This window comes from Stutzerimonas stutzeri (assembly GCF_013522825.1).
In the GTDB taxonomy this organism is placed as follows: domain Bacteria; phylum Pseudomonadota; class Gammaproteobacteria; order Pseudomonadales; family Pseudomonadaceae; genus Stutzerimonas; species Stutzerimonas stutzeri_AK.
In genome coordinates, this window is sequence record NZ_JAAMQZ010000015.1 from 1 (window position 1) to 113267 (window position 113267).

At 62.0% G+C, this 113267-nt stretch carries 110 protein-coding genes and 1 pseudogene (1 of these 111 running past the window's edge); 52 read left to right on the forward strand and 59 right to left on the reverse strand.

Annotated elements, in window-relative coordinates:
- The first annotated feature begins 431 nt into the window (after nt 1-431).
- The 5 genes from G7020_RS11110 to G7020_RS11130 all read left to right on the forward strand — a co-directional run bounded on the left by G7020_RS11110 (nt 432) and on the right by G7020_RS11130 (nt 5222).
- On the forward strand, nt 432-1763 hold the full coding sequence (locus tag G7020_RS11110; protein WP_181084572.1) for a TRZ/ATZ family hydrolase: 1332 nt from the start codon (nt 432-434) through the stop codon (nt 1761-1763).
- Between the two features lie 142 nt (nt 1764-1905).
- Complete coding sequence (ubiG, locus tag G7020_RS11115; RefSeq protein ID WP_181084362.1) at nt 1906-2604, forward strand: bifunctional 2-polyprenyl-6-hydroxyphenol methylase/3-demethylubiquinol 3-O-methyltransferase UbiG; 699 nt, start codon at nt 1906-1908, stop codon at nt 2602-2604.
- The gene (gene mupP / locus G7020_RS11120; protein WP_181084365.1) at nt 2604-3275 is read left to right on the forward strand and encodes an N-acetylmuramic acid 6-phosphate phosphatase MupP; all 672 of its coding nucleotides are present in this window, start codon (nt 2604-2606) and stop codon (nt 3273-3275) included. Before ubiG ends, mupP begins: the two co-directional genes overlap by 1 nt.
- Before the next feature lie 68 nt (nt 3276-3343).
- Entirely contained in the window at nt 3344-4084 is a 741-nt protein-coding gene (locus G7020_RS11125; protein WP_181084367.1) for a YciK family oxidoreductase, read from the forward strand.
- 208 nt (nt 4085-4292) lie between these two features.
- Nucleotides 4293-5222 (forward strand): GGDEF domain-containing protein, encoded by a 930-nt coding sequence (locus G7020_RS11130; RefSeq protein WP_181084369.1) that lies wholly within the window; start codon nt 4293-4295, stop codon nt 5220-5222.
- A 69-nt stretch (nt 5223-5291) separates the two neighbouring features.
- Here the strand turns inward: G7020_RS11130 and rluB are convergent, their stop codons facing one another.
- From rluB to G7020_RS11185, 11 genes are all read right to left on the reverse strand, one after another.
- Complete coding sequence (gene rluB, locus G7020_RS11135) at nt 5292-6359, reverse strand: 23S rRNA pseudouridine(2605) synthase RluB (RefSeq protein WP_181084371.1); 1068 nt, start codon at nt 6357-6359, stop codon at nt 5292-5294.
- A gap of 99 nt (nt 6360-6458) precedes the next feature.
- Nucleotides 6459-7103: a bifunctional 4-hydroxy-2-oxoglutarate aldolase/2-dehydro-3-deoxy-phosphogluconate aldolase gene (locus G7020_RS11140; RefSeq protein ID WP_181084373.1), complete on the reverse strand. Its 645-nt coding sequence runs from the start codon at nt 7101-7103 to the stop codon at nt 6459-6461.
- A 19-nt stretch (nt 7104-7122) separates the two neighbouring features.
- A complete protein-coding gene (pgl, locus tag G7020_RS11145) occupies nt 7123-7836 on the reverse strand; it encodes a 6-phosphogluconolactonase (protein ID WP_181084376.1) in 714 nt (237 codons plus the stop codon).
- The gene (gene zwf / locus G7020_RS11150; RefSeq protein ID WP_181084378.1) at nt 7823-9292 is read right to left on the reverse strand and encodes a glucose-6-phosphate dehydrogenase; all 1470 of its coding nucleotides are present in this window, start codon (nt 9290-9292) and stop codon (nt 7823-7825) included. The genes pgl and zwf overlap by 14 nt, the downstream gene beginning before the upstream one ends.
- Nucleotides 9293-9343: 51 nt before the next feature.
- Nucleotides 9344-10315, reverse strand: coding sequence for a glucokinase (locus G7020_RS11155; RefSeq protein ID WP_181084380.1), 972 nt, complete (start codon nt 10313-10315; stop codon nt 9344-9346).
- Nucleotides 10312-12141, reverse strand: a complete 1830-nt coding sequence (gene edd / locus G7020_RS11160; RefSeq protein WP_181084382.1) for a phosphogluconate dehydratase — start codon at nt 12139-12141, stop codon at nt 10312-10314. Before edd ends, G7020_RS11155 begins: the two co-directional genes overlap by 4 nt.
- 4 nt (nt 12142-12145) lie before the next feature.
- Nucleotides 12146-12886, reverse strand: coding sequence for an SMC-Scp complex subunit ScpB (gene scpB, locus G7020_RS11165; protein ID WP_181084384.1), 741 nt, complete (start codon nt 12884-12886; stop codon nt 12146-12148).
- A 25-nt stretch (nt 12887-12911) separates the two neighbouring features.
- Nucleotides 12912-13730, reverse strand: coding sequence for a segregation and condensation protein A (locus G7020_RS11170; RefSeq protein WP_258189309.1), 819 nt, complete (start codon nt 13728-13730; stop codon nt 12912-12914).
- Nucleotides 13731-13776: 46 nt separating this feature from the next.
- Nucleotides 13777-14982: a tryptophan--tRNA ligase gene (locus G7020_RS11175; RefSeq protein ID WP_181084576.1), complete on the reverse strand. Its 1206-nt coding sequence runs from the start codon at nt 14980-14982 to the stop codon at nt 13777-13779.
- A gap of 56 nt (nt 14983-15038) precedes the next feature.
- On the reverse strand, nt 15039-15662 hold the full coding sequence (locus G7020_RS11180) for an L-threonylcarbamoyladenylate synthase (protein ID WP_181084386.1): 624 nt from the start codon (nt 15660-15662) through the stop codon (nt 15039-15041).
- A 13-nt stretch (nt 15663-15675) separates the two neighbouring features.
- Entirely contained in the window at nt 15676-16542 is an 867-nt protein-coding gene (locus tag G7020_RS11185) for a PHP domain-containing protein (RefSeq protein ID WP_181084388.1), read from the reverse strand.
- Nucleotides 16543-16946: 404 nt separating this feature from the next.
- Between G7020_RS11185 and G7020_RS11190 the strand changes: the two genes are divergently transcribed.
- From G7020_RS11190 to G7020_RS11210, 5 genes are all read left to right on the forward strand, one after another.
- Nucleotides 16947-17246 (forward strand): YciI family protein, encoded by a 300-nt coding sequence (locus tag G7020_RS11190; RefSeq protein WP_181084390.1) that lies wholly within the window; start codon nt 16947-16949, stop codon nt 17244-17246.
- A gap of 79 nt (nt 17247-17325) precedes the next feature.
- Nucleotides 17326-17712 carry a hypothetical protein gene (locus tag G7020_RS11195; RefSeq protein ID WP_181084392.1) on the forward strand — a complete coding sequence of 129 codons (387 nt, stop codon included), beginning with the start codon at nt 17326-17328 and terminating at the stop codon, nt 17710-17712.
- Between the two features lie 20 nt (nt 17713-17732).
- Nucleotides 17733-18410, forward strand: coding sequence for a response regulator transcription factor (locus G7020_RS11200; protein ID WP_181084394.1), 678 nt, complete (start codon nt 17733-17735; stop codon nt 18408-18410).
- 131 nt (nt 18411-18541) lie between these two features.
- Entirely contained in the window at nt 18542-18952 is a 411-nt protein-coding gene (locus G7020_RS11205; protein WP_181084578.1) for a Spy/CpxP family protein refolding chaperone, read from the forward strand.
- Between the two features lie 279 nt (nt 18953-19231).
- The gene (locus G7020_RS11210; protein ID WP_181084395.1) at nt 19232-20587 is read left to right on the forward strand and encodes an ATP-binding protein; all 1356 of its coding nucleotides are present in this window, start codon (nt 19232-19234) and stop codon (nt 20585-20587) included.
- Between the two features lie 54 nt (nt 20588-20641).
- On the opposite strand, the gene G7020_RS11215 is transcribed toward G7020_RS11210, so the two are convergent.
- Entirely contained in the window at nt 20642-21214 is a 573-nt protein-coding gene (locus G7020_RS11215; protein ID WP_181084397.1) for a nitroreductase family protein, read from the reverse strand.
- A 151-nt stretch (nt 21215-21365) separates the two neighbouring features.
- Nucleotides 21366-21737, reverse strand: coding sequence for a YkgJ family cysteine cluster protein (locus tag G7020_RS11220; protein WP_181084398.1), 372 nt, complete (start codon nt 21735-21737; stop codon nt 21366-21368).
- A gap of 191 nt (nt 21738-21928) precedes the next feature.
- Between G7020_RS11220 and G7020_RS11225 the strand changes: the two genes are divergently transcribed.
- Nucleotides 21929-23380 carry a TrkH family potassium uptake protein gene (locus tag G7020_RS11225; protein WP_181084399.1) on the forward strand — a complete coding sequence of 484 codons (1452 nt, stop codon included), beginning with the start codon at nt 21929-21931 and terminating at the stop codon, nt 23378-23380.
- Nucleotides 23381-23387: 7 nt separating this feature from the next.
- On the opposite strand, the gene G7020_RS11230 is transcribed toward G7020_RS11225, so the two are convergent.
- Nucleotides 23388-23828, reverse strand: coding sequence for a nucleoside deaminase (locus tag G7020_RS11230; protein ID WP_181084401.1), 441 nt, complete (start codon nt 23826-23828; stop codon nt 23388-23390).
- 169 nt (nt 23829-23997) lie between these two features.
- On the opposite strand from G7020_RS11230, the gene G7020_RS11235 reads away from it, so the two are divergent.
- From G7020_RS11235 to G7020_RS11255, 5 genes are all read left to right on the forward strand, one after another.
- Nucleotides 23998-25386, forward strand: coding sequence for an adenylate/guanylate cyclase domain-containing protein (locus tag G7020_RS11235; protein ID WP_181084403.1), 1389 nt, complete (start codon nt 23998-24000; stop codon nt 25384-25386).
- 73 nt (nt 25387-25459) lie between these two features.
- Nucleotides 25460-26224, forward strand: coding sequence for a helix-turn-helix domain-containing protein (locus tag G7020_RS11240; protein WP_181084405.1), 765 nt, complete (start codon nt 25460-25462; stop codon nt 26222-26224).
- A gap of 127 nt (nt 26225-26351) precedes the next feature.
- Nucleotides 26352-27230, forward strand: coding sequence for a DMT family transporter (locus G7020_RS11245; protein ID WP_181084407.1), 879 nt, complete (start codon nt 26352-26354; stop codon nt 27228-27230).
- Nucleotides 27231-27352: 122 nt separating this feature from the next.
- A complete protein-coding gene (locus G7020_RS11250) occupies nt 27353-27574 on the forward strand; it encodes an AbrB/MazE/SpoVT family DNA-binding domain-containing protein (RefSeq protein WP_181084408.1) in 222 nt (73 codons plus the stop codon).
- A gap of 10 nt (nt 27575-27584) precedes the next feature.
- Complete coding sequence (locus G7020_RS11255) at nt 27585-28010, forward strand: type II toxin-antitoxin system death-on-curing family toxin (protein WP_181084410.1); 426 nt, start codon at nt 27585-27587, stop codon at nt 28008-28010.
- A 76-nt stretch (nt 28011-28086) separates the two neighbouring features.
- On the opposite strand, the gene G7020_RS11260 is transcribed toward G7020_RS11255, so the two are convergent.
- On the reverse strand, nt 28087-28368 hold the full coding sequence (locus G7020_RS11260) for a SelT/SelW/SelH family protein (protein ID WP_181084412.1): 282 nt from the start codon (nt 28366-28368) through the stop codon (nt 28087-28089).
- A 71-nt stretch (nt 28369-28439) separates the two neighbouring features.
- Here G7020_RS11260 and G7020_RS11265 point away from each other — a divergent pair, with 71 nt between their 5' ends.
- Entirely contained in the window at nt 28440-30620 is a 2181-nt protein-coding gene (locus G7020_RS11265) for a patatin-like phospholipase family protein (protein WP_181084414.1), read from the forward strand.
- Nucleotide 30621: 1 nt separating this feature from the next.
- Here the strand turns inward: G7020_RS11265 and G7020_RS11270 are convergent, their stop codons facing one another.
- Both G7020_RS11270 and recQ read right to left on the reverse strand, forming a co-directional pair.
- The gene (locus G7020_RS11270) at nt 30622-31053 is read right to left on the reverse strand and encodes a MarR family transcriptional regulator (RefSeq protein ID WP_181084416.1); all 432 of its coding nucleotides are present in this window, start codon (nt 31051-31053) and stop codon (nt 30622-30624) included.
- 136 nt (nt 31054-31189) lie between these two features.
- On the reverse strand, nt 31190-33313 hold the full coding sequence (gene recQ / locus G7020_RS11275; RefSeq protein ID WP_181084418.1) for a DNA helicase RecQ: 2124 nt from the start codon (nt 33311-33313) through the stop codon (nt 31190-31192).
- Nucleotides 33314-33484: 171 nt separating this feature from the next.
- On the opposite strand from recQ, the gene G7020_RS11280 reads away from it, so the two are divergent.
- Both G7020_RS11280 and G7020_RS11285 read left to right on the forward strand, forming a co-directional pair.
- The gene (locus G7020_RS11280) at nt 33485-34072 is read left to right on the forward strand and encodes a YecA family protein (RefSeq protein WP_181084420.1); all 588 of its coding nucleotides are present in this window, start codon (nt 33485-33487) and stop codon (nt 34070-34072) included.
- A 15-nt stretch (nt 34073-34087) separates the two neighbouring features.
- Complete coding sequence (locus tag G7020_RS11285) at nt 34088-34489, forward strand: YbaN family protein (protein WP_181084422.1); 402 nt, start codon at nt 34088-34090, stop codon at nt 34487-34489.
- Here G7020_RS11285 and G7020_RS11290 read toward each other — a convergent pair.
- The 4 genes from G7020_RS11290 to cysK all read right to left on the reverse strand — a co-directional run bounded on the left by G7020_RS11290 (nt 34486) and on the right by cysK (nt 38287).
- Nucleotides 34486-35082 (reverse strand): tRNA-uridine aminocarboxypropyltransferase, encoded by a 597-nt coding sequence (locus tag G7020_RS11290; protein WP_181084424.1) that lies wholly within the window; start codon nt 35080-35082, stop codon nt 34486-34488. The genes G7020_RS11285 and G7020_RS11290 overlap by 4 nt on opposite strands.
- 183 nt (nt 35083-35265) lie before the next feature.
- Nucleotides 35266-35388, reverse strand: a complete 123-nt coding sequence (locus tag G7020_RS24045) for a PA1414 family protein (protein WP_258189310.1) — start codon at nt 35386-35388, stop codon at nt 35266-35268.
- Between the two features lie 175 nt (nt 35389-35563).
- Nucleotides 35564-37288, reverse strand: coding sequence for a bifunctional isocitrate dehydrogenase kinase/phosphatase (gene aceK, locus G7020_RS11295; RefSeq protein WP_181084425.1), 1725 nt, complete (start codon nt 37286-37288; stop codon nt 35564-35566).
- A 24-nt stretch (nt 37289-37312) separates the two neighbouring features.
- Nucleotides 37313-38287, reverse strand: a complete 975-nt coding sequence (gene cysK, locus G7020_RS11300; RefSeq protein ID WP_181084427.1) for a cysteine synthase A — start codon at nt 38285-38287, stop codon at nt 37313-37315.
- 123 nt (nt 38288-38410) lie between these two features.
- Here cysK and G7020_RS11305 point away from each other — a divergent pair, with 123 nt between their 5' ends.
- The 8 genes from G7020_RS11305 (at nt 38411) to G7020_RS11340 (ending at nt 45149) form a co-directional block, all read left to right on the forward strand.
- Complete coding sequence (locus G7020_RS11305; RefSeq protein ID WP_181084429.1) at nt 38411-39487, forward strand: DUF748 domain-containing protein; 1077 nt, start codon at nt 38411-38413, stop codon at nt 39485-39487.
- A 139-nt stretch (nt 39488-39626) separates the two neighbouring features.
- Entirely contained in the window at nt 39627-40472 is an 846-nt protein-coding gene (locus tag G7020_RS11310) for an AAA family ATPase (RefSeq protein ID WP_014852556.1), read from the forward strand.
- 55 nt (nt 40473-40527) lie between these two features.
- Nucleotides 40528-40932 carry a GFA family protein gene (locus tag G7020_RS11315; protein ID WP_014852555.1) on the forward strand — a complete coding sequence of 135 codons (405 nt, stop codon included), beginning with the start codon at nt 40528-40530 and terminating at the stop codon, nt 40930-40932.
- 23 nt (nt 40933-40955) lie between these two features.
- Nucleotides 40956-42134, forward strand: a complete 1179-nt coding sequence (locus tag G7020_RS11320) for a vWA domain-containing protein (RefSeq protein WP_122077738.1) — start codon at nt 40956-40958, stop codon at nt 42132-42134.
- Nucleotides 42135-42223: 89 nt separating this feature from the next.
- A complete protein-coding gene (locus tag G7020_RS11325; protein WP_181084431.1) occupies nt 42224-42769 on the forward strand; it encodes a hypothetical protein in 546 nt (181 codons plus the stop codon).
- 345 nt (nt 42770-43114) lie between these two features.
- Nucleotides 43115-44299 (forward strand): PepSY-associated TM helix domain-containing protein, encoded by a 1185-nt coding sequence (locus tag G7020_RS11330; RefSeq protein ID WP_181084433.1) that lies wholly within the window; start codon nt 43115-43117, stop codon nt 44297-44299.
- A complete protein-coding gene (locus G7020_RS11335; protein WP_181084435.1) occupies nt 44296-44829 on the forward strand; it encodes a thiamine pyrophosphate-binding protein in 534 nt (177 codons plus the stop codon). The genes G7020_RS11330 and G7020_RS11335 overlap by 4 nt, the downstream gene beginning before the upstream one ends.
- A complete protein-coding gene (locus tag G7020_RS11340) occupies nt 44829-45149 on the forward strand; it encodes a hypothetical protein (protein ID WP_181084580.1) in 321 nt (106 codons plus the stop codon). The genes G7020_RS11335 and G7020_RS11340 overlap by 1 nt, the downstream gene beginning before the upstream one ends.
- Before the next feature lie 16 nt (nt 45150-45165).
- Here G7020_RS11340 and G7020_RS11345 read toward each other — a convergent pair whose 3' ends face one another.
- From G7020_RS11345 to G7020_RS11385, 9 genes are all read right to left on the reverse strand, one after another.
- A complete protein-coding gene (locus G7020_RS11345) occupies nt 45166-46539 on the reverse strand; it encodes an efflux transporter outer membrane subunit (protein ID WP_181084437.1) in 1374 nt (457 codons plus the stop codon).
- 11 nt (nt 46540-46550) lie between these two features.
- A complete protein-coding gene (locus G7020_RS11350) occupies nt 46551-48497 on the reverse strand; it encodes a MacB family efflux pump subunit (RefSeq protein ID WP_181084439.1) in 1947 nt (648 codons plus the stop codon).
- Nucleotides 48491-49657, reverse strand: coding sequence for an efflux RND transporter periplasmic adaptor subunit (locus tag G7020_RS11355; protein ID WP_181084441.1), 1167 nt, complete (start codon nt 49655-49657; stop codon nt 48491-48493). Before G7020_RS11355 ends, G7020_RS11350 begins: the two co-directional genes overlap by 7 nt.
- A 148-nt stretch (nt 49658-49805) precedes the next feature.
- Nucleotides 49806-52202 (reverse strand): TonB-dependent siderophore receptor, encoded by a 2397-nt coding sequence (locus G7020_RS11360; RefSeq protein WP_181084443.1) that lies wholly within the window; start codon nt 52200-52202, stop codon nt 49806-49808.
- 262 nt (nt 52203-52464) lie between these two features.
- Nucleotides 52465-53391, reverse strand: coding sequence for a FecR domain-containing protein (locus G7020_RS11365; protein ID WP_181084445.1), 927 nt, complete (start codon nt 53389-53391; stop codon nt 52465-52467).
- Nucleotides 53388-53891, reverse strand: coding sequence for a sigma-70 family RNA polymerase sigma factor (locus G7020_RS11370; RefSeq protein ID WP_181084447.1), 504 nt, complete (start codon nt 53889-53891; stop codon nt 53388-53390). The genes G7020_RS11365 and G7020_RS11370 overlap by 4 nt, the downstream gene beginning before the upstream one ends.
- Nucleotides 53892-54079: 188 nt before the next feature.
- Complete coding sequence (locus G7020_RS11375) at nt 54080-56548, reverse strand: TonB-dependent siderophore receptor (RefSeq protein ID WP_181084448.1); 2469 nt, start codon at nt 56546-56548, stop codon at nt 54080-54082.
- A gap of 148 nt (nt 56549-56696) precedes the next feature.
- Complete coding sequence (locus tag G7020_RS11380; protein ID WP_181084450.1) at nt 56697-57653, reverse strand: FecR domain-containing protein; 957 nt, start codon at nt 57651-57653, stop codon at nt 56697-56699.
- On the reverse strand, nt 57650-58141 hold the full coding sequence (locus G7020_RS11385; RefSeq protein ID WP_181084582.1) for a sigma-70 family RNA polymerase sigma factor: 492 nt from the start codon (nt 58139-58141) through the stop codon (nt 57650-57652). The genes G7020_RS11380 and G7020_RS11385 overlap by 4 nt, the downstream gene beginning before the upstream one ends.
- Before the next feature lie 355 nt (nt 58142-58496).
- Here G7020_RS11385 and G7020_RS11390 point away from each other — a divergent pair, with 355 nt between their 5' ends.
- Entirely contained in the window at nt 58497-59312 is an 816-nt protein-coding gene (locus G7020_RS11390; RefSeq protein WP_181084452.1) for a hypothetical protein, read from the forward strand.
- A gap of 24 nt (nt 59313-59336) precedes the next feature.
- On the opposite strand, the gene G7020_RS11395 is transcribed toward G7020_RS11390, so the two are convergent.
- The 3 genes from G7020_RS11395 to G7020_RS11405 all read right to left on the reverse strand — a co-directional run bounded on the left by G7020_RS11395 (nt 59337) and on the right by G7020_RS11405 (nt 61388).
- Entirely contained in the window at nt 59337-59849 is a 513-nt protein-coding gene (locus G7020_RS11395) for a DUF2937 family protein (protein WP_181084454.1), read from the reverse strand.
- Nucleotides 59843-60625, reverse strand: a complete 783-nt coding sequence (locus G7020_RS11400) for a class II glutamine amidotransferase (RefSeq protein WP_181084456.1) — start codon at nt 60623-60625, stop codon at nt 59843-59845. Before G7020_RS11400 ends, G7020_RS11395 begins: the two co-directional genes overlap by 7 nt.
- A 289-nt stretch (nt 60626-60914) precedes the next feature.
- On the reverse strand, nt 60915-61388 hold the full coding sequence (locus G7020_RS11405; protein WP_181084458.1) for an MFS transporter: 474 nt from the start codon (nt 61386-61388) through the stop codon (nt 60915-60917).
- A 207-nt stretch (nt 61389-61595) separates the two neighbouring features.
- Here G7020_RS11405 and G7020_RS11410 point away from each other — a divergent pair, with 207 nt between their 5' ends.
- A complete protein-coding gene (locus G7020_RS11410; protein ID WP_181084460.1) occupies nt 61596-62036 on the forward strand; it encodes a universal stress protein in 441 nt (146 codons plus the stop codon).
- A 137-nt stretch (nt 62037-62173) separates the two neighbouring features.
- On the opposite strand, the gene G7020_RS11415 is transcribed toward G7020_RS11410, so the two are convergent.
- Both G7020_RS11415 and G7020_RS11420 read right to left on the reverse strand, forming a co-directional pair.
- Nucleotides 62174-62866: a DUF6901 family protein gene (locus G7020_RS11415; RefSeq protein ID WP_181084462.1), complete on the reverse strand. Its 693-nt coding sequence runs from the start codon at nt 62864-62866 to the stop codon at nt 62174-62176.
- Nucleotides 62867-62993: 127 nt separating this feature from the next.
- The gene (locus tag G7020_RS11420) at nt 62994-64907 is read right to left on the reverse strand and encodes an ATP-binding cassette domain-containing protein (protein ID WP_181084464.1); all 1914 of its coding nucleotides are present in this window, start codon (nt 64905-64907) and stop codon (nt 62994-62996) included.
- 243 nt (nt 64908-65150) lie between these two features.
- On the opposite strand from G7020_RS11420, the gene G7020_RS11425 reads away from it, so the two are divergent.
- On the forward strand, nt 65151-67079 hold the full coding sequence (locus G7020_RS11425; protein WP_181084466.1) for a transglycosylase SLT domain-containing protein: 1929 nt from the start codon (nt 65151-65153) through the stop codon (nt 67077-67079).
- 210 nt (nt 67080-67289) lie between these two features.
- Here G7020_RS11425 and G7020_RS11430 read toward each other — a convergent pair whose 3' ends face one another.
- From G7020_RS11430 to yegS, 3 genes are all read right to left on the reverse strand, one after another.
- Nucleotides 67290-68093 carry an MOSC domain-containing protein gene (locus G7020_RS11430; protein ID WP_181084468.1) on the reverse strand — a complete coding sequence of 268 codons (804 nt, stop codon included), beginning with the start codon at nt 68091-68093 and terminating at the stop codon, nt 67290-67292.
- A 22-nt stretch (nt 68094-68115) separates the two neighbouring features.
- Complete coding sequence (locus G7020_RS11435; RefSeq protein WP_181084470.1) at nt 68116-69048, reverse strand: chemotaxis protein CheV; 933 nt, start codon at nt 69046-69048, stop codon at nt 68116-68118.
- Nucleotides 69049-69192: 144 nt separating this feature from the next.
- Nucleotides 69193-70122, reverse strand: a complete 930-nt coding sequence (yegS, locus tag G7020_RS11440; RefSeq protein WP_181084472.1) for a lipid kinase YegS — start codon at nt 70120-70122, stop codon at nt 69193-69195.
- Between the two features lie 366 nt (nt 70123-70488).
- Between yegS and G7020_RS11445 the strand changes: the two genes are divergently transcribed.
- The 9 genes from G7020_RS11445 to G7020_RS11485 all read left to right on the forward strand — a co-directional run bounded on the left by G7020_RS11445 (nt 70489) and on the right by G7020_RS11485 (nt 81365).
- Nucleotides 70489-71913 (forward strand): undecaprenyl-phosphate glucose phosphotransferase, encoded by a 1425-nt coding sequence (locus tag G7020_RS11445; protein WP_181084474.1) that lies wholly within the window; start codon nt 70489-70491, stop codon nt 71911-71913.
- A gap of 96 nt (nt 71914-72009) precedes the next feature.
- On the forward strand, nt 72010-72447 hold the full coding sequence (locus G7020_RS11450; RefSeq protein ID WP_181084476.1) for a low molecular weight protein-tyrosine-phosphatase: 438 nt from the start codon (nt 72010-72012) through the stop codon (nt 72445-72447).
- Nucleotides 72448-72462: 15 nt separating this feature from the next.
- Nucleotides 72463-74673 (forward strand): polysaccharide biosynthesis tyrosine autokinase, encoded by a 2211-nt coding sequence (locus G7020_RS11455; protein ID WP_181084478.1) that lies wholly within the window; start codon nt 72463-72465, stop codon nt 74671-74673.
- A 102-nt stretch (nt 74674-74775) separates the two neighbouring features.
- The gene (locus G7020_RS11460) at nt 74776-75813 is read left to right on the forward strand and encodes a glycoside hydrolase family 5 protein (RefSeq protein WP_181084480.1); all 1038 of its coding nucleotides are present in this window, start codon (nt 74776-74778) and stop codon (nt 75811-75813) included.
- Nucleotides 75814-76113: 300 nt separating this feature from the next.
- Nucleotides 76114-77370: a hypothetical protein gene (locus G7020_RS11465; RefSeq protein WP_181084482.1), complete on the forward strand. Its 1257-nt coding sequence runs from the start codon at nt 76114-76116 to the stop codon at nt 77368-77370.
- On the forward strand, nt 77330-78214 hold the full coding sequence (locus tag G7020_RS11470) for a glycosyltransferase family 2 protein (RefSeq protein WP_181084484.1): 885 nt from the start codon (nt 77330-77332) through the stop codon (nt 78212-78214). Before G7020_RS11465 ends, G7020_RS11470 begins: the two co-directional genes overlap by 41 nt.
- Nucleotides 78204-78965, forward strand: coding sequence for a WecB/TagA/CpsF family glycosyltransferase (locus G7020_RS11475; RefSeq protein ID WP_181084486.1), 762 nt, complete (start codon nt 78204-78206; stop codon nt 78963-78965). The genes G7020_RS11470 and G7020_RS11475 overlap by 11 nt, the downstream gene beginning before the upstream one ends.
- A 59-nt stretch (nt 78966-79024) precedes the next feature.
- Nucleotides 79025-79936, forward strand: coding sequence for a GDP-mannose 4,6-dehydratase (locus tag G7020_RS11480; protein WP_181084488.1), 912 nt, complete (start codon nt 79025-79027; stop codon nt 79934-79936).
- A 340-nt stretch (nt 79937-80276) separates the two neighbouring features.
- Nucleotides 80277-81365, forward strand: coding sequence for a polysaccharide biosynthesis/export family protein (locus tag G7020_RS11485; RefSeq protein ID WP_181084490.1), 1089 nt, complete (start codon nt 80277-80279; stop codon nt 81363-81365).
- Between the two features lie 72 nt (nt 81366-81437).
- On the opposite strand, the gene G7020_RS11490 is transcribed toward G7020_RS11485, so the two are convergent.
- Nucleotides 81438-81689, reverse strand: a complete 252-nt coding sequence (locus G7020_RS11490) for a YkgJ family cysteine cluster protein (protein WP_181084584.1) — start codon at nt 81687-81689, stop codon at nt 81438-81440.
- A 254-nt stretch (nt 81690-81943) separates the two neighbouring features.
- Between G7020_RS11490 and G7020_RS11495 the strand changes: the two genes are divergently transcribed.
- Nucleotides 81944-82225: a pyrimidine/purine nucleoside phosphorylase gene (locus G7020_RS11495; protein WP_181084492.1), complete on the forward strand. Its 282-nt coding sequence runs from the start codon at nt 81944-81946 to the stop codon at nt 82223-82225.
- Nucleotides 82226-82251: 26 nt separating this feature from the next.
- On the opposite strand, the gene G7020_RS11500 is transcribed toward G7020_RS11495, so the two are convergent.
- The 6 genes from G7020_RS11500 to G7020_RS11525 are packed head-to-tail and all read right to left on the reverse strand — an operon-like array spanning nt 82252 to nt 87663.
- On the reverse strand, nt 82252-84189 hold the full coding sequence (locus G7020_RS11500; RefSeq protein WP_181084494.1) for a response regulator: 1938 nt from the start codon (nt 84187-84189) through the stop codon (nt 82252-82254).
- Complete coding sequence (locus G7020_RS11505) at nt 84179-85048, reverse strand: ATP-binding protein (protein WP_181084496.1); 870 nt, start codon at nt 85046-85048, stop codon at nt 84179-84181. Before G7020_RS11505 ends, G7020_RS11500 begins: the two co-directional genes overlap by 11 nt.
- Nucleotides 85045-86052, reverse strand: a complete 1008-nt coding sequence (locus tag G7020_RS11510; RefSeq protein ID WP_181084498.1) for an ATP-binding protein — start codon at nt 86050-86052, stop codon at nt 85045-85047. The genes G7020_RS11505 and G7020_RS11510 overlap by 4 nt, the downstream gene beginning before the upstream one ends.
- Complete coding sequence (locus G7020_RS11515) at nt 86049-86453, reverse strand: anti-sigma regulatory factor (RefSeq protein ID WP_181084500.1); 405 nt, start codon at nt 86451-86453, stop codon at nt 86049-86051. Before G7020_RS11515 ends, G7020_RS11510 begins: the two co-directional genes overlap by 4 nt.
- Complete coding sequence (locus G7020_RS11520) at nt 86450-86812, reverse strand: STAS domain-containing protein (protein ID WP_181084502.1); 363 nt, start codon at nt 86810-86812, stop codon at nt 86450-86452. The genes G7020_RS11515 and G7020_RS11520 overlap by 4 nt, the downstream gene beginning before the upstream one ends.
- The gene (locus G7020_RS11525; RefSeq protein WP_181084504.1) at nt 86812-87663 is read right to left on the reverse strand and encodes an STAS domain-containing protein; all 852 of its coding nucleotides are present in this window, start codon (nt 87661-87663) and stop codon (nt 86812-86814) included. Before G7020_RS11525 ends, G7020_RS11520 begins: the two co-directional genes overlap by 1 nt.
- Before the next feature lie 538 nt (nt 87664-88201).
- Here G7020_RS11525 and rimO point away from each other — a divergent pair.
- The 8 genes and pseudogenes from rimO (at nt 88202) to tsaA (ending at nt 94409) form a co-directional block, all read left to right on the forward strand.
- Complete coding sequence (gene rimO, locus G7020_RS11530; protein ID WP_181084506.1) at nt 88202-89527, forward strand: 30S ribosomal protein S12 methylthiotransferase RimO; 1326 nt, start codon at nt 88202-88204, stop codon at nt 89525-89527.
- A 127-nt stretch (nt 89528-89654) separates the two neighbouring features.
- Nucleotides 89655-90056: a GFA family protein gene (locus G7020_RS11535; RefSeq protein WP_181084508.1), complete on the forward strand. Its 402-nt coding sequence runs from the start codon at nt 89655-89657 to the stop codon at nt 90054-90056.
- Between the two features lie 30 nt (nt 90057-90086).
- Nucleotides 90087-90326 (forward strand): helix-hairpin-helix domain-containing protein, encoded by a 240-nt coding sequence (locus tag G7020_RS11540; RefSeq protein ID WP_181084510.1) that lies wholly within the window; start codon nt 90087-90089, stop codon nt 90324-90326.
- A 69-nt stretch (nt 90327-90395) separates the two neighbouring features.
- Nucleotides 90396-91249 (forward strand): annotated as a pseudogene (locus G7020_RS11545) (AadA family aminoglycoside 3''-O-nucleotidyltransferase).
- A gap of 260 nt (nt 91250-91509) precedes the next feature.
- Complete coding sequence (locus tag G7020_RS11550) at nt 91510-91917, forward strand: GNAT family N-acetyltransferase (RefSeq protein WP_181084513.1); 408 nt, start codon at nt 91510-91512, stop codon at nt 91915-91917.
- Nucleotides 91918-91980: 63 nt separating this feature from the next.
- Entirely contained in the window at nt 91981-92313 is a 333-nt protein-coding gene (locus G7020_RS11555) for a hypothetical protein (protein ID WP_181084515.1), read from the forward strand.
- 195 nt (nt 92314-92508) lie between these two features.
- Complete coding sequence (gene trpB, locus G7020_RS11560; RefSeq protein ID WP_181084517.1) at nt 92509-93717, forward strand: tryptophan synthase subunit beta; 1209 nt, start codon at nt 92509-92511, stop codon at nt 93715-93717.
- Complete coding sequence (tsaA, locus tag G7020_RS11565; RefSeq protein ID WP_181084519.1) at nt 93717-94409, forward strand: tRNA (N6-threonylcarbamoyladenosine(37)-N6)-methyltransferase TrmO; 693 nt, start codon at nt 93717-93719, stop codon at nt 94407-94409. Before trpB ends, tsaA begins: the two co-directional genes overlap by 1 nt.
- A 97-nt stretch (nt 94410-94506) precedes the next feature.
- On the opposite strand, the gene G7020_RS11570 is transcribed toward tsaA, so the two are convergent.
- From G7020_RS11570 to G7020_RS11605, 8 genes are all read right to left on the reverse strand, one after another.
- The gene (locus G7020_RS11570) at nt 94507-97044 is read right to left on the reverse strand and encodes a penicillin acylase family protein (protein WP_181084521.1); all 2538 of its coding nucleotides are present in this window, start codon (nt 97042-97044) and stop codon (nt 94507-94509) included.
- Nucleotides 97045-97115: 71 nt separating this feature from the next.
- Entirely contained in the window at nt 97116-97571 is a 456-nt protein-coding gene (locus G7020_RS11575; protein WP_181084523.1) for a DUF2489 domain-containing protein, read from the reverse strand.
- A 7-nt stretch (nt 97572-97578) separates the two neighbouring features.
- Nucleotides 97579-97767 carry an SEC-C metal-binding domain-containing protein gene (locus G7020_RS11580; protein ID WP_181084525.1) on the reverse strand — a complete coding sequence of 63 codons (189 nt, stop codon included), beginning with the start codon at nt 97765-97767 and terminating at the stop codon, nt 97579-97581.
- A gap of 7 nt (nt 97768-97774) precedes the next feature.
- Nucleotides 97775-98272 (reverse strand): LEA type 2 family protein, encoded by a 498-nt coding sequence (locus tag G7020_RS11585; protein ID WP_181084527.1) that lies wholly within the window; start codon nt 98270-98272, stop codon nt 97775-97777.
- Between the two features lie 103 nt (nt 98273-98375).
- Nucleotides 98376-99113 carry an S-methyl-5'-thioinosine phosphorylase gene (locus G7020_RS11590; protein WP_181084529.1) on the reverse strand — a complete coding sequence of 246 codons (738 nt, stop codon included), beginning with the start codon at nt 99111-99113 and terminating at the stop codon, nt 98376-98378.
- Nucleotides 99114-99126: 13 nt separating this feature from the next.
- Nucleotides 99127-100125: a beta-N-acetylhexosaminidase gene (gene nagZ / locus G7020_RS11595; protein ID WP_181084531.1), complete on the reverse strand. Its 999-nt coding sequence runs from the start codon at nt 100123-100125 to the stop codon at nt 99127-99129.
- Between the two features lie 16 nt (nt 100126-100141).
- Nucleotides 100142-100666, reverse strand: a complete 525-nt coding sequence (locus G7020_RS11600) for a L,D-transpeptidase (protein WP_181084533.1) — start codon at nt 100664-100666, stop codon at nt 100142-100144.
- 67 nt (nt 100667-100733) lie between these two features.
- Complete coding sequence (locus tag G7020_RS11605) at nt 100734-101441, reverse strand: TetR/AcrR family transcriptional regulator (RefSeq protein WP_181084534.1); 708 nt, start codon at nt 101439-101441, stop codon at nt 100734-100736.
- 190 nt (nt 101442-101631) lie between these two features.
- Here G7020_RS11605 and lexA point away from each other — a divergent pair, with 190 nt between their 5' ends.
- Both lexA and sulA read left to right on the forward strand, forming a co-directional pair.
- Nucleotides 101632-102240: a transcriptional repressor LexA gene (gene lexA, locus G7020_RS11610; protein ID WP_181084537.1), complete on the forward strand. Its 609-nt coding sequence runs from the start codon at nt 101632-101634 to the stop codon at nt 102238-102240.
- Nucleotides 102241-102250: 10 nt separating this feature from the next.
- Nucleotides 102251-102727, forward strand: a complete 477-nt coding sequence (gene sulA / locus G7020_RS11615; RefSeq protein ID WP_181084539.1) for an SOS-induced cell division inhibitor SulA — start codon at nt 102251-102253, stop codon at nt 102725-102727.
- 73 nt (nt 102728-102800) lie between these two features.
- Here sulA and G7020_RS11620 read toward each other — a convergent pair whose 3' ends face one another.
- On the reverse strand, nt 102801-103034 hold the full coding sequence (locus tag G7020_RS11620; RefSeq protein ID WP_181084540.1) for a hypothetical protein: 234 nt from the start codon (nt 103032-103034) through the stop codon (nt 102801-102803).
- A 365-nt stretch (nt 103035-103399) separates the two neighbouring features.
- Between G7020_RS11620 and G7020_RS11625 the strand changes: the two genes are divergently transcribed.
- Nucleotides 103400-104239, forward strand: coding sequence for an EamA family transporter (locus G7020_RS11625; RefSeq protein ID WP_181084542.1), 840 nt, complete (start codon nt 103400-103402; stop codon nt 104237-104239).
- Nucleotides 104240-104247: 8 nt separating this feature from the next.
- Here the strand turns inward: G7020_RS11625 and G7020_RS11630 are convergent, their stop codons facing one another.
- The 5 genes from G7020_RS11630 to fadB all read right to left on the reverse strand — a co-directional run bounded on the left by G7020_RS11630 (nt 104248) and on the right by fadB (nt 111542).
- Nucleotides 104248-104766 carry a DUF6586 family protein gene (locus tag G7020_RS11630; RefSeq protein WP_181084544.1) on the reverse strand — a complete coding sequence of 173 codons (519 nt, stop codon included), beginning with the start codon at nt 104764-104766 and terminating at the stop codon, nt 104248-104250.
- An 88-nt stretch (nt 104767-104854) separates the two neighbouring features.
- Nucleotides 104855-107464 (reverse strand): type I DNA topoisomerase, encoded by a 2610-nt coding sequence (gene topA / locus G7020_RS11635; protein ID WP_181084546.1) that lies wholly within the window; start codon nt 107462-107464, stop codon nt 104855-104857.
- A 278-nt stretch (nt 107465-107742) separates the two neighbouring features.
- Nucleotides 107743-107976, reverse strand: a complete 234-nt coding sequence (locus G7020_RS11640) for a DUF1653 domain-containing protein (protein WP_181084548.1) — start codon at nt 107974-107976, stop codon at nt 107743-107745.
- A 224-nt stretch (nt 107977-108200) separates the two neighbouring features.
- The gene (fadA, locus tag G7020_RS11645; protein WP_181084550.1) at nt 108201-109376 is read right to left on the reverse strand and encodes an acetyl-CoA C-acyltransferase FadA; all 1176 of its coding nucleotides are present in this window, start codon (nt 109374-109376) and stop codon (nt 108201-108203) included.
- A gap of 18 nt (nt 109377-109394) precedes the next feature.
- Nucleotides 109395-111542, reverse strand: coding sequence for a fatty acid oxidation complex subunit alpha FadB (fadB, locus tag G7020_RS11650; RefSeq protein ID WP_181084552.1), 2148 nt, complete (start codon nt 111540-111542; stop codon nt 109395-109397).
- Nucleotides 111543-111947: 405 nt separating this feature from the next.
- Here fadB and G7020_RS11655 point away from each other — a divergent pair, with 405 nt between their 5' ends.
- Nucleotides 111948-113267 carry the 5' portion of a S9 family peptidase gene (locus G7020_RS11655; protein WP_181084554.1) on the forward strand. The gene runs 714 nt beyond the window's last position, so only the first 1320 of its 2034 coding nucleotides appear in the window; its start codon is at nt 111948-111950; its stop codon lies beyond the right edge, outside the window.

The following is a 113267-nucleotide window of genomic DNA, read 5'->3' on the forward strand; positions in this document are numbered from 1 at the left end:
GCTGTCGATCGACTCAGCGTCTCTCGTCAGCGGGAGGCGAATTCTACAGCGTTCAAAACCGCTGTCAACCACCTCTTTCAACCGCTTGCGATCGAACCGACCGAAGCACCAACAGGACTCAACCACCGCCCTGTCAGCCCGGCGCATTCTACTTGAATTTGCCGTCCGTGCAAGCCCTTATTTTTAGCTAACTTCTTGATTTACAAGAGATTTCGCCAAGGGCCTGCGCCGGAGAAGGTGCGCATTATAGGCCCACAGAACGAGCCGTCAACGAGTTTTTGAAGATTTATTCCGCCAGCAGCGAAATGCAGCTGAAGCCTTCGCTTCTTGATATAGCACAACGCTTATTCGTTACCGCTTTTCCTGCTTTCTTCAAACTGCCTTGCGCAGGCTTTACACTGGCGGCCATACCGATCAGTCCGATGACCTCTATGTCGCATACCCCCTCAGAACCTCTCGACCTGCTTCTATTACCTACCTGGCTGGTACCGGTAGAGCCAGCCGGTGTTGTGTTGAAGAATCATGCACTTGGCATCCGCGATGGACGAATCGCCCTGATTGCTCCTCGCGAGGAAATCGGCAAGTACGTTGCCAGGGAAACCCTCGATCTCAGCGGGATGCTGCTCACGCCCGGCCTTGTGAATGCGCACGGGCATGCGGCGATGACCTTGTTCCGGGGTCTTGCCGATGATCTGCCATTGATGACCTGGCTACGCGAGCACATCTGGCCGGCAGAAAACACATGGGTCGATGAGCACTTCGTTCGCGCAGGCAGCGAACTCGCCATCGCCGAACAGCTACAAAGTGGCGTCACCTGTTTTTCCGACATGTATTTCTTCCCTGAAATCGTCAGCGAGCTCGTTCACAAGCACGGTGTCAGGGCACAGATAGCCGTCACGATTTTTGACGGCGCAACGCCCGACTCACGGGATGCCGGCGAAGCGCTGCGCAAGGCCGTAGCAATGTTCGACGATCTCAAGCATCACCCCAGGCTGAGCATAGCCTTTGGTCCGCACGCGCCTTATTCCCTCTCGGACGGAAAACTCGAAAGCATCCGCACACTCGCAGCAGAGATGGATGCCGGCATTCAGATGCACGTTCACGAAACGGCCCATGAGGTGCAGGAAGCCATTCGTACACAAAGGGAACGCCCGCTGGCCCGCCTCGCTCGCCTGCAACTTCTGGGGCCTCGCTTTCAGGCAGTGCACATGACCCAGGTAAATGATGAAGACATGGCCCTGCTGGTCGAGCACAACTGCAGTGTCATCCACTGCCCCGAATCGAACCTGAAACTGGCCAGCGGCTTCTGCCCGGTCGAGCGGTTATGGGAGGCCGGCGTCAACGTCGCCATCGGTACGGACGGCGCCGCCAGCAACAACGATCTTGACCTGCTGGGCGAAACGCGCACGGCAGCGCTGCTGGCAAAGGCCGTTGCGGGATCGGCCACGGCACTGGATGCACACCGTGCATTGCGCATGGCCACACTCAATGGAGCAAGGGCGCTCGGCCTCGACGATCACACCGGCTCGCTGGAAATCGGCAAATTCGCCGACATGGTGGCATTCGACCTGTCCCGCCTCGCCCAGCAGCCCGTTTATGATCCCGTATCGCAGCTGATCTACTCAGGCGGGCGGGATTGCGTGCGGCACCTATGGGTGGGTGGCAAACAGCTGCTCAGGGATCGCCAATTGTTGCGCATGGACGAACAACGCATCATCGCAACCGCCCAGGAATGGGGACGCAGGATAGGCGCCAAACACTGAGCGACACCCATAACGCCATGCAATACCGCGACAAACTGACATGCAGAAGACGCTTCGCCGAAGCCCCTTCGTCTGATGGAAGCTGGCAACATGAGCGTTTGCAGCTCAAGCTTCCCCTTCACGCTTTCATACGGAACAGATTATGAGCAACGTCGATCACGCCGAAATCGCCAAATTCGAAGCGCTCGCACACCGTTGGTGGGACCGCGAAAGCGAGTTCAAGCCCCTGCACGAAATCAATCCGCTACGCGTGAACTGGATTGACGAGCACATTTCGCTGGCCGGCAAAAAGGTGCTGGATGTTGGCTGTGGCGGTGGCATCCTCAGTGAAGCCATGGCCCAGCGCGGCGCGACGGTTACCGGCATAGACATGGGCGAGGCGCCTCTCTCGGTCGCACGCCTGCACCTGCTGGAGTCGGGCCTGGAAGTCGATTATCGACAGATCACCGCTGAGGCCCTTGCCCAGGAGTGCCCCGGGCAGTTCGATGTGGTGACCTGCCTGGAGATGCTTGAGCATGTCCCAGACCCGGCGTCGATCATCCGCGCCTGCTACAAGATGGTGAAACCGGGTGGCCAGGTATTCTTCTCGACGATCAACCGCAATCCCAAAGCCTATGCCCTGGCCATCATCGGCGCGGAATATGTGCTGAAGATGCTGCCACGCGGCACACACGACTACCGCAAGTTCATCCGCCCTTCCGAACTCGGCGCTTGGAGCCGCGAAGCGGGCCTGGCCGTCAAGGACATCATCGGCCTGACCTACAACCCGCTGACCAAGGACTACAAACTGTCACCGGACGTCGATGTGAACTACATGGTTCAGACACTGCGGGAGGCCTGATGCACCTTCGTGCCGTTTTATTCGACATGGACGGAACCCTGCTCGATACCGCGCCCGACTTCATCGCCGTGGCCCAGGCCATGCGTCTGGCCCGCGGGCTTTCGCGTATTCCCGATCAGCAGGTTCGTGACGTCGTCTCCGGCGGGGCGCGGGCCATGGTGCTCAGCGCGTTCGATGTCGACCCACTGTCCGACGAATTCGAAACCCTGCGACTGGAATTTCTGGAGCGCTATCAGGAGCATTGCGCGGTTGAAAGCCGGCTGTATGACGGCATGGCACAGCTGCTGAGCGACATCGAAGAGGCGGACCTGCTCTGGGGCGTCGTGACCAACAAGCCCCTGCGCTTTGCCGAGCCCATCATGCAGCAACTGGGGCTCAGTACTCGCTCTGCGGTGCTGGTCTGCCCCGATCATGTCAGCAAGAGCAAACCCGACCCGGAACCCATGCTACTGGCCTGCAGCCAGTTGAGGCTCGCGCCCTCGACCACTCTGTTCGTGGGCGATGATCTGCGCGACATAGAATCCGGGCGCGCAGCGGGCAGTCGAACGGCGGCTGTGCGCTATGGCTATATTCACCCCCAGGACAACCCGGACCAGTGGGGGGCGGATCTGGTCATCGATCACCCACTGGAGCTGCGCGCAATACTCAATCGCGCGGCAGACAACCACTAACCCTGCCACACGGGCTCCAACAACATTCATGGGCGACCTGCCCACATCCTGACTGTACGAGGCTTCAGATGTTCGAGTATTCAGCCCGACCCAACCTGCTGGAAGGTCGGATCATCATGGTGACCGGCGCGGGCCGTGGAATTGGTGAAGCCGCTGCAAAGGCCTATGCGGCGCATGGCGCGACCGTGCTGCTGCTGGGCAAGAATGAAGAGAACCTGAACAGGGTCTATGACGAGATCGAAGCCGTCGGCTGGCCCCAGCCCGTGGTGATTCCGCTCAATCTGGAAACCGCCCTGCCACATCAGTACGACGAACTGGCAGCCACCATCGAGCGCGAGTTCGGTCGACTGGACGGCCTGCTGCACAACGCCGGAATCATCGGCCCACGCACGCCGATCGAACAGCTGACCGGTGAAAACTTCATGCGCGTCATGCAGGTCAACGTGAACGCCGCTTTCATGCTTACCAGCACGCTGCTACCGCTGCTCAAACTCTCCAGCGACGCTTCGGTCGTTTTCACCTCCAGCAGCGTAGGGCGAAAAGGCCGCGCCTACTGGGGCGGTTATGCGGTGTCCAAGTTCGCCCTCGAAGGCCTGATGCAGGTTCTGGCCGATGAACTGGACGATATCACCACGGTACGCAGCAACAGCGTCAACCCAGGCGCAACGCGTACCGATATGCGCGTCAAGGCCTATCCAGGCGAGAATCCGGCGGTCAATCCGCTGCCTGCGGACATCATGCCGGTCTACCTCTATCTCATGGGGCCGGACAGTAAGGGCGTCAATGGACAGGCACTGAACGCTCAGTAATCCACCGCACACATAAAACGTCGACTTTATGACACCTTCAAGGTGGCGGATCGCACAAAGCGGCAGCGATCTGCCACCTAAATGGCGAAAAGCCACCAAAGCGCTCGATCATAATCTCTAACTTATTGATAACAAAAGAAAAAGTTAACTTGGCATCGAATTCGCTATAGAGCCCTCATTAACGCCATTGCGTTTCGGGGGTTCCACCATGCTGCCGCAGCAGAACAATAGTGCCATCGATATCAATACCGCAGTCGTCACCCGGCTGAATCCAGGACCGCTCGGACAATCATCGGTCCGCACGCCCAGCCTCACCGATCTGCTGCGCAACCTTACGCTACGCCTGCAGACCAGCCTGGAACTGGACAGGCTGTTGGGATTCTTCTTCAGCGAAATCCGCCCCCTGATCCCGCTGGATGCACTGGTCTACCGTCATGCCGGCACGGATTTCCATCTGCAACTGGGCGAAGTCGAGCCGTGCTGCATCAGCTACCAGCTGTCCCATCATGGCGAGAGCCTTGGCGAACTCAGCCTGTACAGCCGCACGGCCCTTTCCGAGGCGACACTGGAGCAGCTGGAAAAAACCATCGGCTGTCTGCTCTTTCCGCTCTGCAATGCACTGCTGTACCGGCGCGCCGTACAGGCCTCGTTGAAAGACTCCCTGACCGGAGCCGGCAACCGCGTGGCGCTTGAACAGGCTCTGAACCGGGAAATCGAGATGTCGCGGCGCTACGGCCAGGCACTCTCGGTGATCATGCTGGACATGGATCACTTCAAGCACCTCAACGATACCCATGGCCATCACGCCGGAGATGCGGCCCTGCGTGCCGTAGCCCTGTTGCTCAGGGAACAGCTGCGCAATATCGACATGGTCTTCCGCTTCGGTGGCGAGGAATTCGTTCTGCTGCTGGCCAATACAGACGCGCAAGCGGCCACCCGCGTCGGCGAGCGCATCCGTCTGGCCATCGAGAAGCTGCCATTGCTGATTGGGGAGAAAACCATACAGCTGTCAGCCAGCCTCGGCTGTGCCACATACCACCCGAGCGAGTCCCAGCACGCATTGTTGCAACGCGCCGATCAGGCGCTGTATGAAGCCAAGCGCAGCGGTCGCAACCGCCTGTGTTTCGCCGCAGCCTGAGCGCCGCGCTGCAGTCATAAAAAAGAGCGAGACCGTCACCGGCTCGCTCTTTTTATTTCACGACAGACGTTACGGACGCTTGGGGCCCGGTCGTCCCGAAGGCTTGCCGCGACCTCGACCGCCCGCATTCGGACGCTCCGCCACCGGCGTACCCCGACTCGGATTGCTGCGCTCATCCGTATCACGCGGCTTGCGCACGGGCCGCTCGGCACGTGGCTCGCGCCCCTTCTCAGCGGCGCCACCCTCGGCAGGACGCAGCACACGCGGACGCCGCTCACCCCGCCCGACGGGCTTGCTCGCCTTGCGCTGCATGCGCTCGATCTTCTCTTTCGCCTTGGCCTTCATTTCCGGCAGGGCCACCGGCTTGAGACCGACTTCCTCGCTGAGAATATTGACTTCGCTCTGGGTCATCTCGCGCCAACGCCCCATCGGCAGGTCCGAGGTCATGAACACCGGACCAAAGCGCACCCGCTTCAGACGGCTGACCACCAGCCCCTGGGACTCCCACAGACGGCGCACTTCGCGGTTGCGGCCCTCCATCACCACGCAGTGATACCAGTGGTTGAAACCTTCACCACCCGGCGCCTGCTGGATATCGGTAAAGCGTGCCGGTCCGTCTTCGAGCATGACCCCCGTCTTCAGGCGCTCGATCATCTCGTCATCGACCTCGCCACGCACCCGCACCGCGTACTCGCGGTCCATCTCGTAGGAAGGATGCATCAGGCGGTTGGCCAGCTCACCATCGGTGGTGAACAGCAGCAGACCGGTGGTGTTAATATCGAGGCGCCCGATATTGATCCAGCGGCCTTCCTTCGGGCGCGGCAGCCGGTCGAATACGGTCGGGCGACCTTCCGGGTCGTCGCGGGTACAGATCTCGCCATCGGGCTTGTTGTAGATCAGCACGCGGCGGACCACTTCAGCCGTTTCTTCGCGCTTGAGCAGACGCCCGTCGACGGCGATGGCGTCGTGCAGATCGACTCGCTGACCGAGCGTCGCGACAGCGCCGTTGACCTTGACCCGGCCAGCGGCAATCCAGCTTTCCACGTCGCGCCGAGAAGCCAGGCCGATACGGGCCAGAACCTTCTGCAGCTTTTCGCCGTGGGCAATATGAGGGGTTGAATCTTCGTGTTCGGTCATCTGGGCACCTCCCGGTGTGGCAGTTCCGATAGAAAGGCCGCGCACTATACGCGCTGCCTCACTCAAGCACTATCGGGCCAATAAAAAAATCAGCCTAGCTCAGCCCAGCGCCGCCAGCGCTTCGGCTGTTGCACGCTCGATGGCTGCCCAGTCGCCGCTCTTCAGCGAAGCGCCATCGATCATCCAGGTGCCACCGACACACATGACGTTGGGCAGCGCCAGATACTGCGCCGCATTGCCCGCATTGACGCCGCCGGTCGGGCAGAAACGCACGTCGCTGAACGGACCGCCCAACGCCTTGAGCGCCGCAACACCGCCACATACCTCAGCGGGAAACAGCTTGAAACGGCGATAGCCAAGCCCATAGCCACGCATGATGTCCGAGGCGCTGCTGATCCCGGCCAGCAGCGGCACCGAGCAATACACACCGGCCTGCAGCAGCTCATCCGTGCATCCCGGCGAAACGATGAACTGCGCCCCGGCGGCCTCGACCTCATCCATCATGCGCTTGTCGAGCACCGTACCGGCGCCGATGCACAGCTCGGGGCGCTCTTCGCGCAGGCGACGGATGGCGGTCAGCCCATGCGCCGAGCGCAGGGTGATTTCCAGCGTCTTCAGGCCACCGGCAGCCAGGGCATCGGCCAGCGGCAGAATCTGCGCCTCGCTGCCGATGGTGATGACGGGCAGAATGCGCGCCTCGGTGCAGATGATATCCAGCAAGGCATTTTTCTGGTCCATGTTCATGGGCTGTTCCTCGGGGCCGTCATGGGCACCAGTAGATTTCCAGTGGGGCGTGCAGGAATGCACGGATGGGCATTTGCGCGGGCTCCACCTGCATGGCCTGACGCAGGGTTTCCAGCTTTTCCTCACCCTGGATCGACAGGCACTGAACCCGCGCGGATGCCAGCAATGCATACGTCATGCTGATGCGTTGCCGGGGCTCCACCGGGGCCAGCATCGGCAGGCAGGCTTGCGTGCCCTCGGCATCGAGTCCCTGCACCAGCAGCGGGCTGTCGGGAAACAGCGAGGCCGTATGGCCGTCGTTGCCCATGCCCAGCACCAGCACGTCGATGGGCCGCTTGAGCCGCTCCAGCGTCCCGCCTGCCAGGCGGGCGGCTTCTTCCAGGCTTTCGGCAGGCTGGTAGAGCCCGAGCAACTCGGCTTCAGCCGCCGCATGGCGCAGCAGATGCCGGCGCAGCAGGCCTTCATTGCTGTCAGGATCGTCGCCCTCGACCCAGCGCTCGTCCGCCAGGCTGATCTGGACTTTCTTCCAGTCCAGCTCACGCACGGACAACGCCTCGAAGAAGGCGATCGGGCTGCGCCCGCCGGACACCACCAGACTGGCGCTGCCGTGGGTGGTAACCGCGTAATCCAGCGCCCCGGCCACCCGTTCGGCCAGTGTCTGCGCCAGTTGTTCAGGGCTCGTCAGGCTGTGCGCCAGCACGCCGGAGGGCAGTTCGAGTTCAGAGATCGCCATACCAGGACCTTCCGTCACGAGTGATCAATGCAATGGATGCCACCGGCCCCCAGGAGCCGGCGGGATAGGCTTTCGGCGCATCGCCGATGCGCGACCAGCCTTCGATGAGCTGGTCGCACCATTTCCAGGCGTATTCGACTTCATCCTTGCGCACGAAGAGATTCTGGTTGCCCTGCATCACTTCCAGCAACAGGCGCTCATAGGCATCGGGAATTCGCGAGCTTTGGTAGGTTTCGGAGAAGTTGAGCTGCAAGGGGCCGCTGCGCAGGTGCATGCCCTTGTCGAGGCCCTGCTCCTTGGTCATCACCTGCAGCGAGATGCCTTCATCCGGTTGCAGGCGGATGATCAGCCGGTTGCTGATCAGCGAGCGCTGTTCCGGCGCGAAGATATAGAACGGCGGCTCCTTGAAGTGGATGACGATCTGCGAAACCTTCTCCCCCATGCGCTTGCCGGTGCGCAGATAGAAAGGCACGCCGGACCAGCGCCAGTTGCAGATATCGGCGCGTAGCGCGACGAAGGTTTCGGTACCGCTCCGGGCGTTGGAGTTTTCTTCCTCCAGATAGCCGGGCACGGCCTTGCCCGCCACAGAGCCGGCCACATACTGACCGCGCACCACCTGCTGGCCCAGGCGCTCCACGGGAATCGGCGCCAGCGCCTTGAGCACCTTGACCTTCTCGTCGCGAATGCTGTCGGCGGTGAGGTCGCTGGGCGGGTCCATGGCGATCAGGCAGAGCAGTTGCAGCAGGTGGTTCTGGATCATGTCGCGCAACTGGCCGGCCTGGTCGAAATAGCCCCAGCGCCCCTCGATGCCGACCGTCTCGGCGACGGTGATCTCGACGTGGGAGATATGGTGCTGATTCCACTGCGTCTCGAACAGGCTGTTGGCGAAGCGCAGTGCGATCAGGTTCTGCACCGTTTCCTTGCCGAGGTAGTGGTCGATGCGGTAGATGCGCGTCTCGGGAAAATGCCGGGCGACGGCCTCGTTGATCACCCGCGAGGATTCGAGGTCATGACCGATGGGTTTTTCCAGCACCACCCGGGTCTGCCCGGCCATCCCCGCCGTGGAAAGATGCTCGCAGATCGCCCCATAGACCGCCGCGGGCGTCGCGAAATAGGCGATCAGCGGCATGTCGGGCGAGACGCTGGCGGCCAGCGTCGCATAATCCTCGGCATTGCGAAAATCCATGGTCAGGCATGCGAAGCGCGCCTGGAAGCGTTCCAGGGCCTGCTCGTCCAGCTGCGCCGCAGGAACGTGGCGACGCAGAGCCTGGGTGATGCGTTCCAGGTACGCAGAGGGTTCGCCCGGCTCGCGGGAGAGCGCCAGGATACGCGTGCCGTCATTGAGCAAACCCGCCCGATCCAGCTGGTAGAGCGCCGGGAACAGCTTGCGCAACGCCAGATCGCCCAGCGCGCCGAACAAGGCAAAGGTCGTGGCTTCAACGGTAATGGCAGGCATGACTTCCTTCTGAGCAATTGACGGATCGCGGGCAGGTGGCGCTTGCCGGATTCAGCGGTGTCGCTTCGCACACCGCGACTGCTGCAGCGCGACGCCCGCGCCTTGCAGGCCCGGATAGTCGGCGGTCACCAGCCAGACAGGCACCTCGTCAAAGTACCGACTCATGCAGCCCTTGTCGCGCAGCCCCTGACGAAAGCCACTGTTCAGGAAGAACTCGACGAAACGCGGCACCACGCCACCCGCGATATACAGCCCGCCGCGCGCGCCGGTGGTGAGCAGCTTGTCACCGGCTATCCGACCCAGCCAGACGCAGAACTGTTCCAGCACCGCAGCCGCATAGGCATCACCGGCCAGCGCGGCTGCGGTCACTTCAGCGGGCGAAGTCAGTTCCGGCACCCGTTGATCCAGTTCGCAACTGATTCGATACAGCTGCAGCAGGCCGCCGCCACTGAGCACGGCCTCGGCATTCACATGTCCGAGTCTTTCATGCAGGCGCGCCCAGATGGCGGCCTCGCGGGCGCTGCCCACGGACAGGCAGGCGTGCCCGCCCTCGCTCGGCAAGGCCCGCCAGCTGCCATCCTCCAGAGGCACCAGGGTGGCGACGCCCAGGCCGGTGCCGGGGCCGATCACCAGACGCGGCAGGCTGAAGTCCGATTGCCCCGCGCAGACCTTCACCAGCGCCTCACCGCCCAGCCGGGTCACACCCAGCGCCATGGCGGTGAAATCGTTGATCAGCAGCAGCTCATCAAGGCCGAAGGTGTCACTGAAGGCCTTGCGGCTGAAGCGCCAATGATTGTTGGTGAAGCGGAACTCATCCCCGGTCACCGGCCCGGCGCACGCCAGGCAAACCGTCCCGAGGGCTTCGACGTCCAGCCCGATGTTGCCTAGATAGGCATGGATGGCGTCCTCCGGTCGCGCGTAGTCGAGGGTCGACAGCACCCCCACCGATTCCACGCGCTGCTCACGCCACAAGGCGAAGCGGGCGTTGGTGCCGCCGATATCGCCGACCAGCGCCACCTTCACTTGAGCATCTCCAGCCCTTCTGTGAAGACACTGGCGCCCTGCTCCGCCGGACTGAAGGAGGCCCGCAGAAAACCGAACAACTCGCGGCCACAGCCGATACCGAGGTCAGCGGGTGGCAAGACCCGCTCGCGGCTGTCGAACTCGGCCTGATCGACCAGCACCTGCAACTGCCCCGTGACGCCATCGACCCGGATGATATCGCCGTCGCGCACCTGGCTCAGCGGGCCGCCATCGAGCGCCTCGGGGCTCAGGTGAATCGCCGCCGGCACCTTGCCCGACGCACCGGACATGCGCCCATCGGTGACCAGCGCCACCTTGTAGCCGCGATCCTGCAGCACACCGAGAAAAGGCGTCAGCTTGTGCAGCTCCGGCATGCCGTTGGCCTTCGGCCCCTGAAAGCGCACCACCGCGACGAAATCCCGCTCCAGCTCGCCCGCCTGGAAAGCCTGGGCCAGCTCACCCTGGTCGCTGAAGACTCGTGCCGGCGCCTCGACCAGCAGATGCTCCGGCGCCACGGCGGAAATCTTGGTCACGCCGCGCCCCAGGTTGCCTTCCAGTACCCGCAATCCGCCTTCCACTGAGAAAGGCTGCTGTACCGGACGCAGGATCGCTTCATCGAGGCTCTGCTGCGGCCCTTCACGCCAGACCAGCCGGCCCTCGTCGAGGAACGGCTCCTGTGTGTAGCGTCTGAGGCCCTGGCCAGCCACCGTCTGCACGTCTTCATGCAGCAGCCCCGCATCCAGCAGGCTGCGTACCATGAAGGGCACGCCACCGGCGGCATGGAAATGGTTCACATCAGCCTGGCCATTGGGATAGACCTTGGCCAGCAGCGGCGTGACCGCCGAGATATCCGCCATGTCCCGCCAGGTCAGCTGAATGCCCGCCGCCTGGGCGAATGCCGGAATATGCAGCGTGTGGTTGGTCGAGCCGCCGGTGGCACTCAGCGCCACCACCGCATTGACGATGGCCTTCTCGTCGACGATCCGGCACAGCGGCACATAGTTGCCGGCCTGCGCCGTCATGCGCGTGATCTGCCGTGCGGCTTCGCGGGTCAGCTCGTCGCGCAGCGGCGTATAGGGATTGACGAACGAAGAGCCTGGCAGGTGCAGCCCCATGATTTCCATCACCACCTGGTTGGTGTTGGCGGTGCCATAGAAGGTGCAGGTGCCGGGGCTGTGATAGGAGAGCATTTCCGATTCCAGCAGCTCATCGCGGCTGGCCTTGCCTTCGGCGTAGAGCTGGCGCACTTCGGCTTTCTGCTTGTTGGGAATGCCCGACGGCATCGGCCCGCCCGGCACGAACACCGCCGGCAGATGGCCGAAGCGCAGGGCGCCGATCATCAGCCCCGGAATGATCTTGTCGCAGATGCCCAGGTACAACGCCGCATCGAACATGTTGTGCGACAGGGCGATGGCCGTCGCCATGGCGATCACTTCGCGGCTGGCAAGGCTCAGCTCCATGCCCGCCTCGCCCTGGGTGACGCCGTCGCACATGGCCGGCACACCGCCGGCGAACTGCCCCACCGAACCGACCTCACGCAGCGCCTGCTTGATGATTTCGGGAAAGTGCTCGTAGGGCTGGTGCGCCGAGAGCATGTCGTTGTAGGCCGAGACGATGGCCACGTTGGCCTCGTTCATCAGGCGCAGGCGCTGCTTGTCTTCCACAGAGGCACAACCGGCCACGCCGTGGGCGAAGTTGGCGCATTGCAGCTTGCCGCGCTGCGGCCCTTCGCTGGCCGCCGCGGCCATCATCGCCAGATAGCGCTGTCGCGTGGGCCGGCTGCGCTCGATCAAACGCTCGGTAACCTGTTGAATCTGCGCGTGCATGGCGTTACTCCCGGTCTGTGGCTTGAGCCTCGTCAGGCAAATCGTCGAAGTCAGTCTTCAGGCCACTTTCCATGTTGTCCAGTTCCATCAGCAGGCTGCGGAAGCTGGGCTTCTCATCTGGCGTCTGCATTTGTGCGGCAAGGTCGGCGCGCGCCTGCAGCCCATCGGGTACCGGCGCCTCGTCCTCATCCAGCGGCAACGGCGCGGGCTCCATCTCGCGCAGCACCGCCAGCGGCGGCAACTCATCGAGATTCTTCAGGTTGAAGTGGTCGAGAAACTGCCGGGTGGTGGCGAACATCGCCGGTCGCCCCGGCACCTCGCGATGGCCGACAACGCGCACCCATTCGCGCTCCAGCAGCGTCTTGACGATCTGGCTGTTGACCGCCACGCCGCGCACGTCCTCGATCTCTCCACGGGTAATCGGCTGGCGATAGGCAATCAGCGCCAGGGTTTCCAGCAACGCCCGCGAATAACGCTGTGGCCGCTCTTCCCAGAGCCGACCGACCCAGGGCGAGAAGCGCTCGCGCACCTGCAGACGGTAGCCGCTGGCGACTTCCCTGAGCTCGAATGCACGGCCCTTGCAGGACTTGTCGAGCACCTCCAGCGCCTTGCGCAACTGCGCCGTCGAGGGGCGTTCGGCGTCCTCGAAGAGTTCGCCCATGCGCTCGATGGTCATGGGCTTGCCGGAGGCCAACAGCAGGGCTTCCAGCAGCGCGGCAAGGTCCTTGGGTTCGGAAAGATTCACAGCCTGACTCCTTCTTCGGTTGCCGTCATTCGGTGCGAAGCCGGACATGGATCGGCGCAAAAGCCTCGTTCTGCACCAGCTCGACCAGCGATTCCTTGATCAGCTCCAGCACCGCAATGAAGGTGACCACCACCCCAGCCCGCCCCTCTTCGGCGCTGAACAATGCGACGAAGGGCACGAACGCGCCACCCTTGAGGCGCTCCAGCACCTGGCTCATGCGTTCGCGGGTGGAGAGCGCTTCACGGCTGATCTGATGGCTCTCGAACATGTCGGCGCGGCGCAGCACCTCGGCCATGGAAACCAGCAACTCCTCCAGGCTGACGTCGGGCAGCAGCTTGCGCGCCCGCGCCTCGGGGGCTTCCAGGCGTGGCACATGCAGTTCGCGACCGACACGCGGCAACCCATCGAGATCCTCGGACGCGGCCTTGAAACGCTCGTATTCCTGCAAACGGCGGATCAGCTCGGCGCGCGGATCGAGCCCATCCTCCTCGACCTCCACCGAACGCGGCAGCAGCATGCGCGACTTGATCTCGGCCAGCATGGCAGCCATCACCAGATACTCGGCGGCCAACTCCAGGCGCACGCTTTTCATCAGCTCGACATAGCCCATGTACTGCCGGGTAATCTCCGCCACGGGAATGTCGAGAATGTCGATGTTCTGCTTGCGGATCAGGTACAGCAGCAGGTCCAGCGGCCCCTCGAAGGCTTCGAGAAACACCTCGAGGGCATCGGGCGGAATGTAGAGATCCTGCGGCAGTTCATTGAACGCCTCGCCGTAGACCAGCGCCAGCCGCAACTGCTCACCGGGCAGGGTGTCGACGGCCTCGGCCTGGGTTTGCTGCATGCTCTCTCCTGACAGCGATGGTGGCGTTGCTGCTGTCGAACTGTTGCTATCGATAGTTCAGCCCCATGGCCTGGCGCACCACCAGCAGCGTCTCGCGCGCTTCATCACGGGCTTGTTCGGCGCCCTCGGCGAGAATGCTGCGCACCAGGTCCGGGTTCTGCTCGTAATCCAGCGCGCGCTCCTGCAAAGGCGCGAGTTCAAGCCTGATCGCCTCGATCAGCGGCGCCTTGCATTCCAGGCAGCCAATCCCGGCGCTGCGGCAACCCTGCTCCGCCCACTGGCAGACATCCTCGCCTGAATGGACAAGATGCATCTGCCACACCGGACAACGGGTCGGCTCGCCCGGATCGTGGCGATGCACCCGTGCTGGATCGGTGGGCATGCGCTTGATCTTTTCTTCGATCTCGACCGGCGTATCGCGCAGGAAAATGGAGTTGTTGCTGGACTTGGACATCTTGCCACCATCGAGACCCGACAGCTTCGGCGTATCACCGAGCAGCGCCTGCGGCTCGGGCAGCAGCACCTTGCCCTCACCTTCCAGATAGCCGAACAGGCGTTCGCGGTCGCCAATGGTGATGGTCTGCTGATCCTTGAGCAGCGCGCGGGCCGTCTCCAGCGCCTCCAGATCGCCCTGTTCCTGATAGCTTTTGCGCAGGCTGGCGTAGAGCCTGGAGCTTTTCTTGCCAAGCTTGCGCACCGCCGCTTCCGCCTTCGCCTGAAAATCCTCTTCACCACCGTACAGATGGTTGAAGCGCCGGGCTACATCACGGGCGAACTCGATATGCGGCAGCTGGTCCGCACCCACCGGCACCAGGCCTGCGCGATAGGCGAGGATATCGGCGGCCTGCAACAGCGGATAACCCAGGAAACCGTAAGTGGCGTGCTCCCGGTGCTGCGCATCGAGCTGCTGATCCTTGTAGGACGGTACCCGTTCAAGCCAGCCCTGCGGGCAGATCATCGACAGCAACAGATGCAACTCGGCATGCTCGGGCACCTGGGACTGGACGAACAGTGTCGCCGAACTCGGGCTGACGCCGGCGGCGAGCCAGTCGATGGCCATGTCATATGTATGCCGGGAAATATCACTGCCCGTGGTGGCATCGGTGGTCAGCGCATGCCAATCCACGATGCAGAAAAAGCACTGGTACTCATGCTGCAACCTGACCCAGTTCTTCAATACGCCGTAATAGTGGCCCAGGTGAAGCCGGCCATTGGGGCGCATCCCCGAAACCACACGTCGCTGCGAATCCATGAAGCTCAAAAGGGTTTCCTTCGTTGTATCTGCAAGGGCAAGTGAAAGGAGCGATATCAGGAGGAGAAAGGCGCGGGGTCGCCGCACCCGACACGCACCACTTCGGGATCGCCGTCGACCAGGCTGATGACGGTCGAGGCCTCGGCGCCACCGTAGCCTCCGTCGATGATCAGATCCACCTGACGTTCGAGCACATCGCGCATTTCATAGGGATCGCTCATCGGTTCGGTTTCACCCGGCAGGATCAGGCTGACGCTCATCAGCGGCTCGCCCAGTTCGGTGAGCAGGGCCTGGGCAATGGGCAGCTGCGGTACCCGCAGGCCGATGGTGCGGCGCTTGGGATGCAGCAGCATGCGCGGCACTTCACGGGTCGCGCTGAGGATGATGGTGTAGGGACCGGGCAGATGCGCCTTGAGCAGGCGGAAAGCTGCCGTATCGACCTTGGCGAACAGGCCGAGCTGGGACAGATCGCTGCAGACCAGGGTGAAATTGTGCTTGTCGTCCAGCTGGCGCAGGCGACGGATGCGCTCGATACCCGCCTTGTTGCCCATGGCGCAGCCGATGGCATACGAAGAATCGGTCGGGTAGATCACCACGCCGCCCTGGCGAATGATCTCCACAGCCTGCTTGATCAGCCTGACCTGGGGATTTTCCGGATGGATCTGAAAGAACTGGCTCACGACGACTCCCTGTTCAGCGGGCAAAAGACTTGTCTGGTTCATGATCGAAATGCCTCCAGATGGGCTGCAGATCGTCCGGCAACGCGCGATACATCCCCAGTTCCGACCAGTCCCCAGGCGCATGAAAATCACTGCCGATACTGGCCATCAGACCGAACTCCCGCGCCAGAATCGACAGCCCGCCCACCTGTTCCAGCGGTTGCATGCCGTTGACCACTTCCAGCGCATGGCCACCGCCCTGGACGAAATCGATCACCAGCCGACGCCGCTTGCTGCGGGTGAAATCGTATTGCCAGGGATGTGCCAGACTGATCCAGGCACCCGCCTCATGCAAGGTCTTCAGCGTTTCGTCGAGGCTCGGCCAGTGCTGCTTCACATCGCCGAGCTTGCCCGATCCGAGCCATTTGCGAAACGCCTCGGCATGATCACGCACATGCCCGGCACGCACCAGAAATTCCGCAAAGTGCGGGCGCGCCGGCGCGTTGCCACTGTCGCCCAGTTCCTGCTGCACGGCCCGCGCGCCTTCGAGCGCGCCCGGCATGCCCTTGGCCGCCAGGCGCTGGGCAATCGATTCGGCCCGCTGCCAGCGGCCATCACGCAAGCGGGCAATGGCTTGCTTCAGCGCATTCGCCTCACGATCGAAGGCATAGCCGAGAATATGAACGGTCGCGCCATTCCACAAGCAGGACAGCTCGATCCCGTTGACCAGGCGAATACCCAGCGAGTCGGCAGCGGCACGGGCCGCATCGAGCCCTTCGAGGGTGTCGTGATCGGTCAGCGCGAGCAGCTCGACCCCGCGCGCATGCGCCCGTTCGACCAGTACCTCAGGCGCCAGAACACCATCGGAGGCGGTGCTGTGGCAATGCAGATCGACAATCATTCGGGTGCTCATTCTCCAGAGAGGTGGCGGTAGGCAATATTCGACCACCACTGCCTGCGCGCGTGCCGTAGCCGTAGCCGTAGCCGTAGCCGTAGCCGTAGCCGTCGCTGACACTCGCAGGCAACGCGGACATCGCCACCGAAAACACTGAGCGCTCAACGGCTCAATAATGTTCCGCCAAAAATACAGTTTCCGTATTATGCCGCCAGTCCATGCCTGTGGCTCTCTCCATGAACGAATCAGCGCTTCATGAGCCGCATTTGCAAAGCCAGCTTGAAGGCGAACAAGACAGGCACATGCCATTTCATTGGCAAAAAGCCTCATGTTCGGCACATCATGGGCACCGCTGTCCAACTGCCATCAGCAGTACATACAATCGAACCTGAACGATCACAGGAGATACCATGCTCTACGCCATCATCGCCACCGACCTGCCCGACTCGCTGCAACAGCGCCTGGCCTCACGCCCGGCCCACCTGGCGCGCCTCGACCAGCTCAAGAGCGAAGGCCGCCTGGTTCTGGCCGGTCCGCACCCGGCCATCGACAGCAATGATCCCGGCGCCGCCGGTTTCACCGGCAGCCTGGTGGTTGCCGAATTCGAATCGCTGCAGGCCGCCGAGCAATGGGCCGAGGCCGACCCCTACAAGGCCGCCGGCGTTTATGGTCCGGTCATCGTAAAGCCGTTCAAGCAGGTTTATCCCTGAGTATCACCTGAGGTCGTCATGTATCTGTCAGGCCGTGGCTTTCCACGGCCCATAAAAAGAAAAGGAAAGAGGAGTTCCGATGCGCCAAGGTTCGCTGTCCCTGCTGCTTGTTCTGTGTCTTGCCTCACCCCTGCTGCATGCCCAGGAAGAAACTGCCGCTCCCACCGAGCCTCAGCTCGAACCAGGACAGCCCTCGACCGAAAACGAACCGCAGCGTGCCGAGCCTGGCAGCCGCGACCCGGCCATCAACGTCGATCAGATGCAGCTGGCGCAACTGCGTCAGGAAAACCGACGCCTGCGCATGCAGTTGCATGAGGAACAGGCGAAGATACAGTCACAATCGCAGCCGCAACTGCTGAACGAGCAGCAGCAATGGTTTGCCATTGGCGGCGGTGTCGGAGTGCTGGGGTTCCTGCTGGGCGTACTGACCACGCGCAGCCGTCGCCGCCGGCAATGGTTGAACTGAAAACCCATACGAGCGGATGCATGAGCGAACTGCTGCTGATAGACGATGACCAGGAACTCTGCGAGCTACTGGTCAGCTGGCTGGCCCAGGAAGGTTTCGTCGCCCACGCCTGCCATGACGGCCAAAGTGCCAGGGTGGCGTTGACCGAGCACCAGCCCAGCGCGGTGGTGCTCGACGTGATGCTGCCCGACGGCAGCGGGCTGGAACTGCTCAAGCAGTTGCGCAGCGAATATCCCGAACTGCCGGTGCTGATGCTCTCCGGTCGTGGCGAGCCACTGGATCGCATCCTCGGGCTGGAACTGGGCGCCGACGACTACCTGGCCAAGCCCTGCGATCCACGCGAACTCACCGCGCGCCTGCGGGCCGTCCTGCGTCGCAGCCAGCCGGCCAGCACGCCGAGCCAGCTGGAACTGGGCGATCTGTGCTACAGCCCGGCGCGCGGCGTGGCCAACGTCGGTGAACATGAAGTGACGCTGACGCTGTCCGAGGGTCGCATCCTCGAAGCGCTGCTCGGCCAGCCTGGCGAACCCATGGACAAACAGGCGCTGGCGCAACTGGCCCTCGGGCGCAAACTGACCCTCTACGACCGCAGTCTGGACATGCATGTCAGCAACCTGCGGCGCAAGCTCGGACCGCACCCGGACGGGCGCCAGCGCATCGTCGCCCTGCGCAGCCGCGGTTACCTTTACGCTTCCTGAGCGGCTTTACCGAGCCTTTACCCTGCCCTGACCGCCCTTGACCTTGCGCTGCCTAAACTGAGCTCATCCGGTCAAGGGCAGACACACCGCTCGCATACAGGCCGGCATCCATACACAGGAGAGTTCTCATGATGCGCAAAACCCTTATCGCACTCGCTTTCGCTTCCGCCCTCCCTGCCGTCGCCCTGGCGATGCCCGGCGCCGGTCATGACCATCACGGCGGCAAGCGCGCGCCGCACATGTTCGAGCAACTCGACCTCAGCAAGGAACAGAAGCGCGACATGCGCAAGCTGATGGGCGAACAGATGAAGAGCCGCCACGACATTACCCAGCGCTACCTGGACAAACTGCCCGAAGCCGAGCGCAAGGCCATGCAGGATGAACTGAAGAACAGCAAGCAGGAAACCCACAAGAAGATTCGCGACCTGCTCAAGCCCGAACAGCAGAAGCAGTTCGACGAAATGCACGAGAAAATGGAAGCCAAACGCGCCGAACGTGCTGAATTCAAGCAGTGGAAAGCCGAGCGCGACAGCAAGAACTGAAGAACGGGAAGAAGCAAGCGCCTTCGGCGATTCCACTCTACGAAGCTCCAACTTGCGTAGGTCGAATTAGCCGAAGGCGTAATCCGACGGGCATGCTTGCAGACAACCACAGAGCCACGACAGATAAAGCGCTTACCTCGGTGGTGTTCGATCATTCGCTCGTCGGGTTGGTGAAGCGTAACCCGGCCTACAAAGCGCCAGCATTTCCGCGGCCCTGATTTTCATAACCCGACGCTCCAATGGTAATTTCATCAACCCCTGACCTGGAGTATCTACCCGGTGCGATCCCTGTTCTGGCGCATTCTTGCGACATTCTGGCTGGCCATTGCCCTGGTCGCCGGCCTGGCCATGCTGTTGGGGCATGCGCTGAATCAGGACACCTGGATCATCAACCGCCACCCCGGCGTCAAGCAGCTCTCGCAAATCTGGACTCAGGTCTATGAACGCCAGGGGCCGATCGCCGCGCAATTCATGCTCGAACGGCACCGGCATCGCTTTCATATCGACGTCCAGGTCCTCGCCGAAAACGGCCAGCCGGTCATACGCGGCACCTTTCCGGCACGCGCCGCCGCCTTCGAGGCCCGCCAGCAAAACCAGGCCGGCCGCCTGCCCTGGCGTCGCCTGACTACCGACTACACCAGCCCGCTTTCCGGCGAAACCTACCTGTTCATCTACCGCATTCCCAACGCCGAACTGCAGGCCTGGCATCGCGACAGTCTGTTCTGGCCGCTGAGCGCGCTGGGCATCGCGCTGATCGTGCTGACCGGCTTCAGCCTGCTGCTGACCCTTTCCATCACCCGCCCGCTGGATCGCCTGCGCGGCGCGGTGCATGACCTCGGGCAGACCACGTATCAGCAGAACTCCCTGGCCCGACTGGCCAAGCGCCGTGACGAACTGGGCGTGCTGGCCAAGGATTTCAACCGCATGGGCGCCCGCCTGCAGCGCCTGATCGGCAGCCAGCGACAACTGCTGCGCGACGTTTCCCATGAACTACGCTCGCCTCTGGCACGGCTGCGCATCGCCCTGGCCCTTGCCGAACGCGCTACCCCGGTCGAACGGGAAGTCATCTGGCCACGCCTGGCCAAGGAATGCGATCGCCTGGAAGCACTGATCAGCGAAATTCTCGAACTGGCGCGACTCGACGCCGAACCCGGCGCAGCGAGCGCGGTCAGCCTGCAGCCGATCTTCCAGCAACTGGTAGAGAATGCACGCATCGTGGCACCGAACCAGCTTATAGACAGCCAGGTGCAGAGCGGCATTCCGCTGCGCGGCTGGCCCGACATGCTCGAACGGGCACTGGACAACCTGCTGCGCAATGCCTTGCGCTTCAACCCTGAAGGCATGCCCATCGAATTGCGCGCCCAGGTTGAAGCCGACTGGCTGACCCTGAGCATTCGCGATCACGGCCCCGGCGTGGACGCTGAGCACTTGACGCGCCTGAGCGAACCCTTCTTCCGCGCACCCGGCCAGACCACCGCCGGGCACGGCCTGGGCCTGGCCATCGCCCGCCGCGCCGCCGAGCGCCACGGCGGCGAACTGCTGCTGAGCAATCACCCCCAGGGCGGCTTTGTCGCCAGCCTGAAGCTGCCGCTCAATGCCTCGCCGGAATCAGTCAGGCTGCCCGAGCAAGCATGACTGCAGGGCCGAATTCCTTCGGCCTTTTGCATCTGTGGCCGAACAAGTTCGGCCCTACAGAATAATTTTCCCGTTCCACTGACTGACAAAATCCTTCGGCTCCAGCACCGGCGGCTTGCGCAAGCCGCCTTCCGGCGTGCCCAGATAGATAAATCCCAGCAACTGTTCGCCCGCCGACAGCCCCAGCCCTTCGGCGACATACCGGTCATAGGCGAACTCCCCCGTGCGCCACACCGCGCCCAGCCCCTGCGCATGAGCCGCCAGCAGCAAACCGTGGGCCGCACAGCCCACAGCGAGCAGTTGTTCGACTTCGGGCACCTTAGGATGCGTTACCGGGCAGGCAATCACCGCCACCAGCAGCGGCGCGCGTAGCGGCATCTTGCGCGGCTTGTGCAGCACTTCATCCGAGGCATCCGGCTGGCGCTGGCGCAGGGCTTCGGCCAGTAGCTCGCCCAGGTGCTCGCGCGCCTCACCCTCGATGGTGAGAAAACGCCAGGGTCGCAACTGCCCATGATCAGGCGCCCGCAGCGCAGCACGGAACATCAGCTCCAGCTGCGCAGCCGTCGGCGCCGGATCGACCAGCCGGGTGACCGAAACACGATTGAGCAACAGGTCGAACGCATCCATCCACCATCTCCTCATTCAGATTCACAGGTCGTTTTTCAACGACCTGTCAGCCCCGACGATTGATATCGAGACCTGTATAAGGAAGACAGCTTACCGGTGATGACTCCAACTCCGAAGCCCGCCAGGCACCAGGCACGGAATCGCCTCGCCCTCACGCCACCCGATCAGGCGATACCTGCGGTGCCAGAGGGGGTGTCAGCGGTGGCAGACCATGAGCTGCGCGGGCCGCATCGCAGTGGGCATTGTGCTGGCCGTCGACCCAGGAAGCCTCGAATTCGCGGCATGTGCTCGAGCGCTGCTCATAAAGGGTGCAGCGCACGCCGCAGCCCACATCGCCCATCAGCCCGACGCAACGCGCCGGCTTGGCCTCGGTGCCCTGCATCGCAACGTGAAAGGGACTGATCTGCACGGTGGCGCCATCCGGTACCGTACCGCCGGACGAGGCGCATTCGCCCCAGAAGAAAGACACGCGAAAATACGCGCAGCAGGCACCGCACGTGAGGCAGGGATTGTCGATCGACATGGATGATGAACACCAGAAAGCCGGCAAAGGGCCGGCGCCAGAGCGGCTATTTTATTCACCGCCATGCGCCCGAGAAAAGCCTCCCGGCAGGGCACCGCGAAAGTTTTTTCAACCATTCGATCAGCGGTTTACTGCCGTTGCCACACGGGTAGAATGTCGGCCTTCCTCATAGTGCCGAGCCCTCCACACACATGGCCTTGCCGACGCTGCGCATCATCGGTTTCATTCTCGGCATTTTCCTGATTACCCTGGCCGTCAGCATGGTGGTGCCGATGCTGGCGCTGCTCGCGTTCGAGCGCACCGACGACCTGCACGCATTCATCTGGGCCAGCCTGATCACTTTCGGCTGTGGCTTCGCCCTGGTCCTGCCCGGCAGGCCGGCCAATACCAATCTGCGCCCGCGCGACATGTATTTCCTGACCACGGTGAGCTGGCTGAGTGTGTGCTGCTTCGCCGCCCTGCCGATGATGCTGATCCATCACATCAGCTACACCGATGCCTTTTTCGAAACCATGTCAGGCATCACCACCACGGGCGCGACGGTGATCTCCGGCCTGGACAGCGCCTCTCCCGGCCTGCTCATGTGGCGCTCCCTGCTGCACTGGCTCGGCGGCATCGGCTTTATCGGCATGGCGGTGGCGATCCTGCCGCTGTTGCGCGTGGGTGGCATGCGCCTGTTCCAGACCGAATCCTCGGACTGGTCGGAGAAGGTCATGCCGCGCTCGCACATGGCAGGCAAGTACCTGCTCGTCATCTACGTGATATTCACTTTGGCGGCTTACGTGGCTTTCCGAATGGCCGGCATGGGTGCCTTCGATGCCATCAATCACGCCATGTCCACCGTGGCGACCGGTGGCTACTCGACCTCCGACGCCTCGCTGGGCAAGTTCAGCCCGGCGGCGCACTGGGTGGCTATCGTGTTCATGATTCTGGGCAGCCTGCCCTTCACCCTCTATGTCGCCACGGCGCGAGGCAATCACGGCGCGCTGCTGCGCGATCAGCAGGTACGCGGCTTCCTGATCCTGCTGGCGATCACCAGCCTGCTCTTCAGCGGCTGGTACTGGATCAACCATGACGACAGCCTGCTCGATTCGCTGCGAATCGTGACCTTCAGCGTGGTCTCGGTGGTCACCACCACCGGCTTCGCGGTAAATGATTACACCCAGTGGGGCGGCTTCGCGGTGATGGTCTTCTTCTACCTGACCTTTATCGGCGGCTGTTCGGGCTCGACCTCCGGCGGCTTGAAGATGTTCCGCTTCCAGGTCGCCTATGCGCTGTTGCGCGCCAACCTGCAACAGCTCGTGCACCCGCGCGCGGTCATCCGCCAGCAATACAACGGGCACAATCTCGATGAGGAAATCGTCCGGTCCATCCTGACCTTCTCGTTCTTCTTCACCATGACCATCGGCGTGCTGGCCCTGTGCCTGGCGATGCTCGGGCTCGATCCGCTCACCGCGCTCACGGGCGCGGCATCGGCAGTGTGCAACGTCGGCCCCGGCCTGGGTTCGGTCATCGGCCCGGCGGGTAATTTCTCGCCGCTGCCGGATGCCGCGAAATGGCTGCTTTCCGCCGGCATGCTGCTCGGACGACTGGAAATCATCACCGTGCTGGTGCTATTGACCCCGGCCTTCTGGCGCCATTGAGCATTGGTTATGGTTCGCCGATGTCTTCGTTCCACAGTTCGGGACTGCTTTCGATAAAACCCCGCATCATCGCCACACAGCCCGGGTCCTGCAGCACTTCGACCTTCACCCCGCGTTCGCGCAGCAAATTCTCCTCGCCCAGGAAGGTCTGGTTCTCGCCGATCACGATCCTGGGAATGCCATAGAGCAGGATGGCGCCGCTGCACATCGCACACGGCGACAGGGTGGTGTAAAGAACCGACTCGGCATACACGCCAGCCGATTGCCGCCCGGCATTCTCGAAAGCATCCATCTCGCCGTGCAACACCGCACTGCCTTGCTGAACCCGGCGATTATGCCCACGCCCGATGATCTTCCCGCGATGGACGATCACCGAACCAATGGGAATGCCGCCTTCAGCCAGCCCCTGCCGCGCCTCTTCGATTGCCGCCTGCATGTATATGTCCATCCGCTGCTTCCTCGTATCCAAGAGTCATTTCGGGTGCTGCCTGGCCAAATCACTGGTTTGGCGCAACCTCGGCGACTTGTTATGATCGCCCCACTTACACTGGCGATGCGCAGCAACTTACAACGGGCGCATACCAGAGCGCAGGCCTTTCCAGGGATAGCCATCATAGATGCCAACCGTGACCGGTGAACGGCGTAACGGCCTTGCGACCCGACCGCTGCGAGAGTACTACGCCAGGGTACTTGCCTATCTGACCTGCGCGGCCACGCTGGCCGCCGGCGTTTATACCCAGTACTTTGCCATCGAACTCCTGTGGATGGTGCCGTACACCCTTCTCTACCCGCATTTCGCCTATCACCTGAGCTATCGATTCAAGCGTGAGCACCCGGAGCGGACTTCACAAGTGCTGCTCTGCCTCGACGCCTTGAATGCCGGTGCGGGCATCGTGCTGTTCGGTGGTGCGCTGGTGCCCAGCCTGATGTTCCTGCTGACGCTGAGCTTCAGCGCCCTGGTGATCGGCAGCCTGCGGCATTGGCTGATGACACTGCTGCTGGTCCTCGCCGGCATTGGCATGACCAGCCTGCTGGTACCTCTGCAGTTCAGCGGCACGACCCCGGTGCTGGTCTCGGCGGTAAGCATTTTGTTCACCACGCTGTACATCTGCATCACCGCCTATTACGTGCACCAGCAGGGCGTACATCTGGCGCAAGTGCGTCACGAAGTGGAAGCGGAACAGGCCAAGGCCGCGCGGCTGGCCCGCAACCTGGCCAAATACCTCTCGCCGCAGGTGTGGGAATCGATCTTCTCCGGCAAGCGCAGCGTGCGCCTGGAAACCCAGCGCAAGAAGCTCACGGTGTTCTTTTCGGATATCAAGGGTTTCACCGAACTGTCAGAAGAACTCGAAGCCGAAGCCCTGACCGACCTGCTCAACAACTACCTCAACGAGATGTCGAAGATCACCCTCAAGTACGGCGGCACCATCGACAAGTTCGTCGGGGACTGCGTGATGGTGTTCTTCGGCGACCCCACCAGCCAGGGGGCCAAGAAGGATGCGGTGGCGGCCGTCTCGATGGCCATCGCCATGCGCAAGCACATGAAGGTGCTGCGCCAGCAGTGGCGCGCCCAGGGCATCACCAAGCCCATGGAAATCCGCATGGGCATCAATACCGGCTACTGCACGGTCGGCAACTTCGGCGCCGATACGCGCATGGACTACACCATCATCGGTCGCGAAGTGAACCTGGCCAGCCGCCTGGAAAGCTCCGCCGAAGCCGGCGAGATCCTCATCTCCCACGAGACCTATTCGCTGGTCAAGGACGTGATCATGTGCCGCGACAAGGGCCAGATCACGGTCAAGGGCTTTTCCCGCCCGGTGCAGATCTACCAGGTGGTGGACTTCCGCCGCGACCTGGGCGCGACATCCAGCTTCGTCGAGCACGAACTGCCGGGTTTCTCCATGTACCTGGACACCAATGGCGTACAGAACTTCGACAAGGAACGCGTGATCCAGGCGCTCAACCAGGCAGCAGACAAGCTGCGCGACAAGGTCATCATGTAGCATCGGCGTGCCGGTGATTGCGCTCCGAGGAGTGCCGAGCGAACATCGCATCCAGATGCTGACGAGTTCACCCATGCCGCCGATCCTCTCACTGCGCCATTACAACCACGACCAGATCGTCCACAGCCACCAGCACACCCAGCTGGTGTTCGGCCTGCGCGGGCAGCTGGATTTCGAGATGGATGGCCGCGGAAGCCGCATCCAGCAGCAACAGTTGGCGGTGGTCCCGAGCGAAACGCGCCATGCCTGCGGCAGCGCCTCGGGTAGCCGCTGCCTGATTCTGGATATTCCCGACGACAACTGGCTGCAGCAACGGCTCGGCCATCACTCGGAGCCCGGCCGGCGGCTACTGGAGAAACCCGCGGCCTTGCACCTGAGTCCGGCGCAAAGCCAGCTGGTCGGTTGGCTCGCAGCCAGCCCGGTCGACGATCCGGTCATCAGCGAACAAGGGGCCGCCTTGCTTCTGGCCAGCCTTGCCGGTGGTTGCGAGCCAGTCATGCAGAGCAGCCCGCTTCCCCTGGCAGCGATCCACGCACACGTCGAGCGCCACCTGGGGCATCCGCTCGAGGTCCGGGATCTGGCGCGCCTGGCCGGTCTCTCGGTGCCACGCTTCCATGCCCGCTTCGTGAGCGAGACCGGCATGACGCCCATGGAGTTCGTCCGCCGGCGCCGCGTGCAACAGGGCCGGGAGCTGCTGATCGGCACGCGGCTGGCTGTGGGCGAGATCGCCGCCCGGGTCGGCTATGCCTCGCAAAGCGCCTTTACCGCCGCCCTCAACCGTGAGTTCGGTCGTACCCCGAGAGCGCTGCGCCGCGAGTCGCTCGACAATTGCCGATAGGGCTGCGACAGACGGCCCACACGGCGGGCCTTACCATGGGCCAATAGAAATCATGGCAGCGCCAGGCGTGCCCGTACCGAGGTTGCATGATCGGCTTCAGATTTTCTCCCGCACCGGGCAACCACCCATGACCCGCCGCAACGCCCTGCTGGCGATCCACTTCGGCGCGCTGATGTTCGGCCTCTCCGGGGTATTCGGCAAACTGGCTGAAAGCGCCCCGCTCACCATCACCTTCGGTCGTGCCCTGTTCGCGGTCCTCGCGCTGCTGCTGGCGGCCCGGTTTCTGCGCAGCAGCGGCGCACGCCCCAACTGGCGTCAACGTGGCGGCCTATTGTTCGGCGGCTTACTGCTGGGCGGTCACTGGCTCACCTTCTTTATCGCAGTGAAAATCGCTGGAGTAGGCATCGCCACCCTGGGCTTCGCCAGCTTCCCGGCCTTTACCCTGCTGCTGGAAGGGGTGTTGTTCCGCGAACGCACACGTCCGGTCGAATTCGCCTTGGTGGGCCTGGTCTGCGCGGGCCTGGTGCTGGTCACGCCGGCGTTCGATCTGGCCAGCGAAAACACGGTCGGCCTGCTCTACGGCATTCTCTCCGGCCTGCTGTTCGCCCTGCTGTCGTTGCTCAACCGCGCGGTTACCCGCGGTATCGATCCGGTGCAGGCCGCGCTCTGGCAGAACGGCATCATCCTGCTGTGCCTGCTGCCTCTGAGCTGGAACTCGCTACCCGAGGTTCCGCCACTGGACTGGCTCTGGCTGGTGCTGCTCGGTGTGTTCTGCACCGGCCTTGCGCACAGCCTGTTCGTCGCCAGCCTGAAAGTACTGAAAGCGCGAACCACCTCGGTGATCTTCGCCCTGGAACCGGTGTACGGCATTGCCTTTGCCTGGTGGCTGTTCAACGAACGGCCCACCCTGGGCATGGCGGCGGGCGGCGCCCTGATCATTCTCGCGACGGTGATCACCAGCCGCCTGAAGACCGCATCACTGCCCAGGCCAGCCAACGCGGGCTGAATCAGAGCCAACGGTCGTTCTGCCTGAAGCAGGCCTCGACGCACCGTCCGTTCATGTTCCGTTGCGTACTGCCGGCGACTGGTTATACCATCCGTACTAACGTCAGTTCAGAGGCCCCCGCCATGAAGCTCAAGATCACCTCCATCGGCAATTCCGCCGGTGTCATCCTGCCGAAGGAAATACTGGCGCGCCTGCGCCTGGAGAAAGGAGACGAGCTGTACGCCCTGGAGACGCCGGACGGCCTCAAGCTCAGCGTATTCGACCCCACCCTGGCCGAGCAGATGGAGGTGGCTGAACTGGTCATGCGCGAAGATCGGCAGGTCCTGCACAAACTGGCGCAATGAGAATCGCAGCATGATCGTCTGGATCGGCAAGGCGCTGGCCCTGGCCATTCACGACCGCCAACTGGCCGAGCATGGCGGGGGTAGCGGCGTACGCGACGAAGGCCTGCTCGACTCGGCCCTGGCCCGTCCGCAGCAGCTCCATACCTATGGCGAACCCGCGCCGGATCTGGCCGATCTCGCCGCCAGCCTGGCCTTCGGTCTGGCCCGCAATCACCCCTTCGTCGATGGCAACAAACGCACGGCACATGTCTGCTATCGCGTGTTCCTTCAGCTCAACCACTGCAAGCTGATCGCCAGCGACGAAGAAAAATATGCCGCCATGATCGGCCTGGCCGAAGGCTCCATCGACGAAGCCGAATTCGCCCGCTGGCTGCGCAGCCGAATCGTTATCGACAGGCCAGGCGCGGTACAGGAGGCGGCGAGCCGCTATCGTTGAGTTCGCCCCCTCGATCCCCCACGTTCCACGCGGGAGCGCGGAAACGATCAATCTGGCATTTACGCTGATGGCCGGTTCAGCGGTCGTTATGACCCAGCGAGCGCTGCGGGTCGATCTGGTCGCGCACGCGCTGCTTGAGTTCCTTCGCTTCGGGGAATCCCCCATCGAGCTTGCGCTCCCAGATCTGCACGCCATCGCAGGTGATATGGAACGTCCCGCCGGTGGCAGGCACCAGCGCAACCTTGCCCAGATCATCGGCGAAGGTGGACAAAAGCTCCTGGGCCAGCCAGGCCGCGCGCAGCAGCCACTGGCATTGGGTGCAATAGGTGATGACGATTTCCGGTTTGGTAGCGGACATGAGCATGCCTTCGGTGGCTGACGGAGCGCCTATAATAGCCGCCCTTTCTCGCACCCAAGCCTGGTATGGTCATGTCCCGTTTAGTGTTTTTGCTGATGCTGTTGCTGCCGATGGCAGGATTTGCCGACTTCCAGCCGAAAACCGGCCTGGTCCTGTCCGGCGGGGCGGCACGCGGGTTGGCCCATATCGGCGTGCTGAAAGCCTTGGAAGAACGCGGCATCCGCATCGACGCCGTCGCCGGCACCAGCATGGGCGCGGTGATCGGCGGGCTTTATGCCTCGGGCTACAGCATCGATGAACTGGAAAAACTGGCCCTCGAACTCGACTGGCAGCAGGTGCTCTCCGACGATCCTCCACGCCAGGATGTGCCCTTCCGGCGCAAGCAGGACGACCGCGACTTTCTGGTCAAGCGCAAGCTCAGCTTTCGCGACGATGGCAGCCTCGGCCTGCCGCTCGGGGTGATCCAGGGGCAGAACTTGGCGCTGCTGCTCGAACGGCTGCTGGTGCATACCAGCGATACCCGTGATTTCGATCGCCTGCCGATCCCCTTTCGCGCCGTGGCCACCGATATCGCCAACGACAAGAAGGTGATCTTCCGCAGCGGCCACCTGCCCCAGGCGATTCGCGCCAGCATGTCGATTCCCGCCGTGTTCGCGCCGGTCGAGATCGAGGGTCGGTTGCTGGTCGACGGCGGCATGGTCGACAACATCCCCATGGACGTCGCTCGCGGCATGGGCGTCGAGCGCCTGATCGTGGTGGATATCGGCTCACCCCTGCATACACGTGAGGAGCTACTGACGGTCGTCGATGTGCTCAACCAGTCGATCACCATGATGACCCGACGCAACTCCGAAGCGCAGCTGGCGACGCTGCGCCCGGAGGATCTGCTGATCCAGCCGGCGCTGGCCGGCTTCGGCTCGACCGATTTCGGTCGCGCCGAGCAGCTTATCGATGCCGGCTACCGTGCGGCCAGCGCGCTGGATGCCCGCCTGCTCACGATGCGCAGCGAAAGCGGCGGCAACCCGGCGCTGAGCCTGGCCCGCAGCGCCGAACCGCGCACGCCGCTGATCAGCGAAGTACGCATCGAAAACGACTCGAAAGTCGGCGATGCGGTCATCCGCCGGCATATCCGCCAGCAGATCGGTGAGCCGCTGGATCTGCAAGACCTGCAAAAAGACATGGGCACCCTGTATGGCCTGGACTACTTCGAGCAGGTCGAATACCGCGTGGTGCATGGCAAACCCGGCAATACCCTGGTCATCACCACCCGTGAAAAACGCTCCGGCACCGACTATCTGCGCCTGGGCATCAACCTCTCGGACGACTTTCGCGGCGACAGCGCGTTCAACATTGGCGCCAGCTATCGCAAGAACGGCATCAACGAGCTGGGCGCCGAATGGCTGACCCGCCTGCAACTGGGTGATCATCAGGAGCTTTTCAGCGAGTTCTATCAGCCGCTGGACGCGGGATCACGCTGGTTCGTGGCGCCCAGCCTGTTCGCCGAAAACCAGAACGTCGAGGCGATCATGGATAACGACCCCATCGCCGAATACCGCCTGCAACGCTATGGCTACGGCCTGCATCTGGGCCGGCAAATCGCCAACAATGGCGAAATCCGCTTCGGCATCGGCCAGGCCTGGGGCGAGGCGGATGTGCGTATCGGCGACCCGCATCTGCCGGATTTCAGTTTCGAGGAAGGCTATTACCAGCTGCAGTATTCGTTCGACACGGTGGACAACGTCGATTTCCCCCGCGAAGGCGAGGATATCGGCCTGAGGCTGCGCCAGTACGACAAGGGCCTGGGCTCCGACGAGCGCTACCGACAGTGGGAATTCAAGCTGGACAAGGCTGTCAGCCACGGCCCCAGCACCCTGGTGTTCGGGGCTCGCTACGGACGCACGCTGGATGATGCGGAAGTCGTCACCTCAAGCTTCATGCTCGGCGGCGCGCGGCAACTGTCCGGCTTTCGTCAGGACGCCTTGCCCGGACAGAACATCAGCCTGGCACGGCTGATCTATTTCCGCCGAATGACGCCGCGCTCCTTCCTGCCACTCGATTTCCCGCTGTACCTGGGCGCATCCCTGGAACGCGGACGCGCCTGGAACAACGACAACGAGTTCGACAGCGGCTACATCAATGCCGGCAGCATCTTCATCGGTTACGAAACGCCGTTGGGCCCGCTGAACTTCAGCTACGGCCTGAATGATGAAGCCGAGCGGGCGCTGTACATGAATCTTGGGCGCAGCTTCTGAGCTAGCGTTTGACCAGATTGGCCAGAATTCGCGCATGTACCTGCTGACACTTGCGCAGGTCCTCTTCATCGATACCGTTGAAGAGTTCATGGCGGACCTGGGTGGAAATCGCTTCGATCTTTTCGATCATGGGCCGCGCCGCAGCCCGGAGCGTGATCAGCTTGGCCCGCCGATCCTCCGGGGCGGCCTTGCGCTGTACCAGCCCCTGCGCTTCGAGGCCATCCAGCAACCGGGCCAGCGTCGGCCCTTCGACCGCCACGCTTTGCGCCAGCTCGCGCTGGGTCGGCTCATGGTCGAAACGCGCGAGGTGTAGCAGAACCAGCCAGCGAGCCTGGGAAAGGCCGAGATCGGCCAGCCGGCGATCCAGCTCGGCGCGCCAGCCACGCGAAAGTTGCGCCAACTGCATGGCGAATCGGTGTTGATCGGGGTACATGACGCGGGCTTTCCTGCAAAACTAATTATTAGCCAGCTAACCACAGCGGCCATGGGCTGGCAATAGCTCATAGGTCGGACTCGCAACCATATGTGTCTCGTCTATTGGAACGTTTTACGGCTGAGTCACGATGCGTTCAGAGATCGAACTCGGCCTGGAGCGAAGCGCGCACGCAGAACAGCACGGCTTCCGGCACGCGCCCGGCAAACGTCTCCGCCACCGAGGCGACGCTGGGCAATTCGCCTTCCGCGTCGAGAAAGGCATCCTGAATCTCGCCCAGCAGCTCCTCCGGCAGATCCAGGGCCTGCTCCAGGCTGAGCAGTTGCTGGCCGATGGCCTCGGCAAGCATGGCGTAGACATTTTTCTCACTGCAGTCGAGCTGACGGGCGATCTGCGTCGGCGTCATGCCGGCGCGCGCCAGGGTAATCAGCTCATGCCGCACATCGGCTGGCGACCTGGCTGCCGCGGCAGTGCCCTTCAGCACATCGAGGAAAGCCTGCCCATAGCGCTCCAGCTTGCGCGCCCCGACCCCACTGATACGCGCCATGTCGCCAAGCGTACCGGGCTGGCTGCGCAGCATCTCCAGCAGGGTCGCGTCGGGGAAGATGACGTAGGGCGGCACGCCATGCTCTTCGGCCAGCTTGCGGCGCAAGGCCCGCAGCGCTTCCCAGGTTTCGCGCTCTTCGCTGCGCACCAGTTGGCTGGCGGCGCTGCCTGCCGGCTTCACGGTCTTGCTGGCCACTTCACGCCGTAACTCCAGCGACACCTCGCCACGCAGCAGGCTACGGCAGCTGTCGCTGAGGCGCAGACCGCCAAAACCGTCCAGATCGACATCGGCCAGCCCGCGCGCAACCAGTTGGCGAAACAGCGAGCGCCACTCACCGTCCGACAGCGCCTTGCCGACGCCGAACACCGACAGATGCTGATGGCCCAGGCTGCGGACCTTTTCGTTGTCGCGCCCCAGCAGCACATCCACCAGATGCCCGACGCCATAACGCTGGCCGCTGCGATAGATCGCCGACAGCGCCTGGCGCGCCGGCTCGGTGGCGTCCCAGGTCTGCACGCCATCGACGCAGTTGTCGCAGTGCCCGCACGGCTCGGGCAGTACCTCATCGAAATAGGCCAGCAGCGCCTGACGCCGGCAGCGGGTTTCCTCGCACAGCGCCAGCATGGCGTCGAGCTTGTGCTGCTCGACGCGCTTGTGGCGCTCGTCACCTTCGGAGTTGTTGAGCATCTGCTTGAGGAAGATCACATCCTGCAGGCCGTAGGCCATCCAGGCATCGGCAGGCAGGCCGTCACGCCCGGCGCGCCCGGTTTCCTGGTAGTAGGCTTCCAGCGATTTGGGCAGATCCAGATGCGCGACGAAGCGCACGTTGGGCTTGTCGATGCCCATGCCGAAGGCGATGGTGGCGATCATGATCAGGCCTTCCTCGTTGAGAAAGCGCTTCTGATGGAAGGCGCGCAGCTCATTGGGCAGACCCGCGTGGTACGGCAACGCCGGAAAGCCCTGTTCGCTGAGGAAGGCAGCCATATCGTCGACCTTCTTGCGCGACAGGCAATAGACGATGCCGGCATCGCCACGACGCTCGGCGAGAAAACCCAGCAACTGCTTGCGCGGCTGATCCTTGGGCACGATGCGGTAGAAGATGTTGGGCCGGTCGAAACTGGAGAGAAAGCGCTCGGCATTTTCCAGCTTCAGGCGCTGGACGATTTCCTCGCGGGTGCGCTTGTCCGCCGTGGCGGTCAGGGCGATGCGCGGCACCGCCGGGAAGAATTCGGCCAGTTGCCCCAGCTGCAGGTATTCGGGGCGGAAATCATGCCCCCACTGCGACACGCAATGGGCTTCGTCGATGGCGAACAGGCCGATCTGCAGGCGCTGCAGAAAGGCCAGCATGCGCGGCTGGACCAGGCGCTCGGGGGCCAGGTAGAGCATCTTGATTTCGTTGCGGCGCAGGTGCTCGGCGATATCCCGCTGATCATCTAGGCTCAGCGTGGAGTTCAGCGCCACGGCCGCAATGCCCAGCTCATCGAGGGTCGCGACCTGATCGTCCATCAGCGCGATCAGCGGCGAAACCACCACCGTCAGGCCGTCACGCAACAGCCCCGGCACCTGGAAGCAGAGCGATTTACCGCCGCCTGTGGGCATCAGCACCAGCGCATCGCCACCACCGGCCACCTGCTCGATGATCGCGCGCTGGTTGCCACGAAAGGCGTCATAACCGAATACGTCTTTGAGTATGCGCTGTGCCTGGTCGAGCATGCCGGTCTCCGAAACAAGGCGCGCAGTATACGCGAGGCGACCGTCAAGTTCAGGCACAAGCGGACTGCACGAGCGGGATCATCGCATCTGACCGTTGTCAGCCCCCGCGGTAGCTTGCAGCACACGGCTCGTCTAGAATCAGCGCTAATTGTCCATTCAAGGTAGCCTCCCATGTCCTTTGCCGAGCAACTCGCCCGCCTGCAAGTGTTTCTGGATGCAGACGATCTGCATGAAGAGGCGCTGGATTACATTGCCGCGCATGGCTACATGACGGCGCTGAGCATCTGTTCCGAGCAGGTGCCCGACCGTGAATGGATCGATGCGCTGTTCGCCGAGCCGCCGCAATACGCCGACGCCACCGAGCGCGAGGCCATCGAAGCGACGCTGGTGCAGCTCAAGGCACATATCGCCCGACAGCTGGCCAGCGACGAAGACATGGAGCTGCCCTGCGAACTGGACCTGGGCGAAGAACCGGACGAATCCGATCTGCGTGGCTGGTGCATCGGCTTCATGGAAGGCGTGTTCATGCGCGAAGCGATCTGGTTCGAGGATTCCGAGGAAGAAGTCAGCGAGTTGCTGCTGCCGATCATGGTCGGTTCGGGGCTCTTCGACGAGCAACCCGAGTTCAGCGATATCGCCGCCGATCCCGAACTGGCGGACGAAATGGTGTCGCAGATCCCTGAGATCCTCACCGCGCTGTATCTGCTCTGCCATGCCCCCGAAGAGAAGCCGGCCCTGCTCAAGCCTCGCCGGCACTGATGGCCGGATAGCTTCTTGGCCCACCGCGACATACAGGCCTATCGCAACCCGCTGGTACGCTATGTGCTACTGACGGTGGGCTGGCTGAGTGTCGCGCTGGGCTTTATCGGCATCTTCGTGCCGGTACTGCCCACCACACCGTTTCTGCTGCTGGCCGCCGCCTGCTTCGTCCGCAGCTCGCGGCGCTTTTACGACTGGCTGGTGATGCATCCCCGCCTTGGCCCCTGGTTTCGGGATTACCTGGACGGTAACGGGATTCCACTCAAGGGCAAGGTCTACGCCATCGGCACCATGTGGCTGAGCATCGGCATATCCTGCTGGCTGGTGCCGCTCTTGTGGGCACGGATCGGCATGCTGATCAGCGCGACATTGGTGACGCTGTATATCCTGCGCCTAAAGACCCTTCCGGCCCGCTAGACGGGCTGCTGAAGCCCAGCATGATTGCGCTGGTAAACCTCCACGCCCATGGCCTCGATCTGCGCCTCGATCATCGCCTCGAAGGGGCGCAACAGTGCATCGTAGCGCCCTTCTCCCTCCAGCGCATTGAGCGCGACCACCACGGCCTCCAGCGTCGAGAGCGCGCCCGGCTGCGGCGCCTTGCGCAAGCGGTAGCGTGAAGCCAGCCCCTCGGGCAGCGCCACCCGTGGCAGGCTGGCGAGACCAGGATTGAGATGCAGCAGTTTGCGCGCCTTGCGCCAGGTGCCATCCGGCACGACCAGGCGGATCGGTTCGGCACTGGCCGCCAGGGTTGCCAGCGGAACGGCGTCTTCGCCGGGAAACAGCAGGTAACTTCGAACGCCATCGTCAGGCAGGTCATCGAACCGCTCACCCACACGCAACTGCGCCGTGCTCAGGCCAAGCGCAACCAGCCGGGCGGTATTGAGCGCATGAGCGCTTTCACTGGGATGCTGCAGGATCAGCACCTGTGTTCTACTGGCAAGCGAGGGAAGCAACGGACAAAGACAGTGGCTCAGTGGACGCTGGCAACTCGGACATTGCGGACGGGACATTCACACTCCTATGGTCCCGCGCAGGTCGGGTCAGCCGAAGGCGTAACCCGACGGAGCAGCCATCGACACCTATGCCGCTCGCATACTGCCGACAGCCCGGTAGGGAATAACGTTCTTACACTCACCATGCGTCCGCTCGGTGGATCGATAAAGCGCGATCCACCCTACGGAAAGCCGATGACGTCAGCGCCGCGACGCGGGCTTCTTTCGCTCGGCACGCACGGGAACAGGCTGCAGCCGAGGCGGCTCGATGAAGCCAAGCGCCACTGCGAGGTTCCAGAACATACTGTTGAGCCACGCTTTCATGGTCTAACCCTCCTGCTTGTGACGGGTACTGATGGAGCCATGGGGCCTGGATGTCAGCATAACCCAGGAAGCGCTCAACCGCCTGCGGCAGGTGTTGCAGATTATGCAGGCGGAGCCTTCCATGCAGGCTCTACAAATGTGACCGACAGCTGATCGAGGCGTTCAGAAGCAGCGCCTATGGAGCGCTTTCCAGCCGGCGCCGATAAGGGAACACGTCGATCACCTTGCCCTCGCGTATCGCCTGTTGCAGCCCTTTCCAGTAGTTGGCGTCGTAAAGCTCGCCATGCAGTCTGGCGAACAGCCGGCGCAACCTGATGTCGGCGAAGAGGAAACGCGGAAACTCTTCGGGGAAGACATCGTTGGGGCCAACCGAGTACCAGGGCTCGGATGACATTTCATCTTCCGGATAGCGGGCCTCGGGGATGTAGCGGAAATTCATTTCCGTGAGAAAGCAGATCTCGTCGTAGTCGTAGAACACCACTCGTCCGTGGCGGGTCACGCCGAAGTTCTTCAGCAGCATGTCACCGGGGAAGATATTGGCGGCGGCGAGCTGCTTGATCGCCAGGCCATAATCCTCCAGTGCCTCCTCAACCTGCTGCTCGCTGGCCTGCTCGACATAGAGGTTCAAGGGCGTCATACGCCGCTCCGTCCAGCAGTGACGTACCAGCACCGTATCGCCCTGCACCTCGACCGTCGAAGGGGCAACCTCCAGCAGTTCGGCCAGGCATTCGGGCTCGAAGCGGGAGACGGGGAAGCGAAAGTCGGCGAACTCCTGGGTATCGGCCATACGCCCTACCCGGTCGACGCTTTTCACCAGCCGGTATTTCTCGATGACCGTGGCGCGGTTGACGCTCTTGGTATGCGAGAAGCGGTCCTTGATGATCTTGAACACCGTATTGAAGCCGGGCAGCGTGAATACGCTCATGACCATGCCACGCACGCCTGGCGCCATGATGAAGCGATCATCGCTGGTCGCCAGATGATCGATCAGCGCCCGGTAGAACTCCGATTTGCCATGCTTGTAAAAGCCGATGGAGGTATAGAGTTCGGCGATGTGCTTGCCCGGCAGGATGCGCTTGAGAAATTCGATGAACTCGGCAGGTATCGGCACCTCGACCATGAAGTAGGAACGGGTAAAGGAAAAGATGATCGAGACCGCCGCCTCATCGGTAATCAACGCATCGGCGACGATGCCCACGCCCTCGTGGTGCAACAGTGGAATCGCCAGAGGCCATTGCTCGTCGCGGGTGAATATCCGCCCAACCAGATAGGCGCCCTTGTTGCGGTAGAGCACCGAGGCGAACAGCTCGAGGGTCAGGTGCGGGTCCTTGCGCACCCAGTCCGGCAGCGACTCATGCAACTGGGCATCGAGACGCTGGAGATCGCCGTCGAAATCCGCATAAGGCACCTCGAAGGCGAAGTCGCCCAGAATCTGCGCAAGCACCCCGCGAAGATCACCCTCTGGTCGATAGCAACGGGTCTGCGCCAGGCGCGAATCGAAACGGTTGGTTGGCCGGGTGCTGTGGATGAACATGGTGTCGTCGCTGATGCAGTCATGGCTGAACAGCGTGCAGAAGATCGAGTTGTACCAGGTCTCGGACAACTCATCGTCGAAGCGCGGGTCGATCAACCCGATATAGGCACGCTTGATCCCTGGCCAGCGCTGCACGTCCAGCAGTATCTCGCGCTCGAACACGGACCGCAGCTGCCGCGCCGTTTCAGCGACTTTTTCTTCGTACAGGACGATGCGCGCAGCCGAGGCGCGCTGCGTCTCCTGCCACTGCGCCTGCTCGAAGCGCGACCGCGCACCTTCGGTGATCAGCCGGAAGTGCTCACGGTAATCGTCGAAGCCCAGCAATATCTGCCGGGCGATGTCGGTATCCGGCGAAGTCTGCATCATGTCGACTTTCTCGCAGCCCACCTGTTACTGCTGCAACTCCTGCTCGCCGAAGATATCGGCAAAGAGCATCGTCGACAGATAGCGCTCACCGGAGTCCGGCAGAATCACCACGATGGTGCGCCCATTCATTTCAGGGCGTTCGGCCAGGCGCACCGCAGCGGCCATGGCGGCGCCGCCGGAAATCCCGCAGAGAATGCCCTCCTCGCGCATCAGGCGCAGGGCCATGGCCTTGGCTTCTTCGTCATCGACCCGTTCGACACGATCGACCAGCGACAGGTCCAGGTTCTTCGGCACGAAACCGGCGCCGATGCCCTGGATCTTGTGCGGGCTGGGCTTGACCTCATCGCCCGCCAGCGTCTGGCTGATGACCGGCGAACCGGCGGGTTCGACCGCCACGCTGATGATCTGCTTGCCCTTGGTCTGCTTGATATAGCGCGACACGCCGGTCAGGGTGCCGCCGGTGCCCACGCCCGAGACCAGCACGTCGATGCTGCCGTCGGTGTCGTTCCAGATTTCCGGGCCGGTGGTCTTCTCGTGGATCGCCGGGTTGGACGGGTTCTCGAACTGCTGCGGCATGTAGTACAGGCTCGGGTCCGAAGCCGCGATTTCGCTGGCCTTCTCGATGGCGCCCTTCATGCCCTTGGCCGGGTCGGTCAGCACCAGTTCGGCGCCCAGCGCCTTCAATACCTTGCGCCGCTCCAGGCTCATGGACGACGGCATGGTCAGGATCAGCCTGTAACCCCGCGCCGCCGCCACGAACGCCAGACCGATGCCGGTATTGCCGGAGGTGGGTTCGACCAGCGTCATGCCCGGCTTGAGGGAGCCGTTTTCCTCGGCATCCCAGATCATGCCGGCGCCGATCCGGCATTTCACCGAATGCGACGGGTTGCGGCCTTCGATCTTGGCCAGGATGGTCACGCCCTTGGGCCCCAGGCGGTTGATCATCACCAGCGGCGTATTGCCGATGGAGCGTGCGTTGTCTGCAAAGATGCGGCTCATGATGTGTCCTTGCGATGAGAAAAAACAGAGTCTGAGCCTATGCGCTGCCGCGTGCGTAGTCCAGCCGAACTCCTGCACAGGGGTTCGGGTCCATCCAATAAGTCATGAACGGACCGGAACGAGATGAAAAGCCGCTACCGACTGCCCCTGTGGATTGTGCTTGCGCTGGCCGTGCTGCTTATCGTGCTGCATGCAGCGCTACCCGGCCTGGTGCGCGACTACCTGAACACGCAAATGGCCGACATGGGCGATTACCAGGGCCATGTCGAAGATGTCGATCTGGCCTGGTGGCGTGGCGCCTACCGGATCGACGGGCTGCTCATCGAGAAGAAGGACGCGCAGGTCCAGGCGCCCCTGTTCAAGGCGCCGGTCATCGACATCGCGATCAGCTGGCGCGAACTGTGGCGGCATCGGGCAATCGTCGCCGAGGTGATATTCGAGCAGCCGCAGCTCAATTTCGTCGACGGTGGCGACACGGGCGAATCGCAGACAGGCGGCGGCGTGGACTGGCGCGACCAGCTCGAAGCCCTGCTGCCCATCACGCTCAATGAAATCCGCGTGGTCAACGGCCAGGTGTCGTTTCGCAATTTCACCGCCGACCCACCGGTGCACGTCTATGCCAGCGCCATCGAGGCCAGCCTGTACAACCTGACCAACAGCGCCGACGCCCAGGGCGAGCGGGTCGCCACCTTCGAGGGAACGGCGAAGCTGTTCAACCAGGCGCCCATGGAAGCCGGCGCCCGCTTCGATCCCTTTACCGATTGGGAGGATTTCGAAGTGAGCCTGCGCGTGACCGGCGTCGAGCTGACGAAACTGAATGATTTCAGCAATGCCTACGGCAACTTCGACTTCGCCAGGGGCACCGGCGATCTGGTTCTGGAAATCGAGGCCAATGACAGCCAGCTCGACGGCTACATCAAGCCGTTGTTGCACAATGTCGAGGTCTTCAACTTCCGCCAGGATATCCAGGCGCAGGACAAGGGGTTCTTCAGAGGCATCTGGGAAGCCCTGGTCGGCGGCGGCCAGGAGCTGCTGCAGAATCAGCGCAAGGATCAGTTCGCCACCCGTATCGAGCTGTCCGGCAGCACACGCAGCGCCGATATCAGCCCCTTCCAGGCGTTCATCGCGATCCTGCGCAATGCCTTCGTCGAGGCCTTCTCGACCCGCTTCGAGCGCTCGCTGAGCGAAGACGACGAATGAGCGCGAACATCAGGCTTGCCTGCGCTCACTGAGTGACTAAATGAGCCTCCCACGTTCACAGCAGCCCGCCCTTCACTTATAGTCGGAGCCGAAACCAAACATGCAGCGCCTGCCTGCCAGGCCAACGAAGGAACCCCTGATGAAGTTCGAAGGCACCCAGTCCTACGTCGCCACCGACGACCTCAAGCTCGCGGTCAATGCGGCGATCACCCTGCAGCGCCCGCTGCTGGTCAAGGGCGAACCCGGCACCGGCAAGACCATGCTTGCCGAACAACTGGCGGAATCCTTCGGCGCCAAGCTGATCACCTGGCACATCAAGTCCACCACCAAGGCCCACCAGGGACTCTACGAATACGATGCGGTGAGCCGCCTGCGCGACTCGCAGCTGGGCGTGGACAAGGTCCACGACGTGAAGAACTACATCAAGAAGGGCAAGCTCTGGGAGGCTTTCGAGGCCGAGGAGCGCGTCATCCTGCTGATCGACGAGATCGACAAGGCCGACATCGAGTTCCCCAACGACCTGCTGCAGGAACTCGACAAGATGGAGTTCTACGTCTACGAGACCAACGAAACCATCAAGGCCAGGCAGCGCCCGATCATCATCATCACCTCCAACAACGAGAAGGAGCTGCCGGACGCCTTCCTGCGCCGCTGCTTCTTCCACTACATCGCCTTCCCCGATCGCGAGACGCTGCAGCGTATCGTCGACGTGCACTACCCGAACATCAAGCCCTCGCTGGTCAGCGAAGCGCTCGACGTCTTTTTCGACGTGCGCAAGGTTCCGGGCCTGAAGAAGAAACCCTCCACCTCGGAATTGGTCGACTGGTTGAAGCTGCTGATGGCGGACGACATCGGCGAAGCGGTACTCCGCGAGCGCGACCCGACGCGAGCGATTCCGCCGCTGGCCGGAGCCCTGGTGAAGAACGAGCAGGACGTGATGCTGCTCGAACGCCTGGCCTTCATGAGTCGCCGCGCCAGCCGCTGATCGCAGCCGGTTCCGCCTGGAGAGTCGGTTGCTTCATTCTTCGGAGGGAAGAACCATGCAAACCTATACCGGCAAGTGCCTGTGTGGTGTCGTGCGCTACCGTATCGACGCCCCCATCGACGGACTGACCCATTGCCATTGCAGCATGTGCCGCAAGGCCCACGGCGCCGCGTTCGCCAGTTACGCGAGCGTGCCGCTGGAGGCCTTCCACTTCATGTCCGGCAAGGACCAGCTCGGCGTCTACCACTCCTCCGAACACGTGACGCGCACCTTCTGTATCCGCTGCGGCTCGAACCTGCAGTTCGTCGACAACCGCGAGCATGAGCTCGGCGTCGCCGTGGGCACGCTCGACTCACCCTTGCCCGTACCGCCGCAATCGCACATCTTCGTCGGCTCCAAGGCCGACTGGTACGCGATTCGCGACGGGCTTCCCGAACACCAGGGCGACAGCAGCAGCTGATCGCCGCGCCCAGAGGTTCTGCAATGCTGCTTGGCCTGTTCAATGAAATGCGCGCCGCCAAGGTACCGGTGTCGGTGCGCGAACTGCTCGACCTGATCGATGCGCTGAAGCACCGCGTGGTATTCGCCGACATGGACGAGTTCTACTATCTGGCGCGCACCGTGATGGTCAAGGACGAACGCCACTTCGACAAGTTCGACCGGGCCTTCGGCGCCTACTTCAATGGCCTGCAGAGCCTCGATCAGCACCTGGAGGCGCTGATTCCCGAGGAATGGCTGCGCAAGGAATTCGAGCGCAGCCTGAGCGACGAGGAACGCGCGCAGATCCAGTCCCTGGGCGGCCTCGACAAGCTGATCGAGGAATTCAAGAAACGCCTGGAGGAACAGAAGGAACGCCACGCCGGCGGCAACAAGTGGATCGGCACCGGCGGCACCAGCCCGTTCGGTTCCGGCGGCTACAACCCCGAAGGCATTCGCATCGGCGATGCCGGCAAGCGCCAGGGCCGCGCGGTGAAGGTCTGGGACCAGCGCGAATACAAGAACCTCGATGACCAGGTCGAATTGGGCACGCGCAACATCAAAGTCGCCCTGCGCCGCCTGCGCAAATTCGCCCGCCAGGGCGCCGCGGACGAGCTGGACATCGACGGCACCATCGACCACACCGCCCGCGATGCCGGCCTGCTCAACATCCAGATGCGCCCCGAGCGGCGCAACGCGGTGAAGCTGCTGATCCTGTTCGACATCGGCGGCTCGATGGACGCCCACGTCAAGGTCTGCGAGGAACTGTTCTCGGCCTGCAAGACCGAGTTCAAGCACCTGGAATACTTCTACTTCCACAACTTCATCTACGAATCGGTGTGGAAGAACAATTTCCGCCGCACCTCCGAGCGCACCTCGACCCTGGACCTGCTGCACAAGTACGGCCCGGACTACAAGGTGGTGTTCGTCGGCGACGCGGCGATGGCGCCCTATGAAGTCACCCAGCCGGGCGGCAGCGTCGAGCACTGGAACGAGGAAGCCGGCTACGTCTGGATGCAACGCTTCATGGAGAAGTACAAGAAGCTCATCTGGATCAACCCCTATCCCAAGGACACCTGGGGCTATACGACTTCCACCGGCATCATCCGCGAACTGGTGGAAGACCGCATGTATCCGCTGACCCTGAGCGGGCTGGAAGAAGGCATGCGATTCCTGGCGAAATAACCGGACGAGTCGACGCAGGCCTGATTCGCCAGTGCCTTGGAGATGGGCTACTCCTTACGACTCCGATCACACGTCGCAGGAGAACGCCCGTGAACGACGAAGAACCACGCCAGTTGCCCACTGCCCTCTTTGTCGAGGCCCTGACCCTGGTCACATCGGTGCTGGGCGGCGCGAAGGATGGCAAGGAACTGCTGGAAAGCCTCGGCAGCCGGATCGACCCTGCCAGGCCGCTGCGCTATGCCGTGCAGACCTGCGAACGACGCGACGACCATATTCTCATTCGGGCTCAGGTTCGCAACAGCGGCGAGCACGGTGTCCATGTGCAGTCCCTCGAAACCGAAGAGACGCTCAAGGCCGACATCCTCGAAGTCCGCGACATCACGGGGCGCAACGCTCGGGTGGGATTCCAGAGTTCATCGGACAGCGGCGCCGCGCCCTCGGACGACCCGCTGTTCCTCGACGCTGGAACCGCGCGATTGCTGGAGATCAGACTTCAGGCCTTCGACGAGCGACGCCTGCGCAACGCGCCGTACGGCAAACTGGTGTTCGGCTACGTGGTGAATGGCGTGGCGAGAAGCAACCTGAGCGACGAGGTGGAATTCGCCTTTCCCACCCGGACCCGGCTTCTCTCCTAGAGATGCCGCGAGGGGCGCTCCGTAGGTCGGTACGCCCCCACATCCTTGCGGGGCATGCCGCTCCCGAAACGATGCTTTTGCGTGCCGCCCCTGAGCGGACGACCGGTAACGACTAGCGAAAACCCCGGACCGGCATGCCGGTAACATTTTTTTTCATTTGCAGTTGCGGGTTTTCGCCCTCTCATCCGTCTTGTTCATTGAGACATCCAAAAAACCGCACCACGCCCTGCATGCGCAATGACATGCGGGGCGCTCGGCTTGTCCCGACCGAGCCCAGCACATTGACGTGCTTGCGCAGCTCCATCGCTACCGAATCCACCGCCCTCAGCCATAGACCTTGCCCTCATGTCCAAGAAGTCCCGCTCCAGACTCTGGTTTCTCGTTCACAGCTGGCTGGCCCTGCCGATCTGGTTCTTCCTGCTGATCATCTGCGTGACCGGCACCCTCGCCACGGTCAGCCAGGAGATCGTCTGGCTGGCCAACCCGGACGTGCGTGCCAGCAAGCCGTCGACCGATGCCGAACGGCTCGATTACGAGCAGATCCTGCAGGCCGTGCAGACGCAGGAGCCGAGGCTCGCCGTGCTCGGCCTGTCGCGCCCGCAGGAGGATCATTTCGCCCTGACGGTGCGGGTCGCCTACCCTGACGCCACCACCGCGACCCTTTACGTGAACCCCTATTCGGGGGCCATCCAGGGCGTCAGCCCGCTGTTCGACTTCCGCCAGTTCACCCGCGCCCTGCACGGCTGGTGGCTGGCGCCCTGGACCGACGGCTACAGCTGGGGCTGGTATCTGGTCTGCAGCCTCGGCCCGCTGATGCTGGCCTCGCTGATCACCGGCCTGGTGGTCTACAAGCGCTTCTGGCGCGCCTTCTTCAAGCCGCGGCTGCGCCTGAACCAGGGCGCACGGGTGTTCTGGGGGGACTTCCACCGGCTGTCGGGCATCTGGTCGATCTGGTTCATCGCCATCATCTCGATCACCGGTACCTGGTTCCTGCTGCAGGCGATCCTCTCGGACTTCGACATTCCCTACGTCGAGAGCCGCCCGCCCGCAGTGATCCAGCGTGACGCGGTGACCAGCACCGCCGGCCAGGCTCCGTCGACCCTGGGGCTCGACGAGATCACGCGGATCGCCCAGGCGCGGGTGCCGGGCTTCGAGCCCAGCTTCATCCGTCTGCCGGAAAGCACCTATGGCCCGGTCACCATCGGCGGGCGTGGCTGGTATCCGCTGATGAACCAGTCGCTGTCCATCAGCCCCTACGACGGCAGCATCGTCGGCACCAACCTGCTCGACGACCGCCCTGCCCTGTCCTTCGTCACCGAATCCATGTACCCGCTGCATTTCGGCGACTTCGGCGGGCTCTGGCTGAAGCTGGTGTGGTTCCTGTTCGGCCTGCTGCTGACCTTCATGGTGTTGAGTGGCCTGCTGATCTGGAGCAAACGCACGGTCAAGGCCACCGCCCAGCAACTACGTCGCCCACCCCGCGCGGCGCGCGGCACCTCCCTCGAAACCGCCGTGGAGAACACCCCATGAGCTCTGCTTCCACCACCTCCGGTCGGCTTCGCGCAGCCTGGCTGCGCTGGCGCTTCCACCTCAACGTGCTGCTGCTGATCGTGCCGCTGGCGCTCATGTCGCAGTACTTCCAGAACCAGGCCAAGTTTCGCGGCCTGATGGGGCTGGGCGAGCGCGAGATCGGCGAAATCCAGGTCGGCCCCTGGAGCGCGCGACTGGCCGAGCACGAACTGGGCGGCCCTCACGACGAGGGCATCTACGGCTTCCACAAACCGTTCGTGGTCGCCTTCTGCGAAACCTGCCTGCCACAGATCAAGGCCGCCTACCTGCGCATCGGCGAGCCGCGAAGCCTGCGGGCCGCCGGAGCCCTGCTGATGGGCAACCCCTACGCGCTGGAGGGCGAAGTGGTGGTGCCGCCGCGCGCCTCGCCGGACAGCGAACTCTGGCTGACCGTCGAAGGCTGGGACGGCAGCGTCCACCAGGCTTCCATTCCCCTGGCCCAGGCCTCGCCCGATACCCGGGCCTGGCTCGAACAACGAGGCAACCTTTGATGATCATTCGCCGGATCGAACTCACCCTGGGCGCCTTGCTGCTCGTCGGCGTCGTCCAGATCGCCGCGGCGCACCAGGCGCCTTTCTGCCAGTGCAAGGCCGTCGACGAACGCAATATCCGCTGCGTCGGCGGCTTCAGCGGCGGCGTGCCCGCCGTCGGTGTGACGCTCGACGTGATCGGCTACGACCAGCGCACCCTGGTGGCCGGCAAACTGGACGAGCAGGCATCCTTCACCTTCGAGCGGCCCGACGCGCCCTTCTACATCCTCTTCGACGCCGGCCCCGGCTACACCGTCGAGATCGACCACCAGGACCTGTGACCGCAAACAAGTGATTTCAGCGGGCGTCTGCCTGACGCCAGCCACCACCGAGCGCCCTGGCCAGCGCCACGCGGCTCTGCAGGCGAGCCAGGCGTAGCTGGACGCTCCGGTCTTCGGCCTCGTACAGGATGCGCTGGGCATCGAGCAGATTGAGCAAGTCGTCGGCGCCAGCCTGGTAGCGCCGTTCAGCCAGTTGGAAGGCGCGTTCGGCCTGGGCCTGAACCGCTTGCTGGGCCTGCCATTGAGCTTCCACGCCAGTGCCGGCATTCAGCGCCACCTGCACATCGGCGAAGGCTTCGATGATGCGTTGGCGGTAGCTGGCCAGCAGTTCTTCACGGCGGGCCGTGCTGCGCTCGCGTGCGGCGGCCAGGGCGCCGCCGTCGAAAATCGGCGCGGCCAGCGCGGCAGTCAGCGAATACAGCGGACCGGCGAGAACGCGGCTCAGACTTCCGGCTGTGCCGCTGGCACCAGCGGACAGGTCCAGACGCGGCAACAGCGCGGCACGCGCCGCACGCAGGTCGGCATCGGCTGCGCGCAGTTGCGCCTCGGCGCGGGCCAGATCCGGGCGGCGCAGCAGCAGGTCGCTGGGCAGTCCGGAGACAAACGAGGGTGCTTGCAGCGCCCCGAGTGAGGCCGAGGAGACCGTCGCCGGCTCGCCCTGCCCCAGCAATACAGCCAGCTCGCTGCGCACGTCGTCGGCCTGCTGGCGCAGGGCTTCGCGGTTGCGCCGCTGCTCGGCCACCAGGCCACGTTGCTGGGCCAGTTCCAACGGCGTGGCGGCGCCCGCCGCCTGACGCGCCTGCACGGCAGCCAGTACCCGTTCGGCATTGTTCAGGTTGAGTTCGGCCAGGCGCAGGCGCTCGGCCAGGGCGACCTGACGCAGCCAGGTATCGACCAGGCTGGCGGTCAGGCTCAAACGCAGGGCCTCGCGGTCGAAGCGACTGGCGGCCAGCTCGGCGCGGGCCGCGTCACGATCGGCGGCCAGGCGGCCCCACAGATCCACTTCGTAGCGGGCGACGAGGCCGCCGCCGTAGCGGTTGCCGGCATTTTCGCCATTGCCACCCAAGCGGCCTTCGCGGCTGGCACCGAGGTTGCCGTCCAGGCGCGGCAGCAGCGCGGCGCCGGCGGCACGGGCGCTGGCTTCGGCCTGGCGCAGGCGCGCAGCGGCGGCGGCCAGGTCCTGGTTGTCGTTCAGGGCCTGCTCAACCAGGGCGTCCAGTTCGTCGCTGGCGAAGCCGCGCCACCAGGTATCGGTCGGCGTTTCTCCACTGTCCCGGGAATGGCGCCATTCGTCGGGGACAGCAGGCAGGCTGGTCGGCGTTTCGGCGGTATGGCTGCAACCGCCCAGCAGCAGCGCGCCGCACAACGTCGGCAGAAGGTATCGGGTCATGGAAAGTCCTGTCATTGCACGGCCAGCGCCACCACCGGGTCGAGCCGCGCCGCAGTCCTGGCCGGCAGGTAGCCGAACACCAGGCCGGTGCCCACCGCGCAGGCGAAGGCCAGCAGCATCGCCGACAGCGAGAACACCAGCGGCACCTCCCAGAGGATCAGCAAAGCGCCGAACAGCAACCCGCTGGCCACGCCGACGCTGCCGCCGACCAGGGTGACCAGCACCGATTCGGTGAGGAACTGGCGCATGATGTCGCGCTGGCGTGCGCCGGTCGCCATGCGGATGCCGATCTCGCGGGTGCGTTCGCGCACGGTCATCAGCATCACGTTCATCACGCCGATGCCGCCGACCAGCAGCGACACGGCGGCGATCAGGCCGAGCATCAGGGTCATGCTCTGCCGCGTCTTGGCCTCGGCCTGCAACTTGGCGGCGGAGTTGTACACGCGAAAATCCTGGCGACCGTGGCGCTGCAGCATGAGTTCTTCCACTGCGCGTTGCGCTGGTAATACCAGCTCGCTGCGCTTCACCTCGATCGCCCCATAGCTCTCGTCGCGCAGCTTGGGGAAGACCCGCACCACGCCCGTGCTGTGCGGCACCAGCACCTGCTCGTCCGGGTAGTTGCCACCGGCTTCACTACCCTTCTCGCTCATTACCCCGATCACCTCGAAGGGCGAGCTGTTGATCAGGATGATGCTGCCGAGCGGATCGCCGCCATCCGGGAAAACGCTGGTGTACACCTCGTGACCGAGCACCGCCACCGGGGCGATTTCGCGGTTCTCCGCGGCGCTGAAAAAGCGCCCGCGCGCCACCGGCCAGTGATGGATCTGCGGCAGCTCTTCGCCCACGCCGAGCACCTCGGTCTGCAGCGCCTGCTGGCCATGGCGGATCAGCGCCGGGTCGCGCAGGATCGGCATCACCCGCGCCACCTCACGCAGCTCGCCGATGGCCGCGAAGTCATCCAGTGTCAGCACGCCGACAGGGCCGCCGGTGCGTGGCACGTCGCTGCCGATGTACATCATGTTGGCGCCCATCACGCCCATTTCGGCGACCACCTTCTGCCGTGCGCCTTCGCCGACGGCGAGCATGACTATCACCGAGGCCACGCCGATGACGATGCCGAGCAGGGTCAGCGCCGTGCGGAAACGATGGATCAACAGCACGCGCCAGGCGCCGCGCAGCATCTCGCCCAACTCGCCGAGAAAGGACGCGCCGCCGTCACGGCCGGCCTGGCGCATGTCCGGCGCGGGCAGCGCATTGGCCGGGGCGGTGGCGCCGCTGTCGCCGATCACTTCGCCGTCGCGGATCTCGATCACCCGCCGCGCCTGGGCGGCGACGTCGCGGTCATGGGTGATGAGGATGATGGTGTGGCCGGCATCGGCCAGTTCGTGCAGCAGCGCCATGACCTCCTTGCCGCTGCGGCTGTCCAGCGCGCCGGTGGGTTCGTCCGCAAGGATGATGCGTCCGCCGTTCATCAGCGCCCGGGCAATCGACACACGTTGCTGCTGACCACCGGAGAGCTGGTTGGGGCGATGTTCCAGACGCTCCTCCAGGCCCAGGCGCCGCAGCAAGACCGAAGCGCGCTCGCGGCGCTGCTCGCTCGGCATGCCGGCATAGATGGCCGGCACCTCGACGTTCTCGCGTGCCGATTCGGTGGCGATCAGGTGGTAGCCCTGGAAGACGAAACCGAAAGCCTCGCGGCGCAACCAGGCCAGCTGATCGGCATCGAAGGCGGCCACGTCCTCGCCGGCGAAGCGGTAGCTGCCGGCGCTGGGGCGATCCAGGCAGCCGAGGATGTTCATCAGGGTCGACTTGCCGGAACCGGAAGTGCCGACGATGGCGACGAACTCGCCCGCCAGGATCGACAGGTCGATGCCGCGCAGCACGTCCACCGCCGGTGCGCCGTCGTCGCCGCCGTAGGTGCGGCGGAGGCCCTGCAGCTCGATCAGCGGCGCTACCACTGGAACCTCGACATGCCGACCTCGGCCTGTACTTCTCCGGTCACCAGGCGTTCGCCCTCGTGCAGGCCATCGAGAATTTCCGCCACCTGGCGATCCCGCGTGCCGACTTTCACCGCGCGCAGTTCGGGCTGCCCGTCGTCGCCGAGAATGCGCACCTGATAGCTGCCCGGTTTGCCCTGCAAGGCATCCAGCGGCGCAGTGAGCACGCCCTTGGCCGAGGCGGTGACGAACACCACCTGGGCGGTCATTTGCGGCATCAGCTCGCCGTCATCGTTGTCCACCTCGAACAGCACGGTGTACTGCACCACCTTCTCCGGTTCGGCGGCGCCGCTCGATTCGCTCTGGCCAGCGTTGGTCACCGGCGGCGCCGGCAGCACCTGGCGCACCCTGCTGTGCCAGCGACGTTCATCACCACCTAGGGTAGTGAAGTACAGCGGCAGGCCGGCCTTGACCCGACGGATATCGGCCTCGGAGACGCGCGTCCAGCCGGTCATGCTGGACAGATCGGCGATGCGCATCACCGTCGGCGTCTGGTAGGTGGCGTTGAGGGTCTGGCCCTGCTTGACGTCGACCCCCAGCACCGAGCCGGCGATCGGTGCGTAGATGCGCGTGTAGCTGAGCTGCGCCTCGTTGCCGCGCAACCGCGCCTGGGCTTCCGCGATCTGCGCACGCAGCCGTTGCAGGCGGGCCGTGGCCGAACGCAGGGTGGCCACGGCGATCTGCACGTCTTCCTCACGGGTCGCCTCGTCGGCCAGCAGGCGCTGCTGGCGGCGATGTTGCTGGCGCGCCAGGTCGAGCTGCGCCTGCTGCTCGGCCAGTTGCGCGCGCAGGCCATCCAGCGCGGCGCGATCGGCCTCCACCGTGGCTTCGTGCAGGCTGGCGTCGATTTCGGCGAGCAACTGACCCTTGTCGACGCGGTCACCCGGCTCCACGTGCAGGCGCATGATCTGCCCGGACACCTGGGCGCCGACGTCCACCGAATGACGCGGCTGCAAGGTGCCGATGGCAACCACCGTGGCCGCCACATCGCCGCGCGCGACGGTGACGGTTTCATAGGCGATGGCCGGCCTGTGGCTGAACCAGCCTCCAAGACATAGCAGTATCAGGAGCGATGCGATGAACAGCCAGCGACGCCGGCTGGCGGGAAGGGAAAACGACATGTGTGGGCTCGACCTCTGTCTGAGCGTTGGATAAGCATCCCTGATCACCGGGCCGAGCCGGTTCGACAGTGCTAGGGTGCCACCGTCGAACCGGCTCGGAGGTGATGAGCTGTTTGCGTGCCGAAGGGACGCTTTTTCCGCCCGTTGGCTAGAACGCGTGCGCCAGTGTGGCCGTGAAGCTGCGTGGCGTGCCGTACCAGCCGCGTGAGCCGATGGCCGAGTAGTAGGTTTCGTCGAGCACGTTGTTGAGGTTCAGCGACATGCTGGTGGCCGGGGTGACGGCGTATTGCGCCATCAGGTCCACCACGCTGTAAGGGTCTTGGGTGAAGGTGGCGTTACCCGGGCCGGAGTTCTTGTAGTACTCCTCGCCCTGCCAGCGCACACCGCCACCGATCTTCAGCTTCGGCACCGATTGCAGGCGATAGGTGGTGAACAGCTTGAGGGTGTCGCGCGGGGTTTCGGTGAGCAGGCGCTTGTCGTCAGAATCCTTGATCACCGCATAGGAGTAGCTGGCCGATACCTGCCAGTCCGGCAGGATCTCGCCCGCCATCTCGACTTCGAAGCCGCGGGTTTTCGTGCCGGACTCGGCGGTGTAGAAGCCCGAGTTGACAGGATCTGCAACAGGCATGTTGTCCTGGCGCACCTCGAACACACTGAGGCCGGCGGTCAGGCGCTTGTCCCAGAACTCGCTCTTGATGCCCATCTCGTAGGCCTCACCTTCCTTCGGCTCCAGATAGGTGCGGTCGAACTGTTGCCGATCCTGCGGCTTGAAGATGGTGGTGTAGCTGGCGTAGGCCGACCAGTTTTCATTGAGGTCGTAGATCAGGCCGACATACGGCGTGACGATGCCATTTTCCTGTTCCCGGGTGGTGTTGACTTCGCCGCTGGCGAAGGTTCGCGATGTCTTATCACGCTGCCAGTTGATCACCCGAGCGCCGGTGATCAGCGAGAGGCTGTCGGCCAGACTCCAGCGAGCCGCGGCGACCAGGCCCAGCTGGGTCTCATCCATTGCACTCTCCATCGTCTTGGCGTGGATCTCAGATGGCACCGGCAACGAACCATCCCAGTTGTGGATATCGTCGATGGTCTGGTACGTCCAGAGGTCGTAACCGTAGTCACGGTAATAGGATTTGGTGTGACTGGCACCCAGGTGCAGTTCGTGCTCGCGGGAGAACAACTCGAAGGGTCCGGTGGCGGACAGGTCGAACGAGGTCTGGCGCGGATCGCCAGCCCAGCGCCCGGTCCAGGTTTCGATACCGCTGCCATCGGCGTTGACCGTGCCGCTGGCGGCGGTGGCGAAGGCATCGTCATAGCTGCGCCGGCTGTGCTCGGCGTTGAACTTCACCTGCCAGCCATTGCCCAGCGCGTGCTCCAGGGTAGTGAACAGCGTTTTGTTCTCGCGCTTGTGATAGCTCCAGTCAGCGCCGGAGTTGAACGAACGCGATGGTTTGAAATGGCTGCCATCGGTGTAGTACATCGGGAAGCCGTGGTTGCCGGCACCGTCGTTATCCATGTCCTGATATTCAGCGCCCACGGTCAGCATGGTGGCATCGCTGATGTCCCACTCCAGCACCCCATAGGCCACCTGTTTCTCCAGCGCCTGGCGGTCGACATGGCTCTTGCTGTCGGTCTTGGAGGCGACGAAACGGCCACGTACATGACCGCTTTCCGAAAGTTTGCCCGACACATCCAGTTCGGTGCGGTAGCTGTCCCAGGAGCCGGCCTGCACGGTCAGCTTGCGCTGCGTCTCCAGGGTCGGCTTCTTGCGGATCAGGTTGACGGTGGCGCTGGGGTCACCGGTGCCGGACATCAGCCCGGTGGCGCCGCGCACCACTTCGACGCGGTCGTAGATGACCATGTCGGCAAGGTCGTCACCAAAGCCGTAGCTGTCGGTGCGATTGATCCCGTCGACCTGGATGTTGTCGATCTCCAGGCCGCGCACGTAAATCTGGTTGGCGTCGCTGCCAGCCGGCCCCATGCTGTTGACCACCACACCGGGGGTCTGCTCGAGCACCTGGGCCACGTCGGTGAGATTCTGATCCTCGATCTGCTGGCGGGTGACGACGCTGATCGCCTGCGGCGTCTCGCGCATCGACAGGTTCAGGCCGGTCGCCGTGCTGGTCGAACCGGTGGTGTAGCTGCCGGTGCCTTCGGTGGTGGCGCCAGACTGCGTACCGATCACGGTAGTCTCATCCAGCTCCAGCGCGGCGCCCTGGCTGCGGCGAACCAGCACGTAGCGCTTGTCAGCGGCGCGTTGTACCTGCAGACCACTGCCTTGCAGCAGCTGGGCAAAACCCTGCTCCACCTCGTATTCGCCTTGCAGGCCATTGCTGTGCAGGCCAGCGGTTTCCTCGCTACCGAAGCTGATGGTCACACCGCTGGCGGCAGCAAACCGGCTGAGGGTGGCGGCCAGGCTGCCGGCGGGTATGTCATAGCCAATGGGCGCGGCTGAAATCGTTGCGCTGGTCAGTAGCGAGCCGGCAAGGCTTAGTGCCAGTGCCGCGTGGCGAATGCTGCGAGCGAGGGGCGAAGGGTGTTGGGGCATGGTGGAATCCTGTTCGGGTTGGCATGAGCGGCGTCTGCTGCACGCGTGAACATGGAGCCGAAGCAGGAATGAAAATCTGTTACCCCTCGGATGAAAAATTTGTCCGGGCTCGTATCGAGCTAGGCTCTGTACGAAAAGTCGTCGATCGAAGGTCAGGCAAGGCGAAATCGCTCGAAGAAGCGCAGTTTACGTGCTGTAAATGAGCATTCTGAGAGCGATTTCAACGCAGCATCACCGAGCGCAGACACTTTTCGTACAAAGCCTAGGCGCCGCCTCGCCCAGCTTCGATGTGTACCCAGTAACGGGTCAGCCGGCGTATATGAATCGGCAACCCATCCTGCAAGCTGGCCAGGGCGGCTTCGCTGTCGTCCACGTCGAAGGCGCCGGAAAGGCGCATGCCGCCGATGTCCGTCGCGCAGCCAAGGTAGCCGGGGCGGTAGCGCGACAGTTCGGCGAGCAGATCGTCCAGCCGCCAGTCCACGGCCACCAACATGCCTTGCGTCCAGGCCTGGATATCGGCCGGCATCGGTTGCAACGGACCGGCGCCCTGGGCGGAGAAGCTCAGGCCCCGCCCCGCCTCCACGCGCACGGCCTGCCGAGAGGCCAGGGCCGGGCGAATCTCGACGGCATTGGCGGCGACCATGACCTGGCTGAGCCCTTCGCCCTGGCGCACGCTGAAGCGGGTGCCGAGCGCTAGCACCTGGCCCTGCGCGGTCTGTACGCTCAGTGGGCGCGAGTCCTTGGCGGTTTCCACGAGGATTTCGCCCTGGTGCAGCTGGATCAGGCGTCGTCCAGCATCGAAGCGGACATCCACGCGGGTATCGGTGTTGAGGTCGAGGCGGCTGCCATCGGCCAGGATCAGCTGTCGGCGCTGGCCGACCTGGGTGACGTAATCGGCACTCCACGGCGAGACCTGGTAGCCCTGCCAGCCAATCACCCCAACACCCAGCAACAGCGCGAGGGTTTTCAGCGCATTGCGTCGATCCCGACGCGCACTTTCCAGGGCGCTGGAGGCGCCGGCGGGCGCCTGGCCGAGTTGTCGCTGCAGCAACTCGATGCGCGCCCAGGCTTCGGCATGGCGGCTATCGGCGGCCAGCCAGGCCTGCCAGTCGGCACGCGTGGTATCGCTGGCGGCGCTGTCGTGCAGGCGCACATACCAGTCCACCGCCTTGGCGAGAGCGGCCTTCACGCCTCCTCCAGTTGCAGGCAATGCAGCAGGCCGATGGTCAGGTGCTTGCGCACCGTGCTGACCGAAACCCCGACCCGCTCGGCAGCTCGTTCATAAGTCAGGCCATCCAGTTGCACGGCGAGGAAAATGGCTCGGGTACGGGCGCCGAGGCCATCGAGCAGGCGGTCGATGGCCATCAGGCTATCGAGGATCGCGACGCGCTCCTCGGCCGACGGCGCATATTGTTCGGGACGCAGGGCGAGTGCTTCCAGATAGGCCTGCTCCAGGGATCGGCGCCGGTATAGATCGATCACCAGACCGCGGGCAACGGTGGAAAGATAGTGGCGCGGCTCGCGCAGATTGTCAGCGGTACGCGCGACCAACACCCGGACGAAGGTGTCCTGCGCCAGGTCCGCAGCATCGGCGCAATTGTTCAGACGCTGGCGCAACCAGCCATTGAGCCAGCTGTGATGGTCACGATAAAGCACGTGCAAAGCCGTGTCGGTGGATGCCGTGGACATCCCGCCCTCCAGTCGAATCATTGATGCAAATGGGAATGCTTCGCAATTCTACGGATTAGGCGGGCTGTTGGGAATGGGCGCTGGGGTGATTACGAAGACAGCCCGGAGGGTGAAGTCGAGCGTAGGGTGGAAACGTTTCGCGGTTTCCGCCCTACTTGCTGATCAGTCGAGGCCTGGGTGTAGCTCGGTCAGAACCTGTACTTGACCGATAGCATCAGGTTGCGCGGATCACCGTAGACGTTGCTGGGCACAGTGACCGAGGAACTGAGGGAGTTGTAGTACTTTTTGTCAAACGCGTTGTTCAGGTTGAGGCGAGCGTCGATGCGCTCGGTCGGTTTGAAGCCCAGCATGAAGTCCATCAGGGTGTAGCCATCCTGCTCGATCATGTAGGTGGTGTTCTTGTTGTAGATGCGGTTCTGGTGGTACAGGGAGGCACCTACACGCCACTGGTTGAATTGCCCAGGCAGAGTGTAGGACGTGCTCATCTTGAACAGGTGCCGTGGAATATCGGTGTCGAACAGGCGGCCCTCGTTCTCCGGTTTTGTATCCTTGCGATACTTGGCCTCGGCAAAGGTGTAACCGGCTGCCAATTGCCAGTTTCGTGTCAGCTGGCCCTGCACTTCCAATTCGATACCCTTGCTGCGCACTTTCCCCGCAGCCTCATAGCACAGAGTGGTCGGATAGCTAGGGCAAAGATCCGTGTCGGTAATGGACTTGGCGCGGTTTTCCTGGTCGATCTGGAAGATGGCAGCCGATGCGTTCAAGGCGCCATCGAAGTATTCGCCCTTGATGCCCAGCTCATAGTTCTTGCCGGTGATGGGGGCAATGACATTGCGGGAGGCATCCACGTAGCTCTGCGGTTTGAAGATATCGGTATAGCTGGCATAGACGCTGTGATGCTCATCCAGATCGTAGATCAGGCCTGCGTACTTGGTGACATGCCGGGTGACCTTCAGCTCCGGGCTGTCGCCCGCGGCGCCTTTGTAAGGCGCGCTGGTGTTGTTTTCATACCAGTCCAGGCGGCTGCCCAGGATCAGCTTCAACGGGTCGGCCAAGCTCAGGCGGGTGGTGGCGTAGAAGCTGTTGAGCCTGGCATCGGTATTCTGCCAGCGGTGCTTCTCCTGGCTCTCCGGTTTCGGTGTGGCGCCCGAGTCCCAGTCGTAGATGTCGATGTTGCTGTTCAGCAAGATGTTGTTGGGCACGTCACCGCGGAACAGCACGCGCCGGTGACTGGCGCCGACGACCAGTTCATGGTCACGATCCATCAGGCGGAACGGTCCACTGGCGTAGGCGTCAAAGCTGTTCTGGGTCTCCCGATAATGTCCGGCACCGACGAATTGGTCATGGGTTTTGGTGGCGGTGCGGCCGAGAATATAGGTGCCCAGCATGTCCAGGTCGGCCCAGGTCCTGGTGGCCGAGAGATTGAGCTTCCACCCGTTGTCCAGGACGTGCTCCAGCGCGGCATAGGCCGAGGTGCTGGTCTTGTCCCAGTATTCCCAGTCATTGCTCAGCGAGGTCGAGCGCGACAGATGCAGGTCGCTGCCGTCGAAACCTACCGGAATGCCAGTCCAGCCGTTGCCGTTGTTGTTGTCCTGCTGGCGGGAGGCGCTCAGCGTCAAGGTGGTGCTGTCGCTGAGGTCGGCCTCCATGATTCCATAAAAAAGGCTGCGCTCGTTGTTCAGCGTATCCCGGAAGCTATTGCCGGTCTGATACGCCGTCACCATCCTGCCTCGAACGGTCCCGGTATCGTTCAGGGGACCGGCCACATCGACCTCGGTGCGGTATCTATCCCAGGTGCCCATGCTACCTTCGATGCTGGCCTGGAACTCGCGAGTCGGCCGCTTGCGGATCAGGTTGATGGCCGCAGAGGGATTCCCTGCACCTTGCATCAGGCCAGTAGCGCCGCGCACGACTTCCACCCGGTCATACATGGCCATGTCGGCGGACAGCAGGTCCTGGGACACCTGGGAACTGTCCAGGCTGGTGGGAAGGCCGTCGTACATGATGTTGTCGAGGGAGAATCCGCGGGCATAGTACGAGGAGCGCTCGGGGCCGGTACGGCGCAGGGTCAGGCCAGGGGTGTTCTGCACCACATCATTAAGGTTGGCCAGGTTTTGGTCTTCGATCCGTTGGCGGGTAATGACGCTCACCGACTGCGGCGTTTCGCGTAGTGACAGGTTCATCTTGGTCGCAGTATTGGTCGAGCCGGTGGTGTAACTGCCGGTCCCTTCGGTAGTAGCGCCGAGCTGGGCACCAGTCACGGTAACCGCCTCCAGCTCCAGCGCATCACCACTATCCACCGCCACTTCCAGCGCATAGTTACCATCGTTGCTGGACGCCCGCAGTCCGGTGCCGGCTAGCAGGCGGGCCAGGCCTTCGTTCACCACGTAGCTACCATTCAGTCCCTGGCTACGCTTGCCGGCGGTGAGCTGAGCATTCACCGACAGCAGGATGCCCGCCTCGCTGGCGAAGCGGTTGAGCGCCTGGTCAAGCGGGCCGGCGGGAATGGCATAGGCTCGGGCTTGCTGGCTGGCGGCGGGCTGGGCCTGAGCGGCCGGTGCGAGCAGCAATGGGCTGGCCATCAGCAGGCTGGCAAGCAAGGCTCGGCGAACCGCCAGGGTCAGTCGGGAAGGGTTGGTTGCGGGCAGGTGCGGCATTCTGAATCGTCCCCCTGAGAATGCTTCTTGATTGGTTTCAAGAGGTATCCCGAGCGAGGCGACGAAATCGACAATGGGGCGATAAAAATATTCTCTGTTTACTCCACGCTCAGGCTGAACGGTGGAAAAGGCTGCGCCGTTTTTCACCCTACGCGGGCATGACCGTCACCCAGTAGCGGGTCAGGCTGTGAACCTTGATCGGCAGTGACTGCTGTAAGGCGGTCAGCACGCGGTCGGTGTCGGCCAGCGGAAATACACCGGTCAGCTCCAGGGCGGCGACGGCCGGATCGCAGCGCAGCACGCCGGGACGGTGGCGCGAGAGCTCGGCGAGGAAGCGGCCGAGCGGCATGCGCTCGGCCACCAGCCTGCCCTCATTCCAGGCGGCCGCATTGACGTCGGCCCGTTCGACTTCGCCGAGGCACGCCGCGCTGAACCAGCGGCGCTGGCCGGCCTGCAAACGGCTGGCGGCGGCATGCCGGGGGCGCAGCTCCAGCTCACCTTCGAACAGATCGACGCGGCTGCCACCGTCCGTTTCGAGAACCGCGAAACGTGTGCCCAGGGCCAGGATCTCACCGGCAGAGGTCTCGACGATCAGTGGACGGTCGGCCATGTCATGACCGCTGTCGAGCAGCAGCTCACCGGCCAGCAGACGAATGCGACGTTCATGGGCGCTGAACAGGATATCCACCGCGCTACCGCTGTTCAGGCTCAGCCGGCTGCCATCGGCCAGGGTACGTTGCAGGCGCTCACCAGTGGCGCTGCGCAGATCGGCCATGGCCTCGCGCCAGGGCAGCTGCGAGTGGGCGACGTAGCCGCTACCGCCGGCGACCAAGAGCAAGCCGAGCAGTTTCAGCGTCTGGCGCCGATGGGCGTCTGGCAGTTCACGCAGCACCTGGCGGGCGGTACTGGCCGGCACTGCCGCCAGGGTGCCCTGCAGCTGCTCCAGGCGCTGCCAGGCCCGTCGATGCTCGGTGTCGGCAGACTGCCAGGCCTCGAACGCGCGGCGCTGGGATTCATCCAACCCGCCGTCCCAGTGCAGCACCAACCAGTGGCTGGCCTGCTCGACGATAGCGGGCGCGACGGGTGCTTCGGCAGAACGGTTCATTCGGCGTAGAGCACCTGATAGCAGGCCTGGATGGCGCGCAGCATGTACTTCTGCACCGAGCTGACGCTGACCTGCAGGCGTTCGGCGATCTGCACATAGGTAAGCCCCTCGAACTGCGAAAGCAGGAAGGCTTCACGCACTTTCCCGGGCATGCTGTCGAGCATCGCATCGATCTGCATGAGGGTCTCGACGATCATGGCGCGGGTCTCCAGCGAGGGGGTTTCCGGCTCGGGCAGCGCGGCGAGGCTGTCGAGGTAGGCCTGCTCGATGCGTTGACGACGCCACTGGTCGATCACCAGGTTGCGCGCGATCTGGACCAGATAACTGCGCCCTTCCCCGCCTGCCGGCAAGCGGCCGGTGGTCAGCAGGCGCAGAAAGGTGTCCTGAGCGATATCGGCTGCTCGCTCACGGTCACCCAGGCGGCGGCGCAGCCAGCTCTGCAACCAGCCGTGGTGATCGAGGTAAAGGCCATGCACCCGCCGGTGCATCAAGGCTGGATCAGGAAACGTGATGGACACCCGGAACTCCCAGAAGAGGCGATGCAGATAAGAATCGATCGCATCTTAATGGAGGCGTGATACCTTGGGAATGGCAAATGTCCGGATCAGCGCCGGCGCCGCCGAACGCCCCGCCGCTTCTGGACCTGGCCGCACCAATACGGCCCGGATTGAAGGGTAGCCATGTGCTGTGCCTTTCCCTGCCCACATGTTCGACGACACATGACACTGCGGGCGACAGTGGTACGCTGCATCAAACCGTCCTACCCTCATCATCATGACCACGAGCACGTCGTATACCACCCCCTATGGTTCGCCCACACCAGTCCGTACCTGCAGGCGACTGGTGCGGTTGATCATCTCTTGGCTGGCCCTCTATTGGCTGATAACCGTGGCTGCCAGTGCCCAGGCAAGCCCTCCGCTGACCCTGAAACTGGGAGGTTCACCAGACGCTATCGCCTATGCCCGGCTGCTGCTGGGAGGTGCGTTGGAAGCCATCGGCCATCAAGTGACAATCGAGGAAACGACCGACCAAGGCGACATTCCCATGACCCGCCTGGAAGTCATGCTCAAGCGTGGCGAAATCAGTGCCTTGATTCTCGGCCGGACGGCTGAGCGTGACCACAAGTTCCTTCAGGTGCCTGTCGGCATGACCGACAACCTGGTCAACCAGCGCATCCTCTTCATCTCCAAGGGCAGCCAGCCGGACTATGATTTGGTGCGCAGCCTTGAGGATTTCCAGCAACTGGGCAAGATCGCTGCCATGGGCGAAGCATGGGCCGACCGGGCAGTCTGGGAAAGCAATGAGCTGCCGCTGAAATCCATCAGCGGTGACTGGCGACGGCTCTACCGGATGGTAGCCTCAGCGTCACGCGGGCTCGACTACCTGCCCCGTGGCGTGCATGAAATGAGCGAAGAGTGGCGTTTGCACCCCGAGCTGGATATGGAGCGCAATCTGGTATTCGTTTACGAGCAGGACCATATTCTCTACGTCTCACCCACTCTGCCCGAAGTGCATCGGCTACTGCATGAAGCAATGCTGGCAGCCAGGGATGCCGGACTCATCCGGCAACTGGCCAGGGAACATTACGCGCAGGTATTCGAACCACCGGTGAGCCTGCAGAAACGGCACCCCATCCACCTGCGCTCGGCTGTGCCGTAATGGGACAACAGCACCCTGCTCACCTCAGCGAAACAGCCGCTGCCGACGGCGCGGAAACAACAGTCCACGCAGCAGCAGGAAGAGACTTTCGCCAATCCAGGCCGCAAGCAGTGCCCAGCTCAGCCCCCAGGCAATCGCTTCCGGCGCCAGCATTACCTGAAAGCGATAACTGTTCCAGACCTGGCCGCGAATGCTCTGATCCGCCCCGAACAGCACATGCCAGGCCTGGGTATACCAGGGCCCCTGCATGAAGCGCCATTCACGCTCCAGCAATCGCGCCCGCTCCACCAGCCCGGCAACGCTCTGCGCATCGCTTTGAATCACCGGGTCTTCGCTGGCCTGATAGTGTTCGACCAGTGCATCCAGATCACCTTGAAAGAAGCGCCCCGCCGTCGACTCGAACCCCTGCAGCCCCTGCTGCGCCTCCAGTCGGCGAGCCTCGACGTGATTGGCATAGGCCTGGATAAAGCCCGGCACCTGCACGCCGATCAGCAGGCCGAGGGCGAACAGGCTCAGACGCAGATAGCTTCTCAGCATGACGACACCTGCCCGCGTGCGATGCACTCGCCCAGCCGCCAGAGCGTCCACTCGCCCGGCTGGTGGATGTCCCATTGCTCGTTGTCGGTCAGCGCTTCGGTCGCCAGCACCGTGACCACATCGTCAGGCGTGGTTTCGGCGGTGAAGTCCACGGTCAGCTCGGCGTCCTTCAATTGCGCCGGGCCGAAAGGCGCACGCCGGGTGACCTGCGCCAGCTTGGTGGTACAGAAACTGAACAGCCACTCGCCATTGCTCAGCAGGCAATTGAACACGCCCCTGGCGCGGTAACCGGCGCAGGCGTCGAGCAGGTGCGGCAGCAGGTCCCGGGCCTCGACACGCTCGGGGAAATCGCTGCGCACGCGGTTGAGCAGGTCGCAGAAGGCTGCTTCGCTGTCGGTATCGCCAACCGGACGGTAGAAACCCTTCGGCGGCTGGAAATCGGCCAACTGGCCGTTGTGCGCGAAACACCAGTGCTGCCCCCAGAGTTCGCGCACGAAAGGATGGGTATTGACCAGCGCCACCTTGCCGACATTGGCATGACGGATATGGCCGATCACCACTTCGCTCTTGATCGGGTAGCGCTGGACCATCTTCGCCACTTCCGACTCGCAACTGGCCACCGGGTCCTGGAACAGACGCAGGCCGCGCCCTTCGTAGAAGGCGATGCCCCAGCCATCGCGGTGCGGGCCGGTACGCCCGCCACGCTGCATCAGCCCGGTAAAGCTGAAATGAATATCGGTAGGCACATTGGCGCTCATGCCGAGCAGTTCACACATCGCGATCTCCGAACGGGTTAGGGTCTGTTGACGTTTCAGCGCAATCCGCGTTGCAGCGCCAAATGTCGCCAGGCAAGGCGCGGGACGCAGGTAATGGTGGTTCCCTTGCCAAGTCCCGCAACGCCGCATGGCGACATTTGCCGCGCAACCCTAAGGGCCGGGCCTGTTTTTGCGCGATGCGGCGTTTCTCGTCGCTTATTTGAAACGACCAAACTTCGCTCCTCGTGCCTTGCCTCGCGCAAAAACAGGCTCCGGCGCGGACGCGATGAAACGTCAACAAACCCTAAGGTCACAGGCGGGGTTCGGTTCTGGTCTGGTAGCGGTTCGCGGGACTGTAGGCCTCGTCCTCGTCTTCGGCTTCATCGAGCCGTTCACGCAGGGTGCGCGGGTCCTCGTCGGCAGCGGCGGCTTCGCGGCGGCGTCTGAGGCTACGTTCGATTGGCCAGCGCAGCGCCACCAGCACAGCATACAGGGCAAATGCGATCAGCCCGTAGAGCGCCAGATCGGCGACTGCACGCCAGGCGTTGGCGCCGACACCGAACAGCAGATCGAGCGCGGTAATGGCCACCGCAGGGGCGAAAAGCTCCTGCTCCGGATCGACGATGGTCGGCGTCAGCAACAGTACGGCGACGATCAGTCGCAAGGGTTCACGCAGCCAGCGCCACAGGGGACGGGTCATCCGGAACCACACCAGCAGGCAGCCCAGCGCAGCCACTCCGTAGGCCGTCCAGGCAAGCAGATATTCATTGGCGATCAGGAACATGGAAGTCTCTTGTATGAGTCGGAGCGCGCACCGGCATTGACGCCGCGCATGATAACAGCCAGAAGCCTTTCTGGCCGTCAACCACGCGATGCAATGTCACTGGCCACGCTGCTTGCAACGCCGTATAAACGCTGAAAACAAAAGCTGCACCCCCCATGCGCAGCAAGAGCCATACTTGCCACAATCAGTACAGCCAGGAGAGTCCTCATGACCTACCAGCACATTCTGGTCGCTATCGACCTCACCGACGAATGCCATCCGGTCGTTGCACGGGCCCAGGCTCTGGCGACGGCGAGCAACGCCAGCCTGGCGCTGGTGCATGTCATCGAACCCATGGCCATGGCGTTCGGCGGCGATGTTCCGATGGACCTGTCGATGCTCCAGCAACAGCAGTTCGATCAGGCGCGCGAGCGCATCGCAGGCTTCGCCGACCGCTACCCAGCTCTGGCAACCGAACAGCAACACCTGGCGTATGGGCAACCTCGTCAGGAAGTCCACCGCCTGGCCAAGGAAAACAATTGCGACCTGATCGTGGTGGGCAGCCATGGTCGCCATGGTTTGGCGCTGCTGCTTGGTTCAACCGCCAACGACATTCTTCATGGCGCGCCCTGCGACGTGCTCGCGGTGCGCCTGAAAAAAGCCGAGTGAGCCCCGGCAGGCCACTGAAAACGTAGGCGACGACTGCATGGATGCAGAGGCGAAGCAGGAAGCCCGAGCCGAGGCAGGCAAGACGAGGCTGTTTTTAACGACGTATTGCCAACGCAGCCAGTTTTTCAGCACCTGCCTCAGGCGACTTCCACCCCCTCACCGGCACTCATCACCAGCGGCCTGATCTTCTGCAACTGGGTTTCCAGGGAGTAGGTCAGGCTGGTTGCCATGGAAAAGAACGTGAGAAAGGCTTTCAGGTTGGAGTCGCCATGGCAGGTGGCGTGGATGCGCTGCCAGAACGCCTGATTGACCAGTTGCAGTTGCTGAAATGAATGCACCAGGCCGCGCAATTCCCAGTCGGCATGCCGGCCTTCGCGCAGGTTGAAATATTGCCTGGCCAGATACAGGGATACGGCTCGCAGCACGAACTCATGGTTGCTGGCAAAGGGCAGATGCTGCTGCGCCATAGGTTTGAGTTTCGCCAGAACCGGGCAGGCGCTGGTCGCCATGATCACGCCCAGAAGCGCACGCAACCCTTCATCCAGCCCAACCAGCTTGTTGTATTCACGCTCCGGCGTACGCACCCAGACCGATGCTTTCTGCACCGCCGGCAGCCCCTGGAAATCCTCGACCACCCGATGCAGATCCACCGCCGCCGGGCAATGGCTGAAATCATCCCGGCTCAACGGGCAATTGACGCAGCGCTGATGTTCGAGACGCGTCCATTTCGGCGCCTGGGCAGCCATTGCCCTGTCGTACTCACGATCCAGTTCGATCCGATAACTGAAGGTGTGTTCATCATCCAGGGTGATGCGATATTCAATAGCCATTTATGCTCCATCATGATGGCAAAAACGAATCATCACTTAACTACGGCCTGGCTGACATTGATCCATCTCATGAAGTCGACCTTGTATGTTGACTGATAGACGCTGCCGCAGCCCTCGAACGCTCCGCTTATTCTTCCAGCTCGGCCCAGCGCTCCAGCAATCCGTCCAGTTCCTGCTGCAGGGTCTCCAGGCGGGCCAGGACCGCAGCCGTCGTTTCGGCTGACTGCTGATAGAAAGCCGCGCCCGAGATTTCCACCTGCAACGCCTCGATGGCTTTTTCCACCTCATCGATTTTGCCGGGAAGCGCTTCCAGCTCACGCTGCAATTTGTAGCTGAGTTTCTTCTTTGCCGGCGCCGTCTCTACAACAGCCGGCGCAACTGCAGCGGGCTCGGCACTGGCCTTGGCTTCTTTCGCTTCGGCCAGGGTTTCGGCAACGCCCAGCAAGCGTGGCGAACCACCCTGGCGCAGCCAGTCCTCATAACCACCGACGTATTCGCGCACCACGCCATTGCCCTCGAACACCAGGGTGCTGGTGACCACATTGTCGAGAAAGGCACGGTCGTGGCTGACCATCAGCACGGTACCCTGGAAGCTCAGCAGCACTTCCTCCAGCAGTTCAAGGGTTTCCACATCGAGATCATTGGTCGGCTCGTCGAGTACCAGCAGGTTGGCCGGCTTGCTGAACAGCCTGGCGAGCAAGAGTCGTGCCCGCTCACCACCAGACAGCGCTTTCACCGGTGTACGCGCGCGTTGCGGACTGAACAGGAAGTCGCCCAGATAGCTCAGTACGTGCCGGCTCTGGCCATCGATGCTGATGAAGTCGCGGCCCTCGGCAACGTTGTCGATGACGGTCTTTTCCAGATCCAGCTGGTGACGCAACTGGTCGAAATACGCCACTTCCAGCTTGGTGCCGGCCTCCACCTTGCCGCTGGTCGGCTGCAGATCGCCCAGCAGCAGCTTGAGCAGCGTGGTCTTGCCGGTGCCGTTGGCGCCGAGCAGACCGATACGGTCGCCACGCTGCAGCACCATGGAAAAGTCACGGATCAGCGGCTCGCCGCCCGGATGGGCAAAGCTCGCATGCTCGACGACGATGACCTGCTTGCCGGACTTTTCCGCCGTTTCGATCTGGATATTGGCCCTGCCCTGCTTTTCGCGACGTTCGCTGCGTTCGACGCGCAATGCCTTGAGCGCACGCACGCGCCCCTCGTTGCGGGTACGGCGGGCCTTGATGCCCTGGCGAATCCAGACCTCTTCCTGGGCCAGCTTCTTGTCGAACAGCGCGTTGGCGGTTTCTTCCGCCGCCATCTGCTGCTCCTTGTGCACCAGGAAGCTGGCGTAGTCGCCGTTCCAGTCGATCATGCGCCCACGGTCGAGTTCGAGAATGCGCGTGGCCAGGTTCTGCAGGAAGGCACGGTCGTGGGTAATGAACAGCACCGCGCCATTGAAGCCGAGCAGCGCTTCTTCCAGCCAGGCGATGGCGCCGATATCCAGGTGGTTGGTGGGCTCGTCCAGCAGCAGCAGGTCGGGTTCGGACACCAGCGCCTGGGCCAGCAGCACACGTCGACGCCAGCCACCGGACAGCTCGGCCAGGGTCTTGTCGGCAGGCAGCTGCAGGCGGCTCAGGGTGCTGTCGACCAGTTGCTGCAGACGCCAGCCATCCTTCGCTTCGAGCGCTTGCTGAACGTGCATGAGCTTGTCCAGATCCGCGTCATCGCGAATGTTCTGGCTCAGGTGATGGTATTCGGCGAGCAACTGGCCCACGCCGGACAAGCCCTCGGCCACCACGTCGAACACCGTACGTTCGTCGGCCAGCGGCAATTCCTGCGGCAATTCGCCGATCTTCAGCCCCGGCGCACGCCAGATTTCGCCGTCGTCCGGCAGCTGGGTGCCCTTGACCAGGCTCAGCATGCTGGATTTGCCCGTGCCGTTGCGGCCGATGATGCACACCCGCTCACCCCGCGCAATCTGCCAGGACACGCCATCGAGCAGGGGATGGGTGCCATAGGCGAGGGACACATCGGTCAACTTGAGCAGGGTCATGGCTACCTCCGGAAAACAGGGCGCGCAGTCTAACAGACCGCCAGGAAACTACCCGCGTTGCCAACGTTCAGGTTTTTCAATGACCAGCCAGCGGAGGCGCGGCCATGAACCTCGACAAACGCGAAGCCCCCCTTTGTCGGAAGTCCGGCTTTGTTTGTTTCAAGAGCTTAATCCGCATTTAACTGCCTGACGGGCCACGCTAAGCTAGCCGCAGAACATCCCTGCCCCGTTTCCGGAAGTATCATGCGCGGTCGCCTCTCCAGTTTCTGTCTTTGCCTGCTGCTCGCTGCCGTCACCTTTCAGACCACCCACGCCGCCACTCTTGAGCAGCAACGTCGTTATTACGACGAGGCCAAGCAGGCGCTGGCCAAGGGTAACAGCGGGCCTTATCGGCGTTACGCCAGTGCGTTGCGGGACTATCCGCTCGAACCCTACCTGGCCTATGACGACCTGACTGCGCGACTCAAATCGGCCAGCAATGATGAGGTCGAGAAATTCCTCGCCGAGCACGGCGACCTGCCCCAGATCAGCTGGATGAAGCTGCGCTGGCTGCGACTGCTGGCCGCTCGCGGTGACTGGCAGCCCTTCGTCAGCCACTACGACCCCAAGATGAACTTCACCGAACTGGATTGCCTGTTCGGCCAGTACCAGCTTGCCAATGGCCATACGCAGCAGGGTTATGCCACCGCCCAGCGGCTCTGGCTGGTCGGCAAGTCGCAGCACAATGCCTGCGACCCGCTGTTCGAGCGCTGGAGCGCTGCCGGGCAACTCACCGAAGACCTGCGCTGGCAGCGCCTCAAGCTGGCCGTCGAGAGCGGCAACAACGGCCTGGCCGCTTTCCTGGCGAAAAACCTGCCGACGCTCAAATCCCAGGGCGAACGCCTGATCGAGATCGCGCAGAAACCGCAACTGCTGAATCAACCTGAACGCTTTTCCCCGGCCAGCCGGACCACGGGCGATATCGTCTCGATCGGTCTGCGCCGCCTGGCACGGCAGAACCCGGAACAGGCACTCGCCCTGCTCGATGGCTACGCCCGACGCCTGTCGTTCTCAGAGGAAGAAAAGGTCGCCATCGCCCGGCAGATCGGCCTGACCCTGGCCAAGCGCTTCGATGCCCGTGCGCTGGCGGTCATGGCCGACTATGACCCGCACCTGCGCGACAACACGGTCAGCGAATGGCGCGCGCGCCTGCTGCTGCGCCTGGGCCGCTGGGATGAGGCGCATGCCCTGACCCGGCGCTTCCCCGAAGAGCTGGCCAGCAGCAACCGCTGGCGCTACTGGCAGGCGCGCAGCCTGGAACTGGCGCAGCCCAACGACAAGCAGGCCGCCCTGCTCTACCAGCCCGTCGCCACCGAGCGGGATTTCTACGGGTTCCTTTCCGCCGACCGCATCCAGGCGCCTTACACCTTCAATCACCAGCCGCTGAAGCTGGACCCGAAGGTGGTGCGCAAGGTGCGCAACACCGCCGGCATTCGTCGCGCCCTGGAATTCCATGCGCGCGGGCAGATCGTCGATGGTCGCCGCGAGTGGTATCACGTCAGCCGCCTGTTCAGCCGCGACGAACTGGTGGCCCAGGCGCGCCTGGCCTACGAAATGGAATGGTATTTCCCGGCGATCCGCACCATCAGCCAGGCGCAGTACTGGGATGATCTGGATATCCGCTTCCCCATGGCCCATCGCAGCAGCCTGCTCAACGCCGCAAAGGCACGGGACATCCATCCAAGCTGGGTCTTCGCCATCACCCGCCAGGAAAGCGCCTTCATGGCCGATGCCCGCTCCCACGTCGGCGCCACGGGGCTGATGCAGCTGATGCCGGCCACCGCGCAGGAAACCGCCAAGCGCTTCAACATTCCCCTTTCATCGCCCCAACAGGTCCTCAACCCCAACACCAATATCCAGCTGGGCACGGCCTATCTCAGCCAGATCTACGGTCAGTTCAAGGGCAACCGGGTGCTCGCCTCGGCGGCCTACAACGCCGGGCCGGGCCGGGTGCGCCAATGGCTGAAAAACGCCGAGCATCTGCCCTTCGACGTCTGGGTCGAAAACATCCCCTTCGATGAAACGCGCCAATATGTGCAGAACGTGCTGACCTATTCGGTCATCTACGGGCAAAAGCTCAATTCACCACAGCCACTCATCGAGTGGCACGAGCGTTATTTCGATACACAGTGACGCGCGCCGCTTAGAACCTATTCAAAGTCTCGCGAGCTAGAGCAATGCAAGGCAAAAACAGGCGAGAAACGTAGCGTAGCGAAGTAACAGCCGCAGGCTGGCCCGCAGGGTGAGCGCAGCGAATCACGCGGAGTTTACAGCTGTAAATGAGTAGTCCGAGCCTGTTTTTAACGCAGCAGTGCCGACGCGCAGCAGACTTTGAACAGGTTCTTACGCCAGGACTTCCACCGGCATCCCCTCGATCAGCTCTCCGGTTCCCTCGGCGATCAGGTTCTGACCGAAAAGCACGCCGTCACGACTCTTGCGATAGGTCAGCAGCGTGGCCATGGGCTCTAGGTCAGGGCTGCGCTGCGCCGTGGCGGGATCGAGGAGCGGAATCGCGCAGCGGGTACAGGGCTTGACCACGCGAAACTCGATGGCGCCGATGCGGATGCGCTTCCAGTCGTCCTCGGCATAGGGCGCGGCACCGGCGACCACCAGGCTGGGGCGAAAGCGCAGCATGTCCAGCGGCCTGCCGATCCTCGCACACAGGTCATCCAGCGATGCCTGGCCGATCAGCAGGAAGGGAAAGCCATCGGTGAAGGCGGTAAGCTCGCCGTCTTCGGCGAAGTTCCGGTCGATCTGGATGGCGTCGGCCTCAGGCAGATACACCAGGCGCACCGCGCGACCGAGGAAGCGGCCCAGCCATTCGGCCACGTGATCGCCGCAGTCCGGTACGCGCCGCACCTCGCCCCAGATGAAGGCGCCACGCAGGGGTGCCGAGGCCGTCGGCACAGGCACCTGCAGTTCGGGCATACCGGGCGCATTCAGCCGCACGCCCGCCTCGCCCTGCCAGCGCAGTTGCAGCAGCGCCATGGCCGGCAGTGAACGCTGGGTGAGAAAACGCCCATTGCTTGCGTCGATCAGCATCCAGCGCCGGTCGCCATGCAACCCGAGCGATCCGCACCATGCCTGATCGAGCCTTTCACCCGCACCGGACTTGAGGGGGTAGCGATAGAGTGCGGACAGATGCATGGCGCTCTCGACTTTTATCAACTCAGTTGGGTTCGTCCTGCAGCAGACGCTCACGAACGACGTCGACCAGTTTCTCCGGCTGGAACTTGGAGAGGAAATTGTCGCAACCGACCTTCTTTACCATCGCCAGGTTGAAGCTGCCCGACAGCGAGGTGTGCAGGACCACGTACAGATCGCGCAGACGCGGGTCGTTGCGAATCTCGGTGGTAAGGCGGTAGCCGTCCATTTCCGGCATTTCCGCATCGGTGAAGACCATCAGCAGCTTGTCGGTCAATACCTCGCCGGCATCGGCCCAGGCCTTGAGCTTGCCCAGTCCTTTCAAACCGTCACTGGCGGAATGCACAGCGATACCGAGCTGACCGAGGGTTTCGCGCAACTGCGCCAGTGCGACGTTCGAATCATCGACGCAGAGCACTTCACGGCCTCTGGCGCGTTCGAGTACCGGATCGGCGAGGCGCTCGGGCGAGATGCTGGTGTCATAGGGCACGATTTCCGCAAGCACTTTTTCGACGTCGATCACTTCGACCAGTTGGTCTTCCACCTTGGTAATGGCTGTCAGGTAATGCTGGCGCCCCGCCGTCGTCGGCGGCGGCAGCACCTCTTCCCAGTTGAGGTTTAGAATGCGATCCACGCCTCCGACCAGAAAAGCCTGCACCGAGCGGTTGTATTCAGTGACGATGATGGTGCTGTTCTCGTCGGGCACCAGGGGACGCAAACCAATGGCGCGCGACAGGTCGATGACCGGCAGCGTTTGTCCGCGCAGGTTGACCACGCCGCACACCGAACCATGACGATGCGGCATCAGCGTCATCTTCGGCAGTTGCATCACCTCCTGCACTTTGAACACGTTGATGGCGAACTTCTGCCGGCCCGAAAGCCTGAACATGAGGATTTCCAGGCGATTCTGGCCTACCAACCGGGTGCGTTGATCGACTGAATCGAGAATGCCGGCCATGAAGGACTCCTTGTTGAATACGGGACATGAAGGGCTATCGGCAGCAAGGCTCGACGCTTTATGTGGCCCAGCACCAATTTGTCCTGCCCATCATCGGCCCCGCCAGCCAATAGCGCAATGCCATCACACCGCTCTCTGGATGCTTCAACGAGGCAGATTGCGCATTTCGTACAGCGTGGCATCGCTCAGCAGGGGGCAATCGACGGGCAGATGCATCCGCAAGGCCCTGGCCTTTACGGAGAAACGCATGTGCTTCGCCGCCGCCGGTTCGCCGTCGAGGTTGATATCGATCTCTTCCGGCGCCTCGATTTCAAGCCAGGGCAGACGCGCGTTCACCGAGACGCTGTCGATCCCCCGCAAGCCTCCGCTCAGCAAGGTACCCAGAGTACCCACCGCGTCGACTGGCGCCGGGACGATGCACAGGTCGAGCAAGCCATCATCGGCCAGCGCCTGCGGACAGAGCAATTGCCCACCCCCCGACTGGCGCCCATTACCGATGCCCATTGCGAGAAAATCCCCTTCCCAGGTGAAATCCGGCCCGCTAAAGCGTCCCCAGGCCGAACGGATTTCACTGAAGCGCGACAGGCCGGTCAGCAGGTAGGCGCCGCCGCCCAGCACCTTCTTCAGTTCCTCGGAGGTGCTGGCCGTCACCTTCGAACCAAAGCCGCCCGTGGCCATGTTGATGAACGGCTCGCCGTTCATCTCGCCGACATCGATCCGCACCGGCGGACGCTCCAGCAACGCCAGGGCATCGAAGGGCTCCAGCGGGATGCCGGCGGCATGGGCGAAATCATTGGCCGTGCCCAACGGCAGCAGCGCCAGGCTCGCATCCACACCCGACTCCAGTAACGCCTGAGCGACTTCACACAGCATGCCGTCGCCGCCGCCGGCAACCAGTGTCCGATAGCCTTCATCCAGCGCTTGCTGAACCAGGCGCTGAGCATCGCCGGGCTCCCAGGTCACGCGTACCGCCAGATGTCGATCAAGCTGTCGCCAGGCATTGACCGCCGTGCGCACCTCGTCATTGAGCGCCTGCTTTCCATGAAGAATCAGCAACGCCCCGGATACGTTCATGACCATGAATTCCTGTAGTTGACCGAGAGCTAGGACCCGCCTGCGTGCAATAAGTTGTGAGCGCTGCGGTGTTCGCTCAAACCGCGCCCCAGCACCTCGACCGATGATCAGAAACGCTCAGCCGAATCCCTTAACGGGATCCGTTACAAATAATTATTCCTTTTATTTCAATCGCTTGGGCTGCCCGCTTAATTCCTGCCAACAAATCGCCACTTTGTACGCCTGCGCTGAACTCATTTCACGGGGGGTGGTCGGAGCAGTTGTCCGGTTGAAAGCTTGCAACAGCGGCCTGTCATTCAGAACCGCGGATCGCGGCGATCTAAACGAGAACATTGAGCTGACAATAGCCGAAGGAAGGAGCCTTGTATGCGCTTACAGTCCGTTGGAACCCTTGAGTACGCCCACCCCAGTTTCATCGATTACTTTCTTGCCAGCATTCGCCTGATCCACGGACTCACAGCGGTATTGCCAGGTATCCTGCTCCTGCTGTTTCTGCCCATCGCCGGCGGTACTTTCAGCACCTTCCTGATGTTCTTCGGCGTGATCAGCGTCGTGATCTTTCAATCGGTGGGCATCTACAGCGAAGAGGTGTTCAGCACTCTGTTGCGCTTCCGCACCATGCTGGTGGCCTGGGCGGCGGCGTTCAGCCTGCTGATCTTCATGCACCAGGGGCTCGGCATGTTCAGCTACCTGGAAACCGGGCACCTGGTGTTCTGGTTCATGACCAGTGCCGTCCTGTTCGGCGCTGAGCGCATGCTGATGCTCGCCCTGTTCCGCCGCCTCATGGCCAAGGGCGTGTACCTGCAGAATGCGGTGATTCTCGGCGGCACCGACAACGGTGTGCGCGTGGCCGAGTACCTGGCCCATCATCGTGATATTCGCACCGGCGTGCTCGGCTTCATCGACGACCGTCTGGAGCGCCTGCCAAAGCAGCTCGCCAATCTGCCGCTGCTGGGTAATACCCGCGACCTTGAGCAGATGATCCGCGAGGAGAAAGTCACCCAGGTGCTGGTCGCCCTGCCCTGGTTCGCCGACAGCCGCATCGGCCAGGTGATCAACGAACTGCGCAAGCTGCCGGTCAATGTGCTGCTGGTCCCCGACATGGTTGCCTTCCGCCACGCCAACAAGCGCATCACCGAGGTTGCCGGTCTGCCCACGCTGATCGCCTCGGACCTGCCGTTGCGCGGCTGGTCGCCGATGTTCAAACGCATCGAGGACATCATTCTCTCCAGCCTGGCCCTGCTGGCCGCCGCGCCGGTGATGCTGCTGCTCGCCCTGGCGATCAAGCTCGACTCTCCAGGCCCGGTGCTGTTCAAGCAGAAGCGCTACGGCTACAACAACCGGCTGATCGAGGTCTACAAATTCCGCTCGATGTACCATGCCCGCTCGGATGCCAATGCCGAGCGCCAGACCACCCGTGACGACGACCGCATCACCCGCGTTGGTCGTTTTATCCGCAAGACCAGCCTGGACGAGTTGCCACAGTTGCTGAACGTGTTCCTGGGCAGCATGTCGATGGTCGGTCCGCGCCCCCATGCAACGGCGACAAAGGCCGCTGGCGTGCTGTTCGAAGACGCCGTATCCGAGTATTCCGCACGCCATCGGGTCAAGCCGGGCATCACCGGCTGGGCGCAGATCAACGGCTATCGCGGCGAAACCGACACCCTGGAAAAGATCGAGAAGCGCGTCGAGTACGACCTGGACTACATCGAACGCTGGTCGGTCTGGTTCGACCTCTACATTCTGGCCCGAACCATTCCCGCCCTGCTGTTCAACCGGGACGTCTACTGACGAACCGCCGTGCGCAAAGGAATGAACCCATGAAACGAGCCACTATGGAATGTGTGTTCCGCGCACTCCCAGCCTCCCATGTCGTGAGAGGGTGAGATGTTCCAGAACATATTGATCGTCTGCGTCGGCAACGTCTGCAGAAGCCCCGCAGCCGAAGCGCTGCTGCTACACCGACTCCAGGGCAGAGGCCCCTCGGTCAGCTCCGCCGGCATAGGCGCCCTGGTAGGCAATCCGATGGACAAACTCGCCCAGCAGGTGCTGCAGGAGCATGGGCTGGAACATGCGACCCACCGTGCCCGGCAGGTCGATAGCGAACTGCTGCACCAGGCCGACCTGATCCTGGCCATGGAGCAGAGCCATATCCAGCACCTGCGCCAGATCGCCCCCGAAGTACATGGCAAGACCTTCCTGATGGGCAAATGGCTGGACGACATGGAAATACCCGATCCCTTTCGTCAATCCAAACCCGCTTTCGACCACGTTCACAGCCTTCTGACGCAAACCGTCGAGAGCTGGCTTCCTTACCTTGAATAAGAAGAAGGAACTTCAATGACCACCATGCCACGCCCTATCTATGAAACCAAAGAGGACAAGGACATTGACCTGGCCCACCTCTTCGATACCTTCCTCAACAACCGAGGCACCATCGCAGCGATAACCGGCTTTTTCGCGGCGCTGGGCATCGCCTATGCACTGCTCAGCACACCGGTGTATCTGGCTACCGCGATGATCCAGATCGAGGCCAAGAGCGGCCTGCCGAGCCTGACCGATGTCGTCGGCAACGCGCCGGCGGTGTCGCCCGCCCAGACGGAAATCGCCCTGCTCAAATCACGCTCCGTAGTAGGCGGCGCAGTCGAAGCGCTGAATCTCGACATCATCATTGAACCGCGCCATTTCCCGCTGATCGGCGGTTTCATAGCGCGCAACTTCGAGCCGACCGAAGAAGGCGAGCTGGGCTGGTATCCAGCCGGCTTCGAATCCTATGCCTGGGGTGGTGAAACCTTGCGCATCTCCCAGCTCATCGTGCCGGACAAGATCCATGGCGAAGAGCTGACCCTGGAAGCCGCCGAAGACAATGGCTTCATCCTGCGCGACCCGGATGGCGAAGTGGTCGCCCAGGGCGTGGTGGGCGAACCGGTGGAAACGCCCGATTACGGCATCACCATCGCCGAACTCAACGCCCGTCCCGGCACCACCTTCAATGTGACCCGCAACCGTACCTACGCGACTACCGAGGATTACCAGAACCGTCTGTCCGCTGGCGAGCGCGGCAAGCAGTCCGGCATTCTCAACGTGACCCTGGAAGACACCGATCCGGACAAGGCCATCGAGGTTCTGGAGGAAGTCGCCAAACGTTATGTGGAACAGAACATCGCACGAAATGCCGCCGAAGCGACCCAGAGCCTGGAGTTTCTCAGCGAGCAGGTACCCGAGGTTCGCAAGAAGCTCGACGCCGCCCAGACCGCGCTGAATCAATACCAGACCGGCAATCGCTCCGTGGATATCTCGGCTGAAACCCAGTCGGTGCTCGACCGCATCGTCGACCTGGAAAAGCAGATTTCCGAACAGAACCTCAAGCGTACCGAGATGGAGCGGCGCTTTACCCGCCAGCATCCGAACTTCCAGGCGCTGATGAACCAGATCAACCAGCTGCAGAACCAGAAGAGCGAGCTGGAAAAGCAGATCAGCACCCTGCCATCTACCCAGCAGGAGCTGCTGCGCCTGACCCGTGACGTCGAAGTCTCGTCCGAAACCTACGCAATGCTGCTGAACAAGACCCAGGAGCTGGACATCATCCGCGCCGGCACCGTGGGCAATGTGCGCATCGTCGACCACGCCGCCGCCGACATCGACACGCCTCTCAAGCCGAACAAACCGCTGGTGGTCATCGTTGCCACCCTGCTCGGCGGGCTACTTGCCGTTGCCTTCGTCTACGTGCGCGAAGCACTCAAGCGGGGCGTGGAGAACCCGGAAGAAATCGAGCGGGCCGGGATTCCCGTGTATGCCGCCATTCCATTCAGTGACAAGCAGGGCCTGCTGGAAAAGCGTCTGGCCAATTTCAAGCGTGACAAGAGCAACGCCTCCTATCTGCTGTCGATCAACGACCCTGCCGACCTGGCTACCGAGGCCATGCGCAGCCTGCGCACCAGCCTGCACTTCGCCATGATCGAAGCCAAGAACAATATCCTGATGATCACCGGCCCGAGTCCTGCGGTGGGCAAGTCCTTCGTCACCAGCAACCTCGCCGCCGTGATCGCACAATCGGGCAAGAAAGTGCTACTGGTCGATGCGGACATGCGCAAGGGCTACCTGCACAAGGTCATGCGCTGCCAGGGCGACAAGGGCCTCTCGGACATCCTTTCAGGCCGCATCACGCTGTTCGATGCCATCCAGAAGACCCCACTGCATAACCTGCACGTGATCGCCCACGGCCAGTTGCCGCCGAACCCGTCGGAGTTGCTGATGCACGAGAACTTCTCTCGCTTCGTCAGGGAAATCAGCAGCATGTACGACCTGGTGATTTTCGATACGCCGCCCATCCTTGCCGTCACCGATGCCGCACTGGTCGGCAGCCAGGCCGGCACCACTTTGATGGTGACCCGCTACGGCCTCAACGGTATCAAGGAGATCGAGCATGCCAAGCGGCGCCTGGAACAGAACGGCCTGCTGGTCAAGGGCGTGATCTTCAACGCCGTGCTGCGCAAGGCATCCAATTACAGCGATTACGGTTACTACCAGTACGAATACAAGAACAAGTGAGGCATTGGACACGTGCCGTCCGCCTGCCCTGCCGAACTGCCCGCACAGCGGGCAGGCGCTCGCATCCAGCGACCATCGGCAGGCCAAATACAGGTAAAAATCATGCTCTCGTCTTTTAAACGCGCGCTGCGCTTCATCGCGGCACTCTCGCTGGCCGCCTGCGCATCAGGCGCGCTGGCTGATTCCAACCCGACCGGGATCGACCTGATCGGCATCAACCTGTCCGGCGCCAACTTCGCCCCGCATATCACACCGGGGAAAGTCGGCACCAATTATTTCTATCCCGAAAAGAAACATTTCAGCTATTACGCCGACAAGAACATCCGTCTGGTCCGCTTCCCCTTTATCTGGGAGCGTCTGCAGCACGATCTGAACAAAGGCATCAACTTCGACCAGATGCGCCTGCTCAGGAAAACCCTCGACCTGGCAGCACGGCATGGTCAGAAAGTCATTCTGGACATGCACAACTACGGTCGCTACAAGGGACAGCTGATCGGCTCGCCCGAGGTCCCCTACTCGGCCTATGCGAATGCCTGGCGCCATCTTGCCGAAGCCTTCAAGGGCCATCCCGGCCTGCTCGGCTACGACATCATGAACGAGCCCCACTCCACCGAAGGCTTGTGGCCCGGCGCCGCCCAGGCCGCAGTCGATGCCATCCGTGAAGTCGACATGCAGACGCCGATATTCGTGGAGGGTGACCGCTGGGCCAGCAGTTTCCACTGGCGCCTGGTAAACGAGGATTTCCTGATCGAGGATCCGGCGGACAACCTCATCTATTCGGCGCATATCTACTTCGACAAGGATTTCTCGGGGCGCTATGCCGAGGATGAAGTCGTCGATCCGATGCTGGGCGTCGAGCGGGCCCGGCCTTTCGTGGAGTGGCTCAAGGAACACGGCCAGAAGGGCTTCCTCGGCGAATACGGCGTGCCCGGCCATTCCGAATCGATGCTCGTCGCCATGGACAACATGCTCGCCTACCTTAATGAAAACTGCATTCCCAGCGCTTATTGGGCCGGCGGACCCGGCTGGGGCAAATACGTGCTGGCGGTCGAGCCCATCGACGGCCAGGACCGTCCACAAATGCGCATTCTGCAAAAACATATTTCCAATGACTGCGCCGATATCGGCCCCAATCCATGATGCTTTGCAGTTCATGGCGAAACAATATCATTGAGCTGATACGGAGTTTTCTGAGATTCGACAATCCAGAAAAAATCATCGGATTTCACGCAACCCCCACAGGAACCGGCGGTCAAACCTTGCGATCAGTCAATAACGGACTTAATCACTGGCGTTTCGTTATGGATACACCGGTACGCTTCGTATAAGCCCGATCCATGAGCATATCGAGCAGATACTCGTACCAGGCCGACACTGACAAAAGTGCATTTGCTGCAAATATTCGCATTCAAAAGGAAAAGGCACCCAAGGACTCAGGTGATGACAAACATCAGCTCAAGATTATTTTATGTGCCACTGATCATTGCACTGTTCATCCTCCACTTTTCCGTGCTGGGCGACAGTACACACAACCCCATTGGTTTCAAATTTCTCAACGAAGCCTATCTGGCGATTTGCCTCGGTTTATCTCTGCTGCTGATTCTCGCATCCACGGAGGAATCAGCCCGAGAATACCGAGTGCTCATGTATTATGCATTTTACAGCGCTTTCGTATTCATTCTGCTGCCCGCCATCTTTGCCTACCATACGTTCGGCCAGCCTATTGTTTACGGTCTTATCGAAGAGCGGCGGATACTTTTCGCTTTCGGCTTCGTGCCCCTGCTGCTGCTTGCCAAACGGGTGACCACCCTTCAATTCGAACGTGCACTGGTTTATGCGGCACTCATTGCGGCCATCCTTTCCTGGCTGTTCAAATTCGGGCTGATACCTGATTTACGCACGGAACAAACATCCTGGGATCGCCCGGACCGTTCCTCGATCGGTCCGTTCCTGCTGTGCTTCACCTATTTCTACTGCATTCAGATCTGGGCAAAAGGTCAATCGCCCATCACGGGTGAGAAGCGCCAGAAGTTTTTTTACCTGATCGTCGCCGCCCTTATTCTGCTGACACTGGTTTTCGCAACTCAGACACGCCAGCTCATCGTCCTGTGCCTGGCCTTTACCCTGTTCTGTCTCAGAGCCAAAGCTCTGATATGGGCTGCTTCGCTCTGCATTCTCTTATCTCCATTTTTCTTTTACCCGGCACTTCTTGAAACTCTCGGCTTGAATCTTGAATTTTATACAAGCAACTTCGAGGAAGGCGTTGAAGATGGCGTACGCCCCAATACCATTGCATCCATATTCAATCATCTGGCGCTGGTCAAATGGTTACCCAGTGGCTCCCTGTCACTGATGTGGCAGGACGGCTTCATTCCCTATTTCGGCGAACACTTCTTCCTCTCCGACGTCGGCATCATTGGCACACTGTTCCGCTTTGGCTTTCTGACCTTCATCCTGGTCCCTCTGACGCTCTACATCTATCAGCGCATCGCCCGCAATATCAATTCAGACATGAGCTTCAGCTACGCGGCAATTCTCGCATTCATGGTGATCTGGCCTCTCAATGGCATGTTCGAATATGTCCAGCCGGTTATTGTCATGCTTTTCGTTATACACGCTCTAAGAGCACGCCATCTCCGCAGCAAGGAACGAGCACATGAACGTCGCACTTATTCTCAACTACAAAGCTGCTACTGAGACCATCAGTTGCGCTGAGAGCATGCTTGAGCACTGCGGAACACTCGATCATGTCGTGATAATCGACAATGATTCACAGGATGGTTCTGCAATAGCCCTGCAACAATGGCTGGAGGAAAAGCAGTATTCGAACGTCACCCTGCTCAATAATCCTCAAAACAGCGGTTATGCAGGCGGCAACAACTATGGCCTGCGCTGGGCTATGGAGAACCTGCAGCCGACGCATTTCTGGGTCGTCAATAACGACACCTATGTAGACAGTGATGCCTTTTCGCCTCTACTGGAAGCACTTCGGCAGAATGATCGGCAATTCGTCGGCTCATTGGTCCTGAGTGCCGATACCGGACGGCTGGAATGCTATGGCGGTGGGAAACTCTACCCGATACTTGGAAAGGCGCGCTTGCTGGGTAAAGATCAAAGTATCGAAACCATGCAACAGCAGGGCCTTTTGCACAGCCCCGATTACCTGATGGGCTGCAGCCTTGCCTTTTCCGCAGCGCTGACAAAAGAAATCGGGCTGATGGATGAAAAGTACTTCATGTATTTCGAGGAAGTGGACTGGCAATATCGCGCCAGAGAGTTTGGCGTCTCGATAAAAGTAGTACCCGCCAGCCGCCTCTTTCACTATGGCTCGCTCAGCCTGGGCAGTCGCTCGGCGTTCTACCACTACTATCGAAACCGTGCCGCCACACGCTTCAACAAGCGTTTCTACGGATCAGGTTTCGCACTCGTCTCCGCTTTTCTTCTATCGGCCGTCACCACCATCAAGGAGTTCAAGAATCCGACTCTCGCATGGTCGGGCATCAAAGGCGCTTTCAAGGGAGTAGCAATGAGTGTCAAGTGATACTAGAGCCTTCGGCATAAATTTTTATTCCGGCAACAAGAAAACGTTGCTGGCCAGTATTCGCGAGGGCGTCAAACAGCCCTACTCGTTCGTGGTTACGCCAAATGTCGATCATCTGGTTCAACTGGAACACGACAATGCCCTGCGTGATGCTTATGCAAAAGCGCGCTGGAGGCTCTGTGACAGTCGCGTTCTGCTATCGCTGCTGGATCGACTGGGTATCCATATCGAAGAAGCCATTCCGGGAAGTGATCTGACGCTCGATCTTCTGCAATGGGCAAACGACGACTGCCTGCGCGTGGTATTGATCGGCTGTTCGACTACCGAAACGCAGAAGCTCCGTGCCCTGTATCCCGGCATTCATCTTTATCACTACAACCCGCCCATGGGCTTTATCGAAAAACCGGAAGAAGTGCAGCGCTGCCTGCAATTCATCCGTGACACCCCGTCGGAGCTGGTGCTGTACGCCGTCGGCACCCCTCGCGGAGAGATATTGGCTGCAGCCACCCATGCCCATGAGCGCTCGGGAATGGGCTTCAGCATTGGCGCCTCCATTGCCTTCGCCACCGGCACCATCAAACGGGCTCCGCTGTGGATGCGCGAATGCAAGCTCGAATGGCTGCACCGCATGTGCCTGGAGCCACGGCGACTGGCAAGGCGCTATTTCAATGACGCGCTGTTTATCGTGCCGGCGTATCTGCGGGAAAAGCATTCAAGGCACAAGGCCAGCCCCGCGAAGCAGGAGTCCTGAAGTGTTGGCTTTGCGACTTGACTAACCACCGCCCCCTTCAAACCGATGCAGGGAAGTAAATGAAAGCGCTGATTACGGGCATTACCGGCTTTACTGGTCGCTATATGGCGGAGGAACTCGCGGCGCACGGCTACGAAGTTCACGGCCTCAGCTATCGCCCTCCACAAGGCGAACTGCCTGCGAGTATTACCGCGATACACAGCTGCTCGCTGGATGATGCACAAACACTGCGGGACCTGCTGCTGGAACTGCGCCCGACTCACGTAGTGCATCTGGCGGCGGTATCTTTTGTAGCGCATACCGACGCAGACGCCATCTACCAGGCCAATCTCATCGGGACTCGGCACCTTCTCGAAGCATTGCGCTCGATTACAACGGATCTTGCCGCGGTGATTCTGGCCAGCAGCGCGAACGTATACGGAAATACCGAAGGTGTACTGGAAGAATCCTCCACCCTGGCGCCCGCCAACGATTATGCGGTCAGCAAAACGGCAATGGAGTATCTGGCACGGCTCTATGAACGGCATTTGCCACTGATCATTACCCGCCCGTTCAATTACACGGGCATTGGTCAACCTGAACAGTTTCTGATTCCCAAAATAGTCGCACACACACGCCGCCGTGCCGAAATCATCGAACTGGGAAACCTGGATATCGCCCGGGATTTCTGCGATGTACGCCACGTGGTGCGAGCCTATCGACGACTTCTCGAAACACCCGAGGCGATTGGCCAGACCATCAATATCTGCTCGGGTACTGCCCACACTTTGCAGTACGTTCTCCAGCAGGCCGCGCTGATATCCGGACATCGAATGGAAGTCAGGGTCAACCCCGCCTTCATACGCAGCGCCGATGTAAAAAACCTGTTCGGCTGCAGCGCCAAACTGACCCGTTTGATAGGCGAACTGAAGCCGATAGAACTGCGTGAAACCCTGCGCTGGATGATTGAAGCACCTGAGACAAGGGCTTGAAGAGAGTTCATGACAACCGGAATGGCGCTTGAACAAGCAAGGCTAGGCGCCGCATTGCGCCTATTTCCGCTGCGCAGCTCATCGCAAGCAATTTGTCCCATTGCCCCTGAACCCCGCCGAAACACAACGGTCTATGACTTCTGTGAACGGCAATGCCACATGCAGCAAGGCTGTCGGCACACCGACCCCATAACCATCGAGCCACTCCGCATACATCACGCAGCACTGGTCGATTGAATATGGAGAGCCGGTTCCATCTGATTCTTTCAAGTGACAAGCGACAAGTGAATCCAGCCGTTTCACTCCGAAAAACAACTATTCCGTCAAGGATGAAGACCCCATGAAACCACTATTTACGCTCGCGTTCTCTTCCGTTCTGGTACTCCAGGGATGTGTGTTTTCACCTGGCCAATACCTTGACCCGGATGAGTTCAAGGAAGGAGCAGAATCGGAAAACGGCAGCGTACAGTTGCTGCGTATCACGCCGGAAATGCTCAAGGGCGAGCTGTCTTCCGACAAAGGCACCTCCAGCAAGCAGGAGCTGACCGATTACAAGCCTGAAGCCTATCGCATCGGTGCGAACGACCTGCTCTATATCACCGTCTGGGATCACCCCGAACTGACTGCGCCGTCCGGCCCGCAACAGCAACTCGACGCCAACGGTCGCCTGGTTCGCCCGGATGGCACACTCTTCTACCCCTATATCGGCAACGTCAACGCCGCAGGCCGTACCATCGAAGAGCTGCGGGCCGAGATCGCACGCCGCCTTGCCAACTACATCGACAGCCCGCAGGTCGATGTCAGCCTGCTGCGCTACGGCAGTCAGCGCGTCGTCCTCTCGGGCGCCTTCAACACCGCCGGTGAAGTGCCCGTGACCACCGCACCGATGACCATCGTGCAAGCCATCGGCCAGGCCAGCATCGATACCGAAAATGCCGACCTTTCCAGCCTGATGCTCAAGCGCGGCGGTCGCGAATACATGCTCAACCTCGATGACCTGAACCGCCCGGACTCCTGGCTGCATCAGGTCTACCTGAGGGACGGCGACCAGCTGCACCTGCCCTATAACGATCAGAAGAAGATCTACGTTCTTGGCGAGGTCACCCAGCCACAGGCGCTGAACTTCAAGACGTCGAGCTACAACCTGATGGATGCAATCGGGACAGCCGGCGGCATTCGCCAGGAAACGGCCGATGGCGAAGCGGTCTACGTCATTCGCGGCGCAGAAAACATCGCGACCGAGCAGGCCAAGGTCTTCCAGCTGAACGCCAAATCGCCCACCGCTTTTGCCCTGGCCAAGAGCTTCCCGCTCCAGCCCCAGGACGTGGTTTTTGTCGGTCCGGCAGGCATCACACGCTGGAACCGCTTCATCAGCCAACTGCTGCCATCGGCTACGGTCGTGGGCACCGGAGCAGCATTCAGTCGTTAAATCGGCTTTCACCATTCGCGGCTGAAGCCGCTCCCGCAGTGGGAGCAGCTTCAGCCGCGAAGTTTTTTTACATCAAGCCGTGGCCTGCTCCAGCCATCCCAACAGCCGAATGGCATCCTCCTGGCTCTCACCGCAAACACTTTGGTCCGCACTGAACGCCGCGCACACCGCAGGCCGGGTCGGCTGAGCAAACAGCTCGCAGAGATTCGTATCAGAAAGATGCAGACAACGCACACCTGCCGGCTTGCCGAGTGGCATGCCGGGAAGAGGACTGCTGATCGAAGGGGCAATGCAACAGGCACCGCAACCAGGGCGACACTCCATCCCTGTCATCCGAGAAAAAAACGGGCGCCGATAATAATCACTGCCGAGGCAAAACGCAGCATGCGAGGCGCACCGCGCATCGGCTACTTGCAGGTACCGGAGGCTTGCGATGCAGCAGCCCGCTGAAACCTGGCTATCTCTGGGCCGGGCTGTGTCTGATGGATGGCTTCCGGCTGAACTGAAGGCTGTGCTGATGACGCCACCACAGCGCTTGGGCATACTTGCCAGCCTTTTCCCCACTTCAGGTAATCCACATGTTCAAGGTCAACGAATACTTCGACGGCACCGTCAAATCCATCGCCTTCGACATGGACGACGGCCCTGCCACCATCGGTGTCATGGCGCCAGGCGAATACGAATTCGGCACCGCTCAACTGGAAGTCATGCATGTGGTCGCCGGCAGCCTGGACGTCAAACTACCCGGTAGCGACACCTTTGAAACCTTCACCAGCGGCACCCGCTTCACCGTGCCGGCCAACAGCAAGTTCCAGTTGAAGGTCGCAACCGATACCGCGTACTTGTGTGAATACCGGTAAGCAGCCTGGGACGAACCCGCAGGCCGTCATCTCAATATCCGAAAAACCTTGTTGAGCAGTTCGGCTGTCTGGAAAGGCTTGGTGATAACGCCCATGCGCGTGCCAAGGAAGCTTTTCTGGTCAGCCGTGCCTTCGGCGTAGCCGGTCATGAACAGGATCGGCAATTGCGGGCGAGCGGCACGCGCTGCGTCGGCCAGCTGGATGCCGCTAAGGCCGGGAAGGCCCACGTCGGTCAGCAGCAACTGGATGGAGTCATCCTGCTTCAGCAGCGACAGTGCCGCCTTGGCATCGCCGGCCTGGCTACAGCGATAGCCGGCTTCGACCAGCATCTCGGTGATCAGGAGTTGTACCAGGGGCATGTCTTCGACGATAAGGATGTGCTCCCCGTCTCCCTGAGCCTCGATTTCCGAGGCCTCTGCAACCGGGCTCACCGCGCCTTCAGTTGCCGGTAGCAGCAGCGTGACTTCAGTGCCCTGGCCAACGACGCTACGGATACGTATTTCACCGCCGGACTGACGCGCAAAACCATAGACCGTCGACAGCCCCAGACCGGTCCCCTGCCCTAGTGGTTTGGTGGTGAAGAAAGGGTCGAAGACCTTGTTGATATTCTTCGGGTCGATGCCGGCGCCATCGTCGCGCACGCTGATGGCTACGTAGTTTCCGTCCGCAAGCTCGGTATTACCGTGCGAACGCGCGGCGAAGGTGGTGATGTGGATATTGCCACCCTCGGCCAGCGCGTCGCGCGCATTGACCACGAGGTTGATCAGGGCGTTGTCCAGCTGGCTGGCGTCGACATGGGCTACCGCTTCCTTCAGGTTCAGGTGAAGCGTGAGGGTGATGTCCTCGCCGATGGTTCGGCGCAGCAGATCCTCCAGCGAGCGCACCTGCTCATTGATGTCGACCGGATTCGCATTCAGCGGCTGCTGCCGGGCAAAGGCCAGCAGGCGATTGGTAAGCGCAGCAGCCCTGATCGCCGAATGCTGGGCAGCATCGGCAAAACGTAGCGCATCGGCACTACGGCCTTCGGCTACGCGCTTTTTCATCAGGTCGATGCCAGTGATGATTCCGGTGAGCAGGTTGTTGAAATCATGCGCGATTCCGCCGGTCAGCTTACCCAGGGCATCCATCTTCTGCGCCTGGAAAAGCTGGGCTTCGGTGCGCGCACGCTCTACCACTTCCTGCGCCAGTTGCGCTTGGGCATTGTCCAGCAGCTTGAGTTGTACGCGCTCACGCTGCCGCTGCTCAGTGACGTCTTCGACGAGGATCAGCCCAATATCCGGTGGCTGATAAGGCGACAGTTGCCACTCGGTTTCGCGCAACGTCCCATCTACGAACAGATCCAGCGAGGTTTGCCAGCGCTCGCCAGCTGCCAGGTGCGCCCGCAACTGCTCCAGGACCTGATCCTGGTTTGGCGCAAAGCAGCCCTCCAACGGGCCGTTGCTGCCCTCATTGCCGATCAGCTTGATGAATGCCTGATTGCACTGATGAATGTTCAGCCCGGCATCGATTACCGCGATAGGCGCGGAGATGTTGGTGAATATTTCGCGAAAACGCTTCTCGCTTTTGCGTAGAGCCTCTTCGGTAATTCTCACTCGCAACAGTGTACGCAACGTCGCGAGCAGCACATCGTGGTCCACGGGATGGATCAGGTAGGCGTCCGCTCCGGCATCGAGGCCGGTGATCATATCCCCTGTTTCGATGGAAGCAGCCGACACGTGAATCACGGGCAGCAGCGCAGTGGATGCATCGATGCGCAGTTGCCGGGCAACGTCGAAACCGCTCATGTCCGGCAGATTGACATCCAGCAGCAGTGCATCGACCTGTTCCGCTGCGATCAGCGCCAGGCCTTCGGCACCTGTCCCCGCCTCCAGCACAGCGTAGCCGTGACGTTCGAGAACGCGCCGCATGGCATAGCGAGTCGCGACGTTGTCATCGACAATCAGCAGCTGGCTGTCACGCTTCATCGGCGCCCTCCGGTTGTAACGCAAGTGGAATGACCACGAAAAATGTCGAACCCTTGCCCGGCTCGCTCTCGACCCCAACCCGGCCACCGAGCAGATCGGCGAAACGCTTGCACAGCGACAGCCCCAATCCGGTGCCACGCAGCCTTTTCTGCAAGGGGCTGTCGACCTGGCTGAAATCCTCGAATAGTGCCTTGTGCAGCTCTTGCGGAATGCCTATGCCGGTGTCGCACACTGCGAAACGGACTTCGCTGCCATCGATCACCTGCGCGGATATGCGCACCTCGCCCTGCAGCGTGAATTTGAGTGCGTTCGAAATGAAATTACGCAGAATCTGTGCAAGCTTCTTGTCGTCGGTATACAAGCGCAGCACGGTTTCAGGTTCTTCGAAAATAAGGTCGACTTCCGAGCCCTCCACGATCGGTCGGAACATTCCGCGCAACGCTGAAAACAGGTCGAGCATATCGAACCATGCCGGAGAAATGGTCACTCGCCCGGCCTCGATCTTGGCCAGGTCGAGCAGGTCGCTGACCATTTCGCTCAGTTCAGTGGCGGAGGATCGGATAAAGCGCACCTGCTTGTGTTGCTCTTCACTCAGCGGTCCGTCCAGCTCATCACTCAGTAGCCTGGCAATGCTCAGGATGGAGCCGAGCGGCGTGCGGAACTCATGGCTCATGTAATGCAGGAAGCGGCTCTTCAGATCGGAAGCCTGGCGGAGTTCTTCTGCCTGGGTATCGAGTTCGGCATAGAGCGCCAGAACACCCTGATTGGTCTCCTCCAGCTCGGCGCGCAACGACTCGTTCTCAAGGCGCAACGTTTCGATCCGGGACAGCTCACCCGCATCGGGTATTGAATCGCTCACTCAGTGTCTCCCAAGGCAATCACCAGAACGGTCACGTCGTCACGCCCCCGGCAGAAATCCCGATGCAGCAGCGCAGCGATTACAGCGGGATGACGGTTCGCGAGCCCAGGATAGTCGCCAAGGCTCCAGCGCGACTGCAGCCCGTCGCTGTGCATGATCAACAATTGACCAGCGGCATCGGTATAGTCGAATACCTTGGCCTTGCGGTACTGCACCCCGACAATACCTGGATGCGAGGCCAGCCCACGTGACTGTTCAAGACTCAGCAGGCGAGCGCCGATATTGCCGATGCCGGCGAATTTCAGGCCTCGCGTATGCGGATCGAACTGCGCCACCGCGACGGCGCCGCCGCGACTGGAGGTCATCGCCTGGTGCATGTCGCTCAGCAGTTCTTCCGGAGCCGCAAAGGGCTGCGCGGCGAACGCCAGGGCACCCGCTTCCGCAGCCTGCTGTGCTTCCTCGCCATGCCCCAGGCCATCGATGACCAATGCACTGACACGGCCATCCCGGATAGCGAGATGCCAGGCGTCACCACAGGCCGGAAGGTTGTGCAACGCATGTTGGGTGATGCCGAAGCGGTAATCATCGACCGTGCCGCCTTGAGAATAAAGCCGCGCCATCACCACGGCACCGCGCGCATCGGCATAGGCGTCGAAGACCGTCGCCTGGCGTGATAGCGAGCCGAGCCCCGTGCCTTGGGTACCGCGTGTGGAAAAGCCGTCCGACAGACAGGCCCGAAGGTCGAAGCCCGGCCCGCGATCAACCGCGATGATCTCGATTCCATCGGCATTCTTGCCAGGCAGGGTGCGCACATGCATCACGCCGTGCCCGGCATGTTTGAGAATGTTGGTAGACAGCTCGGTGGCCACCAGGGCAACGCGGCCTGCATCGGTGGTATCGAAGCCGATCTCCTCGGCCAGCCGCTGTGCCAGCCGGCGGGCGTGGCCAACCTGGCTTACTTCCTCCATGGCGACCACTTGAGTAACGCTTCCCCGCAGATTCATGTCCATCGGGTAATGGTCACTCGTGTACCGGCTCCCGGTGCGCTATCGAGCTCGAACTCATCGACGAGACGCTTGGCACCGGTCAAACCCAGACCGAGGCCGCTACCGGAAGTCCACCCATCTGTCATGGCGAGTTTGAGATCAGGTATGCCGGGCCCCTCATCGCGAAACGTCAGGCGAATGCCGACCCGCGGCCCATCTTCCAGAATGACCCAGTCCATATCGCCACCACCGCCATATACCACTGTGTTGCGTGCCAGTTCGCTGACTGCGGTGACCAGCTTGGTCAGGTCGATCAGGCGCAGGCCGCAAGCCTGCGCGAGCTTGCGTACTTCCTGGCGGGCTTGCACAACGTCCTGTTCGACGCGTACCGGTTGGCTGCCGCTGCTGCGGATGTTCATCGAGTATTCACACGGCTACGCAATAACTGCATACCGCGCTCGACATTGAGGGCCGTACTGACGCCCGGCAGCATCAGCCCGAGTTCCACCAGCGTAATGGCTACCGCCGGCTGCATGCCGACCACGACGGTTTCGGCGTCCATGATCTTCGACACACCGGAGATGGTGCTGATCATCCGTCCGATGAACGAATCCACCATATCCAGCGCGGAAATATCAATGAGCACGGCCCGCGCCGAGGTCGCACTGATGCGCTCGGCCAAGTCATCCTGAAGGGTGATGGCGAGTTGGTCGTGCATGTCGACCTGGATGGTAACGAGCAGAAACTCACCCATCTGCAAAATCGGAATACGTTCCATCAGACCGCCTTGGTGACGCGAAGGCCGGAACGGCTCAGCGCGAGCGCAAGGGCATCGGCGAGGTTGGCTTTGGTGACGATGCCTTGCAAGTCCAGGCCCAGGTGCACGATGGTCTGAGCGATTTGCGGGCGCACACCGCTAATGATGCAGTCGGCGCCCATCAGGCGAATGGCAGTAACCGTCTTGAGCAGGTGCTGGGCGACCAGCGTGTCGACGGTCGGTACCCCAGTGATATCGATGATGGCGATTTCCGAACCGGTATCGACGATACGCTGCAACAACGACTCCATCACCACCTGAGTGCGCTGGGAATCGAGGGTGCCGATCATCGGCAGCGCAAGCACGCCTTCCCACAGTTTCACCACCGGTGTCGACAACTCCAGCAGTTCTTCCTGCTGACGCTTGATCACCGCCTCGCGGGATTTCTGAAAGGTACGAACGGTATGCAGGCCGAGCGTGTCGACGATTTCCGACAGGGTCCAGAGCTGCTCGGCGAACTGCTCCGCGCTGTCGGAATATTCGTGCTGAAGTACCATCATCAACGGACGCTTGATGGAGAAGACGAAGCTGGCCGTCTGTTGGGAGTCGAAGCCCGCAAGGACGCGGCTATGCGACAGTTTTTCCAGGAACAGGCGCATCTCGGCCCATGCGGCCCCTCCCAGATCGTTACCGCTACCTGCGCTCAGACTCGAAGTCAACAGCCCCAGAAACTCGCCTGTTTGCTGAGCGAGGTTGCCAGCCTTCATGCCGCGCTGCGACCCATCGGCCTCAAGATTCTCGGTCCAGGCAGTTTGCAGTTTCGCATGATTCGCCTGTATAGCAGTGACGGTGCGTTGATGTAGCGTTGCCATGTATCCCGCTCCTTGTAATGGAATCCGTACTTACGGTCCGATGTGTTGAATAGAAAGCGCTTCGGCCAAGGCGTTCCACTGAGCAGCCAGGCGGCGCTCCTGAGCCTCGGCGACCCGACAGTGTATGGATTTGCCTGTGCTTGAAATGGCTCGCCATAGCCGCCAGTTCGGCACAGCGACCTGACACCCGGATAGCTGTTTACCTGCGCACCGTTCTTTTCACGCTGGATGCATCGAGGCGGCCTGCGATGTTGAAAAATAGCCCGGAGTATAGGATTTATGTTCCAAGGAGGCCCAAGATAAATTTTCTGGGAAGGGTGACAAATGAGCATGCGCCGCGCGCCCTAACGGCTACTGACCAGGTTGGTCACGCAAGGTGTTTCTGCGTCCGAGTTATGGCAAGCCGTGCGGGGCGGCTTCGGTGTGCTGCATCAGGGATTCAGTTACAGCGGCGGGGATAAGGGCGCGCTCGACAAGCCAAATAACTGTATACTCGCGCGCCATTTTTTCCTGCTGCATCACCGAGGCCCGGCCCGTCATGTCGAAAAAAGTCCCAAGCGTAGGGTTCGTTTCACTCGGCTGCCCGAAGGCAACCGTGGATTCGGAGCGAATCCTGACCCAGCTGCGCATGGAGGGTTACCAGATCGTGCCGTCCTACGAGGACGCCGATGTGGTGGTCGTCAACACCTGCGGCTTTATCGACAGCGCCAAGGCCGAATCGCTGGATGCCATTGGCGAGGCCATCGCCGAGAACGGCAAGGTGATCGTCACCGGCTGCATGGGCGTGGACGAGAACAATATCCGTGGTGTGCATCCCAGCGTGCTGGCGGTCACCGGCCCGCAGCAGTACGAGCAGGTGGTCAATGCGGTCCATGAAGTGATCCCGCCGAGCATCGAGCACGACCCCTTCGTCGATCTGGTGCCGCCCCAAGGCATCAAGCTCACCCCGCGTCATTACGCCTACCTGAAGATTTCCGAAGGCTGCAACCACAACTGCAGCTTCTGCATCATCCCCTCCATGCGCGGCAAGCTGGTCAGTCGTCCGGTGGGCAGTGTGCTGAGCGAGGCCGAGCGCCTGGTCAAGGCTGACGTCAAGGAGATCCTGGTGATCAGCCAGGACACCAGCGCCTACGGCGTCGACCTCAAATACAAACTGGACTTCTGGAACGGCCAGCCAGTCAAGACGCGCATGCTGGAGCTGTGCGAGGAACTGGGCCGGATGGGCGTCTGGGTGCGCCTGCACTACGTCTACCCCTACCCCAACGTGGACGACGTGATTCCGTTGATGGCGGCTGGTAAAATCCTGCCCTACTTGGATATACCCTTCCAGCACGCCAGCCCCAAGGTGCTCAAGGCCATGAAGCGTCCGGCCTTCGAGGACAGGACCCTGGCGCGCATCAAGCAATGGCGCGAGATCTGCCCCGAGCTGACCATCCGCTCCACCTTTATCGTCGGCTTCCCCGGCGAGACCGAAGAAGACTTCCAGTACCTGCTCGATTGGCTCACCGAAGCGCAACTGGATCGCGTCGGCTGCTTCCAGTACTCCCCGGTCGAAGGCGCACCGGCTGAAGAAATGGAACTGGAAGCCGTGCCGGACGAGGTCAAGCAGGAGCGCTGGGATCGCTTCATGGCCCACCAGCAGGCCATCAGCGCCGCGCGCCTGCAGCTGAAGATCGGGCGCGAGATGGACGTCCTTATCGACGAAGTGGACGAAGACGGCGCCATCGGTCGCTCCTGGGCCGACGCCCCGGAAATCGACGGCATGGTCTACGTCGACAGCGAGCACCCGCTGCAACCCGGCGACAAGGTGCGTGTGCGGGTGACCCACGCCGACGAATACGACCTCTGGGCCGAAGTGATCTGACCGCCCCACCGCTCGAAAGCAGCCCCGCCCATGCGGGGCTTTTTCATGCGTGCGCCATGCCTGGCGCACGCATGACTGGAACGGGCTAAAGTCGCTCCTTAACCTAACGCTAGCTACAGGAGTAAATATGTATCGTGGTAGCTGTCTGTGTGGCGCAGTTTCGTTTCGCTTGCGTTCTGAACCCAAGGCTGTATCGAACTGCCATTGCAGAATGTGCCAAAAGCAGCATGGTGCTGCATTTGCCACATATGCAAGTTTGCCTAGATCTGATTTAGAGTATCTATCCGGGCAAGAACTGCTGACCTCCTACAACTCATCCGGGAGCATTGACAGAAAATTTTGTAGCGTCTGTGGCTCCAATATCGAATGGAGTGGCAGTGAAAAATTTCCTGGCTGGGTATCTATAGTCATAGCATCGCTTGATACTTACTTTGAGCCGAGGAGCACCAAAGATATTAATCTTGAGTCTAGAGCGTGCTGGCTAGCTAACCATTCATTCAACCCGGACGCGCTAGAGCCTTCCCCTTAACCAAACGTCAGGCACCAATGGAGAATACCCATGCCATTCCCAGCGGAAGAACGCAAGGCATTACTGGCTGTGAAAGGTGTTGGTCCTACGGTAGTGGTGCGCCTTGAACAAATGGGATTTGAAACACTGGCCCATCTAAGCAAAGCCAGTGCACTGGATATCGTCTCTCAAGCCTCGGCTATCGTCGGCTCCACGTGTTGGAAGAACAGTCCGCAAGCTCGCGCGGCCATCCAGGCTGCAATTGCATTGGCACAATCGCGCCATGCATAACAAGTTCGTCAACCGGATCGCCCAAAAGCTACGCTTTTTGCCGCCCGGTTACACCCAGCTTCAAACCTCATGACTGACTCCGTACCCACTGAAATATCAGCACAATTGTCGCAGGCGCTAGATGTTAGTGAACGTCATCTGGCATCAACGCTATTGGCGGTACATTTGTACGGCTCTGCCTTGAGCGGCGGTCTGAAGCCATACAGTGACATCGATTTGCTGGTCACAGTGGCGACAAAGCCTGATGAAATCACACGGCAAGCTTTGATGCTCGATCTACTCAAGATTTCGGCACCGCCTGGTCAAAGCAAAGATCTCCGCGCACTGGAAGTGACTGTTGTCGTGCACGACGACATCGTGCCGTGGCGTTATCCGGCCAGGCGGGAACTGCAATTCGGAGAATGGCTGCGAAAAGATATCCTTGAGGGTATCGTCGAACCCGCTGTCGTTGATGCTGATCTGGCGATTCTTCTGACGCAAGCTAGACAACACAGCATCGCCTTGACAGGTCCACCGGCAACGGAACTCTTCGACCCGGTGCCAGAGAGCGATATTTTCAAGGCGTTGGCCGACACGCTGAAATTATGGAGCACACCGTCGGACTGGGCTGGGGATGAAAGGAATGTGATGCTTACTTTAGCCCGTGTCTGGTACAGCGCAGCAACCGGCAAGATTGCGTCAAAGGACGTCGCCGCTGATTGGGCGATGGAACGGTTGCCAGAGAAGCATCAGCCCGCACTATATGAAGCTCGACAGGCCTACCTTGGACATTGCGAAGATCGCTTGGCCCTGCGTGGAGAGCAACTGAAAGATATCATTGAGCTGATCAAGCACGAAGTCACCTGCCTGCCTGGTCAGTGCCAATGATGGCTAACAAGCCGACTCGACCTAGGTTCTGTACGAAAAGTGTCTGCGCTCGGTGATGCTTCGTTAAAAATCGGTTCGGCAAGCCGCTTGCGGCTAACGCGCTTCAGCGCGGCCCGAAGGGCGAACGAAGTGAGTCATGCTCATTTACAGCTCGTAAACTCCGCTTGATTCGCTGCGCTCACCCTGCGGGCCAGCCTGCGGCTGTTACTTCGCTACGCTACGTATCTCACCGATTTTTGCCTCGCCTGACCTTCGCTCGACGACTTTTCGTACAGAACCTAACACCAACGCTATGCATCAGAAGCAAGGAGGCACCATGCCGTTCGAAATATCCATGCATGACACCATAACGACGGAAGAAGTTCTTGAAATCTACAAGGCCAACCACTGGTCATCAGCCGGAAAACCAGATGAACTCATGGCAGCCTTGCGCAACTCGCATAGCCTTGTCACTGCGCGTGTCGCGGGAAAACTAGTCGGACTTGGTAACGCAATTTCTGACGGGCACCTCGTCGTATACTTTCCACACATGCTGGTGCATCCCGATTTTCAAGGCAAAGGTATTGGCCGGAAAATGATGTCGGCAATGCTGATAAAATACGCCAGCTTTCACCAGCAAATGCTTACCGCGGATGGCAAGGCAATTGAGTTCTATGAGTCGCTTGGTTTTGTACGTGCAGGCAACACCGAGCCCATGTGGATCTACGCCGGAACTGAGCACTGAAGTAGCTCACTGGAGCTGGCTAACGCTGACCTTCGGCCTAATCGCTAATAAACAAGAACAACCATGCTTAAGAAAATATTAATTTCCATATCATTCTTAGCGTTAACCTTGGTCATACTCTCACAATATGGTTATGTAAAATATCAGCAAAAGAGATACAGGGAATTGCAAGTGGAGTTCGGCCATGCTCGCGCCATCGATGCCTATCAAAGAACCTTGGAGCAAATTGACGAAAAAGGCTCTGACTACGCACGGCGAGCATTGACAATCGGTCGAACCTACGAAACAGTCAAACTGGAAGAGTGGCAGAAAGAGAACAATATAAAGCTTTCAGAACACACCAAAACATTACTAGAAAAAATCAACAACTACATAAAAGACAAAGATCCCAAATAGCGCTCTCTGATACATACCAAGGCACGCTAGAGCATGAATTCACTCATTGAAGTACAAAAGCTATCGCAAGCTCGCCAGTAACGCTACCTGACGAGCATGGACGCTTTTGAGGCTGCGACTCTTTACCACATGATTCCTGACTCCCGCGCTGACGAGTAAGATGCCGCATCGCCCGCAAACCGATGGATCGACACCATGAGCAATACCCTCGAATTCGCCCCTATGCCCGACGCCCAGGGCTACTTCGGCCCTTACGGCGGCCAACTGGTGCCGCCGCACCTGAAGCAGGCGATGGACGACATCAATCTGGCCTATGAGGAAATCCGCCAGCGCGAGGATTTCCAGCAGGAGCTGGCCAGCCTGTTCGCAGACTACGTCGGTCGCCCCAGCCCGATCTTCCATGCCCGGCGCCTGTCGGAAAAGCTCGGCGGCGCGCAGATCCATCTCAAGCGCGAGGACCTGAACCACACCGGCGCGCACAAGATCAATCACTGCCTGGGTGAGGCGTTGCTGGCCAGGTTCATGGGCAAGAAGAAGGTCATCGCCGAAACCGGCGCCGGCCAGCATGGCGTGGCGCTGGCCACCGCCTGCGCGCTGGTGGGCATTCCCTGCGAAATCCACATGGGCCAGGTGGACATCGAGAAGGAACACCCCAACGTCACCAAGATGAAAATCCTCGGCTGCAAACTGGTGCCGGTGACCCGTGGCGCGGCGACGCTCAAGGAAGCGGTGGACAGTGCCTTCGAGGAATACCTCAAGGACCCGCAGGATTTCATCTACGCCATCGGCTCGGTGGTCGGCCCGCATCCCTTCCCGAAGATGGTGCGTGACTTCCAGTCCATCATCGGTCGCGAGGCCCGCGAGCAGTTCCTGAGCAAACATGGCCGCCTGCCCGACCAGGTGGCCGCCTGCGTCGGTGGCGGCTCCAATGCCATGGGCATCTTCAGCGCCTTTCTCGGCGACGCCAGCGTGCGCCTGGTCGGCGTCGAGCCAGCCGGCGAAGGCATCGACAAGCCGGGCCGTCACGCCGCGACCATGACGGTGGGCAAGCCCGGCGAGTTGCACGGCATGGCCTGCTACGTGCTGGAAGACGAACAGGGCAATCCGGCGGCGGTGCATTCCATTGCCTCGGGGCTTGATTATCCCGGCGTCGGCCCGCAGCACAGCTACCTGAAGGATGCCGGGCGAGTGGACTACCAGTCCGTCACCGACCAGCAATGCCTGGACGCCTTCATGACCCTGTCGCGCACCGAAGGCATCATCCCCGCGCTGGAAAGCGCCCACGCCGTGGCTTGGGCCATGGCGACCGCACCGACTCTGGACAGGGACCAGCATATCCTGGTCAACCTGTCCGGGCGCGGCGACAAGGATGCCGACTACGTGGCGCAGCTGCTGGGGTTGTAATGCGCCACGGCATCGAACCCATCGGCTATCTGCGTTCCTGCTTCCGGGAAAAGTTCGCCATCCCGCGCCAGCCACGTCTGGCGCCTGCGGCGCGTGGCGTGCTGGAGCTGCTGCCGCCGTTCGACACGGGCGAGGCAGTGGCGGGCCTGGAGCAGGTCAGCCATGTCTGGCTGCTGTTTCTCTTCCATCAGGCACTGGAGGAAAAGCCGCGCCTGAGGGTGCGGCCACCACGTCTGGGCGGCAACAAGATGATCGGCGTTTTCGCTACACGCGCCACGCATCGTCCCAACGGCATCGGGCAGTCGGTGGTCAGGCTCGACCGGGTCGAGCCGGGACGTCTGCTGGTGTCCGGCATCGACCTGCTGGACGGCACGCCGATCGTCGACATCAAACCCTACGTGCCCTACGCCGACGCCCTGCCCGAGGCTCGCAACGACATGGCGGCAGAAGCACCCGTGCTGATCGAGGTGCACTGGAGCGAAAGCGCCCTCGCCCAGGCCCGTGGAGAAGCGCTGCGGCTGGCCGAGCCGGTGGTGGAACTGATCGAGCAGTGCCTGGCCCAAGACCCGCGTCCGGCCTATCAGAAGCCCGACCCCGAACGCCGCTACGGCGCGCAGTTCTGGGATCTGGACGTTCGCTGGCACTACCCCGACGGCGACAGCATTCGCGTGCTCGAAGTAGTGCCTGCCTGACACAACCCTAAGGTGGAAAGCTCGCACAGCGATTTTCCACCGACCACTGCCCATCTGCTGGTGGAAAAGCCTGCGGCGTTATCCACCCTACCCAGCTTCAGCGCTCCGCCGGAGTCAGCCACAGGCGCTGAGTGCCATACACCGCATCGAGATTCTGTGGCTTGAACGGAAAGCTCATGTAGCGGCCCTTCATCCACGCCTCGATGCCGTCAGCGTAATGCGGGCTGGCCGGATTGCCGGACTGCCCCGAGCTGTTCAAGCCGATCAGTGGCTCGTCGCGCCCGAAATCGACGACGATGCGCATGGCCGGGATCAGCCAGGTATCGAAATTCTGCCCCCAGCGGTAGGCGGAAACGTTCAGCGTGCTGTGATCGCCGCCCGCCGGATAAGGGCCGCGATCCAGATAGCCACGAATGGCATTGATCCCGCTGCGCTTGCTGGCCGGCATATAGGGCGCCAGTTGGGTGGTGCCCGTGGCCCAGGTGTAGTGGTGCAGCTTGCCCCACTGCCAGACGCTGCTGTCGCTGCCCAGTTTCGTTGTCAGGTGATCGACCGCCGCCGCCAGGCTGCGCGCGAGGATGGCCGGCTTGTCTTCCCGCTGCGGCGTGTTCACATCGTCCCAGTAGGGGCTGTCGTCACGACCCAGCAGGTGATCGGCCTGGGCCGAATAGGAAATGTTGGCGGCCTGCAGCAGCGCCTGCCAGGCGGAACTGTCGTCCGGGCCGAGCTCGTCGAGGAAGGTCTGCCGCGCACTTTCATGCAGGAATGCAGAATACAGGGCGGCATCGGCGGATGCCGCATCCAGCACGCCGTCGAATTTCAGCAGGCGCGAAAGAGCCATGCGGGCCTTGTCGCGTTCGCTGGCTGGCAGTGCCGCGATGGCCTGCTGCAAGGGCTCGCGCATGGACGGCTCCTCGAACATGGCGGCCAGCTTGGCGGCGAACGGGGTCGTGCGGTCGTACTGCATGGCGATCATGCTGGCAGTGTCGTGGCGGCCCTGCCCGGCCAGCTCTGCCAGGCGCTCGGCGCGTTCGGGATAGTGCCAGGAGTTGGACAGTTGCATGCCGTAGCCGCGCGGCACCGTGCGATGGTTGGCGGTGCCAAGCCAGCCCTGGGCCGGGTCCTGATCATAGGGATGCAACATGGGATCGGCGAAACCGTCCCAGTCGTAAAGCCCGTCCCAGCCCGGCGAAGGCAGCAACCCCAGGCCGCCACGGCGGTTGGGATAACGCCCGCTGACCTGCCAGCCGATGCCCTGCTCGTCGGCAAATACCATGTTCAGCGCCATGGCGCGGATATCGCGGCTGGCCTCGAAAGCCTCATCGACATTTTTTGCCCGCGTGAGATCAAAGAAGGCATCGAGCGATTTGTCCGCCTCGAACTGAGTGGTCTTCAGCGCCAGGCCATAGCCGCTGCTCAGTTGCAGAGGCTGCAACGGATGCTTGCGCTCGCCCAGCACGCTGTTGAGCAGCGGACCGTTGCGCGTCTCGTAGATCGTCTCGCGAATGGGCCGCTGGCCCTTGACGATGAACGTCTCGTGGCGCTCGCGTGCCGCGACCCACTTGCCATCGGCCAGATACTGCAGACGCCCGTTCTCGCGGCGGATCTTTTCCAGGAACAGGTCCTGGTTGTCGCCCATGACCATGGTCATACCCCAACCAAGCTTGCCGTTGAAGCCTGCCACCACCGCCGGAACACCCGCGACCGTCACCCCCGCCGCCTGGAATTTCGGCGAGCGGATCTGCACGAAATTCCAGTACGACGGCATCGACAGCGGCAGATGGGTATCGTTGGCCATCAGCGGCTTGCCGCTGCGCGTGCGGCTGCCGGCAATGGCCCAGTTGTTGGACGCCGCCACACCGAGCATATTCAGCTCGGCGACCTGCGCGGCTGCGCGGTCGAGCGCGGCCAGGCCGGGAATCTGTCCGCTCAGTTGCAAGCCTTCGAGCTTCGCCGCCTCATCGAAGGGCAGTGGCTCGTCGGGATAGGTCGGCAACAGCCAGGCGAGCTTGTCGCTGCCGACGCGCTGCGCCAGCACCAGGGCGGCGATTTCCTCCTGCAGATTCACCGACAGGCCGAAGTTCAGCAGGCAGAACACCAGCACCGAATCCTCGGGCTTCCAGTATTCGGGCGTGTAATCGGCAGCGGCCAGGTCCATCGGCAGCTTGTCGCGGTGCCTGTACAGGTAGGCGTTGACGCCACGCGCATAGACCTCGAAGAAGCGCTTCATCCGTGGCGAGCTTTCACGATAGAGCACCTCGGCACTCTTGCGCAGGTTGACGGCGCGCATGAAGCGGTCGATTTCCAGCACACCCGGCCCGGCCATCTCGGCCAGTCGCCCCTGCGCCATCAGCCGCAGGCTGGCCATCTGGCTCAGGCGGTCGGTGGCGTGGATGTAGCCCAGGCCGAACAATGCATCGTGGAAGGTGCTGGTTTCGATCAGCGGCATGCCCAGGGCGTTGCGCCGAATGCTGACACGCTCTGCCAGCCCGGTCAGCGGCTGCACGCCCTGCTTCGGCGGCAGGCTGTCGCTGTAGCGGCTGTCCAGATAGGCCTGACAGCCCGTCAGGCTGACGGCGGCGACGGTGGCGCCGAGAATCAGGCGAACCAGATTAAATGGCGGACGCAGTGACATCGACGGCTCCTTTGAGCTGAGCGCAACAGGGACAGTATTCAGGATAGAAGCAAAGGTGTGATGCGACGGAATCAGGCGGCAGCCGGCGTCAGCGCCTCGTCCAGCAGCCAGCGTGCCGAACGGCGTGCGGCTGCCTTGTGCTGCAATTCAAGGGCGCTGAAATGGGCCTCGTGACGGCGACGCTCGGCCTTGTCCAGGGCCTTCCAGGCCGCGTGGGTCGGCACCTGCGCGGTCGCCTCGTACAACGCCTGGAATACCTCGCAATGTGGGTCCTGACTCAGGTTCGCGTCGTAGTTGTCGAGCAACACCTTGATGCGAATGGCCCCCTCGATCAGGGGTAGCTGCTCGTCGAGCAGACTGCTGGCCAGAATCCGCAGGTCAGCCGCAAGCTCGGCATGCTGTCGAGCCTGCTGCGCCGCCTGCTGTCGCTCGTTACGCCAGACCCTGCGCCACAGATACAGCGCATAGCCGGCCAATGCGGCGATCAGCAGAGCGCCGATGAGCAGTACTGCAGCGAACGGCGTCATCAGCGACTCAGGCTCCGTGGCACTTCTTGAATTTCTTCTGGCTGCCGCATGGGCAGGGATCGTTGCGACCGACATCCTTCAACGGATTGCGTACCGGATCATGGCTGTGGTTGCAGTGCGGACCATGAACATGCCCGTGGTGATGGTCGTGGTCGTGATCACAGTCGGGGCCATGCACATGAGGTTCGTGATTCATCGAGTCGCTACTCCGGAATGAGGGTGCCGGGAATTATCTCGCCATTGCGGGAAATATGCACCCTGCGTCCACCCCACATACCAAGCTTCAAGTCACCGTCCAGCCGGTAGGCAATGGGCCGATCCGGCTTTTCCAGCAGGCGCACGATGTACTTCATATGCCGCCAGAGGTTGGTGTGCACCGGAACCTCGTAATAGTCGAAGCTGTTCGCCGGCACGGTCAGCCAGCCGCTGGATTCGCCACTGGCCAACTGGATGTCATTGAGATGAACGTTATAACGCAGGCCACGCACAGGCAGGCTGTGATCGTTGGGGTTGTCGATGCGAAAACGCAGCAAGAACTGCTGTTCCAGCAAACGCGCCTTGATGATCTCGACCTTGGCCAGCTGAACCTGCGGGTCATCGAAATTGCCGCCCAGCCAGGTCGAACAACCCGACAGGCCGGTCAGAAGGCTAAGCAACGCCATCGTTCTAAGTATTTTTATCGTGCGTTCCTGGCAAAGCATTCCGGTACTCCAAAGGACGGCCAAGTGTAACAAGCGTCAAACTGTCTGCAACGGCTTGGCACACGAATTTCGCACACCCGCGTTACACCTTGCCGACAGGCCTTCATTCGGCCAATACACGTGCCAGTACCGCTCGCACCTTGACTATGCCCTCGACCAGGGCGGCTTCGATCTCGGCCATGGTGATGATCCCGGTACTTTTGCCCGCCGCCGGATTGACCACCAGCGCCAGACACGCATAGGGCAGCTCCAGCTCACGTGCCAGCACAGCTTCCGGCATGCCGGTCATGCCCACGATATCGCAGCCGTCGCGCTCCATTCGCGCGATCTCGGCCACCGTTTCCAGCCGTGGGCCCTGGGTACAGCCATAGACACCATGGCTGCTGAACGGATAGCCCTCGGCCATCAGGCCGGCAATCAGGCGCTGGCGCAGCGCTTCGTCATAGGGGTAGCTGAAATCGACATGGGTAACCTGCTCGATATCGCCCTCGAAGAAGGTCTGCTCGCGGCCATGGGTGTAATCGATGATCTGGTGCGCCACGCATAGATGGCCGGTGCCCATGGCCGGGTGAATGCCGCCTACTGCATTCACCGCGACTATCGCCTGCGCACCGGCCTGCTTCAGCGCCCAGAGGTTGGCGCGATAGTTGACCTGGTGCGGGGGTATCCGGTGCGGATGGCCGTGACGGGCGAGGAACAGCACCTCGCGCCCGGCATATTCGCCCCGCATGATCTCCGCCGATGGCGATCCGTAAGGCGTCTGCATGACCAGCCTTTGCTGCAGGACGAAGCCGCTCAACTCGGTCAGGCCGGTACCGCCGATGAAGGCATGGACAGTCATGGAGCCTTCCTTCTCAGTCGATCAGTTCTGCCGCTTTCAGCGCAGCTACGGACGCACGCCAGCGAGGATTCTGTTTGTATTCGGGGGCGACATCGAAGCGGCCACGCATCTTGCCCAGACTCGCCGAAGGCGTCATCTTCAACTGCTGCACGGCGACCAGCGCCAGCTCGGCTGCGGCCCGGTCATTGCACACCAGGCCCATGTCGCAACCCGCCGAGAGCGCCGCCCGAATGCGTTCGCCCGCATCGCCCGCCACATGGGCGCCGGCCATGGACAGGTCGTCGCTGAAGATGACGCCGCCAAACCCCAGTTCGCCGCGCAGGATGTCCTGCAGCCAGCGCCGCGAAAAACCCGCCGGTTGCGCATCGACGCTCGGATAGATGACGTGGGCCGGCATGACGGCATCGAGCTGACCACTCAAACGCTGGAACGGGATCAGATCGACCGCACGTAGCTGATCCAGGCTGCGCTCGTCCACCGGGATCGCCACATGGGAATCGGCCTCTGCCCAGCCGTGCCCCGGAAAGTGCTTGCCCGTGCTGGCCATTCCCGCCTCGCGCATGCCCTTCATAAAGGCAGCCGCGAGGTCCGCAGCGCGCAGCGGATCATCCTCGAATGCCCGCGTGCCGACCACGGCGCTGCGCTGATGATCCAGGTCCAGCACCGGTGCAAAACTGAAGTCCAGCCCCACTGCCCGCACTTCGGTGGCCATCACCCAGCCACAGCTTTCAGCCAGCTGCAGCGCATCGGCACGCCGGGCAAACTCGCGCATTGCCGGCAAACGGACGAAATCGCGCCGCAGCCGCTGAACCCGACCGCCCTCCTGATCGACCGCCAGCAACAGCCCGGGGCGTATCGCGCGAATCGCCCGGCACAGCTCACGCACCTGGCGCGGGTGCTCGATATTGCGCGCGAACAGAATCAGCCCGCCGACTTCCGGCTGGCGCAGCAGGTGGCGATCCTCGGCAGTCAGCCAGGTGCCGGCGATGTCCAGCATCAATGAGCCTTGCATGATAGTGAGCAGATCCTTAATTGAGTGTGGCGCCTGACCAGCTCGGGCAGGCTTCTTCCCCTATCTGTACCGCGCAGCCCGCCGGCACCAAGGGGAAAAGATCGAGCAGGTCGGCATTGCGCAGCCTGATGCAGCCATGGGAAAGCGGTACACCCATGGGTTCCGTATCGGGCGTGCCATGCAGATAGATGTAGCGACGAAAGGTATCGACCGCGCCCAGACGGTTGTAGCCGGGTTCGCAGCCACTGAGCCAGAGAATGCGGGTCAGGATCCAGTCGCGGCCCGGAAATTGCGCATGCAGCTCGGGGCTCCAGACCTCACCGGTCCAGCGCCGCCCGCGCAGCACGGCGCCAACAGGCAGGCCGTCACCAATCCGCGCACGTACCTGGTGACGACCGCGCGGCGTGCAACCGGAACCGTTGTGTTCACCCGCGCCATTCAACGCAGTGGATACGGGCAAGCGAACGCGCAGCCTGCCGGCGCTGAAGCCGTAGAGCATCTGGTCGGCGATGGAGATATGCAGCAGATCGAGATCGGACATGGCCGCTAGCTTACCGGTCAATCCGTGATCGCGCATCCGGACAGGCTGTTGAAAGCGCTGGCGAGATTCACCCCTTGGGCGTCATCGCCAGGGCATTGCGCCGCACAATGGGATGCGCCTGGGCCAGAGTCGAATCGTCCACGCCCGAATCGGCACGCATGCCCGCTGCCAGGAACGGCACCATCATCCGCATGACCTGTTCGATGGAAGTCCTCGCCCCGAAATCGTTTTCGGCGATGGCGCGCAACGCCTTGATGCCGGACATGCTGAAGGCCGCCGCACCCAGCATGAAATGCACACGCCAGAAGAGTTCGATCGGCGGTATCGAAGGCGCCGCTTCATGCACCCGCAGCATATAGCGGCGGAACACCTTGCCGTACATATCATCCAGATAGCGGCGCAGGTGGCCCTGGCTCTGGCTGAACGACAGGCCCAGCAGACGCATGAAGATCGACAGATCGTCGCCGCTGCGCGGCTTCACCGCCAGCGCCTGCTCAACGAGGATTTCCAGCAGCTCTTCGAGGCTTTCCTTGCGGTCTGACTGTGCTTCGCGCCTGTCCAACTCACGTTCGAGGCTGACACAGAAAGGGCCGAGAAAACGGGAGAAGACCGCCTGGATAAGCGCCTTCTTGGAGCCGAAGTGATAGTTGACCGCCGCCAGATTGACTCCAGCCTTGCTGGTGATCAGGCGAAGCGAAGTCTCGGCGAAGCCCTTTTCCGCAAACAGCTGTTCCGCTGCATCAAGAATCCGCTCCACTGTTTCCGACTGCGCCATGCCCCCTCCAAAACGACAAACACGTGTTTGAAACTTACGTTTCACGCGAGAACAAGTCAACCGCGACCATCTGCCCATCATACGCAACAGGCTCTCGCCCGGGGCTTGCCGCCGATGATCGAAACAACGATTGCCAAGCCACCGACACTGTATATAATCCCAGTCACTGTATAAAAGAACAGAGACCGCCATGATCAAGCTGACCCCTCGCCAGTCGGAAATCCTTGCCTTCATCAAGCGCTGCCTGGAAGAAAACGGCTACCCGCCGACGCGTGCGGAGATCGCTCAGGAACTGGGTTTCAAATCCCCCAACGCCGCCGAGGAGCATCTGAAAGCGCTGAGAAACAAAGGTGCTATCGAAATGACGCCCGGCGCATCGCGCGGGATACGTATTCCCGGCTTCGAACCCGCCGCCGATGAAAGCGGCCTGCCGATCATTGGCCGTGTCGCCGCCGGGGCACCCATCCTGGCCCAGCAACATATAGAAGAGTCCTGCCAGATCAACCCCACGTTCTTCCATCCCCCTGCCGATTATCTGCTGCGGGTACATGGCATGAGCATGAAGGATGTCGGTATTTTCGATGGCGATCTGCTCGCCGTCCACACTGCCCGTGAAGCACGCAACGGGCAGATCGTCGTGGCCCGCATCGACGATGAAGTGACGGTAAAGCGCTTCAAGCGCGAGGGGAAGAAGGTCTGGCTGCTGGCGGAAAATCCCGAGTTCGCCCCTATCGAAGTCGATCTGGAACAACAGGAACTGGTTATCGAAGGCTTGAGCGTCGGCGTCATTCGCCGCTAAGGAGAGGTCCATGCAGTACCAAACCACCGCCAGTAAACCACCACAGCTTTCCCTGTTCGAAGGGCTCATCGCTCACAGCCTGACGCCTTTCGCGAACATCACGCGCGTCCCGACACAGACTGCTGAGGAGCGTCTCAGCGAAATGACCCTGAGCGGCAGCGACGGCCATTGCCGCCTGTTGCTCGCGCCCATTTTGCGTGAACTCAGCGAAGCGGCGGATACCCGCTGGCTGACACTGATCGCACCACCGACCTCGCTCTCCCAGAGCTGGCTGCGGGAAAGCAGCCTCAATCGCGACCGCATCCTGCTGCTGCCGGCCCGCGAGACCCAGAACACGCTGGAACTGGCCTGCAAGGCACTGATGTCAGGCTGCAGCCATACGGTGATCACCTGGTTCCCTCGCCTCGACCGCGCCAGCCGACTGAAGCTGCGCGCCGCCGCCGAGCTTGGGCGCACGCAAAGCCTGAACATACGTCTGGGCAACTGAAACGCGCGGCACACGGATGTGCCTTTCCCCCGCAGAATCCGTCCTTCCAGCAATCACGCTCGCGCCACGGCAATCAATGCAGTACGTGCGCAACCTCTTCCTGCACGAACTCTCCTTCCGCCATCTGCCCGGCCATTTGCACACCTACGCTGAACATCGCCTTGGCGATTTCGACGTGCTGCCCTTGCAGAAACACCTTCGCGTCGTCGGAGAAATCCAGCGTGACCAGCACCCCTTCGTCCTCCGCACGACGCAGCACTATGCTGCCGTCGGGTAGCTCGACGATTTCCAGAAAAGACGTTGGCATGAGTCTGCTCCCCGTGAAAGGCGCGCATTGTAGCAGCCGACCAGCCAGCCGGCAGCCCTCTGGTCGAACGAGCCGGGGCAATCGCGCTATGCGCTCAAAGAGCCGAAAACAGCGCTGGAAGCTGGAGGCTGAACGACAAGCGATCCAGGTTCGAGCGCACATGGCGTTTTTTCGTCCAGCCTCCAGCGCTTTTATCGAACGACCATCGCAGAATGACGCCATAGCGCGATCGCCCTGTCGAACGAGCCGGGAGGGCTCAGCTTCGTCGGGGGATGCGCTGCAGCCTGATCGCGCATAGCATGGGCAAACATGACAACAGACCCGACCTTCAGCCGGGCGATCTTCGACAAAGGGAACTTGCCCGCGTGACCACCAGAACCCTGCTACTCACCGCCTTGGCCATGCTCGCTTTCGCTGGCAACTCGCTGCTCTGCCGCGTTGCGCTGCGCGATACGGACATCGATCCGGCAAGTTTCACCGCGCTGCGCCTGCTGGCTGGCGCGCTGGTGCTGTGGTTGCTGCTCCGTTTGCGCCAGGGGTCTTCGACCCCGGCAGGCAGCTGGTCGGGCGCAGCAACGCTGTTCCTGTACGCGGCTGCCTTTTCCTACGCCTATGTGAAGCTCGATGCGGGCGCCGGTGCGCTCATGCTGTTCGCTGCGGTGCAGCTGAGCATGATCGCCTGGGGACTGTTCAAGGGCGAGCGGCTCTCACCCATGCAGACCCTGGGCTCAGCCCTGGCGCTGGCTGGTCTGATTGGCTTGTTGCTGCCCGACGCCAGCGCGCCGGCGATGGGCGCCGCGCTGCTGATGATTCTGTCCGGGATCGCCTGGGGCGCCTATTCGCTGCTGGGGCGTGGCACCCGCGATCCGCTGGCGGCAACCGCCGGCAACTTCATCCGCGCGCTGCCGATAGCGGCGGTACTGTGCCTGCTGGCGTTGCCTGGCCTGGAATGGGATCGCGCCGGGGTGATCTATGCGCTGCTGTCCGGCGGCCTGACGTCGGGCATCGGCTATGCCCTCTGGTATGCCGTGCTACCGCGCCTGGCGGCAACCCAGGCCGCCAGCATCCAGCTCAGCGTGCCACTGCTGACCGTCCTCGCGGGAAGCCTGCTACTGGGTGAGGCATTGACTGGCCGGCTGGTGATTACCGGCCTTGCGATACTCGGTGGCATCGTGCTGGTGCTCTGGGCTGGGAAGAAGGCCTGAGCCGCGTTTCACCACTCCGTGAGGGATTCGCGGTAGCGCAGAGTCAGCTCCTTCAGTTGCTGTCGCCAAGTCGCCACCTCATCAGCCGACAGCGGCGCCACCTCATCGTCCACACCGACCGCCTCGATCAAGGGCAGACTGGGATCGGTCTTGGCCTTGGCCGGCGCACGAGGCGGCTCGAACAGCGCCGCATGGGCAGCCAGCAACTGCGCCAACCAGCTCTGCGGCTGCCCGGCAAGCTCCATGAGTTCGGCAAGCTCGGGACTCGGTGACGAATCCTGCGGCGAGCGGGTGAGCAGCAGCTCCACCCGCGCCGCATTGGCGCCCGGCAGACGGTAGTAGCCGGCAATCTCGTGACAAAGCCCCAGCAACGCCCCATAGAGATGGAACAGGCAGGCCTCGCGCTCGGCCTGCACGGGACCTTGCGCACCGACGCCGCCCTGCTCCTCGGCCCGCCGCCAGTTGTTCAGCGCCAGCCCGGCGAAGTAGAGCTTCTGATTGGTTCGGGTGTAGCGCTCATGTGCCATGGGCGGCAGCCTCATTTCAAGAAAAGTTCCGAGGCTGTAGCCAGCGTCCCTCCAGCCTCCAGCCTCAAGCGCCGTTATCGGCTTGAAGCTATTTTGCGTTCTTGTCCTCGACCTTCCACTTGCCGCCGTCGAAGAAGGCTTTCCAGCCCGTCGGCTTGCCGTTCACCTCGGTCTGCACGTACTGCTCCTTGGTCTTTCGGCTGTAGCGGATGACCGCTGGCCGGCCTTCCGGGTCCTTCTTCGGCGCATCCAGCAGGAAGTGATACTTCGGATCGATCTCATCCTTGTGCGGTATCAGCTCCAGCACCAGCGGTGCGCGGGTCTCGCGGTTCTTCGGGAACTGACTGGCAGCCAGGAACAGCCCGGACGCGCCATCGCGCAGCACGTAGGTGTCATCGACCTTCTCGCACTTGAGCTCGGGCATCTTCACCGCGTCCATCTTCGGCGGCGCCGCCTCGCCGCTCTTGAGCAGCTTGCGGGTGTTCTTGCATTCGGCATTGGTACAGCCGAAGAACTTGCCGAAACGACCGGTCTTGAGCTGCATTTCGCTGCCGCACTTGTCGCACTCCAGGCTCGGACCTTCGTAGCCCTTGATGCGGTACTGCCCCTCTTCGATCTCGTAGCCGGTGCAATCCGGGTTGTTGCCGCAGATATGCAGCTTGTGCGTCTCGTCCAGCAGGTAGGCATCCATGGCGGTGCTGCAGATCGAGCAGCGGCGCTTGCCCAGCAACACCCGCGACTCGGACTCGCCCTCGTCGTCGGCGGCGATCTCGTCGCCCGGAATCAGGTTGACCGTGGATTTGCAGCGCTCCTTCGGCGGCAGGCTGTAGCCGGAGCAGCCGAGGAACACGCCAGTGGAGGCGGTGCGGATCATCATCGGTCGGCCACAGACCTTGCACGGGATATCGGTCAGGGTCGGCTGGTTGGCGCGCATGCCATTTTCGCCGGCTTCGGCGATTTCCAGCTTCTTGCGGAAGTCACCGTAGAACTCGTCCAGCACGGCCTTCCACTCGCGTTCGCCCTGGGCGACGTCGTCGAGGTGTTCTTCCATGCCGGCGGTAAAGCCGTAGTCCATCAGGTTGTTGAAACTCTCCGAAAGGCGCTCGGTGACGATGTCGCCCATCTTCTCGGAGTAGAAACGACGGTTGTGCAGCGACACGTAGCCGCGATCCTGGATGGTGGAAATGATCGCCGCATAGGTGGATGGACGACCGATGCCGCGCTTTTCCATTTCCTTGACCAGGCTCGCTTCGGAATAGCGCGCCGGCGGTTTGGTGAAATGCTGGCTCGGGTCGAGCTTGAGCAGCGCCATGGCATCGCCCTTGTTCATTTCCGGCAGCACATCGTCTTCGCCGCCCTTGCTCTGCTGCGGCATGACCTTGGTGTAACCATCGAACTTGAGAATACGGCCCTTGGCGCGCAGCTCGAAATTGCCTGCCACCACCGTGACGCTGGTGGACAGATACTGTGCTGGCGGCATCTGGCAGGCAACGAACTGGCGCCAGATCAGCTCATACAGACGCTCGGCATCGCGCTCCATGCCAGACAGCTGGGTCGGACGCAGGTTGACATCGGAGGGGCGGATCGCTTCGTGCGCTTCCTGGGCGCCCTCCTTGCTGGAATAAACGCTGGGCTTCTCCGGCAGATACTTGTCGCCGAACTCGTCCTGGATGAAGCCGCGCACCATATCGATGGCATCCGCCGACAGGTTGGTGGAGTCGGTACGCATGTAGGTGATGTAGCCGGCTTCATACAGACGTTGCGCCATCATCATGGTTTTCTTCACGCCGAAGCCGAGGCGGTTGCTCGCTGCCTGCTGCAGGGTCGACGTGATGAAGGGCGCGGACGGCTTGCTGCTGGTCGGCTTGTCTTCGCGCTTGCTGACGCTGTAGCTCGCGCCCTGCAGCTGCTCCAGTGCGGCCATGGCATGGCCTTCGTTCAGCGGCTTGAACGCCTGGCCATTTTCCCGCGCGACCTCGAAGCGAACCTTGGCCTTGTCAGCCGTGGCGAGGTCGGCGTGGACTTCCCAGTACTCTTCCGGAACGAAGGCGCGGATCTCGCGCTCACGCTCGACCACCAGTTTCACCGCCACCGACTGCACGCGACCCGCTGACAGGCCCCGGGCAATCTTCGACCACAGTAGCGGCGAAACCATGTAGCCCACCACACGGTCGAGGAAGCGCCGCGCCTGTTGCGCATTGACACGGTTGATATCCAGCTCGCCTGGCTTGGAGAAGGCCTCCTGGATCGCCTTCTTGGTGATCTCGTTGAATACCACGCGCTTGAAGCGGCTGTCGTCGCCGCCAATGGATTCGCGCAGGTGCCAGGCGATCGCCTCCCCCTCTCTATCCAAGTCGGTCGCGAGATAAATGGTGTCGGCTTCCTTGGCCAGACGGCGCAGTTCCTCGATCACCTTTTCCTTGCCGGGCAGGATTTCGTATTTGGCTTTCCAGCCGTGCTCCGGATCGACACCCATGCGGGTGAAGAGCTGGCGCTTGGCCTTTTCCTTGGGCGACAGCGCAGGCGCTTCGGCGACCGCAGCCTTGCCACGCTTGACCGGCTCGCGGGAAGCGGAACCGCTGGTGGGAAGGTCGCGGATGTGGCCGATACTCGATTTCACCACGTACTGGCTGCCCAGATACTTGTTGATGGTCTTGGCCTTGGCCGGTGATTCCACGATGACCAGCGATTTACCCATGGAGAGGAGAGTTCCTGAATCGAGAGGTGAACTGAGAAGATTTGCTCCGCAGTGCGAAAAAACTGCACTGTCGGAAAGGTGCGAAGCGGCGTTTCATGCGCCGCACAGGACACTCCATGCCCGAAAATAGTTCTTCATCCGCAGTCAGCATGGCTGTCCAGCGGGTCTTGCATCAAGCCGGATCGGGTCACAGCGCCTTCGCTCTGCCCCAAAAGCACCGCTATATATAGTGGCGAGCGAGCCAAGGTCAAGCGCAAGGACCAAGCCCGTCGGCAGGTTCAGCCGCCAAAGAGGCTGGATTCTTCCTCGATCAATGCGAAGCGAGGCAGCGTTTCGCCATCGACCTCGACCGTTTCGGTGAACATCGACAGCGGCCGGACCCAGAGCCCGAAATCCCCGTACAACGCCTGGTAGAACACCATGAACTCTTCCGTTTCGGAATGCTGGGCCACCGCGAATACCCGGTACTCGGGTCCCTTGTAATGACGGTAACGCCCTGGGGTGATCTGCATTTCGGCTGCCTCTGCAAAATAATGACGGTCCTGAAATGAAAACCGGGGCACAAGGCCCCGGCTTCCTTCCGTGCTCGAACAGCTTAGCAGCCAGTTGAAAAACGTAGGCGAGGCAGGCAAGACAAGGCGAGAACAGGCGAGAGCGCGGAGTTTAGTGATCTAAATGAGCAGCTCGAGCCTGTTTTCAACGCAGTATGCCAACGCAGCCAGTTTTTCAACACCTGTTAGACGCGTTCGAACACCGTGGTGATACCTTGTCCCAGCCCGATACACATCGTGGACACGCCAAGGGTACCGCCATTCTGCTTCATGACGTTCAGCAGCGTGCCGGAGATACGCGCTCCGGAGCAACCGAACGGATGGCCCAGTGCGATGGCGCCGCCATGCAGGTTGACCTTCTCGTCCATCTTGTCGAGCAGCTTGAGATCCTTGAGCACCGGCAGCGCCTGCGCAGCGAAGGCCTCGTTCAGTTCGACGTGGCTGATGTCGTCCATGGTCAGGCCGGCGCGCTTGAGCGCCTTCTGCGTGGCCGGCACCGGACCGTAGCCCATGATCGCCGGATCGACCCCGGCCAGCGCCATGGAACGGATCACCGCCAACGGCTCGATGCCCAGGTCCTTGGCCCGCTGAGCGCTCATCACGATCATGCAGGACGCGCCGTCGGTGATCTGCGAGGACGTACCCGCCGTCACGGTGCCGCCCTTGGGGTTGAACGCAGGCTTGAGGGTGGCCAGGCTTTCCAGGGTGGTTTCCGGGCGAATGGTTTCGTCGTAGTCGAAGACCTTGAGGAAGCCGTTCTCGTCGTGACCCTGCATCGGGATGATTTCATCCTTGAACAGGCCTTCGACGGTCGCCTTGTGCGCCAGGCGGTGCGAGCGCTCACCGAAGGCGTCCTGCTGCTCGCGGGTGATGCCGTGCATCTTGCCGAGCATTTCGGCGGTCAGGCCCATCATGCCGGACGCCTTGGCGACGTGCAGCGACAGCTGCGGGTTCGGATCGACGCCATGCATCATGCTGACGTGGCCCATGTGCTCGACACCACCGATGACGAACACGTCACCGTTGCCGGTCATGATCGCCTGGGCGGCGGTGTGCAGCGCGCTCATCGACGAACCGCACAGGCGGCTGACGGTCTGTGCCGCGCTGGTGTGGGGAATGCGGGTCAGCAGCGAAGCCATGCGGGCGATGTTCCAGCCCTGCTCCAGGGTCTGGTTGACGCAGCCCCAGATCACATCTTCCACTTCTGCCGGATCGATCTTCGGGTTGCGCGCGAGCACGCCTTCGATCAGTTGCGCAGACATGGTCTCGGCGCGGGTGTTGCGGTGCATGCCGCCCTTGGAACGACCCATCGGGGTACGGCCGAAGTCGACAATGACGACGTCTCTCGGATTAAGGCTCATATCTTCACTCTCGCTCGATTAACCGTAGAAGCGCTGGCCGTTGGCAGCCATTTCACGCAGCTTCGCAGTCGGGTGGTACAGCGGGCCCAGGTCGGCGTACTTGTCGGCCAGCGCCACGAACTCGGCGACACCGATCGAATCGATGTAGCGCAGTGCACCCCCACGGAAGGGAGGGAAACCGATGCCATAGATCAGGCCCATGTCGGCTTCGGCGGCGGTCTCGACGATCTTGTCTTCCAGGCAGCGAACGGTTTCCAGGCACAGCGGGATCATCATGTAGTTGATGATGTCCTCGTCGGACAGCTCGCGGGTCTCGCTGACGATCGGCTTGAGCAGCTCGTAGGACTGCGGGTCGACGACCTTCTTCGGCTTGCCCTTCTTGTCCACTTCATAGACGTAGAAGCCCTTGCCGTTCTTCTGGCCCAGGCGGTTGGCCTCGTACATGACATCGATTGCGGTTCTGCCATCGTCCTTCATGCGATCCGGGAAGCCTTCGGCCATCACGTCACGACCGTGGTGGCCGGTATCCATGCCGACGACGTCCATCAGGTAAGCCGGGCCCATGGGCCAGCCGAACTTCTCCATCACCTTGTCGGCGCGCACGAAGTCGACACCGTGGGCGATGGCGCGGGCGAAGCCGCCGAAGTACGGGAACAGCACGCGGTTGACCAAAAAGCCTGGGCAATCGTTGACCACGACCGGGCTCTTGCCCATCTTCTTGGCGTAGGCGACGGTGGTGGCGATGGCGGTTTCGCTGGTCTTCTCGCCACGGATGACTTCCACCAGCGGCATCATGTGCACCGGGTTGAAGAAGTGCATGCCGCAGAAGTTTTCCGGACGCTTGAGCGCCTGGGCCAGCAGGCTGATGGAGATGGTCGAGGTGTTGGAGGCGATGATCGCGTCCTCGCGCACCAGGCCTTCGACTTCGGCCAGTACCGCCTGCTTGACCTTGGGGTTCTCGACCACGGCTTCGACGACGATGTCGACGTTGCCGAAATCACCATAGGAAGTGGTCGGACGAATCGCATTGAGGGCTTCGGCCATCTTCGCCGGGGTCATGCGACCCTTCTCGACGCGCTTGCCGAGCAGCTTGGACGCCTCGTCCAGGCCCATCTGGATGCCTTCCTCGCGGATATCCTTCATCAGGATCGGCGTACCCTTGATGGCCGACTGGTAAGCGATGCCGCCACCCATGATGCCGGCGCCCAGCACAGCGGCCAATTTCACGTCACGGGCCTGCTTGTCGTAGTTCTTGGCCTTCTTCTTCAGCTCCTGGTCGCTGAGGAACAGGCCGACCAGGCTCTCGGCGACCGAGGTCTTGGCCAGCTTGGCGAAGCCGGCGGCCTCGACTTCGATGGCCTTGTCACGCCCGAAGTTGGCTGCTTTCTGAATGGACTTGATGGCTTCGACCGGCGCCGGGTAGTTCGGACCCGCCTGACCGGCAACGAAGGCCTTGGAGGTCTCGAACGACATCATCTGCTCGATGGCGTTGAGCTTGAGCTTTTCCAGCTTCGGCTGACGCTTGGCCTTGTAGTCCAGCTCACCGGAAATGGCGCGCTTGACCAGATCCAGCGCCGCAGCCTGCAGTTGCTCGGGCGCGACCACGGCATCGACGGCATGTACTTTCAGCGCGTCTTCGGCGCGGTTTTCCTTGCCCGAGGCGATCCACTCGACGGCATTGTCGACACCGATCAGGCGCGGCAGACGCACGGTGCCGCCGAAGCCCGGGTAGATGCCCAGCTTGACTTCCGGCAAACCGATCTTGGCCGCACTGGACATGACGCGGTAGTCAGCCGCCAGGCACATCTCGAAACCGCCACCCAGGGCGATGCCGTTGATGGCGACGACGGTAGGCACGCCCAGGTCTTCGAAATCGCTGAAGATCTTGTTCGCTTCGAGGTTGCCGGCGACCAGTTCCTCGTCCGGGAGCTTGAAGTTATCGACGAATTCGGTGATGTCGGCGCCGACGATGAAGACGTCCTTGCCGCTGCTGACGATAACGCCCTTGACCGAAGCGTCGGCCTTGATGGCGTCGACGGCCTGGCGCAGTTCGTTGAGGGTGAGGCGATTGAACTTGTTGACGGACTCACCCTTGAGGTCGAAATTCAATTCGACGATGCCACTCTCAAGAGCCTTAACCGTGATGGCTTTACCTTCGTAAATCATCAACTGATCTCCAGATATGGAAGCTGAACGTTACGTGTCGCACGTCGTCGGTCTTCATGACCGTCATCGAAACCGATGACCCGACACCCACCGACACGATAATCAGGGTAGACGGCATTTGCATGGCAAACGCTCGATTCATACGCCCGTTTGATTGGGTGGACACACCTTCATGGAAAAGCACCCGCTTGTCAATCGGCGATCAAGCCAGAAGCTCACTCGGGCCATCGTTCTGCAGATCAATGACCGCAGGACCGTAGGGCCGAACTTGTTCGGCCAGCAAGCCCTGCAAAAGGCCGAACAAGTATTCCGCGCATCGCCATGGACGGATGCCCCCTCACAAGCACACGAACGCCTTGTACACTGCAAACCCTTCCAGCCGCCCCGTCTCGTCAGGAGTTTCCCATGCCCGCCCCCATTGCCCGCATCGATCACGGTCAGGACCCTTACAAGTGGCTGGAGAACCGCGACGCACCCGAGGTGCTCGACTACCTCAAGGCGGAAAATGCCTGGCTGGAGGAACAGCTGCTCGATCAGAGCACATTGCGCGAAACGCTGTTCCAGGAGATCAAGGGCCGCATCCGCGAGACCGACCTGTCACTACCCTCGCCTTGGGGGCCATGGCTGTATTACCAGCGCACCACAGCCGGCGATGAGTACCCGCGCCATTACCGCTGCCCGCGCCCTATCGACGGCTCGTTCAGCGTAGACGAAAACACCGAACAGCTATTGCTCGATCCCAATGAACTGGCCGGCGGGGGCTTCCTGTCGCTGGGCGCCTTCAGCATCAGCCAGGATCACAGCAAGCTGGCCTACAGCCTCGACACCCAGGGCGACGAGATCTACCGGCTGTTCGTCAAGGATCTGGCCAGCGGCGAAGTCAGCGCCCTGCCCTTCGACAATTGCGACGGCAGCATGGTCTGGGCCAACGACAACCAGACACTGTTCTTCGGCGAACTCGACGACACCCATCGCCCGCACAAGATCCATCGCCACCGCCTGGGCAGCGAAGGCCGCAGCGAGGTCTATCACGATCCGGATGGTCGCTATTTCGTGCATTGCTACCGCGCCAGTTCCGAACGCCAGCTGGTGATCCTCTCCAACAGCAAGACCACCAGCGAAGCCTGGGTACTGCCAGCCGACGAGCCCGAAGGCCGCTGGACCTGTCTCGCCCCACGCGAGGAAAACCATGAGTACTACCCCGACCACGGCCTGCAGAATGGCCAGTGGCACTGGTTCGTGCGCAGCAACCAGGCCGGGATCAACTTCGCCCTGTACCTGGCAGCGGAAAGTGCGCCGCAGCGCGAGCACTGGCAGGAGCTGGTCGCCCACCGCGACGAGGTGATGCTCGAGGACATCAGCCTGAATGCCGGCGCCCTCACCCTCAGCCTGCGCGAAGCCGGCCTGCCGATCATCGAAGTACGACCTCAGGACAGTACACCCTATCGCCTGCAACTGCCGGACGCGGCCTACAGCCTGCACGTGCAGAACACCCTGGAGTTCGACAGCCCGGTGATTCGCCTGCGCTACGAAGCGCTGAATCGTCCCGCGCAGATTCGTCAGCTGCAACTGGCCGATGGTGAACAGAAGGTCTTGAAAGAAACCCCTGTGGAAGGCCCCTTCGACGCCGATGCCTACGAGAGCCGGCGCATCTGGGCCACTGCCGCGGACGGCACCCAGGTGCCCATCAGCCTGGTCGGGCGCCGCGAAACCTTCGGCAAGGCC

Excerpts from the sequence above, each read along its gene's own strand:
- G7020_RS11110 (WP_181084572.1), top strand. The coding sequence starts at position 432 with ATGTCGCATACCCCCTCAGAACCTCTCGACCTGCTTCTATTACCTACC.
- ubiG (WP_181084362.1), top strand. The coding sequence starts at position 1,906 with ATGAGCAACGTCGATCACGCCGAAATCGCCAAATTCGAAGCGCTCGCA.
- mupP (WP_181084365.1), top strand. The coding sequence starts at position 2,604 with ATGCACCTTCGTGCCGTTTTATTCGACATGGACGGAACCCTGCTCGAT.
- G7020_RS11125 (WP_181084367.1), top strand. The coding sequence starts at position 3,344 with ATGTTCGAGTATTCAGCCCGACCCAACCTGCTGGAAGGTCGGATCATC.
- G7020_RS11130 (WP_181084369.1), top strand. The coding sequence starts at position 4,293 with ATGCTGCCGCAGCAGAACAATAGTGCCATCGATATCAATACCGCAGTC.
- rluB (WP_181084371.1), bottom strand. The coding sequence starts at position 6,359 with ATGACCGAACACGAAGATTCAACCCCTCATATTGCCCACGGCGAAAAG.
- G7020_RS11140 (WP_181084373.1), bottom strand. The coding sequence starts at position 7,103 with ATGAACATGGACCAGAAAAATGCCTTGCTGGATATCATCTGCACCGAG.
- pgl (WP_181084376.1), bottom strand. The coding sequence starts at position 7,836 with ATGGCGATCTCTGAACTCGAACTGCCCTCCGGCGTGCTGGCGCACAGC.
- zwf (WP_181084378.1), bottom strand. The coding sequence starts at position 9,292 with ATGCCTGCCATTACCGTTGAAGCCACGACCTTTGCCTTGTTCGGCGCG.
- edd (WP_181084382.1), bottom strand. The coding sequence starts at position 12,141 with ATGCACGCGCAGATTCAACAGGTTACCGAGCGTTTGATCGAGCGCAGC.
- G7020_RS11170 (WP_258189309.1), bottom strand. The coding sequence starts at position 13,730 with ATGCAGCAAACCCAGGCCGAGGCCGTCGACACCCTGCCCGGTGAGCAG.
- G7020_RS11175 (WP_181084576.1), bottom strand. The coding sequence starts at position 14,982 with ATGGATTCGCAGCGACGTGTGGTTTCGGGGATGCGCCCCAATGGCCGG.
- G7020_RS11185 (WP_181084388.1), bottom strand. The coding sequence starts at position 16,542 with ATGATTGTCGATCTGCATTGCCACAGCACCGCCTCCGATGGTGTTCTG.
- G7020_RS11190 (WP_181084390.1), top strand. The coding sequence starts at position 16,947 with ATGCTCTACGCCATCATCGCCACCGACCTGCCCGACTCGCTGCAACAG.
- G7020_RS11195 (WP_181084392.1), top strand. The coding sequence starts at position 17,326 with ATGCGCCAAGGTTCGCTGTCCCTGCTGCTTGTTCTGTGTCTTGCCTCA.
- G7020_RS11200 (WP_181084394.1), top strand. The coding sequence starts at position 17,733 with ATGAGCGAACTGCTGCTGATAGACGATGACCAGGAACTCTGCGAGCTA.
- G7020_RS11205 (WP_181084578.1), top strand. The coding sequence starts at position 18,542 with ATGCGCAAAACCCTTATCGCACTCGCTTTCGCTTCCGCCCTCCCTGCC.
- G7020_RS11215 (WP_181084397.1), bottom strand. The coding sequence starts at position 21,214 with ATGGATGCGTTCGACCTGTTGCTCAATCGTGTTTCGGTCACCCGGCTG.
- G7020_RS11220 (WP_181084398.1), bottom strand. The coding sequence starts at position 21,737 with ATGTCGATCGACAATCCCTGCCTCACGTGCGGTGCCTGCTGCGCGTAT.
- G7020_RS11225 (WP_181084399.1), top strand. The coding sequence starts at position 21,929 with ATGGCCTTGCCGACGCTGCGCATCATCGGTTTCATTCTCGGCATTTTC.
- G7020_RS11230 (WP_181084401.1), bottom strand. The coding sequence starts at position 23,828 with ATGGACATATACATGCAGGCGGCAATCGAAGAGGCGCGGCAGGGGCTG.
- G7020_RS11235 (WP_181084403.1), top strand. The coding sequence starts at position 23,998 with ATGCCAACCGTGACCGGTGAACGGCGTAACGGCCTTGCGACCCGACCG.
- G7020_RS11240 (WP_181084405.1), top strand. The coding sequence starts at position 25,460 with ATGCCGCCGATCCTCTCACTGCGCCATTACAACCACGACCAGATCGTC.
- G7020_RS11245 (WP_181084407.1), top strand. The coding sequence starts at position 26,352 with ATGACCCGCCGCAACGCCCTGCTGGCGATCCACTTCGGCGCGCTGATG.
- G7020_RS11250 (WP_181084408.1), top strand. The coding sequence starts at position 27,353 with ATGAAGCTCAAGATCACCTCCATCGGCAATTCCGCCGGTGTCATCCTG.
- G7020_RS11255 (WP_181084410.1), top strand. The coding sequence starts at position 27,585 with ATGATCGTCTGGATCGGCAAGGCGCTGGCCCTGGCCATTCACGACCGC.
- G7020_RS11260 (WP_181084412.1), bottom strand. The coding sequence starts at position 28,368 with ATGTCCGCTACCAAACCGGAAATCGTCATCACCTATTGCACCCAATGC.
- G7020_RS11265 (WP_181084414.1), top strand. The coding sequence starts at position 28,440 with ATGTCCCGTTTAGTGTTTTTGCTGATGCTGTTGCTGCCGATGGCAGGA.
- G7020_RS11270 (WP_181084416.1), bottom strand. The coding sequence starts at position 31,053 with ATGTACCCCGATCAACACCGATTCGCCATGCAGTTGGCGCAACTTTCG.
- recQ (WP_181084418.1), bottom strand. The coding sequence starts at position 33,313 with ATGCTCGACCAGGCACAGCGCATACTCAAAGACGTATTCGGTTATGAC.
- G7020_RS11280 (WP_181084420.1), top strand. The coding sequence starts at position 33,485 with ATGTCCTTTGCCGAGCAACTCGCCCGCCTGCAAGTGTTTCTGGATGCA.
- G7020_RS11290 (WP_181084424.1), bottom strand. The coding sequence starts at position 35,082 with ATGTCCCGTCCGCAATGTCCGAGTTGCCAGCGTCCACTGAGCCACTGT.
- G7020_RS24045 (WP_258189310.1), bottom strand. The coding sequence starts at position 35,388 with ATGAAAGCGTGGCTCAACAGTATGTTCTGGAACCTCGCAGTGGCGCTT.
- aceK (WP_181084425.1), bottom strand. The coding sequence starts at position 37,288 with ATGATGCAGACTTCGCCGGATACCGACATCGCCCGGCAGATATTGCTG.
- cysK (WP_181084427.1), bottom strand. The coding sequence starts at position 38,287 with ATGAGCCGCATCTTTGCAGACAACGCACGCTCCATCGGCAATACGCCG.
- G7020_RS11305 (WP_181084429.1), top strand. The coding sequence starts at position 38,411 with ATGAAAAGCCGCTACCGACTGCCCCTGTGGATTGTGCTTGCGCTGGCC.
- G7020_RS11310 (WP_014852556.1), top strand. The coding sequence starts at position 39,627 with ATGAAGTTCGAAGGCACCCAGTCCTACGTCGCCACCGACGACCTCAAG.
- G7020_RS11315 (WP_014852555.1), top strand. The coding sequence starts at position 40,528 with ATGCAAACCTATACCGGCAAGTGCCTGTGTGGTGTCGTGCGCTACCGT.
- G7020_RS11320 (WP_122077738.1), top strand. The coding sequence starts at position 40,956 with ATGCTGCTTGGCCTGTTCAATGAAATGCGCGCCGCCAAGGTACCGGTG.
- G7020_RS11330 (WP_181084433.1), top strand. The coding sequence starts at position 43,115 with ATGTCCAAGAAGTCCCGCTCCAGACTCTGGTTTCTCGTTCACAGCTGG.
- G7020_RS11335 (WP_181084435.1), top strand. The coding sequence starts at position 44,296 with ATGAGCTCTGCTTCCACCACCTCCGGTCGGCTTCGCGCAGCCTGGCTG.
- G7020_RS11340 (WP_181084580.1), top strand. The coding sequence starts at position 44,829 with ATGATCATTCGCCGGATCGAACTCACCCTGGGCGCCTTGCTGCTCGTC.
- G7020_RS11345 (WP_181084437.1), bottom strand. The coding sequence starts at position 46,539 with ATGACCCGATACCTTCTGCCGACGTTGTGCGGCGCGCTGCTGCTGGGC.
- G7020_RS11355 (WP_181084441.1), bottom strand. The coding sequence starts at position 49,657 with ATGTCGTTTTCCCTTCCCGCCAGCCGGCGTCGCTGGCTGTTCATCGCA.
- G7020_RS11360 (WP_181084443.1), bottom strand. The coding sequence starts at position 52,202 with ATGCCCCAACACCCTTCGCCCCTCGCTCGCAGCATTCGCCACGCGGCA.
- G7020_RS11370 (WP_181084447.1), bottom strand. The coding sequence starts at position 53,891 with ATGTCCACGGCATCCACCGACACGGCTTTGCACGTGCTTTATCGTGAC.
- G7020_RS11375 (WP_181084448.1), bottom strand. The coding sequence starts at position 56,548 with ATGCCGCACCTGCCCGCAACCAACCCTTCCCGACTGACCCTGGCGGTT.
- G7020_RS11380 (WP_181084450.1), bottom strand. The coding sequence starts at position 57,653 with ATGAACCGTTCTGCCGAAGCACCCGTCGCGCCCGCTATCGTCGAGCAG.
- G7020_RS11385 (WP_181084582.1), bottom strand. The coding sequence starts at position 58,141 with ATGCACCGGCGGGTGCATGGCCTTTACCTCGATCACCACGGCTGGTTG.
- G7020_RS11395 (WP_181084454.1), bottom strand. The coding sequence starts at position 59,849 with ATGCTGAGAAGCTATCTGCGTCTGAGCCTGTTCGCCCTCGGCCTGCTG.
- G7020_RS11400 (WP_181084456.1), bottom strand. The coding sequence starts at position 60,625 with ATGTGTGAACTGCTCGGCATGAGCGCCAATGTGCCTACCGATATTCAT.
- G7020_RS11405 (WP_181084458.1), bottom strand. The coding sequence starts at position 61,388 with ATGTTCCTGATCGCCAATGAATATCTGCTTGCCTGGACGGCCTACGGA.
- G7020_RS11410 (WP_181084460.1), top strand. The coding sequence starts at position 61,596 with ATGACCTACCAGCACATTCTGGTCGCTATCGACCTCACCGACGAATGC.
- G7020_RS11415 (WP_181084462.1), bottom strand. The coding sequence starts at position 62,866 with ATGGCTATTGAATATCGCATCACCCTGGATGATGAACACACCTTCAGT.
- G7020_RS11420 (WP_181084464.1), bottom strand. The coding sequence starts at position 64,907 with ATGACCCTGCTCAAGTTGACCGATGTGTCCCTCGCCTATGGCACCCAT.
- G7020_RS11425 (WP_181084466.1), top strand. The coding sequence starts at position 65,151 with ATGCGCGGTCGCCTCTCCAGTTTCTGTCTTTGCCTGCTGCTCGCTGCC.
- G7020_RS11430 (WP_181084468.1), bottom strand. The coding sequence starts at position 68,093 with ATGCATCTGTCCGCACTCTATCGCTACCCCCTCAAGTCCGGTGCGGGT.
- G7020_RS11435 (WP_181084470.1), bottom strand. The coding sequence starts at position 69,048 with ATGGCCGGCATTCTCGATTCAGTCGATCAACGCACCCGGTTGGTAGGC.
- yegS (WP_181084472.1), bottom strand. The coding sequence starts at position 70,122 with ATGAACGTATCCGGGGCGTTGCTGATTCTTCATGGAAAGCAGGCGCTC.
- G7020_RS11445 (WP_181084474.1), top strand. The coding sequence starts at position 70,489 with ATGCGCTTACAGTCCGTTGGAACCCTTGAGTACGCCCACCCCAGTTTC.
- G7020_RS11450 (WP_181084476.1), top strand. The coding sequence starts at position 72,010 with ATGTTCCAGAACATATTGATCGTCTGCGTCGGCAACGTCTGCAGAAGC.
- G7020_RS11455 (WP_181084478.1), top strand. The coding sequence starts at position 72,463 with ATGACCACCATGCCACGCCCTATCTATGAAACCAAAGAGGACAAGGAC.
- G7020_RS11460 (WP_181084480.1), top strand. The coding sequence starts at position 74,776 with ATGCTCTCGTCTTTTAAACGCGCGCTGCGCTTCATCGCGGCACTCTCG.
- G7020_RS11465 (WP_181084482.1), top strand. The coding sequence starts at position 76,114 with ATGACAAACATCAGCTCAAGATTATTTTATGTGCCACTGATCATTGCA.
- G7020_RS11470 (WP_181084484.1), top strand. The coding sequence starts at position 77,330 with ATGAACGTCGCACTTATTCTCAACTACAAAGCTGCTACTGAGACCATC.
- G7020_RS11480 (WP_181084488.1), top strand. The coding sequence starts at position 79,025 with ATGAAAGCGCTGATTACGGGCATTACCGGCTTTACTGGTCGCTATATG.
- G7020_RS11485 (WP_181084490.1), top strand. The coding sequence starts at position 80,277 with ATGAAACCACTATTTACGCTCGCGTTCTCTTCCGTTCTGGTACTCCAG.
- G7020_RS11490 (WP_181084584.1), bottom strand. The coding sequence starts at position 81,689 with ATGGAGTGTCGCCCTGGTTGCGGTGCCTGTTGCATTGCCCCTTCGATC.
- G7020_RS11495 (WP_181084492.1), top strand. The coding sequence starts at position 81,944 with ATGTTCAAGGTCAACGAATACTTCGACGGCACCGTCAAATCCATCGCC.
- G7020_RS11500 (WP_181084494.1), bottom strand. The coding sequence starts at position 84,189 with ATGAAGCGTGACAGCCAGCTGCTGATTGTCGATGACAACGTCGCGACT.
- G7020_RS11510 (WP_181084498.1), bottom strand. The coding sequence starts at position 86,052 with ATGAATCTGCGGGGAAGCGTTACTCAAGTGGTCGCCATGGAGGAAGTA.
- G7020_RS11515 (WP_181084500.1), bottom strand. The coding sequence starts at position 86,453 with ATGAACATCCGCAGCAGCGGCAGCCAACCGGTACGCGTCGAACAGGAC.
- G7020_RS11520 (WP_181084502.1), bottom strand. The coding sequence starts at position 86,812 with ATGGAACGTATTCCGATTTTGCAGATGGGTGAGTTTCTGCTCGTTACC.
- G7020_RS11525 (WP_181084504.1), bottom strand. The coding sequence starts at position 87,663 with ATGGCAACGCTACATCAACGCACCGTCACTGCTATACAGGCGAATCAT.
- rimO (WP_181084506.1), top strand. The coding sequence starts at position 88,202 with ATGTCGAAAAAAGTCCCAAGCGTAGGGTTCGTTTCACTCGGCTGCCCG.
- G7020_RS11535 (WP_181084508.1), top strand. The coding sequence starts at position 89,655 with ATGTATCGTGGTAGCTGTCTGTGTGGCGCAGTTTCGTTTCGCTTGCGT.
- G7020_RS11540 (WP_181084510.1), top strand. The coding sequence starts at position 90,087 with ATGCCATTCCCAGCGGAAGAACGCAAGGCATTACTGGCTGTGAAAGGT.
- G7020_RS11550 (WP_181084513.1), top strand. The coding sequence starts at position 91,510 with ATGCCGTTCGAAATATCCATGCATGACACCATAACGACGGAAGAAGTT.
- G7020_RS11555 (WP_181084515.1), top strand. The coding sequence starts at position 91,981 with ATGCTTAAGAAAATATTAATTTCCATATCATTCTTAGCGTTAACCTTG.
- trpB (WP_181084517.1), top strand. The coding sequence starts at position 92,509 with ATGAGCAATACCCTCGAATTCGCCCCTATGCCCGACGCCCAGGGCTAC.
- tsaA (WP_181084519.1), top strand. The coding sequence starts at position 93,717 with ATGCGCCACGGCATCGAACCCATCGGCTATCTGCGTTCCTGCTTCCGG.
- G7020_RS11570 (WP_181084521.1), bottom strand. The coding sequence starts at position 97,044 with ATGTCACTGCGTCCGCCATTTAATCTGGTTCGCCTGATTCTCGGCGCC.
- G7020_RS11575 (WP_181084523.1), bottom strand. The coding sequence starts at position 97,571 with ATGACGCCGTTCGCTGCAGTACTGCTCATCGGCGCTCTGCTGATCGCC.
- G7020_RS11580 (WP_181084525.1), bottom strand. The coding sequence starts at position 97,767 with ATGAATCACGAACCTCATGTGCATGGCCCCGACTGTGATCACGACCAC.
- G7020_RS11585 (WP_181084527.1), bottom strand. The coding sequence starts at position 98,272 with ATGCTTTGCCAGGAACGCACGATAAAAATACTTAGAACGATGGCGTTG.
- G7020_RS11590 (WP_181084529.1), bottom strand. The coding sequence starts at position 99,113 with ATGACTGTCCATGCCTTCATCGGCGGTACCGGCCTGACCGAGTTGAGC.
- nagZ (WP_181084531.1), bottom strand. The coding sequence starts at position 100,125 with ATGCAAGGCTCATTGATGCTGGACATCGCCGGCACCTGGCTGACTGCC.
- G7020_RS11600 (WP_181084533.1), bottom strand. The coding sequence starts at position 100,666 with ATGTCCGATCTCGATCTGCTGCATATCTCCATCGCCGACCAGATGCTC.
- G7020_RS11605 (WP_181084534.1), bottom strand. The coding sequence starts at position 101,441 with ATGGCGCAGTCGGAAACAGTGGAGCGGATTCTTGATGCAGCGGAACAG.
- lexA (WP_181084537.1), top strand. The coding sequence starts at position 101,632 with ATGATCAAGCTGACCCCTCGCCAGTCGGAAATCCTTGCCTTCATCAAG.
- sulA (WP_181084539.1), top strand. The coding sequence starts at position 102,251 with ATGCAGTACCAAACCACCGCCAGTAAACCACCACAGCTTTCCCTGTTC.
- G7020_RS11620 (WP_181084540.1), bottom strand. The coding sequence starts at position 103,034 with ATGCCAACGTCTTTTCTGGAAATCGTCGAGCTACCCGACGGCAGCATA.
- G7020_RS11630 (WP_181084544.1), bottom strand. The coding sequence starts at position 104,766 with ATGGCACATGAGCGCTACACCCGAACCAATCAGAAGCTCTACTTCGCC.
- topA (WP_181084546.1), bottom strand. The coding sequence starts at position 107,464 with ATGGGTAAATCGCTGGTCATCGTGGAATCACCGGCCAAGGCCAAGACC.
- G7020_RS11640 (WP_181084548.1), bottom strand. The coding sequence starts at position 107,976 with ATGCAGATCACCCCAGGGCGTTACCGTCATTACAAGGGACCCGAGTAC.
- fadA (WP_181084550.1), bottom strand. The coding sequence starts at position 109,376 with ATGAGCCTTAATCCGAGAGACGTCGTCATTGTCGACTTCGGCCGTACC.
- fadB (WP_181084552.1), bottom strand. The coding sequence starts at position 111,542 with ATGATTTACGAAGGTAAAGCCATCACGGTTAAGGCTCTTGAGAGTGGC.